The sequence below is a fragment of the Saccharothrix sp. BKS2 genome, assembly GCF_047689505.1.
In the GTDB taxonomy this organism is placed as follows: Bacteria; Actinomycetota; Actinomycetes; order Mycobacteriales; family Pseudonocardiaceae; genus Actinosynnema; species Actinosynnema lopnurensis.
Map to the genome: position 1 here is coordinate 346,029 of NZ_JAUQOL010000005.1, position 115,343 is coordinate 461,371.

The 115,343-nt window shown below is 73.4% G+C and carries 90 protein-coding genes and 1 pseudogene (2 of these 91 cut by a window edge); 40 read left to right on the forward strand and 51 right to left on the reverse strand.

Annotated elements, in window-relative coordinates:
- Both Q5530_RS12690 and Q5530_RS12695 read right to left on the reverse strand, forming a co-directional pair.
- On the reverse strand, window positions 1–1,197 hold the 5' portion of the coding sequence (locus Q5530_RS12690; RefSeq protein ID WP_415362381.1) for an AMP-binding protein. Its footprint begins 483 nt before the window's first position; the window shows 1,197 of its 1,680 coding nt (coding positions 1–1,197); it begins with the start codon at window positions 1,195–1,197; its stop codon lies beyond the left edge, outside the window.
- On the reverse strand, window positions 1,194–5,540 hold the full coding sequence (locus Q5530_RS12695) for an amino acid adenylation domain-containing protein (protein ID WP_415362382.1): 4,347 nt from the start codon (window positions 5,538–5,540) through the stop codon (window positions 1,194–1,196). The genes Q5530_RS12690 and Q5530_RS12695 overlap by 4 nt, the downstream gene beginning before the upstream one ends.
- A gap of 687 nt (window positions 5,541–6,227) precedes the next feature.
- Between Q5530_RS12695 and Q5530_RS12700 the strand changes: the two genes are divergently transcribed.
- From Q5530_RS12700 to Q5530_RS12720, 5 genes are read left to right on the forward strand one after another with little or no spacing between them, the layout of a single operon-like run.
- Window positions 6,228–7,928 (forward strand): fatty acyl-AMP ligase, encoded by a 1,701-nt coding sequence (locus Q5530_RS12700; RefSeq protein WP_415362383.1) that lies wholly within the window; start codon window positions 6,228–6,230, stop codon window positions 7,926–7,928.
- Window positions 7,925–8,602 (forward strand): hypothetical protein, encoded by a 678-nt coding sequence (locus Q5530_RS12705; protein WP_415362384.1) that lies wholly within the window; start codon window positions 7,925–7,927, stop codon window positions 8,600–8,602. The genes Q5530_RS12700 and Q5530_RS12705 overlap by 4 nt, the downstream gene beginning before the upstream one ends.
- A gap of 56 nt (window positions 8,603–8,658) precedes the next feature.
- The gene (locus tag Q5530_RS12710; protein WP_380639735.1) at window positions 8,659–8,916 is read left to right on the forward strand and encodes an acyl carrier protein; all 258 of its coding nucleotides are present in this window, start codon (window positions 8,659–8,661) and stop codon (window positions 8,914–8,916) included.
- On the forward strand, window positions 8,916–9,770 hold the full coding sequence (locus Q5530_RS12715) for a class I SAM-dependent methyltransferase (protein WP_415362385.1): 855 nt from the start codon (window positions 8,916–8,918) through the stop codon (window positions 9,768–9,770). The genes Q5530_RS12710 and Q5530_RS12715 overlap by 1 nt, the downstream gene beginning before the upstream one ends.
- Window positions 9,767–10,591: an acyl-ACP desaturase gene (locus Q5530_RS12720; RefSeq protein WP_415362386.1), complete on the forward strand. Its 825-nt coding sequence runs from the start codon at window positions 9,767–9,769 to the stop codon at window positions 10,589–10,591. Before Q5530_RS12715 ends, Q5530_RS12720 begins: the two co-directional genes overlap by 4 nt.
- Window positions 10,592–10,622: 31 nt before the next feature.
- Here the strand turns inward: Q5530_RS12720 and Q5530_RS12725 are convergent, their stop codons facing one another.
- Window positions 10,623–11,432 carry an SDR family NAD(P)-dependent oxidoreductase gene (locus tag Q5530_RS12725; protein ID WP_415362387.1) on the reverse strand — a complete coding sequence of 270 codons (810 nt, stop codon included), beginning with the start codon at window positions 11,430–11,432 and terminating at the stop codon, window positions 10,623–10,625.
- Window positions 11,433–11,612: 180 nt separating this feature from the next.
- Here Q5530_RS12725 and Q5530_RS12730 point away from each other — a divergent pair, with 180 nt between their 5' ends.
- Together Q5530_RS12730 and Q5530_RS12735 are read left to right on the forward strand one after the other, a co-directional pair.
- The gene (locus tag Q5530_RS12730) at window positions 11,613–12,941 is read left to right on the forward strand and encodes a cytochrome P450 (RefSeq protein WP_415362388.1); all 1,329 of its coding nucleotides are present in this window, start codon (window positions 11,613–11,615) and stop codon (window positions 12,939–12,941) included.
- 53 nt (window positions 12,942–12,994) lie between these two features.
- Window positions 12,995–13,327 carry a hypothetical protein gene (locus Q5530_RS12735; RefSeq protein WP_415362389.1) on the forward strand — a complete coding sequence of 111 codons (333 nt, stop codon included), beginning with the start codon at window positions 12,995–12,997 and terminating at the stop codon, window positions 13,325–13,327.
- Between the two features lie 219 nt (window positions 13,328–13,546).
- On the opposite strand, the gene Q5530_RS12740 is transcribed toward Q5530_RS12735, so the two are convergent.
- The gene (locus Q5530_RS12740; protein ID WP_415362390.1) at window positions 13,547–14,656 is read right to left on the reverse strand and encodes a ScyD/ScyE family protein; all 1,110 of its coding nucleotides are present in this window, start codon (window positions 14,654–14,656) and stop codon (window positions 13,547–13,549) included.
- Between the two features lie 228 nt (window positions 14,657–14,884).
- Here Q5530_RS12740 and Q5530_RS12745 point away from each other — a divergent pair, with 228 nt between their 5' ends.
- The gene (locus tag Q5530_RS12745) at window positions 14,885–15,649 is read left to right on the forward strand and encodes a thioesterase II family protein (RefSeq protein ID WP_415362391.1); all 765 of its coding nucleotides are present in this window, start codon (window positions 14,885–14,887) and stop codon (window positions 15,647–15,649) included.
- A 178-nt stretch (window positions 15,650–15,827) separates the two neighbouring features.
- On the opposite strand, the gene Q5530_RS12750 is transcribed toward Q5530_RS12745, so the two are convergent.
- The 8 genes from Q5530_RS12750 to Q5530_RS12785 form a co-directional block, all read right to left on the reverse strand.
- Entirely contained in the window at window positions 15,828–16,592 is a 765-nt protein-coding gene (locus Q5530_RS12750) for a class I SAM-dependent DNA methyltransferase (protein ID WP_415362392.1), read from the reverse strand.
- Between the two features lies 1 nt (window position 16,593).
- On the reverse strand, window positions 16,594–17,337 hold the full coding sequence (locus Q5530_RS12755; protein WP_415362393.1) for an SDR family NAD(P)-dependent oxidoreductase: 744 nt from the start codon (window positions 17,335–17,337) through the stop codon (window positions 16,594–16,596).
- A gap of 21 nt (window positions 17,338–17,358) precedes the next feature.
- Complete coding sequence (locus tag Q5530_RS12760) at window positions 17,359–17,826, reverse strand: SRPBCC family protein (RefSeq protein WP_380639713.1); 468 nt, start codon at window positions 17,824–17,826, stop codon at window positions 17,359–17,361.
- 20 nt (window positions 17,827–17,846) lie between these two features.
- Entirely contained in the window at window positions 17,847–18,356 is a 510-nt protein-coding gene (locus tag Q5530_RS12765) for an SRPBCC family protein (RefSeq protein WP_415362394.1), read from the reverse strand.
- 82 nt (window positions 18,357–18,438) lie between these two features.
- A complete protein-coding gene (locus tag Q5530_RS12770; RefSeq protein ID WP_415362395.1) occupies window positions 18,439–19,713 on the reverse strand; it encodes an MFS transporter in 1,275 nt (424 codons plus the stop codon).
- A gap of 24 nt (window positions 19,714–19,737) precedes the next feature.
- The gene (locus tag Q5530_RS12775) at window positions 19,738–20,163 is read right to left on the reverse strand and encodes a DUF1428 family protein (protein ID WP_415362396.1); all 426 of its coding nucleotides are present in this window, start codon (window positions 20,161–20,163) and stop codon (window positions 19,738–19,740) included.
- Between the two features lie 13 nt (window positions 20,164–20,176).
- Complete coding sequence (locus tag Q5530_RS12780; protein WP_415362397.1) at window positions 20,177–20,572, reverse strand: DUF1428 family protein; 396 nt, start codon at window positions 20,570–20,572, stop codon at window positions 20,177–20,179.
- Between the two features lie 251 nt (window positions 20,573–20,823).
- A complete protein-coding gene (locus Q5530_RS12785) occupies window positions 20,824–22,005 on the reverse strand; it encodes a hypothetical protein (protein ID WP_415362399.1) in 1,182 nt (393 codons plus the stop codon).
- 420 nt (window positions 22,006–22,425) lie between these two features.
- Between Q5530_RS12785 and Q5530_RS12790 the strand changes: the two genes are divergently transcribed.
- A complete protein-coding gene (locus Q5530_RS12790; protein ID WP_415362400.1) occupies window positions 22,426–23,076 on the forward strand; it encodes a winged helix-turn-helix transcriptional regulator in 651 nt (216 codons plus the stop codon).
- Window positions 23,077–23,173: 97 nt separating this feature from the next.
- On the opposite strand, the gene Q5530_RS12795 is transcribed toward Q5530_RS12790, so the two are convergent.
- The 6 genes from Q5530_RS12795 to Q5530_RS12820 form a co-directional block, all read right to left on the reverse strand.
- Window positions 23,174–23,587: an acyl-CoA thioesterase gene (locus Q5530_RS12795; protein ID WP_380639700.1), complete on the reverse strand. Its 414-nt coding sequence runs from the start codon at window positions 23,585–23,587 to the stop codon at window positions 23,174–23,176.
- Entirely contained in the window at window positions 23,584–29,241 is a 5,658-nt protein-coding gene (locus Q5530_RS12800; RefSeq protein WP_415362401.1) for an SDR family NAD(P)-dependent oxidoreductase, read from the reverse strand. The genes Q5530_RS12795 and Q5530_RS12800 overlap by 4 nt, the downstream gene beginning before the upstream one ends.
- On the reverse strand, window positions 29,238–30,233 hold the full coding sequence (locus Q5530_RS12805) for an enediyne biosynthesis protein UnbU (protein ID WP_415362402.1): 996 nt from the start codon (window positions 30,231–30,233) through the stop codon (window positions 29,238–29,240). Before Q5530_RS12805 ends, Q5530_RS12800 begins: the two co-directional genes overlap by 4 nt.
- On the reverse strand, window positions 30,230–32,125 hold the full coding sequence (locus Q5530_RS12810; RefSeq protein WP_415362403.1) for an FG-GAP repeat domain-containing protein: 1,896 nt from the start codon (window positions 32,123–32,125) through the stop codon (window positions 30,230–30,232). The genes Q5530_RS12805 and Q5530_RS12810 overlap by 4 nt, the downstream gene beginning before the upstream one ends.
- Before the next feature lie 36 nt (window positions 32,126–32,161).
- Entirely contained in the window at window positions 32,162–33,127 is a 966-nt protein-coding gene (locus Q5530_RS12815) for a DUF1702 family protein (RefSeq protein ID WP_415362404.1), read from the reverse strand.
- Between the two features lie 65 nt (window positions 33,128–33,192).
- Complete coding sequence (locus Q5530_RS12820) at window positions 33,193–33,981, reverse strand: AfsR/SARP family transcriptional regulator (protein WP_415362405.1); 789 nt, start codon at window positions 33,979–33,981, stop codon at window positions 33,193–33,195.
- Window positions 33,982–34,376: 395 nt separating this feature from the next.
- On the opposite strand from Q5530_RS12820, the gene Q5530_RS12825 reads away from it, so the two are divergent.
- The 4 genes from Q5530_RS12825 to Q5530_RS12840 all read left to right on the forward strand — a co-directional run bounded on the left by Q5530_RS12825 (window position 34,377) and on the right by Q5530_RS12840 (window position 40,722).
- Window positions 34,377–34,550, forward strand: coding sequence for a hypothetical protein (locus Q5530_RS12825; RefSeq protein WP_380643388.1), 174 nt, complete (start codon window positions 34,377–34,379; stop codon window positions 34,548–34,550).
- A gap of 5 nt (window positions 34,551–34,555) precedes the next feature.
- Window positions 34,556–36,829: a TOMM precursor leader peptide-binding protein gene (locus Q5530_RS12830; protein WP_415362406.1), complete on the forward strand. Its 2,274-nt coding sequence runs from the start codon at window positions 34,556–34,558 to the stop codon at window positions 36,827–36,829.
- Between the two features lie 33 nt (window positions 36,830–36,862).
- Window positions 36,863–38,371 carry a SagB family peptide dehydrogenase gene (locus tag Q5530_RS12835; RefSeq protein ID WP_415362407.1) on the forward strand — a complete coding sequence of 503 codons (1,509 nt, stop codon included), beginning with the start codon at window positions 36,863–36,865 and terminating at the stop codon, window positions 38,369–38,371.
- 140 nt (window positions 38,372–38,511) lie between these two features.
- Entirely contained in the window at window positions 38,512–40,722 is a 2,211-nt protein-coding gene (locus Q5530_RS12840; protein ID WP_415362408.1) for a sensor histidine kinase, read from the forward strand.
- A gap of 37 nt (window positions 40,723–40,759) precedes the next feature.
- On the opposite strand, the gene Q5530_RS12845 is transcribed toward Q5530_RS12840, so the two are convergent.
- The 5 genes from Q5530_RS12845 to Q5530_RS12865 form a co-directional block, all read right to left on the reverse strand.
- Window positions 40,760–41,365, reverse strand: coding sequence for a DNA-binding response regulator (locus tag Q5530_RS12845; protein WP_380643395.1), 606 nt, complete (start codon window positions 41,363–41,365; stop codon window positions 40,760–40,762).
- 93 nt (window positions 41,366–41,458) lie between these two features.
- Window positions 41,459–42,349 (reverse strand): sugar phosphate isomerase/epimerase family protein, encoded by an 891-nt coding sequence (locus Q5530_RS12850; RefSeq protein ID WP_415362409.1) that lies wholly within the window; start codon window positions 42,347–42,349, stop codon window positions 41,459–41,461.
- Between the two features lie 55 nt (window positions 42,350–42,404).
- On the reverse strand, window positions 42,405–43,538 hold the full coding sequence (locus tag Q5530_RS12855; RefSeq protein ID WP_415362410.1) for an inositol-3-phosphate synthase: 1,134 nt from the start codon (window positions 43,536–43,538) through the stop codon (window positions 42,405–42,407).
- Between the two features lie 363 nt (window positions 43,539–43,901).
- Complete coding sequence (gene blsG, locus Q5530_RS12860; RefSeq protein WP_415362411.1) at window positions 43,902–45,050, reverse strand: arginine 2,3-aminomutase; 1,149 nt, start codon at window positions 45,048–45,050, stop codon at window positions 43,902–43,904.
- A 17-nt stretch (window positions 45,051–45,067) separates the two neighbouring features.
- Window positions 45,068–49,996, reverse strand: a complete 4,929-nt coding sequence (locus tag Q5530_RS12865) for an amino acid adenylation domain-containing protein (protein WP_415362412.1) — start codon at window positions 49,994–49,996, stop codon at window positions 45,068–45,070.
- Window positions 49,997–50,581: 585 nt separating this feature from the next.
- On the opposite strand from Q5530_RS12865, the gene Q5530_RS12870 reads away from it, so the two are divergent.
- From Q5530_RS12870 to Q5530_RS12885, 4 genes are read left to right on the forward strand one after another with little or no spacing between them, the layout of a single operon-like run.
- Entirely contained in the window at window positions 50,582–51,763 is a 1,182-nt protein-coding gene (locus Q5530_RS12870; RefSeq protein WP_415362413.1) for an NAD(P)/FAD-dependent oxidoreductase, read from the forward strand.
- Between the two features lie 24 nt (window positions 51,764–51,787).
- Window positions 51,788–53,056, forward strand: coding sequence for a lysine N(6)-hydroxylase/L-ornithine N(5)-oxygenase family protein (locus Q5530_RS12875; protein WP_415362414.1), 1,269 nt, complete (start codon window positions 51,788–51,790; stop codon window positions 53,054–53,056).
- A gap of 10 nt (window positions 53,057–53,066) precedes the next feature.
- Window positions 53,067–53,726, forward strand: coding sequence for an FMN-binding negative transcriptional regulator (locus Q5530_RS12880; RefSeq protein ID WP_415362415.1), 660 nt, complete (start codon window positions 53,067–53,069; stop codon window positions 53,724–53,726).
- Window positions 53,723–55,261 (forward strand): AMP-binding protein, encoded by a 1,539-nt coding sequence (locus Q5530_RS12885; RefSeq protein ID WP_415362416.1) that lies wholly within the window; start codon window positions 53,723–53,725, stop codon window positions 55,259–55,261. Before Q5530_RS12880 ends, Q5530_RS12885 begins: the two co-directional genes overlap by 4 nt.
- 52 nt (window positions 55,262–55,313) lie before the next feature.
- Here Q5530_RS12885 and Q5530_RS12890 read toward each other — a convergent pair whose 3' ends face one another.
- The 12 genes from Q5530_RS12890 to Q5530_RS12945 form a co-directional block, all read right to left on the reverse strand.
- Entirely contained in the window at window positions 55,314–56,600 is a 1,287-nt protein-coding gene (locus Q5530_RS12890; RefSeq protein WP_415362417.1) for an MFS transporter, read from the reverse strand.
- A 277-nt stretch (window positions 56,601–56,877) separates the two neighbouring features.
- Window positions 56,878–57,633: a thioesterase II family protein gene (locus Q5530_RS12895; RefSeq protein ID WP_415362418.1), complete on the reverse strand. Its 756-nt coding sequence runs from the start codon at window positions 57,631–57,633 to the stop codon at window positions 56,878–56,880.
- A gap of 4 nt (window positions 57,634–57,637) precedes the next feature.
- Window positions 57,638–58,924: a cytochrome P450 gene (locus tag Q5530_RS12900; RefSeq protein WP_415362419.1), complete on the reverse strand. Its 1,287-nt coding sequence runs from the start codon at window positions 58,922–58,924 to the stop codon at window positions 57,638–57,640.
- The gene (locus tag Q5530_RS12905) at window positions 58,921–60,618 is read right to left on the reverse strand and encodes an amino acid adenylation domain-containing protein (RefSeq protein WP_415362420.1); all 1,698 of its coding nucleotides are present in this window, start codon (window positions 60,616–60,618) and stop codon (window positions 58,921–58,923) included. Before Q5530_RS12905 ends, Q5530_RS12900 begins: the two co-directional genes overlap by 4 nt.
- 1 nt (window position 60,619) lies before the next feature.
- On the reverse strand, window positions 60,620–61,303 hold the full coding sequence (locus Q5530_RS12910) for a hypothetical protein (RefSeq protein WP_415362421.1): 684 nt from the start codon (window positions 61,301–61,303) through the stop codon (window positions 60,620–60,622).
- 43 nt (window positions 61,304–61,346) lie between these two features.
- Entirely contained in the window at window positions 61,347–62,246 is a 900-nt protein-coding gene (locus Q5530_RS12915; RefSeq protein WP_415362422.1) for a kinase, read from the reverse strand.
- Window positions 62,243–67,663: an amino acid adenylation domain-containing protein gene (locus tag Q5530_RS12920; protein ID WP_415362423.1), complete on the reverse strand. Its 5,421-nt coding sequence runs from the start codon at window positions 67,661–67,663 to the stop codon at window positions 62,243–62,245. The genes Q5530_RS12915 and Q5530_RS12920 overlap by 4 nt, the downstream gene beginning before the upstream one ends.
- Entirely contained in the window at window positions 67,660–68,706 is a 1,047-nt protein-coding gene (ltaE, locus tag Q5530_RS12925) for a low-specificity L-threonine aldolase (RefSeq protein ID WP_415362424.1), read from the reverse strand. Before ltaE ends, Q5530_RS12920 begins: the two co-directional genes overlap by 4 nt.
- A complete protein-coding gene (locus tag Q5530_RS12930; RefSeq protein ID WP_415362425.1) occupies window positions 68,703–70,979 on the reverse strand; it encodes a pyridoxal-phosphate dependent enzyme in 2,277 nt (758 codons plus the stop codon). Before Q5530_RS12930 ends, ltaE begins: the two co-directional genes overlap by 4 nt.
- Before the next feature lie 27 nt (window positions 70,980–71,006).
- Window positions 71,007–72,467 (reverse strand): argininosuccinate lyase, encoded by a 1,461-nt coding sequence (locus tag Q5530_RS12935; protein ID WP_415362426.1) that lies wholly within the window; start codon window positions 72,465–72,467, stop codon window positions 71,007–71,009.
- The gene (locus tag Q5530_RS12940) at window positions 72,464–72,682 is read right to left on the reverse strand and encodes an MbtH family protein (protein ID WP_415362427.1); all 219 of its coding nucleotides are present in this window, start codon (window positions 72,680–72,682) and stop codon (window positions 72,464–72,466) included. The genes Q5530_RS12935 and Q5530_RS12940 overlap by 4 nt, the downstream gene beginning before the upstream one ends.
- Window positions 72,683–72,723: 41 nt before the next feature.
- Complete coding sequence (locus Q5530_RS12945) at window positions 72,724–74,577, reverse strand: non-ribosomal peptide synthetase (protein ID WP_415362429.1); 1,854 nt, start codon at window positions 74,575–74,577, stop codon at window positions 72,724–72,726.
- A 179-nt stretch (window positions 74,578–74,756) separates the two neighbouring features.
- On the opposite strand from Q5530_RS12945, the gene Q5530_RS12950 reads away from it, so the two are divergent.
- The 3 genes from Q5530_RS12950 to Q5530_RS12960 are packed head-to-tail and all read left to right on the forward strand — an operon-like array spanning window position 74,757 to window position 78,473.
- Window positions 74,757–75,407, forward strand: coding sequence for an FBP domain-containing protein (locus Q5530_RS12950; protein WP_415362430.1), 651 nt, complete (start codon window positions 74,757–74,759; stop codon window positions 75,405–75,407).
- Between the two features lie 34 nt (window positions 75,408–75,441).
- Window positions 75,442–76,725 (forward strand): condensation domain-containing protein, encoded by a 1,284-nt coding sequence (locus tag Q5530_RS12955; protein WP_415362431.1) that lies wholly within the window; start codon window positions 75,442–75,444, stop codon window positions 76,723–76,725.
- On the forward strand, window positions 76,722–78,473 hold the full coding sequence (locus Q5530_RS12960) for a non-ribosomal peptide synthetase (protein WP_415362432.1): 1,752 nt from the start codon (window positions 76,722–76,724) through the stop codon (window positions 78,471–78,473). The genes Q5530_RS12955 and Q5530_RS12960 overlap by 4 nt, the downstream gene beginning before the upstream one ends.
- A gap of 163 nt (window positions 78,474–78,636) precedes the next feature.
- Here the strand turns inward: Q5530_RS12960 and Q5530_RS12965 are convergent.
- Window positions 78,637–79,023 (reverse strand): annotated as a pseudogene (locus Q5530_RS12965) (nitroreductase family protein); the annotation flags it as partial.
- 330 nt (window positions 79,024–79,353) lie between these two features.
- Here Q5530_RS12965 and Q5530_RS12970 point away from each other — a divergent pair.
- From Q5530_RS12970 to Q5530_RS12990, 5 genes are all read left to right on the forward strand, one after another.
- Complete coding sequence (locus Q5530_RS12970) at window positions 79,354–79,749, forward strand: GntR family transcriptional regulator (RefSeq protein ID WP_380637956.1); 396 nt, start codon at window positions 79,354–79,356, stop codon at window positions 79,747–79,749.
- On the forward strand, window positions 79,746–80,645 hold the full coding sequence (locus Q5530_RS12975; protein WP_415362433.1) for an ABC transporter ATP-binding protein: 900 nt from the start codon (window positions 79,746–79,748) through the stop codon (window positions 80,643–80,645). The genes Q5530_RS12970 and Q5530_RS12975 overlap by 4 nt, the downstream gene beginning before the upstream one ends.
- Window positions 80,642–81,619 carry an ABC transporter permease subunit gene (locus tag Q5530_RS12980; RefSeq protein WP_415362434.1) on the forward strand — a complete coding sequence of 326 codons (978 nt, stop codon included), beginning with the start codon at window positions 80,642–80,644 and terminating at the stop codon, window positions 81,617–81,619. Before Q5530_RS12975 ends, Q5530_RS12980 begins: the two co-directional genes overlap by 4 nt.
- 102 nt (window positions 81,620–81,721) lie before the next feature.
- Window positions 81,722–83,056: a GAF domain-containing protein gene (locus tag Q5530_RS12985; RefSeq protein WP_415362435.1), complete on the forward strand. Its 1,335-nt coding sequence runs from the start codon at window positions 81,722–81,724 to the stop codon at window positions 83,054–83,056.
- A 94-nt stretch (window positions 83,057–83,150) separates the two neighbouring features.
- Entirely contained in the window at window positions 83,151–84,056 is a 906-nt protein-coding gene (locus Q5530_RS12990; protein WP_415362436.1) for a class I SAM-dependent methyltransferase, read from the forward strand.
- An 83-nt stretch (window positions 84,057–84,139) separates the two neighbouring features.
- On the opposite strand, the gene Q5530_RS12995 is transcribed toward Q5530_RS12990, so the two are convergent.
- The 3 genes from Q5530_RS12995 to Q5530_RS13005 all read right to left on the reverse strand — a co-directional run bounded on the left by Q5530_RS12995 (window position 84,140) and on the right by Q5530_RS13005 (window position 86,787).
- Window positions 84,140–85,006, reverse strand: a complete 867-nt coding sequence (locus Q5530_RS12995; RefSeq protein ID WP_415362437.1) for a peptidoglycan DD-metalloendopeptidase family protein — start codon at window positions 85,004–85,006, stop codon at window positions 84,140–84,142.
- A gap of 37 nt (window positions 85,007–85,043) precedes the next feature.
- Complete coding sequence (locus Q5530_RS13000) at window positions 85,044–85,868, reverse strand: peptidoglycan-binding protein (protein ID WP_415362438.1); 825 nt, start codon at window positions 85,866–85,868, stop codon at window positions 85,044–85,046.
- Between the two features lie 325 nt (window positions 85,869–86,193).
- Window positions 86,194–86,787: a hypothetical protein gene (locus Q5530_RS13005; RefSeq protein ID WP_415362439.1), complete on the reverse strand. Its 594-nt coding sequence runs from the start codon at window positions 86,785–86,787 to the stop codon at window positions 86,194–86,196.
- Window positions 86,788–87,392: 605 nt separating this feature from the next.
- Between Q5530_RS13005 and Q5530_RS13010 the strand changes: the two genes are divergently transcribed.
- Complete coding sequence (locus Q5530_RS13010; RefSeq protein WP_415362440.1) at window positions 87,393–87,878, forward strand: DUF5994 family protein; 486 nt, start codon at window positions 87,393–87,395, stop codon at window positions 87,876–87,878.
- A gap of 52 nt (window positions 87,879–87,930) precedes the next feature.
- Here the strand turns inward: Q5530_RS13010 and Q5530_RS13015 are convergent, their stop codons facing one another.
- The 4 genes from Q5530_RS13015 to Q5530_RS13030 all read right to left on the reverse strand — a co-directional run bounded on the left by Q5530_RS13015 (window position 87,931) and on the right by Q5530_RS13030 (window position 92,327).
- Window positions 87,931–88,521, reverse strand: a complete 591-nt coding sequence (locus Q5530_RS13015; RefSeq protein WP_415362441.1) for a DUF5994 family protein — start codon at window positions 88,519–88,521, stop codon at window positions 87,931–87,933.
- Between the two features lie 975 nt (window positions 88,522–89,496).
- Window positions 89,497–90,363 carry a DUF5994 family protein gene (locus tag Q5530_RS13020; protein WP_415362442.1) on the reverse strand — a complete coding sequence of 289 codons (867 nt, stop codon included), beginning with the start codon at window positions 90,361–90,363 and terminating at the stop codon, window positions 89,497–89,499.
- A gap of 143 nt (window positions 90,364–90,506) precedes the next feature.
- Window positions 90,507–91,073 carry a hypothetical protein gene (locus Q5530_RS13025; RefSeq protein WP_415362443.1) on the reverse strand — a complete coding sequence of 189 codons (567 nt, stop codon included), beginning with the start codon at window positions 91,071–91,073 and terminating at the stop codon, window positions 90,507–90,509.
- A gap of 267 nt (window positions 91,074–91,340) precedes the next feature.
- Entirely contained in the window at window positions 91,341–92,327 is a 987-nt protein-coding gene (locus tag Q5530_RS13030) for a fatty acid desaturase family protein (RefSeq protein ID WP_415362444.1), read from the reverse strand.
- Between the two features lie 519 nt (window positions 92,328–92,846).
- Between Q5530_RS13030 and Q5530_RS13035 the strand changes: the two genes are divergently transcribed.
- From Q5530_RS13035 to Q5530_RS13045, 3 genes are all read left to right on the forward strand, one after another.
- A complete protein-coding gene (locus tag Q5530_RS13035) occupies window positions 92,847–93,077 on the forward strand; it encodes an RGCVC family protein (protein WP_415362445.1) in 231 nt (76 codons plus the stop codon).
- Between the two features lie 106 nt (window positions 93,078–93,183).
- Window positions 93,184–93,909 (forward strand): GAF and ANTAR domain-containing protein, encoded by a 726-nt coding sequence (locus Q5530_RS13040; RefSeq protein WP_415362446.1) that lies wholly within the window; start codon window positions 93,184–93,186, stop codon window positions 93,907–93,909.
- A 51-nt stretch (window positions 93,910–93,960) separates the two neighbouring features.
- Entirely contained in the window at window positions 93,961–94,707 is a 747-nt protein-coding gene (locus Q5530_RS13045) for an ANTAR domain-containing protein (protein WP_415362447.1), read from the forward strand.
- A 185-nt stretch (window positions 94,708–94,892) separates the two neighbouring features.
- On the opposite strand, the gene Q5530_RS13050 is transcribed toward Q5530_RS13045, so the two are convergent.
- On the reverse strand, window positions 94,893–95,276 hold the full coding sequence (locus Q5530_RS13050; RefSeq protein ID WP_415362448.1) for an HPF/RaiA family ribosome-associated protein: 384 nt from the start codon (window positions 95,274–95,276) through the stop codon (window positions 94,893–94,895).
- Between the two features lie 132 nt (window positions 95,277–95,408).
- Window positions 95,409–96,545, reverse strand: coding sequence for a N(5)-(carboxyethyl)ornithine synthase (locus Q5530_RS13055; protein ID WP_415362449.1), 1,137 nt, complete (start codon window positions 96,543–96,545; stop codon window positions 95,409–95,411).
- Between the two features lie 760 nt (window positions 96,546–97,305).
- Between Q5530_RS13055 and Q5530_RS13060 the strand changes: the two genes are divergently transcribed.
- Window positions 97,306–97,461 carry a DUF6307 family protein gene (locus Q5530_RS13060; protein WP_415362450.1) on the forward strand — a complete coding sequence of 52 codons (156 nt, stop codon included), beginning with the start codon at window positions 97,306–97,308 and terminating at the stop codon, window positions 97,459–97,461.
- A 145-nt stretch (window positions 97,462–97,606) separates the two neighbouring features.
- Window positions 97,607–98,740 (forward strand): glycosyltransferase, encoded by a 1,134-nt coding sequence (locus Q5530_RS13065; protein ID WP_415362451.1) that lies wholly within the window; start codon window positions 97,607–97,609, stop codon window positions 98,738–98,740.
- 91 nt (window positions 98,741–98,831) lie between these two features.
- Here the strand turns inward: Q5530_RS13065 and Q5530_RS13070 are convergent, their stop codons facing one another.
- The 6 genes from Q5530_RS13070 to Q5530_RS13095 form a co-directional block, all read right to left on the reverse strand.
- Complete coding sequence (locus tag Q5530_RS13070) at window positions 98,832–99,488, reverse strand: alpha/beta fold hydrolase (protein WP_415362452.1); 657 nt, start codon at window positions 99,486–99,488, stop codon at window positions 98,832–98,834.
- Between the two features lie 158 nt (window positions 99,489–99,646).
- On the reverse strand, window positions 99,647–100,426 hold the full coding sequence (locus Q5530_RS13075; protein WP_415362453.1) for a M14 family zinc carboxypeptidase: 780 nt from the start codon (window positions 100,424–100,426) through the stop codon (window positions 99,647–99,649).
- Window positions 100,427–100,466: 40 nt separating this feature from the next.
- Window positions 100,467–100,754 (reverse strand): hypothetical protein, encoded by a 288-nt coding sequence (locus Q5530_RS13080; RefSeq protein ID WP_415362454.1) that lies wholly within the window; start codon window positions 100,752–100,754, stop codon window positions 100,467–100,469.
- Window positions 100,755–101,065: 311 nt separating this feature from the next.
- Window positions 101,066–102,274, reverse strand: coding sequence for a hypothetical protein (locus tag Q5530_RS13085; RefSeq protein WP_415362455.1), 1,209 nt, complete (start codon window positions 102,272–102,274; stop codon window positions 101,066–101,068).
- On the reverse strand, window positions 102,271–102,492 hold the full coding sequence (locus tag Q5530_RS13090; RefSeq protein WP_415362456.1) for a hypothetical protein: 222 nt from the start codon (window positions 102,490–102,492) through the stop codon (window positions 102,271–102,273). Before Q5530_RS13090 ends, Q5530_RS13085 begins: the two co-directional genes overlap by 4 nt.
- A 118-nt stretch (window positions 102,493–102,610) precedes the next feature.
- On the reverse strand, window positions 102,611–104,668 hold the full coding sequence (locus Q5530_RS13095) for a hypothetical protein (RefSeq protein ID WP_415362457.1): 2,058 nt from the start codon (window positions 104,666–104,668) through the stop codon (window positions 102,611–102,613).
- An 849-nt stretch (window positions 104,669–105,517) separates the two neighbouring features.
- Between Q5530_RS13095 and Q5530_RS13100 the strand changes: the two genes are divergently transcribed.
- The 9 genes from Q5530_RS13100 to Q5530_RS13140 all read left to right on the forward strand — a co-directional run.
- Window positions 105,518–109,519: a hypothetical protein gene (locus tag Q5530_RS13100; protein WP_415362458.1), complete on the forward strand. Its 4,002-nt coding sequence runs from the start codon at window positions 105,518–105,520 to the stop codon at window positions 109,517–109,519.
- Between the two features lie 7 nt (window positions 109,520–109,526).
- Entirely contained in the window at window positions 109,527–109,787 is a 261-nt protein-coding gene (locus tag Q5530_RS13105; RefSeq protein WP_415362459.1) for a hypothetical protein, read from the forward strand.
- 124 nt (window positions 109,788–109,911) lie between these two features.
- Entirely contained in the window at window positions 109,912–110,214 is a 303-nt protein-coding gene (locus Q5530_RS13110; RefSeq protein WP_415362460.1) for a transposase, read from the forward strand.
- Window positions 110,096–110,875 carry an IS3 family transposase gene (locus Q5530_RS13115; protein ID WP_415362461.1) on the forward strand — a complete coding sequence of 260 codons (780 nt, stop codon included), beginning with the start codon at window positions 110,096–110,098 and terminating at the stop codon, window positions 110,873–110,875. The genes Q5530_RS13110 and Q5530_RS13115 overlap by 119 nt, the downstream gene beginning before the upstream one ends.
- Entirely contained in the window at window positions 110,872–111,069 is a 198-nt protein-coding gene (locus Q5530_RS13120; protein WP_415362462.1) for an IS3 family transposase, read from the forward strand. The genes Q5530_RS13115 and Q5530_RS13120 overlap by 4 nt, the downstream gene beginning before the upstream one ends.
- 1,236 nt (window positions 111,070–112,305) lie before the next feature.
- Window positions 112,306–112,962: a 2OG-Fe(II) oxygenase gene (locus tag Q5530_RS13125; RefSeq protein WP_415362463.1), complete on the forward strand. Its 657-nt coding sequence runs from the start codon at window positions 112,306–112,308 to the stop codon at window positions 112,960–112,962.
- On the forward strand, window positions 112,959–113,966 hold the full coding sequence (locus tag Q5530_RS13130) for a Gfo/Idh/MocA family protein (protein WP_415362464.1): 1,008 nt from the start codon (window positions 112,959–112,961) through the stop codon (window positions 113,964–113,966). The genes Q5530_RS13125 and Q5530_RS13130 overlap by 4 nt, the downstream gene beginning before the upstream one ends.
- Window positions 113,963–115,171: an aminotransferase class III-fold pyridoxal phosphate-dependent enzyme gene (locus Q5530_RS13135; RefSeq protein ID WP_415362465.1), complete on the forward strand. Its 1,209-nt coding sequence runs from the start codon at window positions 113,963–113,965 to the stop codon at window positions 115,169–115,171. Before Q5530_RS13130 ends, Q5530_RS13135 begins: the two co-directional genes overlap by 4 nt.
- Window positions 115,172–115,203: 32 nt before the next feature.
- A protein-coding gene (locus tag Q5530_RS13140; RefSeq protein ID WP_415362466.1) for an inositol monophosphatase family protein crosses the window boundary here: on the forward strand, window positions 115,204–115,343 show its 5' end (the start). Its footprint extends 586 nt past the window's final position; 140 of the gene's 726 nt are visible here — the first part of the coding sequence; the start codon lies at window positions 115,204–115,206; the stop codon falls past the right edge of the window.

The following is a 115,343-nucleotide window of genomic DNA, read 5'->3' on the forward strand; positions in this document are numbered from 1 at the left end:
CTCGCCCACGGTGCGGTCCGGCAGCGGCTCGCCGCACGCGCCGACGACCCGCAGGTCCACGCCGGGCACCGGGTGGCCGACCACCGCGAGCGAACGCGCCCCAGGGGCGTGCGCGGGCACGACCTCGGCCACGCCGCGGGAGGAGAGCGCGCCGCGCCGCACGTGGTCCCACAGCAGCGGCTCCGACAGGCTGCCCATCGACACCGACAGGGTGGCCTCCGCGAGCCCGTACATGGGGGTGACGGCTTCCGGCCGCAACCCGTACCGCGCGCCCTGCTCGGTGAACGCCTCGACGGCCTCGCGCCTGGTGGGCTCGGAACCGTCGCCGCAGACCCTCAAGGCGGACAGGTCCAGGGCACGCGGACGGGCCCGCATCCCGTTCGCGGCCAGGCCGTAGGCGAAGTTGGGGCTCACCGTACTGGTGGCCCGGTAGCGCGACATGGCGTCCACCCAGGAGTCGGGCGAGGCCAGGAACGCTTCTGGTGACTGGAGCACCAGCCCGACCCCGGCCGCGGCGCAGGACACCACGGCGACCAGGCCCAGGTCGTGGTAGAGCGGCGCCCAGCTCGCGTGGACGCTGTCGGCACCGTCGAGCAGCAGCCGCTCGCAGCACACCACCGCGTTCGTGAGCAGCTGCCGGTGGGTGAGCACGACCGCCTTGGACGGACCGGTGGTGCCGGAGGTGAACTGGAGGTAGGCGGGCTCGTCCGGGTCGGTGGTGATCGGCGGCGCGAGGTCGGCGCGCCGGGCGGTCAGCTCGCCGCACGTCGTGACCTGCCGCCCCAGCCGCTTGGCGAGGAACTCCCCGAACGGGTCGGCCACGACCACGCACCGCGCGTCCACCTGATCGAGCCGGTGGCGCAGGTCGGCCACGAGACCGGGCAGGCCGGACAGCCGGTGGGGCGGCGCGAGCACGGTGGGCACGGCGCCCGCGCGCCACACGCCGAACAGGCTGAGCAGCAACCGCGCGTCGGTGCGGGAGATCAGGGCCACGCGGTCGCCGGGCCGCACGCCGAGCCCGGCCAGTGCCGTGGCGACCCGGCGGGCGGAGCGGGCCAGCAGCGAGTACGGCAGCGGCGTCTCGGCCAGGGACACGTCCAGCAGGGTGATGCCCCGCCCGCCGCGCGCGGCCCGCTCCACGGCCTCGGGCACGGTGGCCGCGCCGAAGTGCTCCTCCGGGGTGGTGTAGGCGCTCACCGCCGCTCCCCCGCCGCCGCGGCCAGCTCCGCGGTGAAGCGGTCGGCCAGCGCGCGGATGGTCGACCCGCGGTGCAGGTTCGTGCTGTAGCCCCAGATCAGCCACAACTCGCCGGCGACGACGAGCGCGGTCAGGTCCAGCACGCGCGGGCGGTGGTCCAGGTCGCCGCGGTGGTGGCCGAAGGAGTCGACGAGCGGGCGGGCGTCGGCGCTGAAGAACTCGCTCACGTCCCCCCAGGAGTTGAACCCGACCTGCGGTCGGGGCACGGCGGCGAGGCGGTCGCGGACCCCGGGGTCCGGGTGCAGGTGGCGCAGGACGCCGTACCCCGCGCCGTCGTCGGGGACCGCCGCGAGTTGGTCGCGGACCGGGGTGGGACCGTCCGCGCGCAGGAGCACGGGCGTCAGGGTGGACAGCCTGGCGACCGTCCGCGAGACGTCCACCTCGCCGAAGGCCCGGCCACGACCGTGCCCCTCCAGCTCCACCAGCAGCTCCGTCTGCCCGGTCCACGCGGTGACCGCGCGCACCAGCGCGGTGAGCAGCTCGTCACGGGCCGCGGGCTTCCCGCCGCGCACGAAGTGGCGCGCGGCGGAAGCCTGGGTGTTCTCGCCCAGGCGGTGGTCCACCGGCAGTGGCGGCGGGTCGAGGTCGGCCAGGGCGCTCCACCGCGGCAGTTCGGCCGCCAGGTCGTCGCTCGCCGCGTGCTCCTCCAACCGGGCCAAGCAGGTGGACAGGGACGCGGTCCTCGGTGGCAGTCGCGGCGGCTCCCCCGACACCATGGCGGAGTAGGCGGTCCTGAGGTCTTCGAAGAAGACCCTCGACGAGTAGTAGTCCATCACCAGCCAGTGCGCGGAGACCAGCAGGCGGGGGCGCCGCGCCGGTCCCAGGTCGAAGTACGTCAGCCGGACCAGCGGGCCGTCGGCCAGGTCGAGGCTCGCGTTGCGCTCCGCGACGTGCTCGCCGACGCGGCGCTCCAGCTCGTCGTCCGGTACGTCGGCCAGGGACACCTCGACAACCGGGTCCGGTGCGGCGGGGTCCGGTGCGGCGGGGTCCGCGATCTCGGCCGTCCAACGACCGTTCCGGGCGCGGAAGCGGGTGCGCAGGGCTTCGTGGCGCCCGACCACCAGGTGGAGGGCACGGGCCAGCGGGTCGGTGTCCAGGCGGTCCACCTCGAACACCGGCCACATGCCGTTCCAGTGGTCCGGGTCGTGCAGGCCCAACTCGAAGAACCAGCGCTGGCCGGGGGTCAGGCCGATCGCCCCGCTCGACGCCTCCGCGCCGGGGGTGTCGTCGACGGCCGTCCGGGTGCGGGCCACGGCGGCCTGCCTGGCCACCGTCGGGTTGCGGTGGAACTCGCCGGCCGTCAGGTGCAGGCCCTGCTCCGCGATCCTGGCCACCACCCTCATGCCCAGCAGGGAGTCACCGCCGAGGGCGAAGAAGTCGTCGTGCCTGCCGACCCGCTCGACCCCCAGCACCGCCGTCCACGCCCGTGCCAGCGCCCGCTCGACGGGGGTGGACGGCGGGTCGACCGGGTCGGGTTCCGGCGCGGGCAGGGCGGCGCGGTCGACCTTGCCGTTGGCGCTCAGCGGCAGGGACGGCAACAGCACGACCGCCGCCGGCACCGAGTACGCCGGGAGCCTCTCGCCCAGGAACGCGGTCAGCCCGGCCGCGTCGACGTCGGCGCCCGCCGCCGGCACCGCGTAGGCGACCAGCCGCTTGGCCCCGGTGGGCTCGCCGGTGGCGACCACGACCGCGGTGCGGATCCCCGCGTGGCCGCCGAGCACGGCCTCCACCTCTCCCGGCTCGACCCGGTGGCCGCCGATCTTGACCTGGTCGTCGCGTCGGCCCAGGAACTCGATGCTCCCGTCGGGCAGGTACCGGCCCAGGTCGCCCGTCCGGTAGAGCCGCTCACCGGTGACCGGGTGCCGGGGGAACGACTCGGCGGTCCGCGCCGGCTGCTCCCAGTAGCCCCGGGCCACCCCGGCGCCGCCGATGAACAGTTCACCGGGCACGAGGTCCGGCTTCGGTCGCATCACCTCGTCGAGCACGTGGAACGACTGGTTGCGCAGCGGTGTGCCGTAGGGGATGCTCCGCCACCCCGGCTCCACGCCGGTGATCGGGTGCCAGGTGGACCAGATCGCCGCCTCGGTGGCGCCGCCGAGGCCGTGCAGCGCCGGTCCGCTCACCCTGCCGGGCAGGGACAGCGGTATCCAGTCGCCGCTGAGGAGCACCAGGCGCAGGGCGCCGGGCAGCGGCTCACCCGACTGCTCGCCGTGCTCCACGAGCATCTCGAACAACGCGGGCACGGTGTTCCAGAGGGTGACCCCGTACCGCCGCGCGAGGCCCGCCAGGCGGCCGGGGTCGCGCACGTCCTCGACACCGGGGAGCACCACCGCCCCGCCCGCGCCGAGCACGCCGAACACGTCGTAGACGGAGAGGTCGAAGCTCAGCGAGGACACGCCCAGCACCCGGTCGTCCGGTCCGACCCCGAACCGCTCGTTGACGTCGGAGAGGGTGTTCACCGCGCTGCGGTGGCTGGTCATGACGCCCTTGGGCACACCGGTCGAGCCGGAGGTGAAGATCACGTAGGCCAGGTCGTCGGGATGGGCGACGGGCCCGTCGACGGGTTCGCCGGGCACGCCCTCCCACGGCCGCTCCCCCACCGCCAGCACTGCCACACCCGCGGGCAGGTCCGTCCCGACCTGCGTCAGCGCCGCGGAGACCCGGCCCGCCGACAGCAGCTGCGCGATCCTGGCGGCGGGCAGCCCGGCGTCGACCGGCAGGTAGGCGGCGCCCGCGCGGACGACGCCCAGCACCGCCACCACCTGCTCCCAGCCCTTGTGCATCACCACGCCGACGAGGTCTCCCCGGCCCGCGCCCAGCGCGCGCACGCGGTGGGCCACCTGGTTGGCGCGGGCGTCCAGTTCGCGGAAGGTCAACACCCGACCGTCGGTGATGACCGCCGGCGCGTCCCCGCGCAGCGCCACCTGTCGATCGACCGCGGCGTGGATCGGTTCCTCCGGTAGGGGACCCGCGGTGTCGTTGACCCGCGCCCGGACCGCTAGCGAGCGGGCGGGCGGCGACACCGGCGTCGGTGCGCCGACGACCGCCTCGTCCCGCGCCAGCCGGTCGAGCAGGTCGACGTAGGCGGTGAACATGTCGTCCAGCACACCCGCCGGGAACACCTCGTCCACCGCGTCCCAGGCCACCACCAGCCCGCCGCCGAGCAACAGCGCCTGGTTGTCGAGGTAGACCTGCGGCGTCTGCGACACCGCGTGCACCACGTCGAAGGCCACGCCCTCCAGCGCGCCGAGACCACCGGGTTCGCGCAGCAGGCTGGTGAACACCACCGGCATGTCCGCCCGTCCGCCGCGTCGGGCCAGCTCGCGTCGCACCCGGACGCCGCCGAAGCCGGTGTGCGCGAGGTCCGCGCGCAACCGCGCCTGGATCGTCGCGGCGCTCTCCGCGACGGACCCGCTCCGGTCCAGGTCGCACTCCAGCAGGAGGGTGCCGGTGAAGTCCCCGACCACGCGCTCGACGTCCGCGTGCAGGGCCGGGCGGTCGGCCAGAGTGAGGTTGAGCGTGAAGCGGGCCGACGCGCTCCACACGCGCAACACCTCGGCGTAGGCGGCGCACAGCAGCACCGAAGGGGTCACCCCGATCGTGCGGGACAGGCCGCGCAGCCCCTCCCAGGCGTGCGCGGGCAGGCGGACCTGGCGGCGGGTGAACGCCGGGCGAGTGGGCATCGGACCGGGCCGGACCGGCAGCCGCGGTGACGGGGGCAGCGCGGCCAACCGGTCCAGCCAGTACCGGCGTGCCCGCGCGTGCGCCTCGTCCTCGTGCGCGGCGGCCTGCACCACGTCGCGGAACACGACCGCGGGCGGCGGGTCCTCGCGGTCGGGGTCGAGGACGAGGCCGATCAGCTCGGTGAGCAGGAGCTGGACGCTGCTCGCGTCGAGCATGACCAGGTCGACGCTCAGGTGCAACCGCAGCGCACCGTCCGCCAGGGTGTGCCCGCGCACCTCGTAGAGCGGCCAGGAGCCGTGGTCGAACACCTGCCCGGACAGCTCCGCCCTGGTGGCCTCCAGCCGGCTTCGCGCCTCGGCCTCGGGCAACCCGGCCAGGTCGGCGTGCCGGACCCGGTAGCGCGGCACTTCGGCGAGGACCTGTTGGCGGCCGTCCGGGCGCACGACCGCACGCAGCATGTCATGCCGCGCGATCAGCCGGTTGAGTGCTTCCTCGACCTCCTCGGCACCGGCGGTGAGGAAATCCACTTCGAGGTAGAAGTGCGCGGACCTGCCGCCCAGTTCGAGGTCGTCCGAGCCGAGTCGGTACGCCTGCTGCACGTCGGTGAGCGGAAACGGTTCGAACCTCGCCGCGGCGTCGTGCTCTATTCTCCGTCGAGGGGCGCCGAGGACCGGTTCCTGCACTCGGATGAATTCCGCCAGCCCTTCGGCGGTACACCCCTCGAAGAGCAGCGAGAGCGGCACGTCGGTGCCGTGCGACGCGTCCAACGCCGATTTGATCCGAAGGGCTTCAAGAGATTCCGGGAAAACCGGCCGATCGACCGCCCTTGGCGCTCCCACGTCGCCGAGGACACCTGCCACCAGGGCAGCTACCTGCTCGACGAGGGGATCGACGCCCGCGCCGGGCACGGTGCTCCCGGTCATGGAAGTATTCCCCTTTCATTCGACTAACGGCTTTGACCGGGACGGCAAGAGTTTCGCAGCTGTTTCCGTACTCGCGGAATCCGGCAGGTGCACCCCCACGTCCGTGCAGCCCCCATCGCAGGGTACCGCGACCTCCTGGACACACAATGGTGCTTTCGTGTTCTTGTGAGGTGCACCCCTCCGTGCTAGCGTCCCGGTGGACCGGCAAGCGTCTTTCACATTTACCAGGACGCCACCACAAAGCCGCGATCAATGATTCGACCGGAGCCTCGACGTGGAATACCGGCGTTTTCGGGCACGGCCGCGCCGGTGGGAGCCGCGTGCCGTCGATCCGCGTCGCGGCAGACACCGGGGGGATGAGCTTTGCCCGACCACGCAGCGCCCGACCACTCGGCGCCCGACCACGCAGCGCCCGCCTCGGAGCCGGACACCACCTTCGCCGACGTCCTCGCCGGGCTCGACCAGGACGGCCGCGGGCTGTCCTTCACCGGCGGCGACCGGGAACACCGGATCGACTTCGCGGAGTTGGGCGCGCTCACCTGCGACCTCGCGGCGCGCTGGGCCGGCCTGGGCGTCCGGCGCGGCGACCGCGTCGTGCTGGTCGTCGCGGACGAACGCGAGTTCGCCCTGCTGTTCCTGTCCGCGTTGCGCGCCGGGGTGGTGGCGGTACCCGTCTACCCGCCCTACCGGATCGGCCAGCTGGAGTCCTACCCCGCCGACCTCCGCCGCTCCCGCGCCGCAGTGGCGGCGGTCTGCTGCGTGGTCGGCGCAGCGCTGCGCGAGTTCGTCGAGGGCGCGCTCGGCGGGGTCCCGGTGCACACCCCCCAGGACCTGGCGGGCGCCCCGCCCGGCCCGGTCCACGCGCCGCGCCCGGAAGACGCGGCGTTCCTCCAGTTCTCCAGCGGCAGCACCGGGACGCCGAAGGCCGTGACGATCAGCCACCGCGCGCTGCTGGCCAACGCGCGTGCCATCCGCGGCGTGCTGGCCACCGACGGTGACCACGACCGCGCGGTGAGCTGGCTGCCGATGTACCACGACATGGGCCTGGTGGGGTTCCTCCTGGTGCCGCTGCTGGACCAGGTGCCGACCTGGTACCTGCCTCCGCTGCGCTTCGCCCGCGACCCGTTGTCCTGGCCCCGGTTGATGAGCGAGGTCGGCGCGTCGATCGCGTTCGCGCCCAACTTCGCCTACGGCCTGGTCGCCAGGCGCGCCGCGAACGCCGACCTCGGCGCGCTCGACCTGTCGCGGTGGCGGGTCGCCGGGTGCGGCGCGGAACCGGTGCACGCGGACACGCTCGCGGCGTTCGCGGACCGGTTCGCCGGCGCCGGGTTCCGCCGCACGGCTTTCATGCCCTCCTACGGCCTGGCGGAGTCGACCCTGGCGGTGGCGCTCACCCCGCGCGACAGCGGTGTCACGACCCTCACCGCGGACGCCGGGGTCCTGGCGCGGCGCGGCAGGGCGGCACCGCCCACGAGCGCCGGCAGCAGGGTCGTCGACCTGGTGTCCTGCGGACCGCCGGTCGAGGGCGCGGAGGTGCGCGTCGTGGGCCCCGCGGGCGAACCGCGCCCGGACGGGGAGGAGGGCGAGATCGTGGTGCGCGGACCGAGCCTGGCCGACGGCTACCACGGCGACCCGGAGGGCACCGCCCGCGCCTGGCGCGACGGCTGGCTGCACACCGGGGACCACGGGCTCCTGCACGAGGGCCTGCTGTACGTGACGGGGCGGGTGAAGGACCTCATCGTGGTCAACGGCGTCAACTACCACCCCCACGACATCGAGCGGGCGGCGAGCGAGGTGCCCGGCGTACGGCTGGGCAACGTCGCCGCGCTCGCGGTCCGCGACGGCGACACCGAAGGCGTCCGGCTCGCCGTCGCCACCTCGCGCGAAGTGGATCGCGACACCCTGGCGACCGAGGTCAGGAACGCGGTCAGCCGCCGGATCGGGCTGCCGCTGCGCGACGTGGTCGTGGTGCGCGGTGACCTGCCGAAGACCAGCTCCGGCAAGCTGCGGCGGTCGCGCACGGCGGACCTGCTGGACGAGGGCGGGCTGGTGAGCGGGTCGTGACGACGGGGATCGCCGACGCCCTCGGCCGCATCGCCCCGCCGGGCGGCCTGGTCTGCGCGCTGTGGGCGGAGGGCGACGACCTGGACGGCGCCGCGGCGCGCACGGCCCGGCTGACCCGCGACGCCGCCGGGGTGGGGCCGGACAGCCGGGTGCTCGACCTGGGTGGTCCAGCGGTGGCGGAAGCGCTCCGGAGCGCGCCGGCCGACGCGGCGTTCGACGCGGTGGTCAGCGTTCACGGCCTGGAGCACCTGGCTACGCCGCGGCAACGGGACCGGGGCGAGCACCTGGCCCTGCTGCGGGCGTTCTTCCGCTCCGTGCACCGGCTCGCGGCTCCCGGCGCCGTCTTCGCGGTGCACACGACCACCGCCAACCGGCTGCCGCGGCGTCCCGGTCCGGCCCTCGCGCTGGCCCGCGTGAGCCGCGCGCTACCGCTGTGGAGCCTGTGCTGGCGCACGGAGGAGATCGTCAAGGCGTGCGGCGGCGCCTGGGAGGTCCGGACCGTCGACACGCACCGGCGCGACGCCGTGCGCACCGTCCACGCGTGGCTCCACCGGTTGCGCGCCACCGGGCCGGCGATCGACGGCGAGCACGAGGACCTGTTGCGGACCTGCGCGCAGGCATTCGAGGACAGCCACCTGACGTTGACCCGGTTGACGCTGCACCGCGTCGACTGACAACGACCCACCACCGACGACACCCGCAGCGACGACACCGGGAGGCGCACGACCCGATGGCAGCTACCGACGACGACATCCTGGAGGCGATCCGCGCCGAGGCCACCGCCATGGCGCCGCACCTCGACCCGGCGCGACTGCGGCCGGAAGCGCACATCACCGAGGTGGGCATCGACAGCGTGCAGATGCTGGAACTGGTGGCACGCCTGGAGGAGCGCTTCGACCTGACCATGTCCGACGACGAGCTGTCCGGCGTGGAGTCCGTCGCGGACCTCACCCGGCTGGTGGTCCGCGCGCAGGCCGAGGTGCCCTGATGTCCACCCAGGCCGACATCGAGGTCAGCTACGACGTCGGCAACGAGTTCTTCGCGCTGTGGTTGGACGAGGAGCGCAACTACTCGTGCGCGCTCTGGGAGGACGGGGACGACCTGGAGACCGCGCAGCGGCGGAAGTTGTCCTACCTCGGAGACCTGGCGGGCACCGGGCCCGACACCGCCGTGCTGGACGTCGGCTGCGGCTGGGGGGCGAACCTGGCCCACCAGGCCGCCGAGCGGGGCGTGCGGCGGCTGCACGGCATCACGCTGAGCCCGGCCCAGTTCGGCGCGGTCCGGGAACGGGCGATCCCCGGTGCGACGGTCGAGCTGTGCGACTACCGGGACTTCACACCCGCCGAGCCGTTCGACGCGGTGATCTCGATCGGCATGATGGAGCACATCGCCCGACCCGCCGACGTGTGGTCCGGCGCCAACCTGGCGATCTACCGGGACTTCTTCCGCCGGGCGCACCGCTGGACCAGGCCCGGCGCCAGGTTCGCGCTCCAGGTGATCCTGCGCGACCGCGTGCCCCGCGACCGCGCCGACCTCGCCGAGCTGCGCTGGGTGACCAACTCGATCTTCCCGGGCGGCATGAGCCCGCGGCTGGAGGACGTGCTGGCCACCGCCGAGCCGTACTGGGAGGTCGTCGGCGTGCGCACCCGGCGCGAGCACTACCGGCGGACCTGCGCGGAGTGGCTGCGGCGGCTGCGGGCGAACGAGCGGCTGGTGCGGCGGCGGTGGGGCGACCGGACGTTCCTGGACCACGAGCGCTACCTGTCGGTCTGCGTCCTCGCGTTCGCCAAGCGGTACCAGAGCCTCGGCCAGTTCTGCCTCGAACGAAGGAGCACCCCGTGAGCTACCTCAGCGAGAAGGAGCTCTACCGGAAGTACATGGAGTTCTTCGAGACCGCCGAGCGCAAGCGCCGCTGGCGCGTGTTCGACGACATCGACTGGGACCTGGCCGGGAAGGTCGAGCCCACCGCCGACGCGGTGCTGTGCGCGGAGACGTTCTGCGCGGTGGAGTCCTACATGCCCGACTACGTCGCGGAGGGGCTGAACCTGGTCCGCGAATCCTTCGGCCAGGCGTGGTGGCACGTCAACTGGGGCTACGAGGAGGCCAAGCACGCCTTGGCGCTGAGGGAGTACCTGGTGCGCACCGGTCGGCGCACGATGGACCAGATGATCGACTTCGAAGCCGACGTCCTGCGCAAGCGGTGGACGCTGCCGTTCGGCACCATCCGCCAGATGGTCTGCTACGGCGCCCTCCAGGAGAAGACGACCTGGATGATCTACCGCAAGCAGATGCTGGCCACCCGCAGTTCCGGCGACGAGCTGCTCACCTCCATCTACCGGTTCATCTCCCGTGACGAGGCGGCGCACGGCGGCTTCTACCTGGACGTCATCGGCAGCTGCCTGGCCGAGGACCGGGCGGGCACCATCTCGGACCTCCACCACGTGTTCTCCCGGTTCACCATGCCCGCTTACGACCTGGTCCCCGACTACGAGAGCAGGGTGCGGGTGATGCGGGCCGTGGGCATCGACCGCAAGGCGTTCCTGCGCGAGGTGTTCCTGCCGATCATGTCCCGGCTCCAGGTGGGCCGACGCGAGCTGGCTCGCGCGGCGGCGCAGGAAGCGGCGCGGCGGCAGGAGGGCGAGCTCCCGACCCCACCGGGCTGAGTCGAGAGCCCCGGACGCGCGGCAACCGGTGTCAACCCCGGTTCGCGACCTCGCGCAGGAAGTCGCGAACACCGGTTTTCCGCATGACCCAGGAGGTCAACCTCGGCGATATCGCGCTGACCACGTCGGCGACCCGTTCCACCACCGGCGCGACGGTGATCTCGACCCTGTTCTCCCGCGCGCAGCGCAGCACCGCACGAGCCACGTCATCGGGCCCGACCCCACCGAGCAGGGCCGGGCGGCGCACCGGCCAGCGCGCGGAGATGCCGACGTCGGAGACCGCGGTCGGGTGCACGACGGAAACCCCGACGCCCGTTCCGCGCAGCTCCTCGTGCAGCGACCAGGTGAAGCCGGTCAGGCCGTGCTTGGTCGAGGAGTTGACCACACCGTAGGGATAGGGCACGCGCCCGGCAACCGAGCCGATGTTCACCACCTGGCCGCGACCGGCGGCCAGCAGGTGCGGCAGGACCAGCCTGGTGAGCGCCTCCACGCCGAACAGGTTGACCATGAGAATCCGCCGGATCTCCTCGACCGGGATCTCCTGGAACCTGCCGACGCGCTCCAGGGCGGCATTGTTGACGAGCAGGGCGGGCGGACCGAGTTCGGCGCGCACCACGTCCACGACGCGACGCTGCGCGCCTTCGTCGGACACGTCGGCCGGCACCACGAGCGGCTCGGGACCGCGGCGCGCGATCACCGACGCCGTCTCTCGCAAGCCGTCCTCCGAGCGAGCCACCAGCGCCAGCCGGACACCGGCCCGTGACAGGTGGTCGGCGATCACCGGGCCGATGCCGCGTGATGCTCCGGTGAGAATTCCGACTGCGCCGTTCAATTCCAGCATGTATCCCCCGCCCGGAATAATTCTGGCGCCCTCAGGTTAACACCGAAAACGGCCCCCGCCGATCACGCGGAGCACCACTTCCCCCTTCCGGACCATTCCCGTGCTGCTACCGTGAAAACACATACGCACCCGTCATCCCGCTTCCGGCCGTCTTGCCGTTCGCGTACCGAGGGGGTTCCCATGCCGAACACCGCAGGGCGATCGCGTTCACCCGGAACCGGGATACCACCGGGTCCCCGGTTGCCCGCGTCGGTGCAGACGGTCCTGTACTCGCGCTACCGGCACCGGCTGTTCCCGCTGCTGCGGCGGCGGTACGGCGACGCGTTCGCCCTGCGGCTCACCGCACCGCCCCGGCACATGGTGGTGATCTGCGATCCGGACGACATCCGCCAGGTGTTCGCCGCCTCTCCCGAGGTCGCGCACGCCGGGAAGGGCAACGGGATCATGGGGCCGGCGCTGGGCATGCGGTCGATCCTGCTCGCCGACGGCGACGAGCACCGGCGCGCTCGTAGGCTGCTGGTGCCCGCGTTCAGCGGTGCGGCGCTGCGAGGGTACGAGGCGCTGGTGGCGGACCTGGCACGCGCGGAGGTCGTCCGGTGGCCGCGGACAACCGCCTTCCCCGTGCACCGGCGGATGCAGGCGGTCACCCTGGAGGTGATCCTCCAGGTGGTGTTCGGCGTGACCGACGCGGCGAAGCTGGCCGCCCTGCGCCCACTCGTGCGCACGATCGCGGACATCGGCCCGGTCACCTTGCTGGGCCTGCCGTTCCACGCGTTGCGCCGGGTGGACCCGTGGCGCCGGTACGCCCGCGCCCAGCGGGAGCTGCACGAGCTCCTCCAGGCCGAGATCGTCGAACGCCGCCGCGAGGGCGACCTCACCGAGCGCGTGGACGTGCTGTCGCACCTGCTGCGGGCCACCGCCGACGAGGAGGACGGGTTCACCGACGAGGAGCTGCGCGACCAGATGGTCACCCTGCTGCTGGCGGGGCACGAGACCACGGCGACCGCGCTGGCGTGGTCGCTGCACGACCTCGCGCGCGACCCGGCGGAACTGCGCACCGCGCAGCAGGCCGCCGACCTCGGTGACGACGCCCACCTCACGGCAGTGGTCAGGGAATCCTTGCGGCTCAAGCCCGTGGTGCACGAGATAGCCAGGCAGCTGACCGAGCCGCTGGACATCGGTGGCCGCCAGCTGCCCGCCGGGATCACCGTGCTGCCGGCCATCGGGCTGGTGCACGCCGACGCCGCCCACCACCCGACCCCCGACCGGTTCCACCCGGACCGCTTCCTCTCCGGACAGCCGGCAGCGAACACGTGGATACCGTTCGGCGGCGGGGTGAGGCGCTGCCTGGGCGCGGGGTTCGCCCTGATGGAGGCCACCATCGTGCTGCGCGAGGTGTTGCGCCACCACCACCTGGCGCCGGACCGGCCACGCCGCGAGCGGCAGCGCGCGCACAACGTCACCCTGGTACCCGCGCGAGGCAGCCGCCTGGTCGTGTCGGCGCGGTGACGCGCCGGCCGAGTCGACGCGGTGATGTCCTCCGTCGACCTTCGCGGAGAACGTTGTGGATGATCGGGTGCGGTATCGGCTGGGCAGGCGAGCACCACGACGTCGCACTCGTCGACGAGCACGGCGGTCCGGTCGCCCGACGGCGCACCGCCGAGTCCGTCGAGGGATTCACCGAACTGCTCGGCGTGGTCGCCGAGGCCGGGGACACAGGCCACCACCCGATCCCGTGGCCTGAGCTTCCCCCAATAGCCCGGTGGCTTTCCAGGACGGTGCGTAGCGCAACCGCGGACGACAACACCTGGCGGCGTGCGACGAGCACTGGCGACCGGCTGGAAGTTGATCCGTGGAAGTGCAAGCGCCGCTGCCTTCTGGCGAACGGCGCTTGACCGGAACACCACGTCCCGCTGACCGCCGGCGCGCGAAGAGCCTCAACCACGAACCCCGCTGGAACGCGGTGGTGCGCAGCGCCGGTACCGCGACCCTGCCGACCCGGGCTCGTGCGGAAGCGGGGCGCCGGTGCGGCGCCCCGCTTCGGGGTGTGCGGGTGGGCGCTGGTCGCGCAGCACGCTCGGTGTCGTGCTGGGGGAGGCAGACGCCCACCGCGGTCAGCGGGTGGCGCGCAGGCGCAGCAGCTGCCCCGAGTTGTCGCCCATGCCGGTGGTGCGGTTGGTGAGGTAGATGTCGCCGTTGGGCGCGACCGCCACGCCGCCCGGGTGCTCCAGGCCCTCGCGGGCCAGGACGGTTCGGGTGCCGTCGCGCTCGACGCGGATCAGGCGGCCCGTGCGGTCCGGCGAGTCGAAGCCCTTCTCGGCCAGTTCCAGGATGAGCATCCTTCCCCGGTTGTCGAAGGTCATGTCGATGATGCCGGTGAACCCCCGCGCCACGACGGTGGGCGTGCGCCCGGGAACGAGTCGCCAGACCCGGGCCGCGCCGATGCGGGTCGGTTCGCCGCTGTACTCGCTGATGTAGAACGCGCCGTCGGGGCCTCGGGTGATGGCGCTGGGCACGGACTCCACCACGGTGTCGCCGATGACCTGGTCGGGCAGCAGGGCGACCATGCGGACGGTCCCGTCGTCGCCCGCGAACAGGATGTTGTTGCCGCCCGCCTCCGCCACCAGCGCGCCACCGGGCACGGGGACGATCCCGTAGGCGTTGGTGTTGACGTCGGCCTTGTGCGGGTTGTGGGTCTGCTCGAACGCCAGCAGGTCGCCGCGCGGCACGAGGTCGCCGCCGGGCGTGACGACGCCGGTCTGCCCGAGGCCGCGGGCCTCGGCGCCCAGGCCGTCCCGGGTGGACATGCGCCCGCCCAGGCCGAACACCACCAGGACGCGGCCGCGGTCCACGGCCACGTCGTGCAGGCCCAGCACGGAGAACTCGTTGATGACCGACGGCAGGCCCTCGGCGATGCGGGTGGCGCGGCCGGAGCGCGGCGAGTACGCGGTGACGGCACCGGTGAGGCCGAAGCACGCCGGGTAGTCGCCCACCCCGGGTGCGCACGGCGCGGGGCCGCCGCGCCCCGCCTCGGTGACGAGCACCCGGTTGCCCCAGGCGTCCCAGGTGAGCCCTCGTGGTGTGTCCAAGCCGCTCGCGACCACTTCGACGGCCGTCCGGCCGGGCCCGTGCCGGTCACCCGCGGCGCTCGCGGGCACCGCGGCCACGACGACCGGCACGAGCAGCGCGGCGGCTGCGGTCAGCACGGTTGCGCGTTGGAACATGGCACCTCCTCATAGTCCACATAGGTCCAGATCGGTCCACTGCGGTGCCAATTTGCTATCAGTTGCATTAGCCATGGTCAATTCACGCCCGCCTCGCCACCTCGCGAAATCCCACTTGGAAAGGTTCGGTCGCAACGTTCTTGCTGGTCAGTCAGTTGACCGAAAGCTGAGCCATTCCTCCACCTAGGTGGTGAATAGTTGAGTCATCCCCGAGCCGGAGGAGGCTGCGTGTCCGGAGCGGTCACGTCGCGGTGGCTGGTGCCCGGCCCGGCCAGGCCGGGCGCGCCCCGGCTGTACTGCTTCCCGCACGGCGGCGGTTCGGCCGCCGAGTACGTGCGGTGGGGTGCCGCGCTGCCCGCGTTCGAGGTGCACGCCGTGCACCTGCCCGGCCGCGGTGCCCGGCCTGCCGAACCGCCGCTGACCGACCTGGACTCGCTGGTGGCCGCGCTGGTGCGGGCCGTGCCGTTCGGCGTCACCGGTCCGTACGCGTTCTTCGGCCACAGCCTGGGCGCGCTGGTGGCGCACGAGGTGAGCCGGGTGCTGTGGGAGGCGGGCGAGGCGCCACCGGGGCACGTCGTGGTGTCGGCGTTCCCCGCGCCCTCGCGGGTGCGGGTGACCGCCCCGGTGCACGACCTGCCCACCCAGGAGCTGGTGGCCGAGGTGGCGCGCCGCCACGGAGGCCTGCCGCCCGAGGTGTTGACCAGCCCCGCGCTGCGCGCGCTGACCGCCAACGCGCTGCGCGCCGACTACCGCGTGCTGGAGACCTACGCGTGGCGGCCCGGTCCGCCGGTGCCCGTGCCGCTGACCGTGTTCGCGGGCCGTGACGACGGGATCTCCGAGGCCGACCTGCGCGCGTGGGGGGCGCACACCACCGAGCCGGTGGACGTCCGGCTGTTCCCCGGCGGGCACTTCTACCTGCGCGAGGACACGCCGGCGGTGCAGCGGGCGCTGGCCGGCGCGCTCACCCGGCCGCGCCGGGCGGTAGGGGTGTAAGGCGGCGGGCGCGAGGCGATGGGTGCGCAAGGCGGCGGGCGTGCAAGGCGGCGGGCTGTGAAGCCGTAAGCGCGCGAGGCCATGAGCGCGCGAGGCCATGAGCGCGGCTCGATGCCCCGTCCGGTCCTGGCGGGCGGGGCATCGGAGCCGGTGACGGCGGAAGCACTGCCGCCACCGCTCAGGGAAGGCGAGCACTCCAGGTGTCGCGCCTCGTGCGCGGTCCCGCGGCCTGCTTGCCGTAGTTGTCGTGGACGGCGATCCCGGTGAAGCCCGCCGCGGTCAGCGCCGCCTCCACCTCGTCCCGGTCGAACCACCGCTGCGGGTGGCGCTCGCGCGCCACCTCACGACCCTCCGGGTCGGTCAGGGTCACCAGGTACTCGTAGTGCGCCGAACCGGGCTCGTGGCGGGTGTCCCAGGTGTAGCCGAAGTCGTCGAACCGCTCGCCGAACTCGCCCATCGCCGCGATGGCCTCGAAGCTCAGCCGGGTGCTCAGGTCGAACACCACGACCCCGCCGGGCTCCAGGGCCGTCGCGATGTGGCCCAGCGTCCTGGCCAGCGCGTCCTCACCGGTGAGGTAGTTCGCGCCGTCGAAGCACATCAGGGCCGCGTCGAACCGGCCCAGCCGGGCCAGCCGCTCGTCGGGGAGCACCAGCTCGACCAGCTCCGTACCGGGTGCGGCGCGTCGCCGGGCGATGTCGAGCATCTCCGGCGACGCGTCCACCCCGGTCACCCCGAACCCCTGCTCCTGCAACCGCCGCACGGTCACGCCGGTGCCGCAGCAGATGTCCACCACCGAGCGGACCTCGCGGCCCGCCTCGGCGAACCGCCGGGAGGTGAAGGCGAACCACTCCTCGTAGGGGATGCGGTCCGCCGCCATCCACCGGTCGTACACGCCCGCGATCCCGCCGTACGGCGGCTTCGCGGCAACCGGTCCGCGAGCCACGTCAGACCGCCTCGGCGACGGTCCAGCCCAACTGCTGCGCCAGGTAGCGGCAGCCGTTGACCTCGACCGCCTTCCGGTCCAGCAGCCAGGTCCAGAACGGCAGCGTCACGTCCGGGTACGGCACGCCGGACAGGTCGAAACCCGGCTCGGCCTGCTCGTAGCCGCGGGTGCGGATGCCGCCCGGGTCGACGAACACCACGCCCGCGCCGCTGTCGGCGATCTCCGCCGCCATGATGCGCGAAGCCTGGTCCAGCGCCGCCTTGCTGGCGCCGTAGACACCCGCGCACGGGAACACCTCCACCGCGGCCTCGCTGGACAGGTTCACCACCAGGCCGCCGGACTCGACCAGCAGCGGCATCGCCAGTTGGGCCAGCGCCACCGGCGCCGTGACGTTGGTGCGCAGCACCAGGTCGAACGAGTCCAGCGGGTGGTCCAGCAGCGGCCGGATCGGGCTGACCCCCATCACGGAGGCGTTGTTGACCAGCCAGTCCAGGCCACCCAGGCCGGCCGCGGCGGCGGCCAGGCGCTCCCGGTGCCCGTGGTCGCCGACATCACCGGGCAGCGCCACGACCTCGGCGCCGCGACCGCGCAGCCGCTCGGCGACGACGTCGAGGTCGGCCGCCGTCCGCGCGGTCAGCACCACGGCCCAGCCCTGTCCGGCCAGGAACTCGGCCAGCGTCTCCCCCAGCCCGGTGCTCGCGCCCGTGACCAGGGCGACCCGCCGCCGCCCGGTGTGTCCGTTCATCGCAAACCCCTCCGTGGTGTTCTAGGTGGACAGTCGGATGCCGTGCTCCGCGTAGCAGCGCACCAGGGTCAGGGCCTCGCCCCAGCCCGTGGCGCACTCGGCGAAGCGCCGCAGCCCCGCCTCGGTCTGCGGCAGGTCGGTCTCCACCACCTGGAGCCACGTGCCCTCGGCGTGCGGCGCGGTGGTGAAGGTGACCAGCGAGGGCGGGGAGCCCCAGGTGAACGCGAAGCGCTCACCCGGGTCGCACGCCACGACCTCGCCCTCGTCGGTCATCGCCGACCCGTCGTCGGTCCAGCCCTTCCAGACCAGGTGCACGGGACTGCCCACCCTGGGCTCGAAGCTCGACCCGTCGGTGAACCACCTGTCCCAGCCGGCGCCGCTGGACAGCAGCTCGAAGACCGCCGCCGGTGCGGCGCGGACCTTGGTGGAGTGCAGGATGTCCGGCACGACCACGGCCGGTTCCGCCGAGAAGGTGCCCGAGGTGCTCATGATCGCGTTCTCCCCGGTGCTCACTCGGCCGCTGCGGAGTAGGCGGGCAGCAGCTCCAGCCACCGGGCGTCGGAGTCGGCCACGGGCTCGCGGCCCTGGAGCCGCGCCTCCATCGCGTCGGTGTACATGTGCCAGCCGGCGCAGTAGTCGGCCGGGTCGACCTCCGACGGCAGGTCGCCGTGCCGCAACCGCAGCAGGGTGCCGTCGCCAGCGGGGCTGATCTCCACCCGCAGCACCGAGTCGGCGGACTCGCCGATGTAGCGCCACGTGTGCTCCAGCAGCTCCGGCTCCCGCCACTGGAGAACGCGGCAGGTGATCGTGTCGCCGTGGTCGCCCCGACCCTCCAGCACGTACTCCTGGTCGGGGCCCGGGACGCCGGCCAGCACCGGGCCGAACCAGGACGGCAGCAGCGCCGGGTCGGTCCAGGCGGCCCAGACGGCGTCGGGGGTGCCCGGCAGCACCCGCTCCAGGCGCGCCTCGCGCCTGGTCCGGGACGCCTGCCCGAGCAGGGTGGTCGTCGTTTCGCTCATGACGAGCTCTCTCCTTCCGGTGATCGCGCCGGGCGCGATCGGTTGGTGCGTCGTTTTCGGAGGGGACCGGAGGAGCGCACCGCTAGGCGGTGCCGGACGCCGGGGTGGGCGTCGCGGGTTCGGTGGTGGGTTCCCCGTCGGGCTCGGGCGCCCGGTCGGCCTCGCCGACCGCGCGGTCCAGCGCCAGCAGGCCGATGCCCAGGCCGCTCAGCAGCACCAGGACCATCGCGGTGTTGAGGCTGGTCAGGTCGGCCAGCCAGCCGTAGACGGTCGGGGTGGCGATGAACGCGCCGTACGCGGGCAGCATCATCGCGGCCGCGACCAGGCCGGTGTGGCTGGGCGCCACGCGGGCCGACGCGCTCAGGCAGGTGGGCTGGACGCCGGCGATCGCGATGCCCATGAGGACGAACGCGAACACCGACAGCGCCACCGACGGTGCCACGACCAGGACGACACCGGACACCGCGGTGCCCCCGCCCGAGATGAGGAACGACCTGCGCACGCCGAGCTTGCGCACCATCCACGCGTTGATCAGCCTGCCGATCATCATCATGAGGCTGAAGAGCGCGAACGCGGCGCCGCCCACGACGATGGGCGCGTCGAGGAGCTGGTCGACGTAGATGACCGACCAGACCTGCACGATGCTCTCCACCGCGATGGCCAGGACGGTCATGATGAACACGATCCGGAACAGCCGGTTGCGCATCAGCACCCTGGTGCCGACCTGCTCGCCCTGGTCCTCCTCCGCCGCCGCGCCGCGGTCGACGGGCGGGTAGGCGATCAGGAACGACGCCACGAGGACCGGCAGCAGCAGCACCGCGGAGCCGGTGACCACCCACCGGTAGTCGACGCCGGCGCTGATCAGCGCGCCCGCGCCGAGCGCGCTGATCACGGTGCCGCCGCTGTTGATGGCGTACATGACGTTCATGACGTCGCGCCCGCCGTGGTTCTCGATCTCCATGAACACGCTGTTGGTCGCCGTGTCGATCAGCGCCGAGGCGAGACCGGCCAGCACGAAGGCGACCACGAGGCCGAGCAGGCTGGTGCTGATCGCGAGGGTGAGGAGCATCCCGATCATGGCGGCCTGGCCGGCGATGCCCAGCGCGCGGTGGTCGAAGTGCCGGTACAGCCGCTTCGCCGACAGCAGCGTCACCAGACCCACGACGGGCAGCGTCAGGTGGGCGGTGCCGAACACCCCGTCGGTGAGGTTCAGGGCGGTCACGACCTTCGCCCAGACGACCGTCATGATGCCGATCGCGATGCCGAAGACGAAGAACTGCGTCCCCGACAGCCAGGACGCCGCGCGCAGGCTCCACGTCGGAGCGGTGCCACCCCCGCCCGAGGTCCTCTCGTCCATACCGGTTGACACCGTCATCTCCTCCTAGGCGGGCGCCGGGGCCCAGTGGGTGCGGGGCTCGGCGAGGTACCGCTCGTGCTCCGCTTCGTTGAACAGGTCGAACAGGGTGCTGAACTCGGCCCGCACGACCCGTCCGATGTCGACGGTCCGGACGAGCTCGTGGTAGAGCACCATCAACTCGGGGTCGGCGTCCACGCGGGGCATGACCTCGTCGTAGTGGGCCCGGTCGTGGAAGTAGGCCAGTTCGGCGTAGAGGACCTCGTCGTCGGCGACGTCGACCGAGGACTCGATGTCGGAGCACCCGTACTTGGCCGTCGGGTCGGCCATCTCGAACACGGTGCCGCCGATCGCCCCGTGCCGGCGGAACACCTCGATCGCCTGGTGCACCACCGTCCGGAACTCCTCCTCGCGCGCCCTGGGCACGCGGTGCAGGAACCAGATGACGTACATCGGTGCTCCGGGATCAGATCGAGGCGTGGGCGGCCATGGCGGCGTGGTCCACGCTGCGGACGGCGGAGGAGAACTCGGACCGGGCGACGTGCTGGATGTCCACGGTCTTGACCAGCACCTCGAACAGGTCCACGACCTCCGGGTCGGCGTCGGTGGACGCGGACACGCGCTCGTAGTGCGCCTTGTCGTGGAAGTAGGAGACCTCCACGTACAGCACCTCGTCGCCGTCGATGCCGAGGGCGTTGCCCATCGACCGGCAGCCGAACTTGTCCGTGTCGTCGGTGACGCGCACCAGCTCGCCCCCGAGGGCGCCGTGCCGGCGGAACACCTCGATGGCCTGGCCGACCACGCGCTCGAAGTCGTCGGTGCGGTTCTCCGGGACGCGGTAGACGAACAGCTCCTGGTACATGGGACTCTCCCGTCTGCGGTGTGGCGTGCTCGTGCCACCAAAGTTCGCAGAGCCCGGCACTCACGGACAGTGAGCAGACCACGAATGACGACCTGAGAATCCGAGTCGACGACCATGAAGAAAACACGGTTCCGCGGACACGCCGAACAGGCGGGCGGTGTGCACCGCCCGCCTGTGCTCCGCGCGGTCGGTGGTCGCCACCCTCTGCGACCACCGACCGCGCGGTCCGCGCCACCGGTCCTGCCCCGGGGTCAGCGCCCGCCGACGACGTCGGTCGTGCCGTCGGCCTTGCCGTGGCACTTGACGTGGTTGAGGGTCATGTGACCCTTGCCCAGGTAGTCGCCGCTCTTGCCGCGGAAGGTGCCGAACAGCTTGGCGTTGGTCATCGGGCCCGACACCGGGTCCGTCGGGTTCGACAGCTGCACGTGACCGGCCGTGACGCGACCGGCCTCGACGGCGGCCTGGAGGTTGACCGCGGCCCAGCCGAAGTACCGGCCGCGCACGCTCTGCACGAAGCCGAAGTCGGCCCCGCGGATGCGGTCGGCGCGCTCGCCCTGGCCCAGGATCTCCGCGGTGCCCTTCGGCGCGAGCTCGGTGAACGCGATGCGCTCCAGCGAGATCGGCACCTGCACGGCCTCGCCCTGCTCGACGATACCGCTGGGGTAGAAGTCGCGCAGGGTCTGGGACAGGTAGTTGTGCTCCCAGTACTTCTTGTCGTACTCGACGGAGAAGCCCCGGAACGGGTAGATCTCGTAGTGCGGGGTGCCGTCGTCGTGCAGGCCCTCCAGCATCTTCTCGATCGTCAGGTCGGTCTGGAAGTTGCGGACGTTGGTGGACGCCAGCACCCGGCCCATGATCGAGTCGAACCACTTCGGGGACAGCACGACGCGCACGGCGCCCAGCTCGGGGAACACGACCGTGGTGTAGCCGCTGATGATCAGCGGAACGGTCTGGTCGAAGTTCCCGGTCTCCTCGACCTCGGCCACGCCGTAGACCCGGTTCGGGGCGGTGGCGGTGGCGTCGGCGTACAGCACGCGGGCCCAGTCGGCGACCTCGGGGTCGTCGTCGTCCCGGTGCGACTCCAGCAGCCCGGCGGACTGGGCGCCCGCGGACTTCAGGCCCAGCCACAGCGCGCCGGAGCGGGCCAGGCCGTCGGGCTCCCGGTCCACGTAGTCCTGGATGGCGGGCAGGGCGCCGGCGCCCTGGCGGTCGGCCAGCTCCCACAGCGCCCGCTCGCGCTCCAGGGCCGTCTCCTCCTCGAACGCCGCGGTGCGCAGCTCGGCTTCCGAGCGGGAGTCGTAGGGCAGGTAGTTCTCCGCCATCGGACGCGCGAAGTCCAGGTGCTCGACCGGGTCGTGGAACCGCTCGGTGCTCGACACGTGCGCGGCGATGCCGATCGGTGTCGAGGTCGTCCTCGTCGTTTCGTTGATCATTTCATGATCCCTTCAAGGGTTCACTATGGAATCGCATAGCCAGTGTTGAACGGCTTTCCGGTGTCGACAAGAGCGGAGGAACGCTCGACCGGTGAATCCTGACCGGGAGTTGACCGAGAGTTGACCGGCACTGGCCCGAATACCGCAACGGACGGCTTTCCGTGCGTTCGGCGATCGGAAAACCGGCAGACATCTTGATGGGCGAGATTTGTGCGACGAAGCCTCATAAGTCCACAGTGGACTTCGTCGACACCGCCGCAGCGAGGCGGAAGCCGGCTGCCGCCCTTGTCCGACACCCGCGGGCAAGGGCGGCGGCAAGGCCGGTCGGTATCGGGCGGCCATCGCGATACCTCCATATAGGTAAGTGTTTCTTAACCGGTACTGCGCTATGCTTTGGCCGAAATCAACCGGGGAGGCGTCATGGCGATCAAGCGGGACTACGGCCAGTTCTGCGGCCTCGCCGGCGCGCTCAACGTGATCGGCGAGCGCTGGACGCTGCTCGTCATCCGCGAGCTGCTGATCGACGGCGTCCGGTTCACCGAGATCATGGACAACCTGCCGGGCATCGGCCCGAACCTGCTCGCCGAACGGCTGCGCGTCCTGACCGAGCACGGGGTGGTCGAGCAGCTCCCCGTGCGCGGCGACGCCAGGGGCAGGCAGTACCGGCTGACCGAGCTGGGGCGGCGGTTGTGCGGGCCCGTGCTGGAGCTGGCCCGGTGGGGCATGTCGTTCCTGTCCGACGAGGACGGTGCCGGCGTGGTGCGCGGCGAGTGGGGCTTCCTCGCGGTGCAGGCGATGGTCCGCCCGGACGCGGTGCCCGACGAGGACCAGACCTACGAGTTCCGCATCGGCGAGCCGGTGTTCGTCGTCCGCGTGCGAGGCGGCGAGGTGTCCTTCGCCCGCGGCGGCGACCCCGCCGCGAACCTGGTCGTCACCAGCGACCCCGACACGTTCGTGCGCATCGGCGCGCAGATGCTGACCCCGTTCCAGGCGATGGCCGCCGGCCGCATCAGGGTCGAGGGGGACCAGCGGGCGATCCACTGCTGCGTGCGGATGCTCGGGCTCTCCTGAGCCGGCGGTGGTGGAGCACCACCGCCGGCACCGGGCCGGCGAACACCGAGCTGGTGAACACCGCGCCGGCGAGCTTCGCCGGCGCGTAGCCGTGCGGTCAGTCGTCGAAGGCGCGCAGGGCCCGCGCCAGCTCGTCGGGCACGGCCGTGGGCACGACACCGGAACCGGCGCGGCGCATGCAGGCGACGGTCTGGGAGCCCTTGGCCACGAGCGCGCCCGCCCGGTGGAAGTCGAAGCCCATGGCGATCCGGTTGCCGCCGGTGCCGCGCAGGGACATGGCCACGTCCACCGTGTCCAGCGCGAAGCACTCGGCGTAGTAGTCCATCGAGCACGACACCGTCACCAGCGCGAGGTCGCCGCCCGCCAGCTCCTCGAGCACACCGGGCGCGTGGTCGGCCAGGAAGCGCTCGCGGCAGTGGCCCTGCCAGTGCAGGTAGTGCGCGAAGTAGACGTTGCCGACCAGGTTGGTCTCGTCCAGCGTGACCACGTGCCGGTGCGCGTAAGAACTCATCGCCCCTCCCCCAGCGCCACGGCGACGGCGGTGGGACCGCCCGCGCCGAGGACCCTCACCGACGCGGTGACCACCACCGCGTCACCCGCCCGCGCCACGGCCAGGCCGTCCTCGGTGGCGTGGTCGACCCGCAGCGGGGTGCGCGCCGCCGCGCCGAGCTTGAGCAGCGCCTCGCGGGCCGCCCACACGCGGGTGGCGGCGGTCGCGGCGTCCTCGCCGAGCTTGTCGGCCAGCAGCCCCGCCGCGCGCAGGTCGTCGTCGTGCAGCGGGAGCGGCCCGGCGGGCACCTCCTGCCAGTCCACGCCCACCGGCCGGTCGGCCAGCGCCAGCAGCAACCGACCCTCGTCGCCGGTGCGGCTCGCGCTCGCCTCGCGGCCCGCCACGCGCAGCGCGCCCGCCTGGTCGTGCCAGGTCCGCGCGCCGGTGACGGCCGCCGCCGCGACCGTGCTCGGACCGTCGGCGGTGACCAGCTCGACCCCGTCGGCGAGGTCGCACTCGATCAGCCGCCGCGACAGCCACGGGCCGACCAGCTCGCGCGGCATCCCGTCGGGCCAGGGCAGCGGACCCACGGCCCGCAGCCGCAGCCCCGACCAGCGCGCCACCGCCGCGCCGTCCGGCGCGGTGAGGTCCACGTCGAACACGTAGTCGTCGGCCGTGTGCGCGGTCTCGCGGGCGCGCACCCGCAGCGGGCCGTCGGGCCGCCGCCAGAACGACACCCGGTCCACGCCCACCGGCAGCGCCCGGCGGTGCGGCACGCACGCCAGCAGGGCGTGCAGGGTGGCGTCGTGCGCGCCGGGGTCGCCCAGCAGCAGCCGGGCGGAGTGGAACGCCGAGAACCACCCCGCCGCGTCGTCGGCGGTGATCCACGCCTCCAGCCGGAACGCCGACAGCACGTCGTGCCGCAGCAACCGGCGGAACCTGCCCCGGTGGAACAGCAGGTGGTCGTACCAGGGGTGGGGGTCCCCACCGGGCTCGGGCGGCGCCTGCGCCCGTCGGGGGTGCGGTGGCGGCGCGGCCGGCCCCGCGGTGGCCAGGAAGCGGTCGTGGCCGAACCGGTCGGTGTCCTGGCGCAGCACCACGCGGGTGCGGCCGGCCTCCACGAGGGCCGCCAGCCGCAGCACGGCGCCGCGGGCGTCGTCCACCACGACCGGCTCCCGGAAGCGCACGTCGGACATCTCCCACGGCCCGTCGGGCGCGCCGCCGGCCACCAGCGCGGCCTGCGCCATGGCCTCCAGGCCGACCACGGCGGGCAGCACGGGCGACCCGGCGACCCGGTGCTCGGCCAGGTAGGGGTCGGTGCCGGTGCCGACGGCCGCGTCCACCACGGCCTCCACCCCGGCGGTGCGGGTGAGGCGGTGCTCGTCGAAGCGCAGCCACGGCACGGCGGGCCCGGCCGGGTCCAGCGCCGGCCCCGCCGGGAAGCGTGAGGAGACCAGCACCGTCACCGGCGCGGTGGGCGCGGCGAGCACGTCGACCAGGGCCGCGGTGCCCGTGCGCGGGCCGATCGGCTCGACGCCGCGGCGGCGCAGGCCGTCCAGCACGTCCAGGCGGACGCCCATGCCGATGCCCGACCAGACCGACCACTCGACCACGTGGGCCCGGCGATCCGGGTTGGCCGCCGCCCACGCCTCGACGTCCACGCGCAGCCAGTCGTTGGCCACGCAGTACTCGGCCTGGCCCTCCAGCCCCTGCCTGCCGATGATCGAGCCGAAGCCGACCAGCAGCGCCAGGTCGTCGCCCGCCTCGTCGAGCAGCGCGCGCAGGCCGGTGACCTTGGGCGCCAGCGCGGCCCGCAGGGTCGTCGCACCCACCTCGGCCAGGCGGCGCGGTTCGTTGACCGCCGCGCCGTGCAGCAGGCCGCGGAGCGGGCCGTGCCCGCGGGCGGCGGCGACCGCGGCGCGGACCTGCGCGGGATCGCCCAGGTCGCAGCGCACGTAGTGCGCGGTCACCCGGGCCCGCAGGTCGGCCAGCGCGGCGAGCACCGCCGGGTCGTCTGGGTCGGAGCGGCCGGTGAGCACCAGCACCGCGCCGGTCCGCTCGGCCAGGTGCGCGGCGCAGTACGCGGTGATGCCGCGCACGCCGCCGGTCACCAGGCACACCTCGCCGGGGCGCAGGTGGAGGTCGGGCTCGGCCGCGCCCTCCCCACCGGGGCCGAGGGCGACCACCGCGGTACCCGCCCGCTCCACCCCGTCGCCGGTCACGCGCAGCTCCAGGTAGCGGCTGCCCACGGCGTCGGCGAGCACCGCCGGGTCGAGCCGGTGCGCCTCCTCCGGCACGTCCACCACCACCGCGGCGCAGCGCAGCTCGGCCACGGCGCTGCGCGCCACGGCGGCGGCAGCCGGGTGGCCCGCGTGCACCACCATCAGGTGCGCGGGCGCGGAGCCCGCCACCTCGCGGAGCACCGCCGCGACCTCGTCCGGGCCGTCCGCCGCGCTCAGCAGCACCGCCAGCCCCGGCGCGCCGCCGGCGGCGGGCAGGTCGTGCAGCCAGTGCCCGGCGGGCGCGCGGACCGACCAGCGCACCGCCGGGGCGGAGCCGCCCGCGAACGGCTCCCAGGTCGTGGCGAACGCCCGCACCCAGTCCGCCACGCCGGCCAGCGCGGGCGCATCGGGCGCGTCCTCGGCGACGGGCAGCGCGGCGAGCACCTCGGCCGCCTCGCCGACCGTCGCCCCGGCGAGCGAGAGCGGCGCCTCCGGCAGCGCGCGACCCAGCGCGGTCGCCACCGCGGCCACTGCCTGGGCCACCTGCAACGAGTTCAGGTGCAGGTCGCCCAGCATCGAGGAGGTCGGGGTGATAGACGCGAGCGGCAGTTCGAGCGACTCGGCCAGGTAGGCGGTCAGCGCGGTGAGCGGGTCGCCGTCCGCCACCGCGTCGGGCCCGGACCCGTCGACCCCGGCCGCGTCGGTGCCGACAACCCCGGCTGCGTCGACCCCGGCCGCGTCGGTCTCGGCAGCCCGGACGGCGTCCTCCCACCCGGACCGGTCCTCGCACGGGTTGCCCAGCACCGCGGGCTCCGCGTCGAGCGCGATCGGCCGGAACGGGCGGTCGGCGAACCACGGGCCCGGCCCGATGCCCGCCACCGCGGCCAGGGCGGCGGCGGCGAACGCGTGCGCGGCCTCGTCCCCGCCGACGTCCAGCGCCACCACCGGGGTGCCGCAGCCGGCCGCCAGGCCGGACAGGACGGTGCCGGGGCCGGCCTCGACCAGCAGGTCGCAGCGCTCGGCCAGGCGGGCGAGCGCCGAGGTGAACCGCACGGGCTCGGTGAGCTGGCGGACCAGCAGGTCGCGCAGGTCGGCGTCCGGGTCCAGGGCCTCGCCGGTCACCGTGGAGAACACCGGCAGGTCGGGGCGGTCCAGCCGCACCCCCGCCAGCACCGCCCGCAGCGGTTCCCGAGCGGGCAGCATCGCGGGGCTGTGGAAGCCGTGCGAGACGGGCAGCGCGGCACCGGCGACGCCACCCGCGCGGGCGCGCCGCAGCACCTCCGCCACCGCGGCCCGCTCCCCCGCGACCACGACCCGGTCGGGCCCGTTGTGCGCGGCGACCACCACGGGCGTGCCCGCCACCAGGGCCGCCACCGCGTCCGGGGCGCAGTCCAGCGACGCCATGCCGGTGTCCGGCACGGCGTGCCGGGCCATCACGCGACCCCGGGCGGCGGCGAGGTCCACCGCCGCGGCCGGGGGGAGCGCGCCCGCCCAGCACAGGGCGGCGATCTCGCCCAGGCTGTGGCCGACGGCCCCCACGGGGACGCAGCCCGCCTCCTCCAACCAGGCCAGCGCGGCCATCGACTGGCGGACCACGGCGGGCTGCGCCACGGCGGTGTCCACGTCGCCGTCCCGGCCGCCCGGCGCGGCCGGGAGCGCCGGCACGTCCAGCCGCTCGGCCCACCCGGGCAGCGCGAGCCGCACCGGGGCGGCCTGGCCGGGGAACAGCAGGCCCACCCGCCCACCGGCGGTGCCCAGCACGAACCCGGCGCGGCGGTCCAGCACGACCCCACCGTCCCGGTCGGACGCGGCCCGCACCGCCGCGGCGGCGGCGTCGGCGAGCCCGGCGGGGGTACTGGCGACCAGGGCCGCGCGGTGGCCGCCCGGCCGGAGGTCGCGCCAGGCCGTGCCCGCCGCGTCCCGCACCTCGGCCTCGCTGAACGAGCCCGCCACGGCCGCCAGCCGGACCAGCCGGGCCACCAGCTCCCGCCGGTCCGCCGCGGCGAGCACGACCACCTCGGGCCCCGGCACGCGCGCCGCCCACCGACGGGTGGCCGCCGACAACGCGGCGGCGGTGCGGCGGCGCACCGCCGCCTCCACCACGACGTGCGCGTTGATGCCGCCGAACCCCATCGACGACACCGCGGCGCGGGGCAGGGGGTCGGTCCACGGCTCCGCCTCCGGCAGCACGCGCAGGGGTGAGTCCCGCAGCAGCTCGTGGGGCCGCTCGCAGCCCGTGGTGGGCGGCAGCACCCGGGAGTGCACCGCCTGCACGGCCTTGATCAGCCCGGCCACGCCCGCCGCGGCCTTGGTGTGCCCGATGTTGCCCTTCACGCTGCCCAGCGCCGCCTCGGGCGCGGCCGGGCCCCGGAGCCGCGCCAGCGCCTCCAGCTCGACCCGGTCGCCGACCGGGGTGCCGGTGCCGTGCCCCTCGACCAGGCCCACGTCCGCCGGGTCGACGCGGGCCCGCCGGTACGCCCGCCGCATCGCCAGCTCCTGGCCCGCGGTCTCCGGACGGGTCAGGCCGCCCGCGCCGTCCGAGGAGGTGCCCCAGCCGACCAGGTGCGCGTACACCCGCAGGCCGAGCCGTTCGGCGTCCTCGGCGCGGGCCAGCGCGACCATGCCGCACCCCTCGCCGGGCAGGAACCCGGTGGGCTCGGCGTCGAACACCCTCATCCGGTCGCCCCGGGCCAGCGCGCCCAGCCGGGCGAACCCCACCAGCTCCAGCGGGTCCAGCGACAGGTCGACGCCGCCCGCGACGGCGAAGTCCAGGTCGCCCTCCACCAGCGCCCGGCACGCGGTGATCACCGCCAGCAGGCTCGACGAGCACGCGCCGTCCACCGTGTAGCCGGTGCCGTGGAAGTCGAAGTGGTTGCACACCCGGCCGGCGATGGTGTTGGCGAGCGCGCCCGCCAGCGTCTCGTCGCCCGGCACCGGGAACGGGTCCTTGACCAGCGCCCGCATCCGCCGCAGCACCTCGGCGGACGCCTCCTCCCCGACGCCCGCGCCGCGCAGCGCGGTCGCCGCCGCGTCCGCCACGAACGGCCAGCGCAGCCGCAGCAGGCCCGCGCGGGTGAACTCGCCGGTGAGGGAGTTGCCGATGACCACGCCCGCGGTGTCGCGGTCCAGGCCCTCGCCGCCGGGCACGCCCGCGTCGGCGAGCACGGCCGCGGCGGTCTCCAGGGCCAGCCAGTGCGCGTGGTCGGCCGCCCGGTGCAGCGGGCCGGGGATGCCGAACGCGGCGCGGTCGAAGGACCAGTCCCTCAGCACCGCGGCGTGCGTGGCGTAGGTCAGGTCGGGCTGGTCGCCGCGGTAGGCGTCGGCGAGGCGCGCGGGCGGCAGCCGCCGGAAGGCCCGGCGACCCGCCAGCACGTTCTCCCAGAGCCGGCCGGGCCCGTCGGCGTCCGGGTAGCGGCAGGCCAGGCCCACCACCGCCACGCGGGGCGGGGTCACGGCGCACCGCCGGTGGTGGACGCCTCCCGCGCGGCCGGGCGGGACGCGGCCCAGAGCACGACCCCGCGCAGCACGCAGGTGATCACCAGGGCGAAGAACAGGCCGAACACGACTCCCGCGCTGACCAGGACGCCGTACACGGCGGCCGTGGTGAGGCCGAAGACGACCTGGTTGCGCTTCCTGGTCGGCGTGGTGCCGGGGTCGGTGATCATGTAGTTCGTGTAGAGGATGAACGCCACGCCGGTCATCGGCACCAGGGCGGCCAGGAACGCGTGGTCCAGCAGCGCCCAGCGCACCGCGGCCTGGGCGACGAAGCCGCCGATCCACCCCGCGATGAGCGGGATCTTGCCGGTGAGGCCGGCGTTGAGCATGGTGCCGAGCATCAGGATGCCCACCGGGATGAACCAGTCGAGCGGGTCGCCGACGGCGTTGGTGAAGTGGTAGGGCGGCGCTATGCCGACCCAGCCGAACAGCAGCAGCGTCAGCACGATGCCGGAGTTCGACGGGTTGAGCACGTGCCGGACGCGGCCGCCGACCCTCAGGCGCACCACGTACTTCATCGAGTTGGAGCACACCACCGCGAACACGTACGGCCACAGCGACGTGTTGCCCCACAGCAGCATCCCGCAGGCCAGCGCGGTGATGTGGGCCGGCAGCAGGAAGGTGACCAGGTTGCCGGGCCCGCCCGCGTACTCCGGCGCGCGACCGCGCCCGCGGGCGTCGAGGAACTCCAGCAGCAGCGCGGAGGCGTAGCCGACCAGCACGCACGTGATCGGCGTGACCGGTGACTGCTCGAACCCGAGGAACAGGTGGCCGACGACGTTGAACACCGTGATGGACGTGGCGAACCTGCGCAGCGCCTTGACCCGCTTGTCCACCGGTGGTGCCGCGGGCGCCTCCCGCTCGGCCAACGCGCTGGTCAGCCCGTCGACCCTGGTGTTGTTGACGTCCCCCAGGTCCAGGGGCGTCGTGGACTGGTCGAGGGTGGTCATCGCAGCACCGCCGTTCCGTCGTCGCCGAGCAGCACGGTGTGGTGGCCGGGCCGCACTCGCACCTGCGCCGAGCTGGTCCCGCCGCCCGCGCGCCAGGTGATCACCACCTCGGCCTCGTCGTCGGGCAGCACGACGTGCGCCGTGCTCGCCGAGACGCCCGCGTGGCCGTTGGCGGGGTAGACCTGGGTGGTCTGGGGCAGGCGCGGGTCGCGCAGCTCGACCCGGGCGCCCACGGCGTCGCGCTCGCCGCCCGCCGCCCCGGGCACGACCAGGCGCAGGTCCGCGGCGCGCGGGGTGTCCCGCGCGGTGTTGCGCAGCAGCACCGAGTCGTTCCACTGGTTGGCCGCCACCACGTCGAGCAGGTTGTCGCCGTCCACGTCGCCGACGGCGAAACCGCGGGTCATGTACGGGGTCGCGATGCCGATCTCGTGCGCCAGGTCGTGGTAGCGGCCGTTCGCGGCGCGCACGAACAGCGGGTTGTGCTCGTCGCCGGACAGGTCGTCGCCCGGACCGAACCTGGGCCACGCGCCGGGCAGGCGCAGGAGCTGGTCGTTGCCCATGGCCAGTTCCTGGAGCATCGGCCAGCGGTCGCGGTCGCCCTTGAGGAAGCCCAGGGCCTGGATCAGCTCGTCGCCGCCGGAGTTGTCCAGGTCGGCGGCCTTGATGTCCCACGCCCACCCGCTGCGCGCCAACCCCAGTTCCTCGCTGCGCTCGTCGTAGGGCAGCTCGCCGCGCAGCAGGTCGGTGCCCGGCCCGGTGGGCACGAACGCGAAGTTGCTCTCGTGCAGGGCGTACTCGGAGGTGATGTTGCTGACCGCGATGGTCGGCGAGTCCGCGCCGTCCGGGTAGGTGAACGTGACGCCCATGCCCTTGAACGAGTCGTGGCCGAGGACCTGGGAGCGCGGCGTGGTCAGGTCCCGGTCGCCGTCCACCCGGGTCAGCCGCACCGAGCCGGGCGTGGAGTGGTTGACCAGCAGCTGGTCCGGGCCGAAGTCGTTGGCCACGTACATCTCGGGCAGCTGGTCGCCGGTGAGGTCCTGGAGGCCGAAGGCCAGCGTCCACGACCGGGCGGACTCGTCGGGGAACGCCGTGCTGACGTCCACCAGGTCCGGCACGGCGCCCGGTTCGCCGGTCGGCGTGGCCAGCAGCAGCCGGTTGGTGCCGCCGTTGACGCCCATGCCCATGGAGTCCTGCATGGCCATCCGGCCGTCGTCCCCGGCGTGCACGTCGAGCACGCGGGCGCCGTCCGGGAAGTAGTTGCCCACCATGACGTCCAGGTGGCCGTCGCCGTCCACGTCCGCCACGTTGAGCGCGGTGGAGTTCCACACCTGCGTCGGCGCCACCAGCTCCTCGGCGCGGAAGTCGGCCGCCGAGGGCGTGCCGGGCAGGCGGCGCTCGTTGACGAACAGCACGGGCGAGCGGCCCCAGTAGTAGACGAGCAGGTCCATCGCGCCGTCCTCGTTGAGGTCCGCCGGGACGCAGCCCATCGGCGCCATCGTGGCGTCCACCGGCAGCGGCGCGGGGTCCAGGGCGAAGCGGTCGTAGTCCGGCCCGCCCGCGCCGGGCGCGGGGAACACCGTCACCGAGTCGTCGCGCGGGTCGACCAGGCACACGTCGCCCTGGTGCCGCTGACCGCGCAGGTCGGTGAGCGCCACGGCCGCGCCGACCGCGGAGATCCAGCCCCGGATGTGCTCCAGCGCGGGCTGCACGGGCCGCTGGGAGCGGGGGTCGGCGGGCGCGGGCGCCAGCCGGGTGGTGGTGAACGAGAAGCGCGCGGCCAGCGCGGCGGTCTCGTCCGCGCCCAGACCGGGGCGGGCGGTGCACAGCCCCACGGCGACGCACAGGGCCACCGCGGTGGCGGGGGCGACCGCCCGCCGGAGGTGATCGGGCATGGCAGAACTCCCATCTGGTGGCCGTGGTGGAGGGCGTCAGCCCAGTCGGGCGACCCGCTCGCGCAGGCGCGCCTTCCACTCGGCGTAGGCGGACAGGTCGGCGGAGCCGGTGAGCCCTTCGGCGGCCTCGTCGGTCCAGCGGCGGGCGGTGGCCGGGTCGGTGCCGAACAGGTGGGCGGCGGCGGCGGAGGTGTGGTCGGGCACGATGCCGGAGCGGTCGCGGGCCGCCACCGCGAACAGCGCGCCCTGGCCCAGGTGCCACCGGTGGGGACCGGCCGCGGCGCGCAGCCGGTCCAGCGCGTCGGCGTCGGCGCAGCCCGCGTAGCACGACGCCAGGCCCACCCCGGCCCAGACGTGCGGCCGGGCGGGTTCGGGCAGCGAGCCGATCACCGCGGCGACGCCGTCCACGTCGGCCGACTCGGCGAACCAGAGCGCGCGCCCGCTGCCCGCCAGCACCGCCTCCCAGCGCGGGGACCGGGGACGGCGGGCGCGGCGGCGCAGCGCGGCCAGGCCGCCGAAGTAGGTCTCGGCGAAGCCCGCGCCGTCCAGCGCGAGGCACCGCAGCAGCGGCTGCGCCGAGGGCGGGCGCGGCGCGGGCAGCGGCAGCCGCAGCACGGTCGTGGCCGGGGCGACCGCCCAGCCGTAGCCGACGCTGACCAGGTGCACGTACCGGTCGCCGGGGCCCGACAGCAGGCGGTCGAGGGCGCCGGTGGGCCACGGGGTGAGCCGGTCGCGCAGCGCCGCGTGCATCCCGGCGCCCTCGTAGGCGAACCCGCGCTCGGCCGCGGGCACCTCGGCCAGCGCCGGGTGCGGGTCGCGCCAGTGGCGCACCGCGGTGTTGAAGCCGGTGAGGAACCAGCGGGCGTGCCGTTCCAGCACCTCCCGCTCGGGCGGCCGGTCCAGCCGGAACCCGCGCCCGGCGAAGTCCGCCATGCCGAGGGGCAGCACCCTCGCGGGACCCTGGCGGGGTGCCCGGCGCGGGCCGTGGTCCGTCACGGACATCGCTCGTTCCTCCTGTCGGTCTGTGGTCTGCCGGTCGGCGGTGCGGGGCTCGGGCGGTGCGGGGCTCAGGCGGTGGCGGCGCGCTCGTCGAACGCGTCGAGGGCGGGGTCGGAGTTGAGGATCGCCTGGTGCACCCGGCGCACCCGGCGTGACGGTTCCAGCCCCAGCTCGTCGACCAGCGCGCCGCGCAGGGCGCGGAACGCCTCCAGCGCCTGCCACTTGCGGCCGCTGCGGTACAGCGCCGTCATGTACTGCGCGCACACCGCCTCGTGCATCGGGTACCGGGCGTTCAGCTCGCTCAGCTCGCCGAGGACCCGGCGGTGCCTGCCCAGCCGCAGGTCGGCGTCGATGCGGGCCTCCAGCACGCCGAGCCTGCTCTCGTCGAGCCGGCGGGCCTTGCCGGCCAGCAGGCCGCCGACCGGCACGTCCACCAGCGCCGGACCGCGCCACACGTCCAGCGCGGAGGCCAGCAGCACCGAGGCGCGCTCGGGATCGCCCTGGTCGAGCGCCCACCGGCCGGCCCCCGCCAACCGCTCGTAGCGCCGGACGTCCAGCTCGTCCGGGCCCAGGTCCAGCTGGTAGCCCGTGTGGCGGGTGGTCAGCCGGGCCCGCGCCCAGGAGCCGCCGGCGGCGTCGACCGTGCGCCGCAGGTTCAGCACGTAGGTCTGCACGGACTGCACCGGGTTGCCCGGCGGCCGGGCGCCCCACAGCTCCTCGACGATGCCGCGCAGCGGCACCACCTCACCCGCGTGCAGCGCGAGCAGCGCGACGAGCTGGCGCGGTTTGCCCGCCGACGGCGTGATGTCGCGGTTGCCCTCCTCGACTTCCAGGGGACCCAGTACCGATACACGCATCGTGCACCCCCTAGTGGACGGGTTCGCCGTCGGAGACAGAACGACGGGCTCGACAAAAACGCTCGCAGAACGCCGGCGGCGGCCGACAGTGCGCGCACCACGAATGCGTTTCGGAGTCGGTCACGGGCCGGACCGTGACGAATGCACGACCGGGACGACGGCCCCGGCACTCGGCCGGACCTCAGCGAATCGCCGACCGGGAGCAGTGCGCCCGAAGGCCGGTCCCCGTTCGGGCGAACGGCCCAACGAGAGCGCAAAGAATGCCGTCGGAATTCCCCCTCGGTGATCGGAAGTGAAAAGAACACATTTCCGCCGTGACCGCGGCACTGGTTGCGCACCACTGCGGAAACAAGACTCGACCTCGCCCGCTCCTTCGCCCCGCCCCGGAGGTCACCGTGAACGCCACCCGCAGCGAACTGCTCCGCGAACTCACCCGGCTGGGTGTGCGCCCGGCCACCACCGGGGTGCGCGTCGACACCTTCGGCCACCTGGTCGACCGGCCCGACGCGACCCTGGCGCCGACGATGTGCGCGACCCGGCACGCCGTGCCGGCCCCCGCCGGCAGGTGATCCCGGTGGCCGCCCTTCCGCCCCGCATCGGGTTCAAGCGGCACCTGCGCGTGGAGACCGCCCGCAACGGCGACAGCTACGCGTTCTCCGAGCACGGCGTCACCGTCATGGGAGGACGGCAGGTGGCGCCGGCCGTCGCCCTGCTGGACGGCACGCGCGACCTGCACGGCGTGTTCGACGCGATGCCCCCGGGCGGCGGCGCGGCCACCGAGGAGGTCGCCGGCCTGGTGCTGCGGCTGTCCGACGAGGGGCTGCTCGCCCTCGGCGGGGAACTCGCGGACCGCTCCCCCGAAGCGGCGTACTGGGACGCCGCGGGAGTGGCCGGGAACGTCCCGGCCACCCGGCGGATCGCCGTGCGGGCGCTGGGCGGCATGGACCGCGACGGCGCGGTGGAGGCGCTGCGGCACAGCGGGTTCGAGGTGGTCGACGCCGGGGAGGTCGACGCCGGGGAGGTCGGCACCGGGGAGGTCGGCACCGGGGCGGCGGCGCTGACCCTGCTGCTGTGCGAGGACTACCTCGACCCCGCGCTCGCCGCGGTGGACGCCGCCCACCGGGCGCGCCGCACGCCGTGGCTGCCGGTCAAGACCGGCGGGACCTCGATCTGGATCGGCCCGGTGTTCCCCTCGGACGGGCCGGGCTGCTGGCACTGCCTGTCCGTGCGGCTGTGGCGGCACCGGCGCGCCGAGTCCTGCGCCCAGAGCGCCCTGGGCCGCACCGGGCCCGCGCCCCTCCCGCCGTGCGGGCTCCCGGCGCTCGCGGACGCCGCCGTGCGGCTCGCCGCGGTGACCGCGGCCCAGTGGCTGGCCGGGCACCGGCACGACGGGACCCGCGCGGTGTGGACGTTCGACAGCCTGACCTTCCGCAGCGAACACCACGAACTGCGCCCCTACCCGCAGTGCGGCACGTGCGGCGACCCGGACCTGGTGCGCGCGCGGACCCGGCGGCCGGTGCGGCTCGCGCCGACGCCGAAGGCCGGCGGCGGCCGGGCGATGACCGCGGGCGCGGTCCGGGAGCGGTTCGGGCACCTGGTCAGCCCGGTCACCGGCGTGGTCAAGCGCGTCGAGCGCGACCCGCGGGGGCCGGAGTTCTTCAACTGCTTCCGGTCGGGCGCCAACGCCGCCGCCGCGATCACCGACGTGGACCACCTCCGGTCCGTGCTGCGGGCCCAGAACGGCGGCAAGGGCGTGACGCCGCTGCACGCCGAGGTCGGCGCGCTGTGCGAGGCGGTCGAGCGGCACTCGGCCCTGTTCCACGGCGACGAGGAGCGGATGCGCGGCAGCCTGCGGTCCCTGGGCGACCGGGCGCTGCACCCCAACGAGGTCCTGCTCCACGACCCGCGCCAGTTCACCGACCGGCGGCGCTGGAACGCCGCCCACTCGCCGTTCCAGCACGTGACCGAGCCCTTCGACCCCGACCTGCGGTTGGACTGGACCCCGGTGTGGTCCCTCACCCGCGAGGAGCACCGGCTGCTGCCCACCGCGATGCTGTACTTCGACGCGCCCGGCCCGGCGTCGGTGCGCGCGGACTCCAACGGCAACGCCGCCGGCGCGAGCGTCGAGGACGCCGTGCTCCAGGGCCTGTGCGAACTCGTCGAACGAGACGCCGTGGCGCTGTGGTGGTACAACCGTCTTCGTGTTCCCGAAGTGGACCTGGACGCGTTCGCCGACCCCTGGGTGGACGAGCTGCGCCGGGTGCACGCCCGGCTCGGCAGGCGGGTCTGGGTGCTCGACGTGACCTCGGACCTCTCGGTGCCCGTCCTCGTGGCGCTGTCCTGCCTGGTCGACGGGCCGGGAGGGCACGTCGTGCTGGGCTTCGGCGCCCACCTGGACGCGCGCGCGGCGCTGCACCGGGCCCTGGCCGAGCTGAACCAGATGATGCCCGCCGCCCTGTCCGCCGAGGGCGGCGCCACCGTGGAGGGCGATCCGGACGCGTGCGCGTGGTGGCGGTCGGCGAACACCTCCAACCAGCCCTACCTGCTGCCCGACCCCGACGTGCCCGCGCGCGGCCCGGCCGCGTACCCGCCAGCGCCCGAGCAGGACCTGCTGGCCGATGTCACCCTGGTCCGGCGGCGCGTCGAGGCGGCGGGCGCCGAGGTGCTGGTGCTCGACCAGACCAGGCCGGACGTGGGGATGCCCGCGGTGAAGGTGCTGGCACCGGGCCTGCGCCACTTCTGGGCCCGGTTCGCCCCGGGCCGCCTGTTCGACGTGCCGGTCCGCCTGGGCCGGCTGCGGGAACCGACCCCCTACGACCGACTCAACCCGCTCCCGATGTTCTTGTGACGTCCGGGAGCGGCCCGACGCCAGGAGCGCGAAGTGCCGAAGAGGTGGGGCGACGGTGCGCTGTCCCTCGTGCGGCTGTGGTCGCTGCGCGAGGACGCCCTGCTGGAGATCGACCGGGACCTCGGCACGGCGGTCGTGGTGTCCGAACGGGGCGAGACGCACCTCGACGACGTCGGGGGCGTCGTGGGCGAGTCGCTGCACCGGATGGCGCTGGGCCCCATCGCGCCGGGCAACGTGCTGCCGCCCCGGCACCGGGACGGCGGCGGGGAGTGGGAGCGGTTCGGCGCCGCCCTGGACCGCCTCGGCGGGGTCGTCGTGCACTCGCTGGCCGGCAACGACAGCCGGCTGCTGCTGTCCGCGGTGCCCGTCGAGGCGGACGCGGCGTTCGAGCTGCCGCTGCTGCAACCCCGCGACGAGGTGCGGCTGTCCCGGTACGCGGCGCTGCGCGCGGGTGACGGCGAGATGCTGCTGGAGTCGCCGCTGGCCCCCTACCAGGTGCGGCTGCACCGCCACCTGGCGGTCAAGGTCGTCGCGGGACTGGGCAGCGCGGTCGCCGTGGTGGACCTGGCGGCGGCGCTGCGCGTGGCACGTCCCGTGGTGACCGACCTGGTGGCCTACCTGGTGGCGAGCGGCGCGGTGCTGCGCGGGCGCGCCGACCCGGGGGGCGTCACGCGCTTCGCCGAGGACACCGACCCGGTGCTGGCCCGCTGGACGCGGCACGACCTGCTGTTCCACGTCAGCACCCGCCGGGGCCGCGGCGACGGTCCGGCCGGCGCGGTGTACCCGCTGGCGGGCTGCACGCCACCACCGCCCGCACTGCGCCCCCGTCCCGGCCCGGCGGTGCCGCTGCACCGCCCGGACCGGCCGGACGAGGGCGGCCCGCCGCTGTTCGCCACCGTGGAGGCCGTCGGGCGCCCGGCGGGCGAGCGGCGCGGCCCGGTGGCCGCCGTGCCCACCGCGCGCCTGCTGGGCGAGCTGCTGTTCCGCACGGCCCGCGTGCGCTCGGTCGGCGAGACCTCGGGGTTCGGCAGCCCGCCGCACGAGGTGAGCGACCGGCCGCACGTGGACCGGCTGGGGTTGCACGAACTGGAGGTGTACGCCTGCGTGGACCGGTGCGAGGGCCTGGACCGGGGGGCCTACCACTACGACCCGGCCGCGCACGCCCTGGTGCGCGTCGCGGACCCGGACGAGTGGTTCGACGAGCTGCTCGACGAGGTCCGGGCCGCGGTGAGCGCGGCGGACCGGCCACCGGTGCTGCTGGTGATCACCGTGCGCACCGAGCGCGCCTCGTGGGTCTACCGCGACATCGGCTACGCCACGGCCCTGGCGCACACCGGCGCGCTCCAGCAGCTGCTGCACCTGGTGGCCGGCGCGCTGGGCCTGGCGCCGCTGGTGCCTCCCCTCGAACCCGGCGAGGTCGCCGATCGGGCGCTGGGCCTCGACTGGCTGGTCGAGACGGCCGTCGGCGGGTGCGCCCTCGGGTACGCCGAACGGCGCGGGGAAGAAGTTCCCGCCGGTCAGGTGCCGTTCGACGCTCCGTGAACGCGTTAGGATGCACGTTCCGCCGACATGTCCGGTATGACCGGTGGCCCCGGACGCGCCGGGACCCGGTGGATCGGCGCCCGGGAGGCGACACCGCCGGGGGACGGAGGACGATGCGCTCGATCCGGGTGGGTCAAGGGGTGCGCCTGGCACCGCGGCTGGCCGCCGTCGTGGTCACGGTCGTCTTCTGCGGGTACTGCGTCGTCGGCCTGCTCCAGGTGCTGCTGGAGGGCCCCAACCCCGCCGAGATCGTGCTGGCCGTCGTCGCGATGGCGGCGCTGCTGTCGTTGCAGCTGTTCTACTTCGGCCGCGCCGCGCGGTCGCTGCGGTCCCGGGCGACGACCGTCGCGCTCACCGCGCAGGCCCTGCTGGCCTACCTGCCGCTGCTGGACTTCGGCCAGTCGTGGGTCGGGATGCCGAGCTTCTTCCTGGGCAGCCTGCTCCTGGTGCGCTCCACCGCGGCCGGCCGCGTCGCGTTCGCGGTCGGGCTCGGGGTGGTCGCCGCGGCCCAGGCGGTGATCGGCGGCAGCACCCTGGACGTGGTCTACACCTCGGTGGGCACGCTGGTGTTCAGCCTGTCCGTCTACGGCCTCACCCGGCTGTCCCGGCTGGTCGGCGAGCTGCACTCGGCCCGCGCCCGGCTCGCCGAGGTGGCGGTGGGCGAGGAGCGCCTGCGGTTCGCCCGCGACCTGCACGACCTGCTGGGCCTGAGCCTGTCGGCGATCACGTTCAAGACCGAGCTGGCGCACCGGGTGCTGCACGCGCGGCCGGAGCGGGCCGCCGAGGAGCTGGGCGAGATCCTGGAGGTGGCGCGCCGGGCGCTGGGCGACGTCCGCTCGGTCGCCGGCGGTTACGCGGAGCTGTCCCTGAGCCAGGAGTGCGACCACGCCGAGGCGATTCTCCAGGCGGCCAACGTGCACGTCGAGGTGCGCCGCGACGACGCGCTGCCGGCGGGCGTCAGCTCGGTGCTGGCCACCGTGCTGCGCGAGGCGGTGACGAACCTGCTGCGGCACAGCAAGGCCGAGCACTGCTCGGTCACCGTGGGCGGGCGCGACGGCCGGGCGGTGCTGGAGGTGTGGAACGACGGCGTGCCGGAGGAGAGCCCCGCGAGCGGCGGCGGCAGCGGCATCGACAACCTGGCGCACCGGGTGGGCGCGCTGGGCGGCGAGCTGCGGGCGGGCCCGGACGGGGTCGGCGGGTTCCGATTGACCGCGACCGTGCCGGAGGCGGCGGCCGACGACGGCTCACCCGCCCCGACCGGCGACGCCGCGCCGGAGGCCGGGGTGCGGCCGGGCCTGACCGTGCTGGTGCTCGTCGGCATGTTCGTCGCGGCGGCGGTGCACCTGCTGTACCTCACCCACGACCCGTGGCTGCTCGCCCTGGGCGTGGGCAGCGCCGCCGGCGTGCTGGCCCTCCAGGTCCGGTGGTTCGTGCTGCGCGACCCGCGCGAGCACCCGCGGGCGTCGCGGCTCGCGCTGGCCGCGCAGGCGGTGCTGGTGTACCTGCCGCTGCCGGTGCTGGGCGCGGCGTGGGTGAGCACCCCGGGGTTCCCGGCCGGTTCCGCGCTGATGCTGTTCCACCCGGCCGTGGCGTGGACCGGGTTCGGCGCGGTGGTGCTCAGCGTGGGCGTCGCGCAGGGGCTGACCACGGGCAACGTGCTCGACGTCGTGTTCAACGTGGTGGCCACGACGATCAGCGGGCTGGTGGTGTACGCCCTGGGCGTGCTGTCGCGGCTGGTGGTGGGGGTGCAGCAGGCGCGCGGTGACCTGGTGGGCCGCGTGGTCACCGAGGAACGGGTGCGGTTCGCCCGCGACCTGCACGGCCTGCTCGGGCTCAACCTGTCCGCGATCATCCTGCGCAGCGAGCTGATCCGCAGGCTGATCACGACCGACCGGGAGCGCGCCGAGGGGGAGCTGGTCGAGGTGCTGGAGCTGTCGCGCCGCGCGCTGGCCGACGTCCGGTCGGTGGCCCGGGGCTACCGCGAGACACCGGCGGAGGAGGTGCACTCGGCGATGGCGTCGCTGCTCGCCACCGAGGCCGTGGTGGCCGTCGAGCGCGACGTGGGCGAGTTGCCGCTGCACGTGCGCGGCGTGCTCACCGCCGTGCTGCACGACCTGGCGGCGAGCGGGTCGACCCCGGGGCGGGGCTGGCAGATCAGCGTCCGGCCGGGGGGCGGGGTGACCGTGGTGGAGGTGGTGGACCGCGACGACGGTCGGGACAGCGCGGTGCTGGCGGCGCTGCGCGAGCGCGTCGCGGAGCTGGGGTCGGAGCTCACCGCGCACCCGCTGCCCACCGGTGGCCACCGCTTCACCGCAGAGGTGCCCGCGAAACCACCGCCGGACGGGGGCTGATCGGCGGCGGTTGACCGGCGTTGGCTGACCGGGCCGGCTACAGCCAGCCGGCTTCCTTCGCGATCCGGATCGCGTCGACCCGGTTGCGGGCCTGCAACTTGGTGACGATCGTGGTGAGGTAGTTGCGCACGGTCCCGGCCGACAGGAACAACCGCGCGGCGATCTCGGTCGGGTTGGCGCCCGCGGTCGCGAGCCGCAGCACCTCCAGCTCCCGGCCCGTCAGCGGGCAGTCGGTGGAGTCCCAGGCGGACAGCGCCAGCTCCGCGTCGACGACGCGGCGGCCCGCCGCCACCCCGCGCACCGCGTTGGCCAGCCGGTCCGAGGGCGCGTCCTTGAGGATGAACCCGCCCACCTTGGCGGCGAGCGCGCGGCGCAGCGTGCCCGGCCGGTTGAGGCTGGTCAGGATCAGCGTGCGGCAGGACGGCATCCGCTGGTGCAGCTCGGCGGCGGCGGTCAGGCCGTCCTTGCCGGGCAGGTCGATGTCGATGACGGCGACGTCCACGGCGTTGGCCTGCGCGGCGGGCACGATCTCGTCGCCGGACGCGACCTCGGCGACGACCTCGATGTCGTGCTCCAGGTTGAGCAGCGCCACGAGGGCACCGCGAACCATGTGCATGTCCTCGGCGAGCAGGATCCTGATCATGGGCGGGGCCTCTCCACGGCGCGGCGTAAGGCCGGTACCCCATGGTTGTACCACCCCGCGGGGTCGCCGGGCCTCCCCCACACCGCCACCGGCTCACCCCGGGCGACGACCGACCGGGTCATCGCCGGTCCAGGCCGCTCGTCCGTTGTCCCGATGACCTCCCCGCAACCGGAGGAACTCCCAGGACCGCCGCGCCACCTCCGGCGCGGCGTGCGAGTGGCACGGCAGCTCCACCGACACCAGCCCCCGGTAGCCGCCCTCCTCGAGCGCAGCCAGGACCGGCGGGAAGTCGAGGTCGCCCGCACCGAACTCCAGGTGCTCGTGCGCGCCGCACCGCACGTCCTCGATATGCACGTGGACCAGGCGCGGCAGGGCCCGCCGCACGCAGTCGGCCACCGGCCGCGGCCCCGGGCACCGGCAGTGACCGACGTCGAGGGTGAGCCCGAGGCCGAGGTCGAACCGCGTGACCAGCTCGTCGAAGCTGTCCAGGGTGTCGACGAACATGCCGGGTCCGGGCTCCAGGCCCACCGGGACGCCCGCCACGGCGGCGCTGCGCAGCACGGCCGCGCAGCCGCGCGCCAGCCGGTCCCGGTTCGTCGCCGGGTCGCTGCCGGGGTCCGCGGTGCCGCTGCGGAACGACACGGCCTCCGCCCCCAGGTCGGCACCGATGTGCACGGCGCGCCGCAGCAGGTCCAGCCGCCGCTGCGCGCCGTGCGCGGACATCAGCGTCGGCTGGTGCTCGCGCCACGGGTCGAGCAGGTAGCGGCCACCGGTCTCGACCACGACCGCCATGCCGGTGCGGTCGAGCAGCCGACGCAGGGTCGCGAGCCGGCGGGGCAGGTCGTCGGCGAACGGGTCGAGGTGGCGCGCGTCGAGGGTGACGGCGATGCCGTCGTAACCGAGGTCGGCCAGCACCGCGACGGCGTCGGCCAGGGTGTGGTCGCCGAAGCCGTTGGTGCCGTAGCCGAAGCGCAGGTAGCTCATGCCGATGACACCCCACGGCCCGGCACCCGCACCGGCCGGACCGGGTAGCGCGCCCTCATCGCCGGGTCCACCGGACGAGCGCGGCGTACTGCGCCTCCAAACCGTGCTCGACCGCCCCGAGCGGGTCCTTGAAGAAGAACCCCAGCTCCGGCACCGGACCGCCGCGGTCGGCCAGGCACAGCAGCCGCGCCAGGTCCAGCACGAGCGGCGCGGCCAGCGCCGAGTCGCACCCCTGCCAGGTGAACTGCATGGTCATCCGCACGCCGAGGAAGCCCTCGAACCCGATGTGGTCCCAGGCGGTCTTCCACTCGCCCAGGTCCTCCACGTGGTGGATGTGCACGCCACCCTCCACCGGGTGGCCGAGCAAACGCTCCAGCACCACCGCCTTGGACGCCGCCTTGGCCGCGGCGCGGTCGGCGTCGGCGAGGTTCGCACCGTCCCCGCCACCGAGCAGGTTCGTGCCCGACCAGGAGCGGACCCGCAACGCGCGCCGGGTGAACAGCGAGGCGAGCACGGACTTCACCAGGGTCTCGCCGGTCTTGCCGTCACTGCCCGAGTAGGGCACGCCGCGCTCGACGGCGAGCTGGTGCAGCGCGGGCAGCCGAGCACCGGTGGACGGCGTGAAGTCGACGAAGCCGCACCCGGCCAGGAACGCCGCGCACGCGTAGAGCGAGCTGGGCGGCAAAACCGCCCCCCGCCCCAGTTCGACCTCCAACGCCGACCAGTCGGCGTGCGCGGCGTGCGGCACGGCAGGCGGCTCGGTGGCCGCGACGTTGACCACGACCACGCGCCGCAACCCGTTGCGCCGCCGGAAGTCCAAGATATCGGCGGCCAACCGCTCCACCACGGCCCACTGCGGACCGGGCGCGTCGGCGTGCGCGCCGGGCCGGACCTCGGCATCGGCCGCGATCAAGTCGTCCACCACCAGTCCCGCCACCCCGGGCGGCAACACCCCGGCCCGGGTCAGCAGTTCCGCGCGCTTGGCGGGGTGGGACACCACCACGTCGTGGCCACCGAACACCAGGTCGTCGAGCGCGGGCAGGGCGGTCCCGACGAAGTCGGGCAGAGCGGTCACCAACCCGGTGGGCGGCAACAGCCCGGCCCGCAACGCAGCCGCACCCGCAACGGCCGTGGTCGCCACCGAACCACGCGCCCCGACCAACCACACTCCCGTTCGGTTCCCCGTCATGCCGGACCTCCCCGCACCCGTCGCGTCGGCAGGTCGATCCTGTGCCACGCGCCGGCGTGGTCGACAGTGCACGGCTCACCGGTGGTCGTGAAAAGTTCAGGAGTGCGGCCGGCAGTCCTCGGCAACGCGCCGCGCGGGGATCGGCCATCGGCGTTCCCGACCTGGTGACGGCAGCGGTCGGGGCCGACCACCGCGGTACCCACCGCCGAACTCCCCGTGACGGAACCGGAAGCCGGGTCCCACACCCGGCCGGCCAACCTGCTCGACCCGCCGTTCACCCCCGAGCAAGCCACGACGACCACCCGACCCGCTCCGACCAAACAGCCCGGCCACCCCGGAACGAGGTGGCCGGACCGCCGGACGTCAGGCCGGCGGTGGTTCGGTGACCCGGTAGTGCTCCCCCGTGACCGTCATCGTCTGGCCCCGGTAGTTGCGCAGCGCCAGGCCGTCCTCCACCACCTCGTGGTACGGCCGGCTGACCGGGATCTTCCCGATCCTGGTGGTCAGCACGTACTGCGGCACGCCGAAGCCCGTCATGTGCCCCTGCAACGCCTCCATGATCTCCCACCCCTTCTCGATCGAGGTCATGAAGTGGGAGACACCGGTGACGTTGTCGCAGTGGTAGAGGTAGTACGGGCGCACCCGGATGCGGAGCAGTTCCGTCATCAGCTTGCGCATCGTGTCCACGTCGTCGTTGATGCCCTTGAGCAGCACGGTCTGGTTGCCGACCGGCACGCCGTGGCGCAGCAGCCGGTCCACGGCCGCCGCCGACTCTGGGGTGATCTCGCGCGGGTGGTTGAAGTGGGTGTTCAGCCACACCGGGTGGTACCGGGACAGCATCTCGCAGAACTCGTCGGTGATGCGCTGCGGCAGCAGCACGGGGAACCTGCTGCCGATGCGGATGATCTCGACGCTGGGGATGGCGCGCAGGCCGGAGATGATCGTCTCCAGCTTCTCGTCCCGGTAGGACAGCGGGTCGCCGCCGGTGAGCAGGACGTCGCGGATCTCCGGGTGCTCCCGGAGGTAGCGGAAGTCCTCCTCGAAGTCGCCGCCCTCGTTGTCGCGGAAGTACGTGCCCTCCACGTCGGTGGTGTGGAACTTCCTGGTGCAGTGGCGGCAGTACACCGGGCACGACTCGGTGATCAGCATGATCACCCGGTCCGGGTACTTGTGCACGATGCGGTTGGTCTTGCGGTAGAACATGTCGCCGACCGGGTCCACGTCGGCGTCCGGGAACTCCAGCAGCTCGCCGTGCGCCGGCACGGCCTGCAACCGGATGGGGCAGTCCGGGTCCTCCGGGTTCATCAGGGACGCGTAGTACGGCGTGACGCTCCAGCGGTACTTGCCCGCCGTCCCGGCGATCGCCTCTTCCTCCTCCGGGCTGACCTTCACCCACTCGCGCAGCCCGTCGAGGTTCGTGACGCGGTTGCGCATGTGCCAGCGCCAGTCCGACCACTGCTCGGTGGAAGGTGCTCCCGGCGCCGCTGCGGGCGCGGCGAATGACTCCGACATCTGTGGCTCCGTTTTGCTCAGGAGATGACTGGAAGCTGCTGCAGGCGGCGTTCCCGCCGCACGACCGCGGGTTCGGCGGTGCCGGTGGTCGCGGCGGTCGAGAGGACCGCGGCCAGTTCCGCCACGGTCGGGGTCTCGAAGAGCTGGCGCACGGGCAGGTCGCGGTGCAGTTCGGCGCGCAGGCGCGCGACCGCCTGCATGGCGAGCAGCGAGTGCCCGCCCAGGGCGAAGAAGTTCGAGTGCAGGCCCACGCGGTCCACGCCCAGCAGGTCGCACCACACGGCGGCGACGGTCACCTCGACGTCCGTGCGGGGCTCGACGTGCTCCTCGCCGCCCTCGCGATCGGGTTCGGGCAGGGCGGCCCGGTCCACCTTGCCGCTGCGGTTGAGCGGCAGGGCGGGCAGCGGGTGCACCATCGCCGGCACCATGTAGTCCGGCAGCCGGCCGCGCAGGTGCGCCCGCAGCTCCTCGGTGTCCGCGTCGCCCACGACGTAGGCGACGAGGTGCAGGCCGATGCCGGGCAGGTCGCGGGCCACGACGACGGCGTCGGTGACGTCGGTGTGCGCCAGCAGCACCGCCTCGATCTCGCCCAGCTCCACCCGGAACCCGCGCAGCTGCACCTGGGTGTCGATGCGGCCGAGGTAGTCCAGCGACCCGTCGGGCAGCCAGCGGACGAGGTCGCCGGTGCGGTAGAGGCGCTCGCCGGAGCCGAACGGGTCCGGCACGAACCGGTCGGCGGTGAGGTCGGGCCTGCCGAGGTAGCCCAGGGCCACTCCCCCGCCGCCGACGTGCAGGTCACCGGGCACGCCGACGCCCACCGGGTTGAGGTGCCGGTCGAGCACGTGCACGCGGGCGCCGGGCACCGGGGTGCCGATGGACGGCACCCGCGGCCCGGTCGGCGGCACGTCGCAGCTCGTGGTGACGACCGTGGCCTCCGCCGGGCCGTACAGGTTGATCAGGGTGAACGGCGCGTCGGGGGCGGGGCGCTTGCGCAGCGCGTCACCGCCGGTGCTCAGCACCCGCAGCGGGCTGCCGGCGGGCCACGGCACGTCCAGCGCCAGCTCGCACAGCGGGGTGGGCAGGAACCCGACCGTGATGCCGTGCTCGGCGAGCCAGCGCACGGCGTGCTCGCCGGAGGCCGTGGTGTCCGGGTCCGCCAGGTGCAGCTCGGCGCCCGCGACCAGCGCGGACCAGATCTCCAGCACCGACACGTCGAACCCGGTGCCCGCGATCTGGGACACCCGGTCGTGCTCGGTCGTCGCGCAGTCGGCGTTGTACCAGTCGACGCGCAGCGCCAGGCCGCCGTGGTCGAGCAGCACGCCCTTGGGCTGCCCGGTCGAGCCGGAGGTGTGGATGGCGTAGGCCGCGTCGTCGGGGCCGATCGGCACGTCGGGCGCGGGCGCCGGGTCGCGCGGCTCGTCCACCGCCACGACGACGCCGGCGAAGCCGTCGACCAGGCCGCGGGTCTCCCCGGTCACCAGCACCGCCGCCGCGCCGGCCGTGGCCAGCACCTGCGCCACGCGGGCTGCGGGGAACGCGGCGTCCACGGGCGCGTACACCGCGCCGGCGCGCATCGCGGCCAGTGAGCCGATCACGTACTCGAACCCGCGCGGCGCGCACACCACCACCCGGTCGCCGCGACCGACGCCCCGCGACACCAGGTGGGCCGCGAGCCGGGCCGACGCCTCGTCCAGCTCCGCGTACGACAGGCGCCGGTCGCCCTGCGCGAGGGCGACAGCGCCGGGCCGGCGCGCGGCCTGCGCCGCGATCCGCGCGGGCACCGGCTCGCGGCCGCCGACGGCGGGCCGGGGCGCGCCGAACCGCCGCGTCACCAGGTCGCGCTCGTCGTCGGGCAGCACGTCGAGGGCGTGCAGGCGGGCGTCCGGGTCGCGCACGACGGCGCGCAGCAGGGTCTCCCACCGCTCCAGCAGCCGCCGCGCGGTGGCCTCGTCGAACAGGTCGGTGGCGTACTGGAGGTCGCAGTGCAGCCCGTCGTCGTCGACCACGGCGACGAACGTCAGGTCGAACATGGCCGCGTTGTCCGCGCCGCGCACCCGCTCGACGGCCAGCCCGTCCAGCTCCAGCGAGGACCAGCTGCCCTCCTGGTAGTCGAACAGCACCTGGAACAGCGGCGTCCGGCTGGACGACCGCTCCACCCGCAGCAGCTCCACCACCTGCTCGAACGGCAGGTCCTGGTGCGCGTAGGCGGCGGTGACGGTGTCGCGGGCACGGGCCGCCAGCTCGCCGAACGCCGGGTTGCCGGACACGTCCGTGCGCAGCGCGAGGGTGTTGACGAACAGGCCGACGACGCGTTCGGTCTCCTCGGTGACGCGGTTGGCCGTGGTGCCGCCGACCACGATGTCGGTCTGCCCGCTGTGCCGGGCCAGCAGCGCGGTGAACGCGGCGAACAGCACCAGGTACAGCGTCACGCCGTGCCGGTCGGCGACCGCGCGCAGGTCGTCCACCAGGTCGGCGGGCAGGTCGTGGAACCGGCTGCTGCCCGCGGTGCCGCGCACGGCTGGTCGGGGTCGGTCGGTGGGCAGCTCCAGCAGCGCGGGCGCGCCGTCCAGGGCTGCGGACCAGAAGTCCTGCAACCGCGCCAGTTCGGCGTCCCGCAGCGAGGCGCGCTGCCACCGCGTGTAATCGGCGTACTGGATCACCGGCGCCGGCGGCACCTCCGCGTCGCGGCCGGTCTCGCGGGCGTAGCAGGCGGTCAGCTCGCGGAAGAACAGGTCCTGCGACCAGCCGTCGAACACCAGGTGGTGCCAGGTGAACGCGAGCAGGAACCGGTCGGGACCGGTCGGGTGCAGGGTGGCGCGCAGCAGCGGCCCGGCGGTCAGGTCGAACGGCCGGTCCGCGTCCTGCCACGCCCGCGCCCGCGCCTGCTCCGGCGATCGTCCGTCCTCGACGGAGAGACGTATCGTCGACTCCGACGCGATCCGCTGCACGGGCACGCCGTCCACGACCGCCACCGTCGTCCGCAGCGCCTCGTGCCGTGCGACCACGGCGTTGAGCGCGCGTTCCAGGGCGTCGACGCGCAGCGGGCCGGTGATCTCCAGCAGCTCGGCGATGTTGTAGGCGGCGCTGTCCGGTTCGAGCTGGTCGATGAACCACAGGCGCTGCTGGGCGAACGACAGCGGCACGTCCTGCACCGTCGGCGCGGCGTCGATGACCGGCACGTCGTCCGGCGCGGTCTCGGGCACCGAGGGGGCGAGGTGCGCGGCGAGGTCCTTGAGCACCGGGAACTGGAGCATCTGGCGCACGGTGATGCGCACGCCCCACCTGCGCCGCACCCGCACCACGACCTTGGTCGCCAGCATCGAGTCGCCGCCCGCGCCGCGGAAGAAGTTCTCGTCCCGGCTCACCCGGTCCCGGCCGAGCACCTCGGCCCATATGGCGGCCAGCTCGCGCTCGACCGGCGTGGCCGGCTCGGCGAAGTCCGCCACGCCCGCGGTGTCGCCCGCGCCGGTCGACACCGCCTCGACCGCGCCGTTCCGGCGGACCCTCGCCACCCGGCCGTCCTCGCGACCGTCCGTCCACACGCGACCGGGTACACCGACGGGGACCGGTGCGCCGTAACGGTCGCGCAGCACGGCCTCGACCCCGTCGAGCACCACGGTCGCCTCCGCCTCGTCGGCCAGCGCGATGTCGCCCACCCGGGTGTCCGGCGCGGTCAGCAGGGCGTCGAGCACGACGCGGTAGTGCCCGGCCAGCGCCTGCACGGTCGGCCGGTCGAACAGGTCGGTGGCGTACTCGAAGCGGCACTCCACGCCGTGCTCGTCGTACTCCACGGCCAGCTCGACGTCGAACTTCGCGGTGTCGTTGTCCAGCGCCCGCAGCCGCACGTCCAACCCGGCCATCCGGGGCGGCGGCGTGGTGGCGTTGACCGAGCACATGACCTGGAACACCGGGTTCATGCCCGCGCCGCGCTGGGCGTCCAGCGCGTCCACCACCCGGTCGAACGGCACGTGCTGGTGGGTGAGGGCGTCCAGGACCTCCTCGGTCACCCGCTCGGCCACCCGCGCCAGCGTCGGGTTGTCGGACAGGTCCACCCGCAGCGCCACCGTGTTGGCGAAGAACCCGACGGCGGATTCCCAGTCCTCGCGGGTCCGGTTGACCACCGGCACGCCGACGATCACCCGGTCCTGGTCGCCGTACCGGTGCAGCAGCACCGCCAGCGCGGTCGTCACGCCGGTGAACAGGGACGTGCCGCCGAGGCGGGCGCGGAGGTCGTCGGGCACCGCCACCGGCACGTTGTCGCCGCGCGTGCTCGACCCGTCCGGTCGTGGCCGGTCGGCCGGGATGCCCGCCTCGCCGAGGTGGCCGGACAGGCGGTCGCGCCAGTGCGCGAGCTGCGCCTCGAACAGCGGACCGCCCGCCTGCTCCGCCTCCCACACCGCGTAGTCGGCGTACTGGGCGGCCGGCGGCAGTTCGGCGGGCACGCCGCGGACGCGCGCCGAGTACAGCTCGCCGAACTCGCGGAACAGGACGGTCTCGGACCAGCCGTCGGTGACGACGTGGTGCAGGTTCAGCACGACGTGGTGCAGGTGGTCGTCCACGCGCAGCAGCGACGCCCGCACCAGCGGCTCGCCGTCCAGCCGGAACGGGCGGGCGGCCGCGGACCGGACGGCCTCGTCGACCGCCGGGCCGCGTTCGGCGGCGGGCAGCGCGCGCAGGTCCAGCACCTCGCGCGGCAGCGGTCGCGCCTGCCCGATCACCTGGTGGACCTCGTCGTCCACGACCTCGAACGTCGTCCGCAGCACCTCGTGCCGCGCCACCAGGTCGTCCAGCGCCGACCACAGGGCGCCCTCGTCGAGCGCCCCGCGCAACCGCAGCACGAACGGCACGTTGTAGGCGGCGTTGGGGCCGTTGAGCTGGTCCAGGAACCACAGGCGGTTCTGCGCGGCCGACGTCGGGACCCGGTCGGGTCGTTCGGTAGTCCGCACCGGCTCGGCCGGCGCGCGACCCCCGGAAGACGGCATCCCGGAAGACGACACCCCCGAAGACTGCACCCCCGACGAGAGCATCCGGCGCAGGAGCTCCCGCCTGGCTTGCGCGACACTGTCGGCCATCGTCATCCCCTCCGTTCACGGGCGTGCGCGGACGCGCCCGCCCCGGTGGGACGAGGCGCGGCAGCATCGTGCGTTGAGGTACTCGAACGGCGCTCCGGAGGATTTCCGGTGTGCCACCACCCGCATTTACGTACGCGTCCGATCAGGTCGTGGGACACCCGGTCGGCCTAATCGACACGACTACCGCGACAAACCCCGCAGCATGTCCACCCCCAGTGCTTGCCGCTCTCCCAGGCCACTACAGCAGCCACCCCAGGGGTTGTCAAGACAACGAACTGCGGTCCTTTTCCGCTGGCTGCGGCAGCTATTCCGGCCCGTTGCGCTCCGTCCGGCGATGAGTTACGTTGCGTACGATAAGCGATATTCCGCGATCTAAGCGGACCTGTTTAACGATCGCTTTATCCGCCATTTGTCACCACCGCGCCGGACAGGCCGGGCGCGCAGCCGAGGAGGGCGGGCATGTACGACGCCGTGGTGGTGGGCGCCCGGTGCGCCGGCGCGGCCACCGCGCTGCTGCTCGCGCGCCGCGGGTACCGCGTGCTGCTGCTGGACCGGGCCCGGTTCCCCTCCGACACCATGTCCACGCTCTACATCCACCAGCCGGGCGTGGCGAGGCTCGCCCGCTGGGGCGTGCTGGACGCGATCACCGCCTCGGGCGCGCCGCGGTTGGACACCGTCACCTACGCGGTCGGCGACGTGCGGTTGAGCAGTCGCGCGCCCGCGTTCGAGGGCGTCGACTCCGCCTACGGCCCCCGGCGCCACGTCCTGGACCAGGCGCTGGTGGACGCGGCGGTGGCGGCGGGCGCGGAGTTCTCCGACTCCTCGTCGGTGCGGGGCCTGCTCACCGACGGCGACGCGGTCACGGGGGTGCGGTTCCGCGCGCCCTCGGGCGCCGAGGTCGCCGCACCGGCGCACCTCGTCGTCGGCGCGGACGGGATGCGCTCCGCGGTCGCCGACCTGGTCGGGGCGCCCACCGAGGTCGAGGACCCCCGCCTGAGCTGCGTGTACTACTCGCTGTGGACCGGGATCGACACCGGGTTCGGGTTCCACGAGCGCACCGGCCGCTGGATCGCCACCATCCCCACGCACGGGGGCGCGACGGTCCTGGCCACGTACTTCCCGCAGGACCGGTTCGACGAGGTCCGCCTCGACCCGCGCGCCGCGCACCTGGACGCGCTGGCCACCACGGCCGGCGAGGTGTTCGAGCAGCTCGCGGGCGGCGAGCAGGTCGGCAGGCTGGTCGGCACCGGGGACCAGCGCAACTTCTTCCGCCGGGCCGCGGGTCGCGGCTGGGCGTTGGTGGGCGACGCGGGCCACCACCGGGACACGATCACCGCGCAGGGCATCTCCAACGCGTTCCTCCAGGCCGAACTGCTGACCGAGGCGCTCGGCGACGGTCTGCGCGACCCCGGCGCGAGGGCCGCCGGCCTGCGCGCCTGGGCGGCCCGGCGGGACGAGGAACTGGTCGAGAGCTACCACGGCACGTTGCAGCTCGCGCGCCTGGAGGTCACCGGGGCGCGGCTGGAGATGCTGCGCGCCATCGCCGCGGACCCCGACCTGACCACGGGTTACTTCGCCGTCGTCGCCGGGCTCATGCCGATGGAGGACCTGCTGACCGAGGAGCTGCTCGACTTCATCTGACGCGCCACTGGGGAGGCGGAGCGATTGGCTGCGGTACCGCGCGGGATCACCACGGTTGCCGACGTCGTCGGCGTCGGGTTCGGACCGTCGAACCTGGCGCTCGCGGTGGCGGTGGCGGAGGTCGACGCGCTGAGGGCGGAGTTCTTCGAGCGCCAGCCGCGGTTCGGCTGGCACCGGGGGATGCTGCTGGACGGCGCGACGATGCAGGTGTCCTTCCTCAAGGACCTGGTCTCCATGCGCAACCCGGCGAGCGGGCACAGCTTCGTGGCCTACCTGCACGCCAAGGGCAGGCTGCCGGGCTTCATCAACAGCAAGACGCTGTACCCGCTGCGGGTGGAGTTCCACGACTACCTGGAGTGGGTGGCCGGGCACTTCGCCGACTCCGTCGCCTACGGCAGCGAGGTGGTCGGCATCGAGCCGGTCGCCCAGGACGGCGCGGTCGAGCACCTGGACGTGGTGGTGCGCCGCGACGGCCGCACCACCACCCACCGCACCCGCAACGTGGTGATCGCCACCGGCCTGACCCCGTGCCTGCCACGGGGCGTGACCACCTCGTCCCGCGTCTGGCACAGCAGCGAGCTGCTGCACCGGGTGGAGGAGCTGCGCTCGCGCTCGCCGCGCCGGGTGGCCGTGGTCGGCGCGGGCCAGAGCGCCGCCGAGGTCACCGACCACCTGCACCGCGAGCTGCCCGGCGCCGAGGTGCTGGCGGTGTTCTCCCGGTACGGCTACAGCGTCGCCGACGACAGCCCGTTCGCCAACGCGGTGTTCGACCCCGACGCGGTCGACCTGTTCTTCGACGCGCCCGCCAAGGCCCGGGAGCAGCTGCTCGCCTACCACGCGAACACCAACTACTCGGTGGTCGACGCCGACCTGTCCGCCCAGCTCTACCGCACCCACTACCAGGAGCAGGTGCTGGGCACGCCGCGACTGCGGATCGTGAACTCCTCGCGGCTGCACGACCTGGTCGAGACCGACGACGGGGTGGTGCTGCGGGTCGAGCACCTGCCGACCGGCGCGGTCTCGCACCTCGACGTGGACACCGTGGTGTGCGCGACGGGCTACCGGCCGGCCGACCCGACGCCGATGCTGCGCGGCCTGGCCAAGCTCGACGAGGCGGGCCGGCCGGTGCTGGACCGGGACTACCGGGTGGTGACCTCCGACTCCGTGCGCTGCGGCATCTACCTCCAGGGCGCGGTCGCCGAGCCGTCGCACGGGCTGTCCGCCGGCCTGCTGTCCACCACGGCCGTCCGGGCCGGGGAGATCGTCCGGTCGATCCTCGACCAGGACCGGTGAGGAGGTCCCCGTGTACGTGCCACCGATGTACCACGCCACCGACGACGGCCGGCCTCGCGAGATCGTGCGGGACCACCCGCTGGCCACCCTGGTCACCAACGGGCCCCGCGTGCCGTTCGCCACGCACCTGCCCGTGGTCCGGCCGCCCGGCGCGCCGGAGGACGGCGAGCTGGCCGGGACCACCCTGTGGGGTCACCTCAACCGGGCCAACGAGCACTGGGCGGCGCTGGCCGACCGGCCCCCGTCGGTGCTGATCTTCACCGGGCCCCACTCCTACATCACGCCGACCACCTACCGGACCACGCCGGCCGCGCCGACCTGGGACTTCGTCTCGGTGCACCTGCACGGCCGGGTGGAACCGATCGAGGGTCGGGAGGGCTCGCTGGAGGTGGTGAAGCGGACGGTCGAGGTGTTCGAGGCGGCGTTCGGCGACGGGTGGGCGGCCGAGTCGTCCCACGGGTACTTCGCCGAGATCGTCCCCGGCGTCGGCGCGTTCCGGTTCCACGTCGAATCGGTGGACTCGATGTTCAAGCTCAGCCAGGAGAAGCCCCCCGAGGTGCAGGCCCGGATCATGGCGAGCCTGCGCGAGACCGGTCGCGGCACGGGGCCGGAGCTGTGCCGGATCATGCGGCTGCACGGGCTGGGGCGCGACGGAGTGGAGGGCACATGACCGCTGCGACCACGACCCTGTGGGGCGGCCCGGCGCGACCGCCGTGCCTGCTCGACTCGCTGGTGACCACGGCCCGCGAGCACCCGGACCGGGTCGCCGTGGTCGACGGCGACCGCTCGTTCACCTACGCCGGGCTGCACGGGTGGGTCGGCGAGGTCGTCGCGCTGCTGCGCGGGCACGGCGTGCGGCCCGGCGACCGGGTCGCGGTGGCGGGCGCGCGCAGCGCCGAGGTGGTCACCGCGTTCCTCGCGGTGGCCGCGGTGGGCGCCACCTACGTGCCGCTGGACGCGGAGTACCCGCAGCGCAGGCTCGCCCACATGCTGACCGACAGCGGCGCGTCGGTGCTGCTGCACACCGGCGCGGGTCCCCGGTTCGACTCCCCCGCCGTGCCCGTGGCGATCCCGCGGCCCGGCGCGGGCGCGGCCTACGAGGTGGTGGCGTGCTCGCCCGACCTGCCGGTGTACGTCATCTACACATCCGGCTCGACGGGCTGGCCCAAGGGCGTGGCGATCCCGCACAGCTGCCTGGACGGCATGGCCGAGTGGCAGCGCGCCCACTCGCCGCGGCCGGACCTGCGCACCGCCCAGTTCGCGCCGCTGAACTTCGACGTGTCGTTCCAGGAGGTGCTGGGCACGCTGTGCGGCGGCGGCACGCTGGTGATCGTGCCCGAGGAGCTGCGCCAGGACCCGTTCGAGCTGCTGGACTGGCTGGCCGAGCACCGGGTGGAGCGGCTGTTCCTGCCCAACGTGGCGCTGACCATGCTGGCCGTGGCCGCGTCCGCCGAGGACTCGCTGGAGCACCTCTCGCTGGTGGAGGTCAACACGGCGGGTGAGCAGCTGGTGTGCACGCCGCCGATCCGCGAGCTGTTCGAGCGGCTGCCGGGGTGCCGGCTGACCAACCACTACGGGCAGAGCGAGTCGGCGATGGTCAGCTCGCACGTGCTCACCGGGCCGCCCTCGTCGTGGCCCGCGCTGCCGCCGATCGGCGTGCCGCTGCCGGGCTGCGAGCTGCTGCTCGACCCGGCCGACCCGGACGTGCCGGACGTGGGCGAACTGCTGGTGGCGGGCCTGCCGCTGTCGCTGGGCTACCTGAACCAGCCGGAGCTGAACGAGCGGCGGTACGTGGAGGTGCCGCGCACGCCGCACGGCCACACCCGCGCGTTCCGCACCGGCGACCTGGTGCGGTTCGCGGACGGGGTGGCGTGGTTCCTCAGCCGCACCGACCACGACGTGAAGATCCGCGGCTACCGGGTGAACCCGCTGGAGGTGGACGCCTGGCTGCTGGAGCAGCCGGGGGTCGCGGCGGCGGTGTGCGTGGTGGTGGAGGCGGGCGAGGGCGCGCGGAGCCTGCGCGCGGCCGTCACCCCGAAGGCGGGCGCCGAGCTGGACGTGCCGGGCCTGCTCAAGGCCCTCGAGGGCGTGCTGCCCGAGCACGCCGTGCCGCAGTCGATCGCCGTGCGGCCGGCGCTGCCGCGCACCCCGAGCGGGAAGGTCGACCGCAAGGCCGTCGCCGAGGATCTCGCCCGCACGCGGTGACCGGGCACGACGAGGAGGGCCGCCCGGTGCGGGCGGCCCTCCTCCCCGGCGCCTAGGACGCGGGCTGCTCGGTCGGGATCTCCTTGACCGAGCGGATGCGGGTGAACGCGATGTAGACGCCCGAGCTGAGGATGCCCACCGAGCCGATGATCAGCGCGGTGGTGGCGCTGAGCGCGTTGCCGACCACGCCGCCCAGCAGCGCGCCGAGCGGGCACACACCCATCACGATCATCCGGATCGAGGCGTTCATCCGGCCCTGGAGGGCGTCCGGCGTGACCGCGGACCGGTAGCTGCGCTGGTTGACGTTGTAGACGATGACCATGACCGCGTCCACGAAGTGCATCACGATGATCAGCACCACCGCGGCGGGCTTGGGCACCAGCGTGGCGACCGGGATCAGCAGGGACGCGGCGCCCGCGAGCACCTGCGTCACCACCAGCAGCGTGCCCAGCGGCAGCTTCCGCGACACCCGACCGGAGATCATCGCGCCGACCACGCCGCCCACGCCGGACGAGGACAGGATGAGGCCGATGTAGATCGGCTCCAGCGCGAGCGTCCGGGTGATGAAGATCAGGAACACCGGCTCGATGAAGAACGTGAACAGGTTGAACAGCAGCGCGGTGATGGCGAGCGTGCGCACGATCGGGTTGCCGAAGACGAACCGGAGCCCCTCGCCGACCTCGCGCCAGAAGTCGGGCTTGCGCGCGTCGGGCTGCTCCTCGTCGTCCTCGTCGACCTCGGGCTCCACGTCCGGGTCCACCCGGATGCGCTGCGTGAACACCGCGGACGCCGCGTAGGCCACCGTGTTGAACAGCAGCGCGAACGGCGCGGTGAGCACCTGCACCAGGACGCCGCCCACCGCCTCGCCCGCCATCCGGGAGGCGTTGTTGCTGATCTCCAGCTTGCCGTTGCCGTCGACCAGGTCCCGCCGGCCCACCACGCTCGGCAGGAACGAGGCGCTGCCGATGTCGGCGATCACCGTGCCCACCCCGATCAGCACCGCGATGACCAGCAGGAACGGCATGCTGAGCAGGTCGAGCACGGCGGCCAGCGGCACGAGCAGCAGCAGCACGCCGCGCGCCAGGTCGGCCGCCACGATCACCGGCCGCTTGGGCAGCCGGTCCAGCCACACACCCGCGAACAGGCTGATCACCAGGTAGGGCAGGAAGGAGACGGCGGACAGCACGCCCATCTCCAGCACGCTGGCGTTCAGGGTGAGCGCCGCGAGCAGGGGGATCACACCGGCGGTGATCTCCGCCGCGAACAACGACAGGGTCTGTCCGAACCACAGGTTGCGGAAATTCGCCTGCTGGAACAAACTGCCGGGCCGGCCATTCATCACGTGTGCCTTCCGGGGGAAAACCGGGTACCGGGACCCTGGTCGCGTCGGAACTCGTCGATCCGGAATTCGAACACCGGGTCGACCGGGCCAACATAGTCCGCCAAGCCCTTCACGTCTTCGGCGGCCTCCGGCTCCGGTCCGGCCCGCAATCGCGGTATCGGGTACATCGCGCTTTCGGTGCGACCGGCGTTTCCCGACCTGTTCCGGGCGGCGTCGCGACCCGGTTCCCGATCGGCGGACAACCGCTCGCGGCGGGTGCGCGTCGGGCGGCGGCTCAGGACGTGCCCGGCCATGCCCGCCCCCCGGTCACGCGAAGTGCCTCGGTCATGGTCCGGTCCACCTCGGCCACGAGGTGACCGGGCGCGCCGAGGAACTCGTGGTGGCCGCCCGCCAGCACGGGCGCGGAGAACCGGCCGGGCGGCGCGTACTCGCGCCAGCCGCCCATCTGCTCCGGCCTGATCTCGACGTCGTCGGCCCACCCGAGGGCGCACACCGCGCTCGGCAGGCCGATCGGGTCGTCGAGCCGGTAGCGCTGGTTCGCGGTGATGTCGGCCCGCAACACCCCCAGTCCCAGGTCGATCATGTCGGGGTCCGGTGCGCCGCCCATCGCGCGGGTCAGCGCGGCCAGTTCGACGGCCAGTTCGGCGTCGGTCATCGACAGGAAGCGCCCGTACGGGCCCTCGTGCGGCGCGACCTGCGACGACAGGAACAGCACGGCGGGCGGCGGTCCCCCGGTCCCCTCCAGCCGCACGGCCGTGGCGAACGCGGCGAGCGCGCCGCCGCAGTGCCCGAAGAACGCGAACGGCCGGTCCAGGTAGGGCAGCAACTGCGGCACGGCGGCCTCGGCCAGGTCGGCGTAGCCACCGTAGTGCGGTTCGCGGATGCGGTTCTCCCGGCCGGGCGGCTGCACGGCGCAGACCTCCATGTCGCCGACCCGCGCGGGCCACCGGGCGTACATCGACGCGCCCAGCCCCGAGTAGGGGAACACGAACAGGCGGGCGGCGGCCTCCGGGTCGGGGCGCCGCAGCAACCACCTACCTCGACGTGGCGGAGACGACATCGGCACCTTCCCCCGGCTCGACCGCGGCGCCCGGCCGCAGGACGGCGCGCACCGGCATGCTCCGGATGCCCGCCACGAAGTTGGACCTCAGGTGCGCCACGGGACCGGCGAGCTCGAACCGCTCGACCAACCGCACGACCTCCCCGAACAGCAGGCGCAGCGCGATGCGCGCGAGCGGCGCGCCGATGCAGTAGTGCGGGCCGAACCCGAACGCCACGTGCCGGTTCGGGGTGCGCGCGACGTCGAACCGGTAGGGGTCGGCGAAGACCCGCTCGTCGCGGTTGGCCGAGCCCAGCCACGCCACCACGGCCTCGCCCGCCCGGACGGGCCGCCCGCTCAGCTCGGTGTCGACCACGGCGTAGCGCATGAAGTGGTTGGCGGGCGAGGCCCAGCGCAACCCCTCCTCCACCGCGATCGACGTCTGGTGGTCGTCGCCGGTGAGGCGGGCGTACTCGTCGGGGTGCTCGGCGAACGCCAGCACCGTCCCGGCCAGCGCGTGCGGTGTGGTGACGTTCGCGCCGAGCAGCAGGCTGTAGCAGTTGTAGACCAGCTCGTCGGCGCGCATGCCGCGACCGCCGACGTCCATCGCCTTGAGGAACCCGATCAGGTCGTCGCGCTCGCCGCGGCCCTGGACCTGCTCGCCGAAGTACTCGAACAGCTCGTGGTGCGCGGCGACCAGCGAGCCGTGCCCGGCCTCCGCGCCGAACGACGGGTCCTCCGGCGCGATGGCCATCGTGGTCAGCCGGGCCAGCTCGGGCCAGTCCGACTCGGGCAGGCCCATCAGCGCCCCGGTGAACTCCATCGGGAACCCGGTGCCCGCTTCGGCCACGTCCCACGGCTCGGCCCCGGCGAGCGGTGCGAGCAGCCGCCGCACCACGGCGAGCACGGACGGGTGCCGGGCGCGCAGCGCGGTGAACGACAGCGCCTTGGCCATGGGCTCGCGCATCGCGGTGTGCACGGGCGGGTCGCTGGCGGCCATCATCTTGTTGGCCGCCGGGTCCGCGCTGCCGAGGATGGACAGCAGGGTGCCGCGCTTGGACGTGAACCGGGTGTGGTCGCGCAGCACGGCGCTCACGTCGTCGTGCCGCGTCACGGACACGAACCCGCGGCCGTCGGGCAGCACCTGGCGGTGCACGGGCGCGCGGTCGCGCATGGCGTGCCACACCACGTGCGGGTCGCCGTCGGAGTAGGTGGCCGCGTCGAACAGGTCCACCGCGTCGAGGTCGACCTCCTCGTCACCGGTCGGTGTGCTGAGCCTCATCGGGGTCCCTCCGCCACGGCGGCCAAGTGCTCGGCGAGTTCGGCGATGGTGGGGTTCTCGTAGAAGGTGCGGGCCCGGACGAACGCGCCCCGCTCGTTGCCGATCTCCGCGGTGATCATCGTGGCCAGCAGGGAGTGACCGCCCAGCTCGAAGAAGTCGTCGTCCACGCCGACCTCGTCGACCTGGAGGACGTCGGCCCACAGCCGGGCCAGCCACAGCTCCACCTCGCCGCTGGGCGCCCGGTAGTCGGTGTCGAGTTCGGGCCGCTCGCGCAGCGGCGTGGCGGCCAGCGCGGCGCGGTCCACCTTGCCGTTGGCGGTCAGCGGCAGCGCGGGCAGCCTGCTGAACGTGGCGGGCACCATGTACGGGGGCAGCACGGCGGCGAGCGCGCGCCGCAGGTCGGCGACCGACACCAGCCCGTCGGTGGTGTAGAACGCGACGAGCCGCCTGCCGCCCGCCCGGTCGGGCTGCGCCACCACCGCCACGTCCAGCACGTCGGGGTGCGCGGCGAGCGCGGCCTCCACCTCGCCGGGCTCGACCCGGAACCCGCGCAGCTTCACCTGCGCGTCCGCGCGGCCGACGAACTCGTACGCCCCGTCGGGCAGCCTGCGGGCGAGGTCGCCCGTGCGGTACATGCGCCCGCCGGGGGTGGCGGGGTCGGGCAGGAACCGCTCGGCGGTCAGCGCGGGCCGGTTCAGGTAGCCGTGCGCCAGGCCGTCGCCCGTCGCGTACAGCTCGCCGACCTCGCCGTCCGGGACGGGTCGCAGGTCGGGGTCGAGCAGGTGCACCCCGCCGCCGCGGATGGGCGTGCCGATCGGCACGGTCGCCGTGGTGAGCCGGCCGCGGACGGTGTGGCAGCAGGTGAACGTGGTGTTCTCGGTCGGGCCGTACCCGTTGACCAGCGTGGTGTCCGGCAGCAGCCCGACCGCTTTGTCCACGTGGGACGGTGACAGCACGTCGCCGCCCGCCACGAGTTGCCGCACGCCCTTGAGGTCGGCCGGCGCGGTGTCCACGACCTGGTGGAACAGGCCGGCGGTCAGCCAGGCCACGGTGACGCCCTCGGCGCGCACGAAGTCGGCGACCTCGGCGGGCGCCAGGTCGCCGGGCGGCGCGACGGCCAGGCGCGCCCCGTTGAGCAGGGCCCCCCAGACCTCCAGGGTGGAGGCGTCGAAGGCGAGCGGGGCGTGCTGCAACACCACGTCGGTCTCGGCGAGGGTGACGAAGTCGGGTCCGTGCACCAGTCGGGCCACGGCGCGGTGGGGCACGCAGACGCCCTTGGGCGTGCCGGTGGAGCCGGAGGTGTAGGCGATGTAGGCCAGGTCCTCGGGGCCGACCTCGACGTCCTCGCCGCGCGGTCCGTCCACCAAGACCTCGTCCTCGGTCAGCACGACCGACGCCCCGGCGTCGGCGAGCAGGGCGGCGCGGCGCTCCGGCGGGTCGTTCGGGTCCAGCGCCAGGTAGCACCCGCCGGCGCGCACGACACCCAGGAGGGCGACGGGCGCCAGCGGCGACCGCGCCGAGTCGACGGCCACCACGTGGCCGCGCCGGACACCGCGCACGCGCAGGGCCAGGGCGAGGCGGGCGGACGCGTCGTCCAGCTCCGCGTAGGACAGCCGCCGCCCGGTGCCGGTCACGGCGGTCCGCTGCGGCACGGCCGCGACTTGGCGCGCGAACAGCGCCGGGATCGTCCGCATGTCACACCCCTTCGGTGTCGATGGCCGTCCACCGGGCGGTCGAGGTGGCCACCAGGCCGCCGTCCGCCCCGTAGACGCTCGTCAGGTTCACGGCCGTGCGCCCGTGGCGTTCCTCCCGGCGGGCGACCACGACGTGCGGCACACCGGGGCGCGGGGCGCGGACCACCTCGGCGGTCATCCGGGTCAGCACCATCGGGTCGGCGCGCGGGTCGGCGGTCCAGCCGCCCGGACAGTCCAGGACACCCCACAGGACCTCGGTCGAGGTGTCCTCGGGCACCCACTCGCACGCCACCACGCCGTCGGCGCCCGGCACGGGGCCGGGTGCGAGCCGCAGCCCGTCCGCCCGCTCGTGCCCGCACACGAAGCACGTCGGGAACGGGTGGTCCCGGTGGCCCAGGTACCCCTCCGACGCGCGCCGCGCCACGTCCGCCGGCACCGCGGCCACGACCGGGACCGGCCGGGTGGCCGCGCCGACGGTGGCGACCACCTCGTCGCCCAGCCACAGGTGCGACCGGCGCGCGCCGGCCTCCAGGCGCATCGGGGTGTCCAGCGGCGGCGGGGCGATCAGGGTGACCACGGCGCGCCCCTCGGCGGGCGGGGCGAGGCCCGCGAGCAGGCCGCACACGTACCCGCCCTGCCCCGAGTCGGGCGGGCCGTTGAAGCGCGCCGGGACGGTGAGCTCCATCAGCCGCCCACCCCCGCCGGCCGCGCCCCCGGGACGGTCCCCATCAGGCACCCACCCTCTGCGGCGCGCACGTCGCCTCGACGCACAGCGAGGTGTGCACGGACACCGCGCCGGACAGCTCCCGGCACTCCTCCACCACGAACCGCACCTTGTCCTCCCGGGCCGGGTCGCTGTCGGCGATGAGCACCCCGATCACCGTCCCGCTGTGCGCGATCACCAGGCCGAGCGCGTCGACCTCGTCGCCGATGCGGCGCAGCTCCGCCAGCAACGGCCGGGGTCGCACCTTCGTGCTCAGCTCGGCGCTGCGGGTGGACACCGCGCCCACGGCGGCGAGGTCGTGCCCGCGCACCGCGTCGGTCAACGCCTCCAGCAGCTCGGCGTACTCCTGCCGGTCCCGCGCCGTGTACGGCTTGGGCACCCGGTTGTGCCGCACGGTGTCCACCTGGCCGCCCTCGTCGACGCCGACGATCGTCAGCACCGGCAGGCAGCCCAGCCGCTTCCGCAGCCGCACCTCGCGGTGGTAGAACGCCACGATGCCGTCGTGCATGACGCCGTCGGTCGGCTCGATGTGCCGCAGGAAGCCCTCGATCGCCACCGCGTCGAGCTGCTGGCCCAGCGCGGCCGCCACCGCGCGGGCGGTCGCCACCAGGTCCGCCGACGAGCTGGCCAGCCCCTTGCCCTCGGGCAGCCTGCTCGCCAGGTCGAGCACGCCGCCGCCCCGGTGGCCGCCCGCGCTGAGCATCCGCTCGACCAGCCGCCGCGACTTCTCCTTGTTCGGCGGGGACACCACCACCGGGTCGTGCTCGCCGGTCAGCTCGAACCGGGCGGTCGAGTACTCGGTGATGGGCAGGGTGACGAGGAAGTCGCGCTCGCCCTCGGGCAACGCGCCCTGGAGGAGTTCGCCGAACGTGCCGGAGGCGCGACCGTGGCCGATGTGGGTCACGTGCCGCCTCCCCGGTTGGGCCCGGGGTCGGAACCGGCGCCGAGGTCGATCAGGGCCGCGACCGCCGCCGCGTGCGGTGGCCGCACCAGCGCGAAGTGGTCGGCGGGCAGGTCGTGCGCGGTGAAGCGGCCGGCGACGTGCGCGGCCCACCGGCCCGCGCTGTCGTGCTCGCGGTTCTCCTCGCCCTGGACGAACACCGCGTCACCGCCGTAGACCCCGGGTCGGTGCCGGGCGTGCGCGCGCGCGTTGGCCTCGAACACGGCCAGCAGCGCGGCGGCGTCCCCGGCGGGCCCGTCACCGAGTTCGTGGCGCAGCTGCTCGGCGAAGTCCACGTCGTCGACGTCGTACTGGCCGGGGTAGGACGGGTCGACCATGGTCAGCGAGGCGGTGCGGTCCGGCGCGCGGACCGCCATCTCGTGCGCCACCACCGCGCCGAACGACCACCCGGCCAGGTGGTGCCGGGGGAACCCGCGCAGCAGGCCGAGGTAGGCGGCGGCGGTCTCGCCGACGTCGGCCGCGGGTCGCGCCGCCGCGGAGACGCCGTGCACCGGGTGGCGCGGGTCGATCGCCGCCACCAAGGCCCGGTAGACCGACAGGGCGCCGCCCGCCGGGTGCACGAGCACCACGGGCGTGCCGTCGCCGCCGGCGCGCAGTACCCGCAGCCGCGGCCGGTCCTCCACGGCCGCGTCGTTCCCGGTGAGCAGGGCCGCGACCGAGCGGACCGTGCCGCCGTCGAGCAGCCCGTTCACCGGCACCGCGCGGCCGAACCGCTTGCGCACCGCTGTGAGCAGCCGCAACGCCTTGAGCGAGTGGCCGCCCAGTTCGCCGAACGTGTCCAGCACACCCACGTCCTCGATGCCGAGCACGTCGCGCCACACGTCCAGCAGCACGCGTTCGGCCTCGGTCACGGGCTCGGCGGCGGACGTCCGGTCACGGCGCACCTCGACGGCCGCCAGCGCCCTGCGGTCCACCTTGCCGTTGGCGGAGAGCGGGATCGCGTCCACCGCCCGCCACAGCCGCGGCACCATGTGCTCGGGCAGCCGGTCCAGCAGGAACGCCCGCAGCCGCGCCGGGTCGGCGTCGCCGGCGAAGAACGCGGCCAGCGCGCCGTCCCGGACCACGACCGCGCACCCCCGCACGCCGTCGTGCCCGCCGAGGACCGCCTCGACCTCGGCCGGCTCCACCCGGAACCCGCGCACCTTGACCTGGTCGTCCACCCGGCCCAGGTACTCCAGCTCACCGCCGGGCAGGTGCCGGGCCAGGTCGCCGGTCCGGTACAGCCCGCCCGCGAACCGCTCCGCGGTCAGGTCGGGCCGCCCCACGTAGCCGTCGGCCAGGCCGACGCCGCCGATGTGCAGCTCCCCGGCCACGCCGATCGGCACGGGCCGGCGGCGGGCGTCCAGCACGTGCAGCCGGACGTTGGCGATGGGCCGGCCGATCGGCACGACGGCGCGACCGTCGTCGCGGCACCGCCAGTGGCTGACGTCCACCGCGGCCTCCGTCGGCCCGTACAGGTTGACCAACTCGGCCGGGTGGGTGGCGAAGAACCGCTGCTGGAGGTCGTGCGGCAGCGCCTCACCGCTGGCGAACACCCGCCGCAGGGACGTGCACGCGGGCACGTCGTCGTCGTCGAGGAACGCGCGCAGCATCGACGGCACGAAGTGCAGCACCGTCACCCCGGCCTCCCGGACCAGCCCGGTCAGGTAGGCGGGGTCGCGGTGACCGCCCGGTCGGGCGACGACCAGGCACGCCCCGGTCATCAGCGGCCAGAAGAACTCCCAGACCGACACGTCGAACGAGTACGGCGTCTTCTGGAGCACGCGGTCGTCCGGCCCGATCGGGTACTCGTCCTGCATCCACAGCAGCCGGTTGGCGATGGCGCGGTGCGGGACCACGACGCCCTTGGGGCGGCCGGTCGAGCCGGACGTGAAGATCAGGTAGGCGGGGTCGTCGGGCGTCACCGCCGTCACGGGCGCGGTGTCCGGGTGAGCGGTGGCGGTGTCGGGGTGGCCGGTGGCGGTGTCCGGGTAGGCGGTGGCGAGGTCGAGCCGGTGCGCGCCGGGCAGGTCCCGGTCGGCCAGCACCACCACCGGTCGCGCCTGGGCCACCATCTCCTCGGTGCGCGCCGGCGGGTTGTCCGGGTCCAGCGGCAGGTACGCCCCGCCCGCGCGCACGACCGCGTGCAGCGCGACGACCAGCTCCACCGACCGCTCCGCGCTGACCCCGACGAACGTGCCGGGGCGGACACCCAGCTCGATCAACCGGTGCGCGAGGCGGTTGGCGCGGGCGTCGAACTCCCGGTAGGTCAGCACGGTGTCCCCGAACCGCACGGCGGGCGCGTCCGGGTCGCCGTCGGTGAGGGCGTGCAGCAGGTGCGGCCCCGGGTAGTGCCGGTCGGTGTCGTTCCACCCGGCCAGCAGCGCCCGTTCGCGCTCGGGCCGCAGCTCCGCGTCGGTGTGCGTCGCGTCGGGGTCGGTGACCAGGGCGCGCAGCGCGGCCAGGTAGTAGTCGCGGGCCCGTTCGACCTGCCCGGTGTCCAGCCGGGTCCGGTCGTGCCGCAGGCCGATCGCGATCTCGCCGGTCCCGGCGTCGCGGAAGAACTCGGCGCCGAACGGGAAGTTGGTCGGCACCACGCTGTCCTCGTCGACCAGTTCCAGCACGTCGCCGGAGGGCTGGTCGCGCGAGACGTGGAAGTGCGTGTAGTTGAAGAAGGTCTCGAACAGCGGCTCGCCGCCGTGCGCGCGTTGCAGCTCGGCCAGCGGGAAGCGGCGGTGGGGCTGGATCGCCACGTCCGCGTCCGACACGTGCCGCACCAGGTCGGCCCACGTGCCGTCGGGCAGCTCCAGCCGGAACGGCACGGTGTTGAGGAACAGGCCCAGCACGCGGTCGCCGTCGGTCTCCTCGCCGCGGCCGTTGTAGACGACGCCGGTCACCACGTCGTCGCGGCCCGACAGCAGGGACACCACGCGCAGGTGGGCGGCCAGCAGCACCACGCGCACCGACACCCTGAGCCGGTTGGCCAGCGCGAGCAGGCCGGCGCCGACCTCCGCCGGCACGGTGAACTCCGTCATCGCCATGTCCGGCTCGGCCGTCGCCGGTCCGCCCAGCGGCAGCGCGCCCGCCGTGACGTCGTGCAGCAGGTCGGTCCAGAACGCCCGCTGCGCGTCGTCGGCGAGCGCGGCGCGCTCCAGGGCGACGAACGTGCGGAACCGGGCCTTCGGCGGGGGCGGGACCTCGCGGTCGTGGCCGAGCGCCCGCACGTAGAGGGTGAGCAGCTCGGCGAACAGGGACCGGCCGCTCCAGCCGTCCACGATCGCGTGGTGCTCGACGATCCACAGCTGGACCTCGTCGTCGGCGCGGCGCTGGACGTGGAAGCGGATCAGCGGCGGGCGGGTCCAGTCGAACGGGCGGGCCCGCTCGGCGCGGAACCGCCGGGCCACGGCCGCCTCCACGTCCGCCTCGTCGCGCAGGTCCTCGAACGTGAGCGGGGTGGGCACCCGGGCGTGCACGAGCTGCACGGGTTCGCCGAACCCGGCCACCGCGAACGACGTGCGCAGCACCTCGTGCCGGGCGACGGCCGTTGCCACGGCCTCCCGCCACGCGGTCTCCGAGTGCTCCACGCGCAGGTGGTAGGTGGCGACGTTGTGGTAGATCTGCTCGGAGTCGGAGGACTCGCTGTGGTAGAGCATCCCCGCCTGCAACGCCGACAGCGGGTAGGCGTCCACGACGTCGTCGCCGATCAGCTCCCGGTCGGCGGGCGCGAGCAGCTCCAGCCGGCCGACCTCGGCGGTCTGGCCCGGCTCGGCCGGCGTGGTGCGCGGCGCGAGCTCGCGGATCGTCTGGTGCAGCACGAGGTCCGTCACCTTGATGCCGAGACCGTGCTCCCGCGCCCGCGCCAGGAGCTGGACGCTGCGGATCGAGTCGCCGCCGATCTCGAAGTAGTTGTCGTCGATGCCCACCGGGTCGCGTCCCAGGACCTGGGACCAGATGCCCGCCAGCACGGCCTCCACCGCGTTGGTCGGCGCGGCGTAGGGCGCGGGCTCGTCCCAGTCGTCCTCCGCCGCGACCGGTCGCGCCCGGACGGCGTCCGGCGGCCGGTCCGGGTCCGGCGGCCGGTTCGCGTCCAGCGGCCGGTCCGGGTCGGCGGCCACGTCCTCCAGCAGCCGCGCGTAGCGCTCGGCGAACCGGCCCACCTGCTCGGCGCCGAACAGGTCCGACCGGTACTCGAAGTTCGCGCCCGCGCCCCGGTCCCGGTCGGTGATCTCCAGCGTGAGCGGGAACTTCGCCGTGCCGGAGTCGAGCAGGAACGGCGTGAAACCGACATCGGCGGCCGTGCGGGTGCCGTCGCCCGCCTCGAAGAACGTGAACAGCACCTGGAACACCGGGTGCCGGTCGCCCGCGCGCGGCGGCTTGACCTCCTCCACCACCAGCTCGAACGGCACGTCCTGGTTGGCGAAGGCGGCCAGCGCGTTGCCGCGCACCCGGTGCAGCACGTCGCGGAACGTCGGCGCGCCGTCCAGCCGGGTGCGCACGGCGAGGGTGTTGACCAGGAACCCGACCGTGCCCGCGAACTCCGGCCGGCCGCGGTTGGCCGACACCGTGCCGACGACCACGTCGTCCACACCGGACAGCTCGCGCAGCAGGACCTTGAACGCCGCCAGCAGCACCATGAACAGCGTCGCGCCGGACTCGGCCGCCAGCGCCCGCAACCGGGCCACCGCGTCGGCCGGCAGGTCGAACGACAGGTCGGCGCCCGCCGGCGGCCCGCCCGGTCCCCCGGTGGGCAGCTCCAGGGTGGTCAGGGGGTGCGCGAGCACCTCGCGCCAGTGCGCGAGCTGCGCCGCCGCCGCCGGACCGGCCAGCCACTCGTCCTGCCAGCCGGAGTAGTCGGCGTACTGGAAGGCGGGCGCGGGCAGGTCGGGGTCGCGGCCCGCGACGTGCGCGGCGTAGCCCTCGACGACCTCCCCGAACACCAGGTCGGCCGACCAGCCGTCGCACACGATGTGGTGCATGGTCAGGACCAGGACGGACTCGGCGCCGCCCAGGCGCAGCAGGGCCGCGCGGAACAGCGGGCCGCGTTCCAGGTCGAACGGTCGGGCGGCCTCGCGCGCCACCCACCCGTCGGCCGGGACGGCGTGCGCCACGGTGAGTTCCGGCTCCGCCGTCGGGTCCACCACCTGCAACAACTCGCCGTCGGCGAGCGCGAAGCGGGTGCGCAGCGCTTCGTGCCGGGCGACGACGTCCGCGACGGCCCGGCGCAACGCGCCCTCGTCCACCTCCCCGCTGAGCCGGTAGCACAGCGGCACGTGGTAGGTCGGCGCGTCGCCGACCACCTGCTGCACGAAGAACATCTGGTACTGGGCGCGCGACGCCGGGAAGACGTAGACGCCGGTCGCGGCACCCTGGTCGGCGGTCATCCGAGCGGCCCCCGCTTCACCACGTCGCGGACCACGACCACCGCCCGGTCCACGTCGGCCGTGCTCACGCCGGAGTGCGTGACGGCGCGGATGCGGCCGTGCCCCAGCTCGCCGACGGCCAGGCCCTCGGCCGCGGCGGCGGCCACGAACGACCGCCAGGTGAACCGGGGGTCGGTGACGCGGAACATCACGATGTTGGTCTGCACGGCGGCCGGGTCGACCTCGACGCCGTCCACGTCGGCCAGGCCCTCGGCGAGGCGGCGGGCGTTGGCGTGGTCCTCGGCGAGCCGGTCGGCCGCGGTGATGGCCAGGATGCCCGCCGCGGCGATCACGCCGGCCTGGCGCATCCCGCCGCCGAGCATCTTGCGCAGCCGCCGGACCCCGGTGATGAACTCGGCCGAACCGGCGACGATCGAGCCGATGGGCGCGCCCAGGCCCTTGGACAGGCAGAACTGCACCGAGTCGGCGTGCTCGGCGATCCGCGCGACCGGCACGCCCGAGGCCACGGCGGCGTTGAAGACCCGCGCGCCGTCCAGGTGCACGGCCACGCCGCGTTCGTCGGCGAACCGCCGCACCCGCGCGAGGTAGTCCGGCGGCAGCACCTTGCCGCCCGCCCGGTTGTGCGTGTTCTCCAGGCAGATCAGGGCGGGCAGCGCGAACTGCGGGTCGTCCGGGTCGTCGGGGAAGCCGCGGGCCAGGTCCTCCAGGGCCAGCGTGCCGTCGGCACCGGTGCGGACCGGCTCGTAGACCGCGCCGCCCAGCACCGACGCGCCGCCGGCCTCGTAGACGTAGATGTCGGACTCGTCCCCGACCAGCACCTTCGCCCCGCGCGGCGCGTGGGTCATGATCGCGGCGAGGTTCGCCATGGTGCCGCTGGGCGTGAGGCAGGCGGCCTCCTTGCCGAGCACCTCGGCGGCCAGCTCCTCCAGCCCGCGCACGGTCGGGTCCTCGCCGTAGACGTCGTCGCCCAGCGGCGCGTCGGCCATCGCCTTGAGCATGTTCGACGTGGGCAGGGTGAAGGTGTCGCTGCGCAGCTCGATCACTGGCCGGCCTCCGGCTCGATGCGGGTGTCGATCCGGTCGAGCGCGGCGGTGAGCACGGCGTCGACCTCCTCTGGCGTCGCACCGCGGGCGATGACGTGACCCAGGCGGTCGTAGGCGTTGACGGGCGGGCGCACGGTCGCGCCGATCCGGGCGGTGACGGTCACCGCGGTCACCCCCGGCAGGGCCTCCGCGTCGGCCACGCCGTCCACCGCGCGCAGCACGCCGGGTGCCGGCGCGAGCAGGAACGCGATGCCGGCGCAGCCGCTGTCCGACGGCGCGAGGTCCGGTGGCAGGCCGACCGCCGCGCGCAACTGCTGCTCCAGCAGCTCGACCCCGGTGGCCAGGCGGATCAGCTCGGGGATCATGCCGCCCGCGAGGCGCGGGTTGACCTCGACCACGGCGGGGCCGTCGTCGGTGAGCACGACCTCGGTGTGCGTGGCGCCCAGCGCCATCCCCGCCGCCTCCACCGCCCGCCGCGCGACGTCGGCGAGGGCGTCGGCGTCCGCGGGGTTCAGCGGCGCGGGGAACAGGTGCCGGTGCTCCACGAAGTGCGGCCCGCCGGTAACGGACTTGCGGGTGACGCCGACCAGCTCCGTCCGCCCTGCCAGGCCGAACAGCTCGACGCTGAACTCCGGGCCGCGCGCGTACTGCTCGACCAGCACGCTGCGGGCGGTCGGCATGCCCCGGACGTTCTCCCGCACGGCCAGCACGCGGTCGGCCTGCGCGGCGACCTGCCCGGTGTCGTGGCACAGCCGCACGAGGTTGGAGCCGGAGTCGTCCACCGGTTTCACCACGCACGGCAACCCGACCTCGGCGACCGCCGCGGCCACCGCCTCCGGCGTCACCGGCTCCTCCAGCACGGCGAACCGGGGCTGCGGCACGCCCGCGCCCGCCAGCCTGCGGCGCAGCAGCGACTTGTCGCGGCACGTGCGCACCGCGTCCACGGGGTTGCGCGGCAAGCCGAGCCACGCCGCCAGGTCGGCCACGGCGGGCGCGTAGAAGTCGCTGGTGCTCACCACCCCGGCCAGCTCCTCGCGGCGGAACCGGTCCTGCACGGCCGCGCGCAGCGCGCTCGGCGAGTTCGTGTCGCACACCAGCACCTCGGCGCCGGTCGCGGCCAGCCCCGCGTACCGCTCGGGCTGCCCGGTCAGCAGCACCGGCCGCAGGCCCAGCCCCGCGGCGAGGTCCAGCGCGATCATCCCGGTGCCGGTGGTGTTGGCCTCCACGAACACCAGGTGCCGGTCGAGGTCCAGCCCGGACTTGTTGACCGCCCGCGACCACCGGGTCACCTCGGTGCCGTAGTCGACCTGCTCGGGCACGTCGGCGACGGCCAGGTCGGTCAGGCCGGAGGAGGCCCAGAACCCGTCGCTGTAGACGGTGTCGGCGTAGCGGTCGCCGCGGTCGGGGAAGATGCCGACCACCTTCGTGCCCCGCCCGGCGCGCCGGGCCACGTCGGTGAGCACCCGGTAGACCGAGCCGGACGTGTTGCCCGCGAAGATCCGCTGCTCGACCGCCAGCGCCCTGGTCGCCGCGAACGCCTCGTGGTCGTTGAGCCAGTGCACCTCGTCCAGCAGGGTGCGGTCGAGGTTCTTCGGCAGCAGGCTGTTGCCCAGGCCGCTCTGGAGCCGGCGCGGCTCGTCCGGCTGGTCGAACAGGGCGCTGCCGACGCAGTCCACGCCGATCACGTGCAGGTCGGGCAGGCTCTCGCGCAGCGCCCGCGACGTGCCGCACAGCGAACCGCCGCTGCCGACCGACCCGACCAGCACGTCGAACGCGCCGAGGTCGTCGAGCACCTCGCGGGCGAGCCTGCGGTAGGCGCCGGGGTTGTCGGGGTTGCCGTACTGCTGCGGCCAGAACGCGCCGGGCAGGTCGGCCATCAGCTGTTCGAGGCGTTCGATGCGCGCGCTCTGCCAGCCGTGCGAGGTCATCGCCTCCACGACGTGCACCTCGCAGCCCAGGGCGCGCAGCTTGGCCAGCGTCATCCGGTCGACGCGCGGGTCCGTGACGATGTGCACGGGGTGGCCGAGCGAGGTGCCCACCAGCGCCACGCCGAGCGCCATCGTGCCCGACGAGCTCTCCACGATGTGCGCGCCGTCGGCGAGCGCGCCGACCCGCTTGGCCTCCAGGATGATGTTCGCGGCCACCCGGTCCTTCATCCCGAACAGGTTCTGGAGTTCGAGCTTCGCGTAGACCTCGACCCCCTCGGCCGCCGGCACGCGCAAGCGGACCAGCGGCGTGTGGCCGATCGCGTCGGTGATGTCGTCGAAGATCATGGTCGGCTCCTCCCCCGGTTCCCGCCGTTACCCGATGTCCCGCGCGCGGTCGAGCCGGGCGCGCCGGGCCGCCCACTCGTCGGCCAGCGCCGCCCGCTCCGCGTGCTGGACGTCCAGCTCCGCCGCGACCGCGTCCGGGTGCGCCGACCCGGCGGTCGGGGTGGCGCGCAGGCTGCGGTCGACGTCGAACGCCCGCGCCAGCAGCTCGCCCGGCTCCGCCACCACGTGCCCGGCCTCCGCGGCGACGCGCGCCAGCAGGTCCGCGTCCGGCGCGGTCGGCGGCAGGCCCGCGTCGAGCGCCGCGACGACGTACCGACCGGCCAGCACCTGCGCCTGCCGCCACGGCACGCCCGCGTGCAATGTCAGCGACGTGGCCAGCGCGAACCCGCCCAGGTACTCCCGCTCGCACGCCGCGCGCATCCGGTCGGCCCGGAACTCCAGCCGCCGCAGCACGGCGGTCAGCAGCCGCACCACCGACCGCGCGGTGTCCAGCGCGTCGTACAGCTGGGCACCGGCCTCCTTGGACACCTCGACCAGGTTCGTGTACGGCGTGCCGCGCTGGCCGAGCACCGCGTCCAGGTGGCACGAGGTGAGGTGCGCGGTGCGGCCCCGGATGCGTTCCAGCACCGGGAAGTTCTTCTTCTGCGGCATCGCCGAGGAGATCCCGCTCAGCTCGTCGGGCAGGTCGACGAAGCCGAACCCGGCGCCCGCCCAGGTGATCAGGTCGGTGGCGAACCGGCTGGTGGCCACGCCGAACAGGGACAGCTCGGCGGTGATCTCGGCGACCCACGCCCGCGAGGCCACGTCGGTGAGCGCGTTGCGCCCGGCGGCGGCGAAGCCGAGCAGCCGCGCCATCCGGTCGCGGTCCCACGGCAGGTTCTGCCCGGTCATCGCGCCCGCGCCGAGCGGGCAGGCGTCGATGCCGTCGTAGGTGGCCAGCAGCCGGCGGGCGGTGTGCAGCAGCCGGCCGGACTGCGCGGCCAGGTAGAAGCCGGGCGTCATCACCTGGGCGGCCTGGTAGTGCGTGTGGCCGGGCATCGGGGTGGTCAGGTGCGCGGCGGCCAGGTCGTGCGCCGCCGCCGCCAGCCCGAGCAGCCCGTCGGCGAGGTCGGCCAGGCGCTCGCGGCCGAACATCAGCTGCGCGCACGCCTGGAGGTCGTTGCGGCTGCGGTCCACGTGCCAGTGCGGCGCGGGGTTCGACAGCCGGGCCTCGACGTGCCGCTCCACCGCGAAGGCGACGTCGGACAGGTTCGCGGCGGGGTCGGCGGTCAGGGTGTCCGGCCCGATCCCGGCGAGCAGGGCGTCCACCTCGTCGGCCTGCCCGGTCGTGAGCACGCCCATCCGCCGGTACTCGGCCACCAGCACCCGTTCGACCGCGACGTAGTGCGGCAGCAGGTGGCGGACCTCCCGCTCGAACTGCGGGCGCAGCACCTCGTCGTGGAGCAGGTCGGCCGGGTTCGCGGCCAGCCGACCGGTCAGCGCCGTCACGCGGTGCCCTGGGACATCTTTCGCCGCAGGCTCAGCGGGCGCATGTCGGTCCAGATCTCGGCGATGTGCGCCAGGCAGGCCTCCTTCGTGCCGGTGACGCCCTCGGCCCGCCACCCGGCGGGCACCTCCCGGTCCGCGGGCCACACCGAGAACTGCTCCTCGTCGTTCACCACGACCGCGTAGGTGCGGGTGTCCTCGTCGTCGCGCTCGGCCATGCCGCCCACTCCCCTCTGCGTCGTCACCCGGTCCGGCCGCGTCACCCGGCACCGCCGAGCAGCGCCCGCACCTCGTCCTCGGACATGTCGTCGATCTTCGCCACCAGCAGCCGCTCGACCTCCTCGGCCAGCTCCGCCACGGTCGGCGTGCCGAACACCGTGCGCACCGGCAGGTCGACGTCGAAGCGCTGCCGGACCCTGGCCGAGAAGCGGGTCGCCATGAGCGAGTGGCCGCCGAGGTCGAAGAAGTCGTCCCGCGCGCCGACGCGGTCCAGGCCGAGCAGCTCGCGCCACATCCCGGCGATCGCCTCCTGCGCGGGACCCTCGCACGGCACGTACTCGGCGTCACCGCCGCGCGGCCGGGCAGGTGTCGGCAGCTTCGCCCGGTCGACCTTGCCGTTGGCGTTGAGCGGCAACGCGTCCAGCACGACGACCACCGACGGCACCATGTGCTTGGGCAGCCGGTCGGCGACCAGGTCGCGCAGCTGCTCGGGTTCGGGCGCGCGGTCCGGCTCGGCCGGGGTGGCGTAGGCCACCAGGTGGTCGTCCTCGCCGAGGCGGCGCAGCACCACGACCGCGTCGCGGACCAGGGGCGAGCGGCGCAGGGCCGACTCGACCTCGCCGAGTTCGACCCGCATGCCGCGGATCTTGACCTGGTGGTCGTCGCGGCCGACGAACTTGACCGTGCCGTCGGGCCGCCGGTAGCCGCGGTCGCCGGTGCGGTAGAGCCGCTCACCGGGCGAGAACGGGTTCGGCAGGAACGCCCGCGCGGTGGCCGCCGGGTCGCCGAGGTAGCCGCGGGCCAGCCCGACGCCCGCGATGTGGAGGTCGCCGACCTCGCCCACCTCGACCTCCCGGAAGTCGGCGTCGAGCACGTGCACGCGGTTGTTGTCGAACGGCACGCCGACCGACACCGCGCCGGTGTCCGCCGCGTCCGCCGGGCCGCAGGTGTGGTTGGTCGAGTCGATGGACACCTCGGTCGCGCCCCACGTGTTGTGCAGGCCGACCGACGGCAGCAGCGCCAGGAACCGGGCGGTGGTCCCCGGGGGCAGCGCCTCGCCGCTGGAGGTCACGTCGCGCAGCGCCGACAGGTCCCGGCCGCCGCGCTGCTCCAGCTCGTCCAGCAGCATCGTCAGCATGCTGGGCACCACCTGGAGGTACACGCTGCGGTGCGCTTCGAGGGCGTCGAGGATGGCCCGCGGGTCGCGGTGCGCGCCGGGTTCGAGGACGGCCACCTGGGCGCCGACCGTCAGCGGCCAGAACAGCTCCAGCGCCGCGTCGTCGAAGGTCAGGGTCGTCTTGTGCAGCACGGTCTCGCCCGGCCGCAGCCGGTGCCGGCGCTGGGACCAGGTCATCCGGTTCACCCAGCCCTCGTGGCTGCTGGCCGCGCCCTTCGGCACACCCGTGGAGCCGGAGGTGAAGTAGACCGAGACGAGGTTCGCGCCGCACGCGCGCCGGTCCGGCCGGTCGGTCCGGGGCGGCGCCGACGGCGGCACCGCCGCCACGTCGCCGGGCAGCAGGGCGCGGTAGCCGTCGGCCACCACGCAGACCCGGGCCCGCGCGACCGCCGTGACCTGCGCGATGCGGCTCGCGGGCAGCTCGGGGTCCAGCGGCAGGTAGGCACCGCCCGCCTTGAGGATCGCCAGCAGCGCGACCACCATCTCCACCGACCGGTCCACGCACAGGGCCACCACGTCGTCCAGCCCGACACCGGCCCCGACCAGCCGGTGCGCCAGCCCGTTGGCCCGCGCGTCCAGCTCGGCGTAGGTGATCCGCTCGTCGCCGAAGACGACGGCGGTGCGGTCGCCGGAGTCCGCGACGCGGTCCTCGACCAGCTCGTGCAGCCCCCGGTGGGCCGGAAAGGCCGAGTCCGTTCGATTCCATTCCCCAGGCACGCTCAACCCGCCCCTCACCGCGACAGACCGGGGCCGGGCAGCCCTCGGCCGCCACCGTTCCCCAAAAATGCGATCAGCCGGCGCGGAATGCGCGCCAACCGCCCAGCCCAGCTCCCCAGAACCTTCCCGCCGGTTTCCGGCAAGTGCGATCAAACACTTCCTAGCACAGGCCACCTCACGTGGCAACGACCCGTAGCGAACGCCAGGACCAGCCGTACAACCCTTGCGCGGGCACGATCCTGCGTGTAGTCGAAGCGCCGCGCAGACGCATGTTGACCCGCGCCGACGGTCAGGCATACTGGCGTCGGCGTCACGTCAGCGAAATGAAGGGCAAAAGGGTGCGACCGACCCCTGCGGAGGAAATTCGAAAGTCGTTCGTCAACTGTTCGAAAGGTGAAGCGAAGAAGCTCACCCTGCCGGCCGGGCTCGATTCGCAGGACTGGGCGGCAACGGACTTCCTCGGTTGGGTCGACCCCCGTGCGGTGAACAACGCCTACCTCGTGCTGCCCCGGGGCGAGGAGGTGGTGGGTGTCGTGCTGCGCGCGAACAACCCGCCGAGCAGCGCGCTGAGGTCGTCCACCTGCGCGTTCTGCCTGACCACCCACATGCAGTCCGACGTGGGGTTGTTCGCCGCGCCGAAGGCGGGCGCGGCCGGGCGCAGGGGCAACACCGTCGGCACCTACGTGTGCGCCGACCTGGCCTGTTCCGCCTACGTGCGGCGCAAGCGGCGGCCGTCGGCGCCGCAGCCCGCCGAGACGATCGGCGACGACGAGCGGATCGCGCGGATGCTCGTCAACATCAACCAGTTCGTCGCGAAGGTCCTCAGTTGAGGATCGCCCGGCGCACGTCCTCGCGGGGGAGAATGTGACCCAGGAAGAAATCCGGACGGCGGGCACGAGCGCACCGCTGTCCCCCGCGCAGCACGGGATCTGGTTCACCGAACAATTCGACGGGCCCACCAGCGTCTACCACGTGTCGTTCGCCCACCGGCTGCGCGGACCGCTCGACGCCGACCTGCTCGACGCCGCGTTGTCGGCGTTGGTCCAACGGCATGAACCATTGCGCACCCGGATCGACCTGGGCGACGGCGAACCGCGACAGGTTGTGCTGCCGGAGGTCCGCGCATCCGCCAAACGGGTCGATTTGTCCGGGCACCCGGACGGCGAGGCCGAGGCCGCCCGGAAAAACGAAGATCACGTCCTGCGGCCTTTCCGGCTGGACGCGGAGAACCCGTTCCGGGTGCTGCTGGTGCGGTTGGCGGACGACCACCACATCCTGTCGGTGGTGCTCCACCACATCTGCGCGGACGGCCTGTCGCTGCCGGTGTTCTGCGACGACCTGGCCGCGTTCTACCGCGGCGAGCCGCCACCGCCGCTGCGCGACAGCTACACCGCGCACCTGCGGCGCGCGGCCGCCGAACCGCCCGACGTCGAGGCCCTCGCCCGGTGGCGCGACCGGCTGCGCGGCGCCCCGCCGCTCGCGCTGCCCACCGACCGGCCGCGGCCCCGGATCCGGTCGCCGCACGGCGGGCGCGTCCCGATCACCGTCGACCCGGAGCTCGTGCGGCGCGTCCGGGACTACGCGCGGCAGCACGGCGCCACGCTGTTCATGGTGCTGCTGGCCAACTTCTTCGCCGTGCTGGCCCGGCGGTCCGGGGCCGAGGACCTGAGCGTCGGCGTGCCGCTGTCCGGTCGCGAGGGCCCGGACGAGGAAGCCCTGATCGGCCTGTTCACCAACACCGTCGTGATGCGCGTCGACGTGTCCGGCGCGCCCGGGTTCGCCGAGCTGCTGCGCCGGGTGCGGTCGACCGCGTTCGACGCCTACGACGACGGGCACGTGCCGTTCCAGCAGGTGGTGGAGGCGGTCTCGCCACCGCGCGACCTCTCCCGGACCCCGCTGTTCCAGGCGGTGTTCACCGTCCAGGACTTCGCCGAGGACGACCTGCGGCTGCCCGGCGTGACCGCCACCCCCGTGCCGCTGCCCAGCCGCACCAGCGAGTTCGAGGTGGAGCTGGAACTCGCCTGGGACGGCGCGGGCCTGGTCGGCTTCGCCGCCTACAGCACCGACCTGTTCGACCACGCCACGGCCGCCGAGCTGGCCGACGACTACCTGACCCTGCTCCGCGAGCACCTGGAGGACCCCCGGTGAGCATCACCGCCGAGCTGGCACGGGTCGCCGCCACCACCCCCGACGCGCCCGCCCTGCTGGACCGCGACCGCGAGCTGACGTTCCGGCAACTGCTGGCCGAGGTGCGCCGGATCGCGGGCGTGCTGGCCGCGCACGGCGTGCCCCGAGGCGCGCGGGTGGCGGTGCCGGCCGAACGGCACTGGAGCACCGTCGCCGGGGCGCTGGGCGTGCTGCACGCGGGGGCCGCGTACCTGCCGATCTCCCCCGGCGACCCCCCGGACCGCCTGCGGTCGACGCTGACCACGGCCGGCGCCGTCGCGGTGCTCGCCCGGGACGCCACCCTGGCCGCGCTGGCGCCCGCCCTCCGGGGCCTCGACGTGGCGCCGCTGCCGGTCGACGGGCACGCCGACGGGTCCACCCCGGTCGTCTCGCCCGACGACCTCGCCTACCTGATGTTCACCTCGGGGTCCACCGGCGTCCCGAAGGGCGTCCTGGTGCCGCACCGGGCCGTGCTGACCGCGGGCGCGGCGCTGCGCGAGAGGTACGGGATCACGCACCAGGACCGGGTGCTCAACCTGACCCCGCTGATCTGGGACACCAGCGGCGAGGAGATCTACCCGACGCTGTTCGGCGGCGCGGCCGTGGTGTGCGACGACCGCACGGCCGACGCGTCCATGGCCACCCTGCTCGCCGTGGTCGCCGACCGGGGCGTCACCGTGATCAACCTCGCCACCGCCCTGTGGAACGAGCTGGTGGACCACCTGGTCACCACGGGCGAGCCGCTGCCGGCGAGCCTGCGCCTGGTCGTCATGGGCGGCGAGGAGGCGAGGGCCCGCACCGTGCGGCTGTGGTCCGAGCACGTCCCGGAGCACGTGCGGCTGATCAACGCCTACGGCCAGACCGAAACCGTCATGGTCACGCACGCCGCCGACATCGGCGGCCGGGTCGGCCGGGCCCTGCGCGACACCGACGACGTGCCGATCGGCCACGCCCTGCCGCACGTCGAGGAGATCCTGGCACCGCGGGAGGGCGGCGCCGCCGAGCTGTCCGTCGCCGGACCCACCGTCGCCTGGGGCTACCACCACCGCCCGGACCTGACCGCCGAGCGGTTCGCCCCGGAGCGCACCGGACGCGCGTACCGCACCGGCGACCTGGTGCGCACCCGCCCGGACGGCGGCCTGTCGTTCATCGGCCGCGCGGACCGGCAGCTCAAGGTGCGCGGGGTCCGGGTCGAACCGGCCGAGGTGGAACGCGCCATGACCGCGTGCCCCGGCGTGACCACCGCGGCCGTGTTCGCCGTCGACGGCGAACACCCGACGCTCATCGGTGTCTACCTGCCGTCCGCGACCGATCCGGCCACACCCGCCGACGTCGTGCGCGCGCTGGAGGCGAGCCTGCCCCGCACCATGCTCCCCCACCACGTCCACGCCCGGTCGTCCCTCCCCCTGACCGCCACCGGCAAGGTCGACGTCGCCGCCCTGCGCGCGGCCTTCACCCCCCGGGCGCCCGCACCGGTCGAGGACGACGCGCACGACGTCCTGACCCACGTCGAGACCGCGTACCGGGAGGTGCTCGACGCCGAGGTCGACGCCGACTCGTCGTACTTCGAACTGGGCGGCGACTCCCTGATCGCCGTCCGCCTCCTGACCCGCCTGCACCAGCGCGTCGGCGTCCGGCTGGGCGTGCGGGACGTCTTCGAGCACCCCACACCGCGCCTGCTGGCGAAACTGGTCGAGGCGCGCAAGTCGGCCGACCACCGGGTTGCGTGACGTCCCTCAGGCGTCGGGCCTCGGGGTCGTTCGTCCGGAGGGTCGCCTGGCCGAGGGTCGGCGGTTGATGTAGGCGGCCAGGCCGCCGAGCTCCTCGTTGGCGATACCGGTCGAGGAAACCGGGGATTTCGGGGACTCCGATGGTGAAGAACAGGGCGTCGAGTCCTTCGTCGACCGCGGTGAGCAGCATCAGCAGTGAGGCCATGCCGGCGTCGATGTGCCAGTACGGCACGGAGAAACCCGTGAAGTCACCGGTCTTGTCCGGCTGGGAGTACCGGTCCGTGTAGGACTTCTCGTGCGAGAGCGGGACGATCACGATCGGTGCGGGGGTCAGTTCGGGCGCTTGTGCGACCGCGTTCGGGACCGTCTCCCAGAACGCCCGCCGGTCCTCCGCTCCGCTCAGCGCCAGGAAGGCCCACCCCTGGCTGAACCCGCCCGACGGGGCCCGCAGCGCACTGGCCAGGACCCGCTCCACGGCGTCGGCCGCGACCGACCGGTCGGAGAAGTGGCGGACCATCCGGCGCCGGCGGAGCACCTCGGAGTATTCCACGGGCGGGGTCTCGCAATCTCGTTCGAGGAGACGTGGGAAAGCGCGGCCGACTCTACGTCAGCCGCGGAACCGGGCGACCGCACCACGTCGGATCACCTGCGGTGCCGCGCATTGCCCCGCGTTCCCGGGAACTGGCCGCCGGTACCGGATGTCCCATGCGGTGATGGCCGACCCGGACGGAGAGGCCGGGGTGCGCGGTGTCGGGCTGGGGCGCGGCTGTCGTGGACGTGACCGGGCGGGAGGCGGCCCGCACCGCCGCGCCGACCCGGGCTCTCTTGACCGCCGATTTACTGCTTTACTATGGTACTAGGAAAGCAGTAAGGAGCTACCGTGTTCGTCTTCCGGCTCGACACCCACTCCGGCGTGCCGCCGTACCTGCAACTCGTCCAGCAGGTCCGCCAGGCGGTGCTGCTGGGCTTCCTCCAACCCGGTGACCGCCTCCCGCTCATCCGCGAGGTGGTCGAGGACCTGGCGATCAACCCGAACACCGTCGCCAAGGCGTACCGGCAGATGGAGCAGGAGAACCTGGTCACCGGCCGGCCCGGCCAGGGCACGTTCGTCGACGAGCAGCAGTCGGCCGTGATGTCGGCATCGACGTACACGTCGCTGCGCCGCGGCCTGGCGACCTGGTTGCGCCGCGCCTACGCGGCCGGCCTCGACGAGCAGGCGGTCGACGCGCTCCTCACGTCCGTCCACCAGCAGCTGAGGAACGAGGACGTGGCGTGACGGCGACCGGGTTCGCGCTGCGCACCGACGGTGTGGGCAAGCGGTACCGGAAGGGCTGGGCGCTGCGCGACTGCACCCTGGCCCTGCCGGCGGGCGGCGTGATCGCCCTGGTCGGGCCGAACGGCGCGGGCAAGACCACGCTGCTGCGCCTGGTCGTCGGGTTGCTGGCACCGAGCACCGGCACGGTGGAGGTCCTCGGCCACGACGTCACCGCCAGCACCCCGCACACCCTGTCCCGGATCGGGTTCCTGGCCCAGGACCACCCGCTGTACAAGCGCTTCACCGTCGCCGAGGTGCTCCGCTTCGGCCGGGCCTGCAACCTGCGGTTCGACCAGGGGCTGGCCGAGCGCCGGCTGGCGAAGCTGGGCATCCCGCTCGACCGCAGGGCCGGCACGCTCTCCGGCGGGCAGCAGGCCCAGGTCGCGCTGGCCCTGGCCCTGGCGAAGCGGCCGGACCTGCTCGTCCTCGACGAGCCGGTGGCCAGCCTCGACCCGCTGGCCCGGCACGAGTTCCTCCAGGTCCTCATGGGCGCGGTGGCCGAGGGCGGGGTGACCGTCCTGTTCTCCTCCCACGTCGTGCACGAGCTGGAGCGCGTCTGCGACCACCTGGTCGTGCTCAACCGCGGCCGGGTCACGCTCACCGGTGACATCGACACCCTCCTGGCCGAGCACCGGCTGCTCGTCGGCCCGCGCACGGCCACCGACGTCGACCGGGCCGGCGCCGTCGTGGAGGCCGTCCACAGCGACCGCCACACGACCCTGCTGGTGCGCGACGGCGCGATCCCGGCCGCGCCCGGGTGGCAGGCCCGGCCGGTCGCGCTGGAGGACCTGGTGCTGGCGTACCTGCGCCGGCCGTCCGAGCCGGGCGCCGCGGTCACGTCGGGAGGTGCGGCATGACGTGGTTGATCTGGCGCCAGCACCGGACCGAGGTCTGCGTCCTGGGGCTGTTCGTCGGCGTGTTCGGCATCGCCCTGCTCGTGCTCGGGTCGCAGGCCCACGACCTGTTCCCCGACGGTCTCGCCCGGTGTGCCGGAGAGGCCGGTGCCGACGACGCCTGCACGGCCTCCTTCCGCCGGCTCGACGAGGAGTTCGGGTACGTCGAGAACCTCCTGGCGGCCTTCTACCTGGTCCCCGTCGTCATCGGCGCGTTCCTCGGCGCGCCGCTGCTCGCGCGCGAACTGGAGGACGGCACCTGGCAGCTCGCCTGGACGCAGGCCGTGCCGCGGATGCGCTGGCTGGCGGCCAAGCTCGCGGCCCTGGCCGGCGTCACCGTCGCGCTCACCGGGATGTTCACCGCGGTGCTCACCTGGTTCCGCCGGCCGTTCGACGCGTGGGAAGGGCGGTTCCAGTACGACGCCTTCGACCTGGAGGGACTTGTGCCGGTGGCGTACGCGCTGTTCGCGTTCGGCGTCGCCACCGCCGCCGGGGCGATCCTGCGGCGCAGCCTGCCCGCGTTCGGCGTCGCGTTCGGGGCGTTCCTCGCCGCGAGGATGGCGGTGGCGCTGTTGGCCCGTCCCGCGTACGCCACGCCGCTCACCACCGTGGAGCCGGTCCCCGTCGGCGGCTCGGAGGACCGGGCGGGGCGCCGGTCCGTGCCCGACTTCGCCGACTGGACGATCGAACGCGGCTACGCGGACGCCACCGGGCGCAGGCTGAGCTGGACCGAGTTCTACGAGCTGGAGGCCGCCGCCAACCGGGCCGGCACCAACCTCAACCAGTTCCTGCACGCCCGGGGCACCCGGCAGTTCAGCGTCTACCACCCGGCCGACCGGTTCTGGCCGTTCCAGCTCGTCGAGGCGGCCCTGTTCGTCTCCGTCGCGGCGGTCCTGGTCGGTGTGGTGGTGTGGCGGGTGCGGCGCCGCATCGTCTAGTGCCCCGACCCGCGTCGGCGACGCACCCGGCGGCCGGACGGCTCGAACCGGAGATGCCACCGGTACTAAAGTGGCACCCCCAGACGATGAACGGATCACACCATGACGGCGGCATCAGGCCAGCGCCCCCTGTCCACCGGTTCCCCGGTCACCGAGCAGCCGGACGAGGAGGACGTGCGGGCGCTGTTCGGGCAGTCGATCGCCGTGTTCGCCTCCCTGGCGGGGCCGTCGCACCTGGTGGAGACGGCGAACCCGGCGTTCTTCGCCACGATCGGCGCGCACCGGGCGCGCACCGGTGTCCCGCTGGTGGAGCTGGTGCCCGAACTGGAGGGCCAGGGCTTCCTCGTCCTGCTCGACGAGGTCTACCGCACCGGTAGGTCCCACACCGGCCGCGACGTGCGCGTCCTGCTCGACGCCGGCACGCACATGCGGGAGGCGTTCTTCGACTTCACCTACGAGCCGCGTCGCGACACAGGGGGCGGCGTCGTCGGCATCCGGGTGATCGGGGTGGAGACCACCCAGGTCAAGCACGCCCAGCGGTTGACGGCCGAGCACCGCGCCCTGCTGGAGCAGATCGCCCGGCAGGCGCCGCTGACCGAGGTCCTCGACGGGATGGCCCGGTGCATCGAGAACCTCGCGCCGCAGGAGGTGCTCGTCTCGGTCCTGCTCGCCGACCCGGACGGGGCGCACCTGCGCCACGGGGCGGGGCCCGGCCTGCCCGACTTCTACAACCAGGCCATCGACGGGATCGCCACCGGCGAGGGCGTCGGCTCGTGCGGCACGGCCGCCCACCGGCGCGAACCGGTCGTCGTCTCCGACATCGCCACCGACCCGTTCTGGGACGACTTCCGCGACCTGGCCGACCGGGCCGGACTGGCCGCCTGCTGGTCCACGCCGATCCTGGCCCGCGACGGGAGCCTGCTGGGCACCTTCGCCATGTACCACCGGACCCCGTGCGCCCCGCAGGACTCCGACCTGGCCCTGGCCCGGGTCTTCGCGGGCACCGCGGCCCTGGCCATCGAGCGCCACCACAACGAGCAGGCGCGACGCGACGCCGAGACCCGCGCCGCGAAAGCCCACGCCGAGCTGGCCAAGGCGATGGACGCGGAACGGGAACTGCGCGCCGAGGCCGAGCAGCGCGCCACCGCCGCCGCGGAACTGGCCGCCCGGATGCGCGCCGCCGCCGCGGCGACGGCCGCCGTGCCCCACCCCGAGCACTGCCAGCTCGGCGGCACCGACGGGTGCACCGCGCCGGCCGAGCTCAAGGTCGCCGACGCCTGGGGCGACGCGGCCTGGGGCTGCCACGACCACGCCGAGGAAGCCCTGCTCAACGTGCGGTCGGCGTTCATCGCCAACGAGGAACTCGGCGGCCTGGCCGCCTACATCAACCGCAGCCCCGCCCGAGCACGACCCCAGGGGCAGCCCCGCACGGGATGAGCACTCCGGTCGATCCCACTGATCAGGGGCCGCGCTGCGGTCTCCTGCCCCCCACGTCATCGAGCCTCACCCGGGTGAGCGGGGTTGCACTTCCATGACCGACGAGCGGGACATCGCCGACTCCTACAGCGACGCCAACGTGCTGTTCCACGTGCTGCGGCACGTGGGCTGGGGTGACCTGGTCAACGTCGGCCACTTCACCGTGCCGACGTTGCCGCTGCTCGTGGGCGGGGTGGGGTGGTTCCAGCGCAGGTTGCTGCGGCGGTCGCTGGCGCTGCTGGACGCACGGCCGGGGCACCGGGTGCTCGACGCGGCCTGCGGGCGCGGCCTGTCCACCGCGCTGCTGGGCGAGCGCGGCTGCGACGCGGTGGGGCTGGACGCGCAACCCGAGCAGGTCGCCGAGGCCCGCCGACGGTTCGGGAGCAGGCCGAACACCCGGTTCGCGGTCGCCGACGCCACCGCACCGCCACCGAGCGCGGACGGCGTGGAGCTGGGTGACGGCGCGTTCGACCGGGTGCACTGCCTGGAGGCCGCCTTCCACTTCGGGCCGGACGGACGGCGGGCGTTCCTGGCCGGGTGCTTCCGGCTGCTGCGACCGGGCGGGCGGCTGGTGCTGGTCGACTTCACCTGGCGGGACCCGGACCCGACCACGATCGACGCCGTGGACCCGGACCGCGTGGTCCGGACCGCGTGGCACTTCGAGCAGGTCGAGCCCCTGGCCGATTACACCGGGAAGGCCGTTGACGCCGGTTTCACCGTCCGGGCCGTGCACGACTGGACGCGCCCGGTGCTCGGACTCCCGATGCGGCTCGCCCGCCCGGCGCTGCGCGTCACGTCCACCGAGGCCGGCCGCCGGGTGTTGCGACTGCGCTGGCCGGGACTGCGCGAACTGACCCGTGACGACTGGCGGCGCGTGGACGAGAGCGTGCGCGCGCACCTCGTCTGGGGCGCCGCCTGCCGCTACTCGGCGCTGGTGCTGGACAAGCCCCTCCCCCGGTGACCCGCCGCCCCGGTCCTCGGCGCAGCGGCAACCGTTGCCGGTGCCCTGGCCTCCGGTGAGCGGATCGGGGCACCGGGGTTCGGTCACGGGCAGTTGGTGGTGCGTGCCAGGTTGCGCTGGCCCCAGTAGACGGGGCTGCCGTCACGGAAGGTGACCCGCTGCACCGAGCCGTTCAGCTTCTGCTCGTAGTGCAGGTGTGGGCCGGTGGAGCCGCCGGTGTTGCCGACCCTGCCGATCGTGGTCTTCTCGGACACGGCCTGGCCGACGGACACGTTCTGCGCGCTGAGGTGCGCGTAGAGGGTCTGCCACCCGCCGCTGTGGTCGATCACGATGTAGCGGCCGTAGGAGGTGTCACCCAGGTTCGCGACCCTGGACACGGTGCCGGGCGCCGACGCGTACACCATCCAGCCGTCGTCCTGCGGGTAGTGGTTGAAGTCCACCGCGTTGGCCGGGCTGTGGGTGCTGCGGGTGCCGGCCTCCCAGGTCTCCCCGCACGGGAACGGCAGCCAGAACCGGCCGGTCGTACCGGGGTTGAACTGGTGGGAGGCGTTGTTGTTCTTCAGGGTGGCGTTCAGGTTGCCTCTGGCGCCCGACCCGAAGTCCTGGTGAGCCCCGCCGTAGCCGGAGTTGTAGTGGACCCGCACGGTTCCGCCGCTGCGGTTCCACACCGACGCCGCGTTGTTCTTGACGCACAGGCCCTTGCCGGCGCCGGCGCCCTTGAAGTCGTAGCAGGAGGGTTGGGTGGTGCCGTAGTCGGCGATCGACCCGGTGAAGTCGGAGATCGACCCGGCGTTGTCGCTGTTGTAGTAGTAGCAGAACTCGCCGCTGTCGCAGACACCGTCCCGTGCCGCGGCGCTCGCCGGGGTGGCCGCGAGGACGGTGGCACCGGCGACGAGAACGGCCACGGCGGCACCGACGGCCGCGCGTGTCCACGTGGTCAGGCTCGTCATGCGTTTCCTCACTGGTGCGGGGTCGTGTTCGGAACTCCTAGGCGGCGCGGGAGTACTGCTCCCACGTCACCTTGGTCACCTGCGGCCCGTCGTCCGGGCCGTTGTTCGCCAGACCGTTGCGGCCGAGGTGGTACTGGCCGACCTGCTTCTGCGCCGAGGTGGACAGGTCGGTGTCGTTCACCGCGACGCCGTGGACGTGCAGCGGCCAGTCGCCCTGGGTCGGCTTCCGCAGCCAGGCCGCGAACCCGACCCGACGCAGCGCGGTCACCACGGCGGTCCGCTGCGCCGGGGTCAGTGCCTCCGCGTCCAGGTCGACCGCGCCCCCACCGTCGTGGGTACCCGCGGACGTGGGGTCCTGGCCCGGCGAGTAGGACCCCTGCTCGACCACGAGCGACACCCCGGCGAGCCGCTGCGCCTCGGTGAGCATCGCGACGGTCCGGGTGTTGAACGGGAACCCCCGGAAGCTGGTGCGGCTGCCCGGTCCGATGAGGCGGGTGAGCGTGAACCGCCCCTGTGCGAGCGCGGTGAGCGAGGCCCTGCCGGGCAGGCCGTTGGCCGCCGACCCGGCGTAGCCGAGGGACTCCTGCCAGCGCGCGTAGGCGGTGCGGGTGGAGGTGCCGAAGTGCCCGTCGACGTACTGCGCGGCGAGCATCCCCTCGGCGACCAGCGCCTGCTCGACCAGCCGCACGCTCGGCCCGGCGCCCGGGGTGAGACCGGTGTCGGCCTTCACCGGGTCGCACTGGGCGGCCAGCACCACCAGCTCCATGTCGGCGGTCGCCGCGCTCGCGGTGGCGACGTGCGGTGCCAGCACGGCCGCGACCGCGGCCCCCGGGACCACGGCCAGGAACCCACGACGACCCATACGATCCTGTTGACCTGCCATGGTCCAGACCCTGCCACGTGCCGCACCGCGTGGGACGTGCACAAAATCCATACAGTTCGGGGTCCCCATCCCGAACGCGGTCGGGGCTCCCCCCGGAGGCAGCTCGTGGCCGACTCGCCCGGCGCAGCCGGAGCCGCAGCCGCGCCGCAGACCTCCGTCCTCGTGGTGGACGACGGCACCGAAATCGCTCACCACTGCACGGGAGCCGGACGCGGGGGTGGCCCCTCACCCCGTGCCGGTGGTGCTCCGGCACGGCTTCTCGGCCGACACCCTGGTCGAGTGGGCCGATGGCGGCACGGTGGCGTCAGCAGGTGCCGGTGTGGTGTTTGAGGACCACGAGCTTGTGGCGGTACATGCGGCACAGGGCGACCAGGAGGTGGACCTGCTCACCGGGACCCAGCGGGCGCAACCGCTCGACGAGGTCGTCGGGGTGCAGGTCGACCTCGGTGGCCAGGCGCTGGTTGAGGATGTCGCGGGCGAGGTCCTGCTCGCGGTCGCCGATGACCAGGCGGTCCGCCTCGCACAGGTCGTAGGTGTCGGGCAGCGGGAACCGGACCAGTTCCTCGGGGTAGCGGGTCGCCATGAGCTGCACGGCGGTGTTGACCAGGCGCGCCACCAGCGCCGCCGCCCGGTCGAGGTCGTCGAGCATGACCGACAGCTCGTTCACCGTCACCGTGTCGGGTTCGAACGCCGGCGGCGAGTCGATGTCGACGTCGAGCCGGTGCAGGGCCAGGGTGATGTTGTCCAGCACGCGTTCGGGATCGACGAACACCTGCCCGGGGTGGTCGGTCTCGACGCTGGCCCGGGGGTGCCACGGGTCGAGGAACTCCCGCACTTCCTCCGCCCCGTACACGCCGGGGTCGGGTAAAGGTCGTCGGGGACGCGGGAACTGCTCCACCGGCTTGTCTTCTCCTTCCGGATCGCCGCCGGCTCGCCGTGGTGACGTCGTCACCGGCCGTGCCTGCGGGGTCGGTCGTCAACGGCGAACGATGTCGGGTCGAGGGTACCCAAGCACGAGGTCGCCGTGCCGGACCGGACCGATCCAACCCCCGTCGAACCGACCGCGGTCCACCTCGACACCGGCGTTTCGGCGGCCGCTCACCGGTGTAGCCTGAGGTGACCGAGGGCATGTCGAGCGCTGGTGGTCGAGCCGCCGCCGCCTTGGGCGCACGACGAGGTCCGGCACCCACCCGGCCGGAGGCGGGAAGCGCCGGAATGGCCCGGACCCGTTCGGCACCGCGACCGACCGGGTTGGCCGCGCCGTGACCGATGACGAAGCACCGGCACCCGCGGTCGATCCCTGTTGACGGAACACCCGCGTCCCGGTGAACGGCCCGTCCACCGGGTCGCCCCGCCGTGGGCACAACAGGCCGCCGCGAGGTCGCGCCTCACCGGGCGCAGGCGCGGAAGCCGAACTCGCCCCCCTCTCCAGGACTTCGTCCACATCGGACTGTCCGGTCGACCCACCGCACGCCGGCGCGAGCCGGAGATCGGAGCACCGACATGACGTCGGAACCGCACCACCGGGACACGACCGCGTCCGTGACGCGGGGGGTCGACCTGTCACGCACCGCGCTGCGCCTGCGCCTCAAGCCGGTGGCGCCGCACCGGGGACACGTCGACGGCGCCTGGTGGCCGACCTCGCGCGAACTGCCGGCCGAACTGCCCGGCCTGATCGAGGCGGTGGCCGATCGGCTGGGTTCCGTCGACCGCGTCGTGTACGCCTCGACCTTCTGGGGTTCCGCCCCGAACCGGCTCGAACTGGGTGGTCGCGTCGTGGCGCTGGAGGGGCTCGCCGCACTGGACACCGACACCGTGCACATCACCGGTGGCGACCAGCGGCGGATCGACCTGCTGGTGATCCCCCCGGAAGCCTTCGGCGCCGCGGCCGACCGCGCGATGGCGGGCGCGTCGTCACCGGACAACGACCACCTGCCCGCGGCGATCCTCGCCACCGCGGGTGTCCGCGCCACGTCCCGGAACCGGTAGCCCCGACCACCGCCGGTGGCCGGCCCCTCGGAGGTGGTCCGGACCGGGTAGGTCACCGCGCGGGGTTGTTCCCCCTGAACCGGGTTGGTCCGAGCACCGGCCGTTGCAGGGCGGCGCGAACGCGGGCGTCCCACAGGTGCTGGTCGGCCGCGAGCGGCCGTTCCCGGGCGGCTGCCGCCGCGTGCACGGGGTTCGTGCCGGCCACCAGGCCGTTCCGGGCCAGGATGTCCTCCACGGTCTCGGTGGCGCCTGCGGTTGCCGTGGACCGGAGCACCGCGTGCGCGGCGTCGTCCGGCGTGCCCGGCGGCACCACCAGCAGCCGGACGCGGGTGTAGTCCGCCCTGATCAGGGTCACGGTGTCGGGCTGCGTGGCGTGGAAGCCCTCCATCCACACCACGAACTCCCCGACCTCCAGCCCGCGGCCGGTCCGCCCCCAGGAGTCGAGGTGGTAGCAGACGCGGCGGATGTCGCCGTCCACGGCCAGCTCCGCGATCAACGGCGGGAACTCGGCCACGGGGTCGACCGACCAGGGCCACCAGGCGCCGTCGACCGAACCGCCGAGCGCGGAAGCGGGTTTCACCGTCAGCCGCAGCGCTCCGCGCGGGGCTTCGACGGGATCTGCGGTGAGCGGATTCGAGGTCATCCCCATGGTTCCCGCCTCCGGCGGGTCGCCCCGCCGGATGTCGTCCTGCCCCGAGGCGGCACCGGCTTGACCACCGGCGCTCGACAGCCCCTCGGTCGTTCCACCCTACGCCGGATCACCCGTTCCCCGCCGCACCGCGGCCGGCGACTCCGCGGGGATCCCACGCCGACGCGGAAATCCGCCGGCGGCATCGGCCGGCGGACCGCGGCTACGAGTCGCGCATTTCCGCGAGGCCACCGGAAGACCCGGTCCGGTGTCGGCCGGAAAACCGGACTGCCCACACCCGGTGGGTGTGGGCAGTCCGGTGGACGGGGCGCGCGACCGGGACCACCGCGCTCCGCGACATCCCCCGGTCGAGCGCCTCTCCCCACTCGAGGTCGAGGCTGCTCTGCGGCCATCACGGCCGGGCGGGGTGGCGACGGGCGGTCCCGACATCACGCCTGCACTCCCGTCCTGGTCGCGTGATCCGGCCGGTTCGGGCACCTCGTCGAGAACGACCCGCGTCCGATCACCGGAACAGGACTTCCTCGACGTGATCCACGTTACACCGAAAAGCCGACCAATGACGGATTTCCGTCGAAATCCTGCCCGTGGAAATTCGGCAAGAAGTCATTGCCGACGACCGACGACCGATGAGGGGCGAGCGGGGCCCGGAACCGGCCCTCCGAGGTGCGGCGCAGGCCCGGCGGATCATGCGGGCCCGACGTCCGGAACAGGCACCTCGAACGTGTGCGCGCGACCGGAACAGGCACCTCGAACGCGTGCGCGCGACCCGTCGGGTTGTCCACCGGGGACCTCCGGGGTCGCGGGGTCAGCGACCGGTGGAACGCGGCCGCCGGCGTCGACCGGCGTTGACCCTGACGCGCCTGCGCCACAGCGGGCCGCGGGCCGCGGGCCGGCCGACCGGCACTTCGGGTGCTTCGGGTGCTTCGGGTGCGTGCTCAGGCGGAGGCACGTCCGGCAGGTCCGGGGACGTCACGACGCGACCCTGTCCCCGGTGGGGTGCGTTTCCCGCCGCAGCCCGTGCGGTACCTCCCGCAGGTCGAGCGGGTCGTCGTCGGCTTCCCGGTGCCCCGTCTCCCCCAGGTTGACCGCCCGCAGCCCCGGCGCAGCGGCGGTGCCGGGTCGCGCGGCGGGTACGCGAACGTCGTTCCAGTTCAGGATGTCCTCGACGGTGGCGGTCGAGTCGACGTCGGCGGCGGCGCGCAGCGCTGCCCTCGCGGCACCGCCCGGTGTGGTCGGCGGGACCACCAGCAGCAGGGTCCGGGTGCGGTCCGGCCCGACCAGGGTGACCGAGTGGGGCTGCCCGGTGTGGAACCCCTCCGTGCGCACCACCGCGTCTCGCACGACGAGCTTGCGCTCGCACGGGTCCCACGTGTCGAGGTTGTAGGAGATCCGCAGCACCGGCCTCCCCAGCTCGGCCATGGCGGTGATCAACAGGGGAAATTCCGTCATGGGGTCGGTGGACCACGGCCACCAGCCCCCGTCGACGGAGCCCTGTGCCCCGGCACGCGGTTTCGCGGTCCACCGGCACCCGGGCCCCGTGGTCGGGCTGGTGGCGGGACTGGGCTGGTTCAAGGTCATCTCGGCGTTCCCGCCTCCGGCCTGACGGGCCGGACCTCGTGGTGCGCCCAGGGCGACACCGGCTCGAACGCCGGCGCTCAATGCTCCCTCGGTATGCCTCACACTACACCCGAAAATCCTTTTCCCCGATTTTCGGTGAGCCCGGACCGGATTTGTCGAGAAAACCACCCGGTTCGGTTCCACGCCAATCCGACGCGACAGCGACGAATCGACGGCGACGAATCGACACCCACGTCCGCGCCGCCACCGGCAGCGCATTCGGGTGAGGATCCGCGGAAGTGCTCTCCGGTGGTGCCGACGACCGACCCGTTGGCGGATGTCCTCCTCGGTCGTCGTCGGCGGCGTGGCGGTGCTTCTCCCACCGCCTCATGACGTGCTCCCCGCGGTGGAACGCGGTCGGTTCACCTCCCGGCACGGAGCCACCGCACCTGCTTGCCGAACATCCCGCTCAACCGCCGGACGGGCCGCTGCCGCTCCGCGTCCAGGGCCGCGAGCACCGAGACCGCGCCGGTGAGGGTCGGGATGAGCCACCGGCAGGCGCCCAGTTGCCTTTGGATGCGCGCGACCTCCGACGAGGTGGGCGTCACCGCGGTGGTGCCGCCCTCGACCGCGGTGCCGTCGACGGCGTGCAACCTCCTGCCCAACGCCCCGCTGTAACCGGTGACCGCCAGCGCCGCCCCGGTCAGGACGAGCTTGGCGGCGGCCTGCAGGGCCACCCAGCGCTGACCGGCGACCAGGTCCCGGTTCGCCCGTAACAGCACCGCCCCGCCCACCAGGTGCGTCCCGATGGCGAGGGCGCTCACCGGCGTCCAGCGCGCCCAGGGGTCGTTGGCCGCCTCCAGCCGCATCGCGGGGTCGGGGATGTCGGCGGCCCCGTCGACGGCGACCGCCCCGGCGAGGGACCCGCCGAACCAGGCGGCGAGCCCGATGTCGTGCATTGCGTGGAGCAGGGTGTCGCGCTTGGACATGATCTTCCTCCGGTTCGGGCCCGCGTCCGTCGGCGCACGCGGGGGTTCATGGGACATCGGCGGCGCGCGGCGAGACGACGGTCGGGGGAGGAACGGTCCCGGTGGTCGGCGGGATCCGTGCTCGACGCCGCGGCGGGCGATGGGTCGCACCGGACCGCGTGACGCCGGCGGCCGGCGGATCCGGCCCTCCACCGCCACCTCCTCCACGGCGTTGGTCGAGCGGACCACCCGCTCCTCCGGACGGGATCGGTCGTCGGGTCGGCGGGCTCAGCCCGTCGGGGCGCGGTGCCCGGCACGCAGGGGCGCGCCGGCGTCGTGCAGGTGGCGCAGGACCTGGGCGTAGGAGGAACGCAGGCCGGCCTTGCTGTAGGGGATGCCGTTGCGGGCGCAGAAGTCCTCGACCACGGGCTGCGCGCGGCGGAGGTTGGGGCGGGGCATGTGCGGGTAGAGGTGGTGCTCGACCTGGTGGTTGAGGCCGCCAAGCAGCGCGTCGACCCACCGGCCGCCGGTGACGTTGCGGGAGGTGAGGACCTGCTTGCGCAGGTGGTCCAGCCGCTGCCCCTTGGCGATGACGGGCATCCCCTTGTGGTTGGGGGCGAAGGAGCAGCCCAGGTAGACACCCATGAGGCCCTGCTGGACCAGGATGAACACGATCGCCTTCAGCGGGGACAGCACCAGGAACACCGCGGTCAGGTACGCGGCCGCCGGGAGGAGTTGCAGCGCGGCCTCCCGCCGGGGGCGCTTGAGCTCTCCCTGCCACAGGGCCTGGAGACCGGAGATCCGCAGCACGACCGCCTCGGCCAGCAGCAGCGGGAAGAACAGGAACGCCTGGTACTTGGTGATCCACCGGTACAGGCCCCGCTTGGTGCCCGCCTGCTCGCGGCTGAAGGCGATGGCGTGGATCTCGATGTCGGGGTCGTGGTCCTCGTGGTTGGGGTTGGCGTGGTGGCGGTTGTGCTTGCCCACCCACCACTGGTAGCTGATGCCGGTCACCCCGCCGTGCAGGTGACCCACGAGGTCGTTGTAGCGGTGCGAGCGGAAGATCTGCCGGTGCCCGGCGTCGTGGCCGATGAACGCGAACTGGGTGAGGACGACCGCGAGGAGCACCGCGGTCAGCACCTGCCACCACGAGTCGCCCAGCAACACCATCGTCGCCCCGGCCGCCGCGAGCAGCAGGACGTTGATCGTCATCCGCGTCGCGTAGTACCCGCGCCGCCTGTCCAGCAGGCCGGCGTCCTTGAGCTCCCGCGTCAAGCGGGCGAAGTCGCTGCCCCGTCTCGCATCGGTGGGTTGTGCCGTGGCGGTGCGTGAGGAAATCATGGACGTCTGCTTTCCGGATGAACTGGTCCACCCAAGCTGTTTTCCCCGGTCACCACGATATCGGCAACCCGGAAGGGCGGAAGCGTGCCCGGAGAGGAAGGGGATTTGGCCGATGACCGGCCTGTTCCCGTTCTCGCCCACGTGTGCCGCGCAGCACGTGCCACCCATCCACCGCAGACCTCCTGATCACGCCTGGTGTGACCACAGGCCGCCGGGGTCCGGGGCGGCATCACCACCGCGAAGGCGCCGCCGAATCCGGGGAGACGCCACCGCGGTCACCTCCACGGTCGCACCCACCGGACGTGCCCGCAACCGGAGTACCCTGGGGTTGTCGCCCCGGTCCCCGGCGAAGCCGATCGGGCTCGATGCGCTTCCACCTGACGAGTCGGGATTTCCCGCACGCAACTCGACACCGCATCGGACACCGCACACAACCACGTGAAGGACGAACCGATGTCGACGACCGAATTTCTGATCGACCCCCTGGCACCCGACACCGAGAGGCGGGCTGAGCAGTCCTGCCCCGTGTGCCCCCATCCGGCGGACACCCACGACTCCCTCTCACGGCGGTTCTGCGCCGCGACCGGGGCGGGCGAACTGCGCCGGGGCTGCCTGTGCCCCGGCGGGTCGAGCAGTGCGACCTACGGCAGGTCGGACGCGGGGAACATCAGCCACCGGGCTTGACGCCGGCGCCGGTGCTCGGCCTCGGCCCCGGCGGGTTCCAGGTCTCGGACCCGTGCCGTGCGAGAGTTCGGGTGGTTGCCCGACCAGGTGGCCGGGAGGTCCCCGGATGGCCCGGTACACCACCGGTCGGTTGGCGCAGGTGAGCCGGTGGATCGCGGAGACGGCCACCGAACTGGACGTGCCCGTCTCGGTCGGCGCCCTCTGGCGAACGGCCGTGGTGCGGTTGGGCGTGAGCGGCGCCGTGCTCACCGTGGACACCTCCGGCTGGCCGGAGATCAGGTACGCCACGGACGCGCTGGGGGAACGCCTGATCGAGTTGCAGGTGACGGTGGGCGAGGGACCGGCCGTGGACGTCTGGCGCGGAGGCGGTCCGGTGCTCGTCACCGATCTCGACGCCCCGTCCAGCCAGGCCCGGTGGCCGATGTTCGCACCGCTGGCGGTCGAGACCGGAGCGGGCGCGCTGTTCGCGCTGCCGCTGTGCGTCGGCGCGATCCGGGCCGGGGTGCTGTCGCTGTACCGGCTCGACGTGGGCCACCTCGACGCCGCGGCGCTCACCGACTCGCCGGCGTTCGCGGAACTGGCCCTGCGGCTGCTGCTGGACGAGCAGGCCGACCTGGACGCGGTGGGCGTCGCCGAGGACGGCCTCCCCCTGCACAGCCCCCACGTGCACCAGGCCACCGGGATGGTCGCGGCGCAGCTGGGCGTGGACGTGGCCGACGCGTTCGCCCACCTGCGCGCACGGGCGTTCGCCGAACAGGTGCCGCTCAGCGGGCTGGCGGCCGACGTCGTGGCCCGCCGACGGCGATTCGACCGCGACGGGGGACGACCGTGAACACGCGCGGAACACGACCGCGCTCTGAGCACACCAGCGGAGGTGGCCGCGATGGACGGTGACCGTCTCGTGGAGGCGTTCGTCGAGTTGGCCGACACCCTGGTCGACGACTTCGACGTCATCGACTTCCTGCACGTGCTCGTGGACCGGTGCGTCGAACTCCTCGACGTCGACGCCGCGGGACTGCTGCTGGCCGACCAGCAGGGCAGGCTGCGGCTGATCGCGTCGTCCGACGAGCAGTCCCGGCTGCTGGAGCTCTTCCAGCTCCAGAACGACGACGGGCCCTCCCTGGACGCGTTCGCCACCGGCACCAGGGTCGGCCACCCCGACCTGGCGGACGCGGGTGAGCGGTGGCCGAGGTTCACCCCGGCGGCCACCGAGGTGGGGTTCGCCGCCGTGGACGCGGTGCCCATGCGCCTGCGCAGCGAGGTGATCGGCGCGCTCAACCTCTTCCGCAACCGGTCCGGTGAGCTGGACGTCACCGCGCTGCGCACCGCCACCGCGCTGGTCGACATCGCCACCATCGGCCTGCTGCAACAACGTTCGATCCACCACCACCAGGTGCTGACCGAGCAGCTCCAAGCCGCGCTGACCAGCCGGGTGGTCGTCGAACAAGCCAAAGGACTTGTCGCCGAACGCCTCGGAGTCGACATGGACACCGCGTTCGCCGCGCTGCGCGGCCACGCCCGCCGGCACAACCTCAAGCTGAGCAGCGTCGCCCAGGACGTCATCGCAGGCGACATCGACACCCCGGAACTCCTCAGCGCGCCCGCCAAGACCAAGCCGCCGCGTGGCTGAGGGCGGTCCGGCGACCGCCTCCTCCGGCGATGCGCACCTGTTCTCCCCGACCGGCACCGGACACCGGACCTGAACGGCACGACCCCCCGCCAGGCACACCCGGCGGGGGTCGTGCCGTGGCGGACCGCGTCATCGGGCGGCGCGCGAGGCGGTGGGTGACGGGCCGGGTCGTCCGGGTCCGCCGCCTATTCCCGCTCGGGCAGATCGGGCAGCACCCTCAGGGCGCGGTTGCTGCGCGGTTCGGTGCGGGTCTTGGCCTGGTCGACCTGGCGGACCAGGTCGTCGCGGACCTCGCCCAGCGCCGCTGTCAGATCGCGCCGCGAGGACGTGGCCACGAGGTGCAGGCGAGGGGTCCGGTTGATCCAGCACTCCAGGGTGACCCGCTGCCCGACGCCCTCGCGGTCCTTCAGGCTGACCTCCAGGTCGATCTGATCGGCCCGGAACGACCGCAACCGCGTACCGAGGGCGTCCAGGTGTCCTACGACCCAGTGGCGTTCCGACACGTGGAACCCGGTCGCGAGCTGGAGCCGCTGGGCGATGACCGTGTCGCCTTCGGGGGTGTCGCGCATGTGCTTTCCGTCCTTCGTGGGTTGCCGTCGGTGTCGGTGTCGGCGCGCGTCAACCGGTAGGAGCACGATGTGGCGAACACCCGGTGGCACCCCGCCGCGTCCGCGTCGCCCTCCCCGGCCGCGCGGCCGGGCTCACACGCGGGCGTGCGGGTACTCCGGTGAACGGTGCTGGAACGAGAGGATGCCGGGGTTCAGGATGGCGCCCCCGCGGATCTCGACCGCGCGCCGGACGACCTCGCTGGAGTCCCAGTCGCCGGTGAGGACGGGGCGCAGGTGCGGGAGCAGCGCTTCGCTGATCTCCCAGGTCGCCGAGTTCCACAGGTAGGACGGGCTGTGGTCCACGCCGTAGTAGCGCACGTGGTCGCCCACCTCGAAGTCCGGTTGCGCGAACGAGGTGGGGCGCGCCCACTCGAAGCCCATGCCCGCGTCGCAGGAGACGTCGACGATCAGGGTTCCCGGGGCCAGGGTGGGCAGGTCGTCGTCGACGAGGAACACCAGCGGCGCGTCGGGGTCCTGGAGCACGCAGTTGACGATGACGTCGTGCTCCGCGAGGAACCCCGCCAGCGGGACGTGGCCGGAGTCCGCGGAGACCCGGCTGCGCCGCGGATCGGCGTCGTCGTGCCCGAAGTGGACGATCCGCGCGGAGTGGATCGGCGAGCCGACCTCGGCGACCGCGCGGTTGGTGAGGACGTCGACGTCGTGCACGCCGTGCGCGTTGAGGGCGGTCACGGCACCCCGTGCGGTCGCGCCGAACCCGATCACGGCGGCGCGCAGCCGACGGCCGTAGTCGCCGGTCGAGCCGATCCGCTGCAAGGCGTGCAGCACCGAGCAGTAGCCGGCGAGCTCGTTGTTCTTGTGGAAGACGTGCAGGCCGAACGAGCCGTCGGACTTCCAGTGGTTCATCGCCTCGAAGGCGATGAGGGTCAACCGCCGGTCAACGGCGAGCTGGGTGAGCTCCTCGTCCTGGACGCAGTGCGGCCAGCCCCACAGCACCTGTCCTTCCCGCAGCTCCGCGACGTCCTCGGCGAGCGGCTTGGGCAGCAGGACGACGTCGCACCGGGCGATGAGCTGCTCGCGCGGGAGGAACCCCGCCACGGACGGCGCGAGTTGCTCGTCGGCGACGCCGAAGCGCTCCCCGTAGCCGTGTTCGAGGTAAACGCGATCACGCAGGTCCGCGTCGATCCGGTCCAGGTGCAGCGGGTGGAGGGGGAGCCGGAATTCGTCCTCCTTGCGGGATGTCGCGATGACCCCGAGGCTGAGCTGGTCCACGTGTGTCCTGTTCGTCGGTGGTGGCGACCGCGCTCACGGGGTGCGGGTCGGCGCTGCCGCCGAACGGGACGGCGGTGCGACGGGGAACGTCGGGCCGTTGTGGTGGATCGACGGTTTCGCGGAGAAACGTCACCTCGCACTTCAAGGCTACACGCACCGCGTGCGCCCGCAGGATCAAATCCCGGGTTTAAACCCGAAATCCGCTTCCTGGAGGTCAGCCGCGAATTTTGGCGCCCGGCACACCCAGCGTGACCTGCGGTTTACCGGCTCAACCGCGAACGGGGGCAGCGGAAGAACTGCTCGGCCACATTCCGGTCGATCATGACCTCATTGCTGTAGGATCGAGTTGTCGGGAACATCGCGCACCTGGGCGGTCAAGCCCACGTCGTACTCGGTGAAATGTGGAACCGGCCTCGTTCCACGGCCGGAGACGGGAGTTCCGACATGACGTCGGCGCCCCACTTCCCCGCGGTCCCACCGGCCGCGGTCGTCGAACGACCTCCCCGGCGACTGCGGTTGCGACCGGGGGCGGCCACCGCGGGACACGTCGACGGCGCCCGGTGACCACGTTCCCGGAACCTCGTCGCCGAACTCCCCAGCACACCGCGGACCTGGTCGCGGAGGCCAGGCACCGCCTCGCGCTGCCCGTCGTGCCGTCGACCGTGGCGACACGACGCACGACCGACCTGACCCACATCACCCTCGCCGGCTGGGCAGCAGACAGCGGCCGAGCCCCGGCGCAGACCAGCAGGAGCACCTCATGACGGCATCGCCCCACCTGTCCTCGTACGAGCGCAGGGTCGAACTGGTCCGGGAAACGCTGTCAGCGCATTCCGAGATCGGCGGGAAGGAGGCACGGGCTCTTGCCGTGCACGTCCTGGAAGCGCTGGACCACATCCCGGAGAAGATCCGCTGATCGTCGACCGGGTGTGCTCGGACTGCCCGAGCGCACCCGCTGTCGAAGGGTCGTGCACGAGCACCCGGCGATCCCGTCCCGCGCACGCGGTGCGGTCCTCACCGGCGCCGCCGACGCCGTGCCCCACCCCACCCGAAGGGTATTTGTGCTTCGCACGTACGGTTTCCTGAGCACGTGCCCGCCCGCGCGGTGCGGCCCGGCGACGTTCACCGCCGCCCTGCTGCACCACCTGACCGCGGTGACGCCCGGCAGCGCGGGCCGGGTGGTCCGCGTCCTCGCGGAGCCGGACCGCGAACCCGCCGTCGCGGACGGGGCGGCGGTGGCGCACCGGATGGCCCCCGGCGCGGTCGAGGCCGCGGCCGAGGTGCTCAACGACTGCGACGTGGTCGTGGTCCAGCACGAGCACGGGATCCACACCGGTCGCGACGACGAGGACGTGCTCGGCGTGCTCGCCCGGCTGAGGGTGCCGGTGATCGTCGTGCTGCACACGGTGCTCACGGCGCCCGCGCCCGGCCGGCGGCGGGTGCTCGACGAGGCCATGGGGTACGCCGACGCCGTGGTGACCACGTCCGAGGCCGCGCGCCGCCGGCTCGTGGACGGCTACACCGTCGAGCGGCCCGGTGAGGTCGTCGTGATCCCGCACGGCGCGCTCCCCGTCGAGCCGCCCGCCCGCGAACCGTCCACCGACAGGCCGCTGATCCTGACCTGGGGCCTGCTGAGGCGCGGCAAGGGCATCGAGTGGGCCATCTCCGCGCTGGGTGCGCTGCGCGACCTGAAGCCGCGTTACCTGGTGGCAGGCCAGACCCACCCCGAGGTGTTGGCGCACGAGGGCGAGGACTACCGCAGGAACCTGCGCAACCGCGCCATCGCGTGCGGCGTCGCGGACCTGATCGAGTTCGACCCGACCTACCTGGAGGTGGACGCGCTGGCGGAGCTGGTCCGCCGCGCCGATGTCGTCCTGCTCCCCCACGACTCGTCCGAGCAGGTCACCTCCGGCGTCCTCCTCGAAGCCCTGGCCGCTCGCAAGCCGGTGGTCGCGACCGCGTTCCCGCACGCCGTCGAACTGCTGGCGGACGGGGCCGGACTGCTGGTGCCCCACCGCGATCCGGCCGCCATCGCCGCGGCGCTGCGCCGGGTGCTGACCGAACCGGGACTCGCGGCCGGGATGAGCGACCGCTCGACGAGCCTCGTCCCCGCGCCGAGCTGGACCGCGGTCGCGAACCGGTACCGGGACCTGGCGGACGACCTGCTCGCCGCCCGCGTCGTCGTGACCACGTGACCGGCCCGAGGTCGACGAGTCCCCCGCGGCCGTGGTGCCGAGTGCGGCGGCGACCACGTGCGCCCGGAGCTGTTCACCCCCGATCGGCTCGTCAGCGCGGGCGCGCCACCCGGAGGTAACCCACCAACCGCTCGGCCAGCTCCACCGGGTGGCTGGTCGCGACGCAGTGCGCGCCGTCGATCTCGTCCGCTTCCACGCCCAGCCGTTCACGCGCCACCCGGCGCTGGAAGTCCGGCGGGAAGAACCGGTCGTCACGGCACAGCAGCACGCGGGTCGGCACGTCCGGCAGCGCGTCGAGCGGCCACGGTTCGTCGGACTCGGCGCTGACCTGTGGACGACCGCGGGACAGCGCCAGGGCCGCCGCGTCGGCCGGGACGCCGGTGTAGAACGTCTCGGCGTCGTCAAGGCCCTCGGGTCCCTCGAAGCCGGTGTTGGTCCACCAGTCGCCCGGTTTCTCCCCCGGCGCCGGGATCATCCCGGCGAGGAAGACCAGCAGCCGCGCCGGCAGCCGCGCGCACACGAGGGGCGCGGTGAAGCCTCCGTAGGAGTGACCGACGACGACCAGGTCCCGCCGGTCGCCCACGGCGTCGACCACGGTCCGGGTGAACTCGGGGAACCCCGCGGTCGGGTCGTCGATCGGCAGGTCGGGCGCGACCACGTCGTGGCCGCGCCGGCGCAGTTCCGGTTCCAGCAGTTCGAAGTCCCGGTAGCTGCCGCCACCGCCGTGGATCAGTACGAAGGTGCTCATGCGGCACAGCGTGCCGTACGGGTCCGACATGCACGTCCGCCGCTCCCCGCGGGAAGTTCCGCGACCCGATGACCGCGGTGTCCACCCCGTTCGACCACGCCGGAGGCGGGTCCGCGGACGTGATCGGGATGCGACCACGTCTGCGGACCCGCGTGGGATCAGCCGGCGCAAGGGGCCTTGGCCGCCTTCGCCGCGGTCAGGAACGCTCCCCTGTTGTTCGGCCAGAACAGGCTGTCCACGCACGAGTACTGCGGGAAGAAGCCGCCACAGCTGCCGCTGCCCGAGCCGATCTCGAACGTGTAGCTCGCGATGCCCAGGTTGCCGTGGGTGAAGTCGTCGGTCGTGCCCGTCGTGTCGCCCTCGGCCACCACGGTGTACCCGTTGGAGGCCGCCATCTTCCCGCCCAGCGCCGCCAGCTGCGACGCGTTCGGGTTCGCGTTCCAGGTCCAGCCCCACGGCGGCATGACCAGGTTGCCGTAGCTGTGGACCGTGATCATCACACCCCTGGTCGTCACCGGCGCCGGCTCGGTGTCGCCCGGACCCCGCTGGTCGGGGAACAGCTGCTTGAACCACGCCTCGACCGCCCTGGTCTCCGGCTCCGAACCGGCCGCCGTGCCCTGGTAGGTCTCGCCGCACCGGCTCGTGCCCGCGCCACCCCACTTGAACGTGGAGTTGCGGTTCAGGTCGACGCCGTAACCCGGCGCCGGGCACGACGCGCCGGTGTCGTTGGCGTTCTTGCGCTGCATCAACGGCCGGCTGCCACCGGAGGCGACGATGTCCACGCCGTCGGGGTTCACGACCGGCACCACCCACAGCTCCGTGGTGTCCGGGATCGACGTCACTTCGGCGTCCGTGCCGTAGCCCCGGGTGACGTGGTCGATCCACCGCCACGCCAGTTCGCCCGTCGCCAGTTCCCGCGCGTGGATCTGCGCGATCATCGCGAACCGCGGCTTGGCCGAGTTGGGGCTCAGCGCGCAGTCACCGGCCTGCTTCCTGGTGATGCAGATGGCCCGGCTTGTACACCGTGTCGACCCTGCCCGGCCGGTAGCCGAGGGCGGTCAACCTGTCGGCCACGCGCTGGTCGCCGACCACCTGCACGGCGCCGTCGACGCCGTGCTCGACGCCGAACCCCGCCGCTCGCAGCTCGCGTTCACCCGCTCCCGGGACCTGCCAGTAGTACGGCGTGGTGTCGGGCGGTTGAGCCGCCGGCGCGTTGCCCCCGAGGAGCAACAGCACCGCCGCGGCAAGAGCTGTCCGGACCTTCATCGACAGACCTCCAGACCAACCGGCGGCCGAGGCGGGGTAACGGTGGGCCGCCTCGCCTGACGCGAGTAGGGGGCACCTCGAACCCCGCCGAAAAGGGGTGCGCGGCAGCCGGGGCGGGCATCGGCGCGAGGCGCCGGGCCGACCGGTCCCCGCACGTCGGTTGACCGCGAGGCGTCGTACGGCCTCACCGCCGGCGCCGCCTGAGCACCGGTCCCCGAAGCGCTCGTCGGCCGGGCGGTCGTCGCGCCGGCACGGGAGCCGACCGCGGCAAGCCCGAGGTGTCGACGGCCGGCGAACCCGGTGTCCGCCGGTCACGGCCACCAGCGGAGCACGTCGTCCAAGGCGCGCAGGCACTCCTCGGCGGTTCGCCACCCGCCGTGCCGGACCAGGTGCGGCACGGCCGCCGTGAGCACGGTGACCAGGCCGGGTCGGTCGAAGCCGGACAGCAGGCTGCGCAGCGGCGGCAGGCCGGTGACCTCCTGCTGCCACGACACCCGCGAGGCCGCCCCGGCGGCCAGGGCCGCCGCCGTCACCCGTGCCCTACCGCCCTCCGGCGCGAACCGCGCCGCGGCCGGCAGCGCCCGCAGGAAGGTCGCGGTCGCGTGCGCCGCCGAGTCCGTGAAGTCCCGTCCCGGCAACGCGACCTGCGCGGGCAGCACCAGCACGGCCGCCGCGCACAGCCGCTCGCGTTGGGGCTCGTCCAGTTCGGGCAGCACCCGGGCCAGCACGTCGGGGAACCACCGCAGGTCCACCAGGGTCACCAGCAGGTCCACCAGCCGTTCCCGCTCCTCGGTAGTCATGGCACGGGCCAGCAGCGCGACCGGGTGCGGCCGGGCCAGGGCGGGGTCGACGACCAGGTCGGCGAACGCGACCCGGACCGCGTCCCGGCGGGCCTGACCGGTCAGCCGCCCGGCGACGGCGGCCAGCGGCAGGCCGCGGTACCGGGCGTCGAGGTCGGCGGCGGCCGCGTGCACACCGGTCACCCGGTCGGCGGCCACCCAGGGCGCGGTCATCGCCAGGTAGCGGGCGAACCGGTGGTCCGGGGCGTTGCGGATCCAGCGGTCCTGCGCCTTCCAGAACCGGTTGGAGACGCGGTCGTCGCCCAGTTCCGAGCCGAGCGCGTGCCAGGTGTCCAGCGCGTCGTCGTCGTTCGGCAGCAGCACGGCGTCGTGCAGTCGGGCGTGCAGCTGCGCCGTGGTGAACGCGCCGCGCAGGGCCGTCGTGCGGCGCGCGTGGCCGGAGTCGGCCGGGTCCCGCTCGACGGGGGCGAGTCCGGCCGCCTGCCGCAGCAGGCGGACCCGGTCCTCCTCGGGCACCGCGGTGGCCAGCGCGATCACCACGTCCGCCCGGTCGGCCGGCGGGAGGTCGGCGGCCGCCGCCTCCACCCGCGCGCACAGCGCCGGCCGCCGGGCGCGGGAGACGTGGCCGAGCAGCGCCGCCGGCAGCAGCACGTGCGGGCGGGCGTCGCCGATCACCTCCACCGCGTCGGCGGCCTCCTCCAGCGCCTCCTCGTCGGTCACGCTCGCGACCAGCGCCTCCAGCGCGTCGGCCCGTCCCTGTCCACGCCGGCCAGCAGCGCGAGCGCGGTCAGCCGGGAATCGTGGTCCAGGTGGGGTGCGACCGCCCGCAACGCCTCGGCCCTCCGCCACCCGTGTTCCGCCGCGACCTGGTCGAGCGCTTCCCGGCGCAGGTCGCGGGCCTCGCGTGGCGGCACCCGGCCGGCCAAGGCGGCGAGCACGGCCGCCCGGTGCCGGGGCTCCAGCCGGCGGGCCTCGTTCCGGACGGTGGCGGTGTGCTTCGCGTCGACGTGCGCGGCGAGCGCGGCGAGCGTCCCACCGCGCAGCAGGTCGAACCGCTCACCGGGCTTGGGCAGCGCGCAGCGCCTCGGCGACCACCGCCGACCGGCAGGCCTCCGGCACCGCGCGCAGCACCGCGGCCAGGGCCGAGGCCCGCGCCCAGTGCGGTTGGGCGCGCAACCCGACCGGCCGGTTTCGGCCGACCGCGCGGGCCAGGCCCAGTGCCCGCGTCACGGCCGGGCCGTGCAGGAACTCGGCCAGCGCGGACAGCACCGGCACGTCCGGCACGTCCGGCTCGTCCGACCGGTCCACGTGGTCCAGGGCGACGTCCAGCGCCGCGGCCACCGCCGGCCCGTCGACCAGGGGCACCAGGGCGCGGACGTGCTCCGGGCCGCCGAGGTCGGCCTGGACGCCCAACGAGGTGAGTTCGTGCGCCAGGTCGGCGGCCACCCACGCCGGTTCGAGCCTTTCGGCGGCCAGCCGCAGCACCAGCGCCCGCCGGGCGAGCTGCCGATACCCGAACGGTTCGGAGTAGCGCGCCACCACCGGGTGGAGCGCGGGCAGCACCCGCGCCGGGACGTGCGGGATCAGCCCGGCCAGCGCCCGCGCCTGGTCGGGCAGCTCCAGCGCCTCGGCGACGGCCCGCTCAGCCTCGTCCGGGGTCAGCGCCGGGGCGAGCGCGACGAGCACGTCCGCCCGGTCCCGCGACCCGTCCACCGGCAGCAGGTCGGCGACCAGGCGGGCCCGGTCGCCCTCGGACAGCAGCGGGGCGAGCAGCGCGGCCGTCCGGTGCGCTCGGCCCGACAGGAGCGGGCTGATCAGCGCCAACGCCCGCGCCGCGTGGTCCGGGTCGAGGCACGGCTCCTCGTCCCACCGCGCGCGGGCGAGCGCGGCGACCAGCTCCACCCGCGCGGCGTAGTTCTCCACCGCCCGCACCCGGGCCGGCGCGGCGCGGGGCCGCCACCGCCACACCCGGCCCTCCACCAGCGCGCGCAGCAGACCCGGCCGCACCCCGGTGACGACCGACTCGACGCTGCCGTCCATCAGGGCGTAGCGGATCTCCCTGCCGATCGGCCGCGCCCGGCCGCCCTCGGCCAGTTCGGCGTCGGTCGCCTCGGCCGCGAGCCGCCGGCCCAGCGCCGGCGACGCCCGGCAGTCGGTGAACGTGCCGTGCGCCTCGTGCGCCCTGAACCACGCGGTGGAACCGTCGCGCGGCGCGGTCAGCAGGCCGTGCAGCTCCTCCACGGCGTCGAGTTCGGCCAGGTGCCCCGCCAGGTTGCGCAGCCCGTACCCCTCCTCCAGCCCGCCCAACCCCGCCGGGTCGCGGTCCAGGGCGGCCAGGTAGCGGTCCGCGATCCGCCGCCGGGTGGTCGTCGCGGTCGTGGCCAACAGGTCCAGCCGGGTCTCGTCGCCGGTCATCCCACCGTCCGGGCGGACGCCGAGCAGGTAGTCCCGGGCGCTGTCGTGCAGCGGGGCGAACCGCCCGCCCCGGTCGTCCGCGAACGCCCGCAGCCGCCCGGACACCAGCGCCCGCGGGTCCGGCGCGCCGGACAGCGCGACCACCGCGTCCAGGGTCAGCGGTTCCGGCGCGCAGGCCGGCACGCTCAGCACCGGGACCACGTCGCCCTCGTCCATCAGCTCGTCCAGGGTCTCGCTGTAGTAGGCCCACAGCCCCTCGGGCAGCGCGGCGAGCGCGTCCGGCTCCCTCAGTCCCGCGCGCACCTCGGCCGGCACGTGCCGCAGGAAGATCCACACCCCGCCGCACCACCGCGTCAACTCGTCCTGGAACCGGTCCACCGGCAGCTTCGCCTCGACCCGCCCCCGCAGGACGTCGTCCGCGGCCAGCACCTCCGCGACGTGCCGCCGGACGTCGTCCAGGGTGGCCTCGTCGGTGGGATCGATCCGCACGTGGCCGTGCCGTTCCTGCCGGGCGTGCAGCGGGACGCCCTCGCGGACGGTCGCGATCACGTACGCGTTGTCGGGCAGGCTGGTCGGCAGCGCGAGCGGCAGGGCCGCGCCCTCGGCCGCCCGGTCCAGTCCGTCGACCGCGAGCACCAGCCGATGTCCTTCCCGCGCCGCCGCCCGCGCCGCCGCGTGCAGCACCTCCTGGAAGCCCACCGGGTCCGCGGTGGTCTCCGGCTGGTGGGGGCAGGCCGTACCGGCTGATCAGCCGGGTGCCCAGACCGCGCAGCGCACCCGCGACCGTGCGCCGCGACGGCAGGCTGGTGACGAAGTGGCTCGGCAGGTCCCGCTCCCGGGCCAGCGCCGCCAGGAACGTGGTCTTGCCGACCCCGGTCTTGCCCTCGATGAAGAAGTAGCCGCGCGGCCCGTCCTCCAGGAAGCGCTCGACCCGGGCGCGCAACCAGGGCCGGCCGGTCACGCGCACGCCGTGCAGGTCACCGAACACGTCCGGGAACCCGTCGACGATCCGCGCCCGTGCCGGCCGCCCGACACCGCGCACCCCGCCTCCCCGTCCGGGCCGGAGGTGCGGAACCGGGCGAGGCCGCACGACGCACCACCAGGCAGAAAGGACTTGTGCGGTGAGTGCGGGAACCCCCGTTCGGCCGTCTTGACGGTTCGCGTCGAGAACCACTAACGTTCGCGTCAAGTATTTCGCAAATTTTACACGAGCAGCTCCTGCGGAAACTTCCACGCGGGCCGGTGCGCACATCGGGCTCCTCTGTTCGAATACCTCGACACACGGCTCGTCACCTCCTGGGGGAATGGATGCGGCTTGTCAAAGCAATCGCGGTGACCGCTGCCTCGATACTGCTCGCGACCTCGCAGACCACGGCTTCCGCAGAGCCGGCGCCACCTCCGGAAGTCATCACCCCCACCAGCGAGAAGGCATCGGGCACAACCGCGTCCATCGCCCCCGAGCAGCGGGCGGCCATTCTCGGAAAATCGTGGGAGCAGTCGCGCGATCGCGTGGTCGTGGGCAGCGGCGACAGCAACGGATTTCACCTGATGACCGCCGACGCCACCACCGGTTATCGTTGGGTGACCACAGCCACGCTGATCGAGCCGGCCTTCGAGACCGACGCCTGGATCGGCAACGTGTGCGTTACCGGCTCCGGTACGCGCGCGGTCGTCGTCTACGCGCCCCGCACCTTCACCAACCGCGCCGACCTGGCCGACCGCGGTGGCTTCGTCGCCGTCGTCGACCTCCCCACCGGCGCGGTGCGGAAGCTGCCGTTGCAGGTCAGCCTCGCGTACTTCAACCCCGGGTGCGGCCAGGGCGAGACCGCCGTGCTGACCCAGGGCACCGGCGAGGACCTCGACAGCACCCGGATCTTCGAACTCGACACCGACACCGGCCGGCTCGCCACGCCGATCGTCGTGCCCGGCCAGCTCACCTCGCCGGTGCCGACCCCCCACGGCATCGTCGCGGCCGACTCGGGCGCGCTCGTCCGGGTGGAGCGGGACGGCAAGCGCCGCGTCCTCGCGCCCGCGGTCGGCGTGCCGTTCCGCGTGGCCGCCGACGCCGACGGCGGTGTGGTGTTCATGCAGCAGGAGAAGGGCGACAACGCCTCGGTCCGGCGTGCGGTGGTCGCCGCGCGTGGCGTGGCCGAGGTCGAGACGCTCGCCACCGGCGGCCTGATGGACATGAGCGTCACCAGCGGGCGGGGCGGCAAGGTGTTCGTGACCGGCCGCAAGACCACCGCGGTCGCCACCACCTCGCCCAACGTCGCGATCGTCGACGTCACGACCGGCGCCACCCCTTCCCTCGACGGAGAGGTCGCGGTGACCTCCGTCAAGCGCGTCCACGCCGTCGACCCGAGGGCGCCGCGGGTCGACCCGCTGATCCCGCAACAGGTGGAGATCACCGCGAAGTCCCTCGTGACCGGTGCGGAGTTCACCCTCGACACGCTCGCGAAGGGGTCGGGGAACGAGGGGTCGGCGCTGAGCCCCGCGCTGGTCGAGGCCGGCGGTGACGACCTGGCCACCCGCGCCCTCGACGACGATCCCGCGGACGGCGACACCCGGTACTGCTCGGTCGCCCGCAACGACCCCCGCAACCAGGCGATGCAGCCCAAGCCGAGGCAGGTGGAGTGGGCCGTCGACCAGGCGATCACCAACTCGCTCACCGTGTCGAGGCCGGCGAACTGGAAGAACCTGGGAATGCCGGCCTACACTCCTCAGGGGCTGTTCCCGCCGCGCGCGCTCACCGGCGGCGGCAGGGTTCCGGCACAGGTGATGCTCGGCATCACCGCACAGGAGTCGAACATGTGGCAGGCCGCCCGCTTCGCGGTGCCCGGCGTGACCGCGAACCCGCTGATCGGCAACTACTTCGGCATCGACTACTACAACGACAGCTCCGGTGACGACTGGACGATCAACTGGGCCGACGCCGACTGCGGCTACGGCATCACCCAGATGACCGACGGGATGCGGTTGGCCGGCAAGACCAAACCGGGCGAGGTCGCCCTGCCGTACGACTCCCAGCGAGCCGTGGCGCTGGACTTCGCCGCGAACGTGGCGGCGGGCCTGCGCGTCCTCCAGGACAAGTGGAACCAGACCCGGGGCGCCAACCTCGTGGTCAACAACGGCGACCCGGCGCGGATCGAGAACTGGTTCTTCGCGGTGTGGGCGTACAACTCCGGTTTCTACCCCCAGTCCACCGCCGGCCAGAACGACGGCGCCTGGGGCGTCGGTTGGCTGAACAACCCGGTCAACCCGCGCTACCCGGCCAACCGGACGCCGTTCCTCGACGCCTCCTACGAGGACGCGGCCCACCCGCAGGACTGGCCGTACCCGGAGAAGGTGATGGGCTGGGCCGGTCACCCCATCGAGCTCATCGAGACCCCGGGCACGCTCGTCGCCGGTTACCGGCCGGCGTGGTGGCTCACCGAAACCGACCGCTGGATGGTCAAGCCGCCGGTCAACCAGTTCTGCGACAGCAGCAACAACTGCGAGCCGGGCGCCCGGCACACCCCGAACGACCCCGAGGTGATCGGCGAGCCGGCCGGGCCGTGCGCGCACCGCAACGCCGCGGGCAGGTTCGACCTGAAGTGCTGGTACCACGCGTCCAACACCTGGAAGTCGAACTGCGCGACCACCTGCGGCAACGAGCTGCTGCGCTTCGAACCCGGCTACGCCTACCAGGACGACGCCACCAGCTACCCGCCGGTGTGCTCGAACAGCGGACTGCCCGGCAACGCGCTCGTCGTGGACAACGTCCCGCAGTCGGTGCCGGCGGTCCGGCCGGGGTGCACGAGGTCGGTGAGCAACGGCACCTTCCGGTTCTCCTTCAGCGCGGCGTCGAACGGCACCTACCCGGGCAAGATCGACGTGCACCAGCTCGGCGCGGCCTACGGGGCGCACTTCTGGATGAGCAACACCCACCGCGACACCGCCCGTCGGGCGGTCGGGACGTGGCGGCTGGACCGCACGCACAACGGCCCGATGCGACTCATGGCGCACGTCCCCGACCCGGGTGCCCGGACCCGCTCGGCCAACTACGAGGTCAACGCCGTGCGCGGCGGTGGCAGCCGGGTGGTCGACCAGGGCGTCGGCAGCGGCAACCGCTGGGTGAACATCGGCACGTTCATGTTCGACGGCGTCACCCCGACGGTCAGCCTCGGGAACGTCACCCCCGACGGTGACGGCAGCCAGCGGATCGCGTGGGACGCCATGGCGTTCATCCCGGTGCCCGGCACGTTCAAGGAGGAGAGCGTCGAGTCCGTGGCGGTGTTCGACGAGGACCAGAACATCGACACGGAGGCGCCCAGCTCCTGGCTCGCGGGTCCGCTCGCGAACCGGCAGTCGCTGCACGACTGGGGCAACTCGTCGAGTTCGAACATCCTCGGCCTCGGCAGCTGCGCCGGCTCGCCCACGTCGGGCTGCGTGCCGGCGAACCTGCGGACCGCGATGACCGGCTGGCGCAACCAGGTGACCACGGCGGGCACCGATCCCACCAACCACCCGGACGGCACCAGCCTGGGCACGTGGATCGGCTTCGCCCAGCCGTACACCGACCGACCCACGACGGACCAGCGGCCGGGGCACTTCGACAACGACGACCGCATCAAGATCCGGACCAAGGCCACGGTGACCTTCGTCGTCGGACCGGACGGCAAGATCGTCACCGGCAGCGAGTACGCCGTGTACGAGCACCGCACCGGCAACACGCACCTGCCGAAGTTCTTCATGGACTTCATGCGGGCGATCAACTCCGACTACGGCATCGCGCCGCCGGACCTGAGCTACACCATCCAGGACCTCAACGCCCACAACGGCGTGTCGACCAGGGCCACCCCGACGTCCACGGGCATCCTGCCGGGCCGGGCCTACGCCTACGCCGGCAAGAAGCCGGTCCCGGTGGACTCGACCGGCGCGCCGTCGACGGACAACGCGGTCTGCGTCGCGGCGATCACGGTGTCCGGCGGGTCCATCGGCTACCGCCCGATGCTCGGCAACTCCGGCCCGGTGGACAACATGGAGGCGTGGGTGAACCGGCTCGAGGGCGACTCCCGCGTGCCGGACAGCGTCGCCGACCTGGCGGAATCGGTCCGGGAGATGTTCTTCGACGACGGCATGCTCGTCGGCGCCGAGTCCAGCATCTTCACCCAGGCCCCGCCGATCTGGCAGGAGCTCAACTTCAAGGCGTGCGCCGACGGGTCCATCCAGAAGGTCGTGGACCGGCCGCTGCTCCGGGCGAGTTGGATGCCCGACCAGTACCTGTACCACAACGGCAGGGCGATGAACCTGAACGGCGGTTTCTCCAACAGCAACCAGCCGGTCTGGCGCGGTGACTTCAAGAAGTTCAGCGCGCTGCCCGACCCGAACCAGACGTTCCCGCTGTGGCCGAACCCGTACGGGCCGTGCGACGCCGCGACGGACAGGTCGGGCAACCCCTGGGACATCACGGCGGCACCGCCCCAGGACCCGGGCACCAACCCCGCCAGGGCGCACTTCTGCCTGGACCGGAACCTGGCCACCGACCCGTCGCACAGCTGGGGTCAGTGAGCCGCGCATGGTCGTCATCGCGTTGCTGGTCCTCATCGCCATCGCGTCCGTGGCGATCGCGGCACTGAGGACAAGGGGCCCACGAACGAGGGCGGCGTTCCTCCTGCTGCACGTGGTGGTGTCGGTGGTGTTGATCGCCGTCCTCGACGGACCGCGGAACCTGTGGATCATCACCCTGGGGCCGGGCCTGCTCGTGGCCGCGGTCCGCCTGGCCACCACGCTGGTTCACCTAGGACAGGATCGGGGGACATCCGGTGGGTCGCGGTAATGCGCAGCCAACAAACGCCCCCGACCCAAGTTGAGACCAGCATCTTGAATTGATCCTTCCCTGGTTGTTCGGAGTCGGGTTACTGGATGATCACTCATCTCAGTAGCCCGGAGGACAGCCCACGATGCCCAAGCGGTACCCACCCGAGTTCCGGCGCAAGGTGCTCGACCTGGTCGCGTCCGGCCGCCGTGTCGCCCAGGTCGCGGCGGACCTCGACATCAGCGACCAGACGATCTACGCCTGGCGCCGCCAGGAGCTCATCGACAGCGGCCAGATGCCCGGGACGACCAGCGCCGACAACGCCGAACTTGTCGCCGCGCGTCGACGGATCGCCGAACTCGGAGCCCAGGTCGCCGTCCACCGCCGCGCCGCCGAACTGCTCAAGGAAAGCAGCACCCCACAAGGCGATACGAGGCGGTCACGGTGATCGCCTCCGAGGGGCGGTCGATCCAACTCGCCTGCCGCGTGCTCGAGGTGTCCGCGTCCGGCTTCTACGACTGGAGAGGCCGCGCTCCTCGCCGCGGGCGATCCGCCAGGCCTGGCTCGTCGACCTGATCCGTGAGATCCACGTCGAGTCGTTCCAGGTCTACGGCTCCCCGCGGGTGCACGCCGAGCTCACTCTCGGCCGCGGGATCACCGTCGGGCACAACACCATCGCACTTCTCATGCGCCGCAACGGAATCAAGGGTCTGCCCAACCGACGCCACCCACGCCCGAGTCACGACACGCCCACCGCGGTGGACCTGGTCGACCGCGACTTCGCCCGCACCGCGCCGAACCGGCTGTGGGTAACCGACATCACCGAACATCCCACCCGTGTAGGAAAGGTGTACTGCGCGGTCGTGCTCGACGTCCATTCCCTCCGCGTCGTCGGCTGGTCGATCGACTCCAGCCAGACCGCCGCCCTGGCCACCAACGCCCTCGGCATGGCGATCTCGAACCGGTCCCCGCTGTCGGACACGATGATCCACTCCGGCCACGGAGTCCAGTTCACGTCGTGGACTTTCACCAGGCGCGCCAAGGAATCCGGGCTTCTGCCGTCGATGGGGTCGATCGGCGACTGCTACGACACTCAGTCAATGCCATGATCGAACCGTTCTGGGGACGTGTGCAGACCGAGCTGCTCGACCGCCGACGACGGCGCACCCACCTGGAGCTGGCCAACGCCCTGTTCGAGCACCTCGAGATGTTCCACAACCGCCGCCGACGCCACACCGCACTCGGCATGCTCACCCCGATCGAGTACGAACTCCGACACACCAGAATCGCTCCAGCAGCCTGAACTCCAGCAACCCGACTCCGCCAAACAGGGTGAGGATCAGGGTGTGTTTGGACAGCAGAACCGGGGTTTCGGTGGGGCCGGTGGCACCTGGTGGCGCGCCTGCCGACAGCCGGGGCGGCCTGTTCGTCGGCTGACTGGCGGGAGGCGATCCGATCGCCTGCGGGCATCGTCAGGTCTCGTCGGGCTTGAGCACGCGGATGAGTTCCACGACGTCCTCGGAAGGGTGCCACGCCGATCCGCGCGGAACCCAGTCACCCCACGACGGCCGGACCTCGGTGTGTTCCCCGGTGGAGAGCTCCGGGAACACGACGATAACGGCGTTGTTGACCAGCAGGTCGAGACGACCGGCGCGCTCCTCGACCAGTGCCGCGACGGCCGCCCAACGCCCAGGGATCGCCCAACCCCTGCTGTCCCGAGCGATCGCCCGACTCGAACAGCGTCTCGGGCCCCACTGCTGAAATGCACCAGCCGCAGAGTCTGGCTGACGAAAGCCGCATCGGTGCTGCTGGCCGAGGGTCGAAGGGTTCTCGGCTCACTGGCCGCGGCCGAGCGGCGCGCCCGGAGCGGCTCGACGAGTCGTCCCCAGCTCGTCCTGTCACCAAGACCGGTCCCTCCGGTGACCGCCTGGCGGAATTGCTCGACGTCTACGCCACCGAACCGGAGGCAGTTACCGTCGACCTACCGCTCTGCGAGTCCCAACCGCAAGACCACCGCACAACGGCCGAGCCGACGTGGCGCTGCTGCACCAGCTCGGCAGCGAAGAGTGCTCGTTCTCGGGAAGGCATGGTGTCGTCCACCGCGAACGCGGCCGGGTCGGTGAACCGCGCGACCCACACAGCCGACCGACGCTTGAGTTTCCCCACGCCGGTGGTCCTGTGGAGGAGCACGGACGGCTAGCGGAAGTCATGACGACTTGGCGCACTGGGACCAATTCTGGCTTTGTGCATGTTTGGTGCCACCGTACAGCGGTATCACGCGTCAGTCGCACCTCGCCGCCCGTCCGTCGTGCGCTCGTCGTGCCGAACACTCTGTGGTACAGTGGGTAACAACCCGTCACTTGACGTTACTGTAGATGTACAGGGCAGTTGGCGGTCGTGGTAGGGACCGAAGGTCCGATCTGCCCCCATCGGGTCGAACGGTATCGGCGTTGTGTCAGATCACCGCTGCCGGAGACCAAGGGTGCGGCCGGATCATTCCACCTGGCTTGTTCTGCGCTCAACCAGGAGGACTCCAGAGATGGCCGAGTTGTGCGGAAAGACAGTCGAGCCTGACCTCCTCCCGTTTCGACACTTTATTGTCGATGACTTATGGGAAGCCGAGCTGTTGACATCGGTGCTCGATGAGTTCCCGGACGATTCCGATGACCGGTGGATTCGATACGAGAGCGCCGACACCGAGGAAAAGCTCGAAGGCCCAGAGATGATGTTCGGGCCCACCACTCGCCGCCTGGTCCGCATGATCGCCGAAATCGGCCCCAGCCTGAGCTCCGTGTTCGACATGCCGCCCCTCCGGCTGTCCACGGAAGGCGGTGGATACCACCAGACGAACCCGGGCGGCGGGTTGGCTGTGCACGCTGACTTCAACCGGAGCGAGGACGGCCTCTACCGGCGAGCCAATGTGATCATCTACCTCAATCGCCCGGATAAACCGGTCGAGGGTGGCGAGCTCCAACTCTGGGACCTCGATGGACCTCGAAAGTACGTTGTTCCGCAGTTCAACCGAACACTGGTCTTCGAGACCAGCGACCACTCCTTTCATGGGCACCCGGAACCGCTCCGCGGTGTGCACCCGCGTCGGAGCTTCGCCGCATACTTCTTCTCCGTTGAGCAACCCGTCGGATACTCCGAGGAGCACAGCACCATCTGGCACCCGCGAGGGATGCGGACGCCATGAGTCTGAATGTCCTCCTGATCGGCTACGGGTTCATCGCGCAAGGGCACGAAGCCCATTATCGAACCAATGGCCAGGTGACGATCGCCGGAGTCGTCGACCACTCGCCGCAGCGCCGGCAAGCCGCCGAAGGTCACGGTCTCACGGTCTTCGCCGACGTGGCGACCGCTGTGCGGGAACTTGACATCGACTTCTTCGACATCTGCACACCGCCGACCTCGCACGTCAGGTACATCACCATGGCACTGGATCACGGTGTCAGCGCCCTGTGCGAGAAACCCATGTTCGTCGACGGGTCGGCCGTCGAGGCGGACATCTTCGATCGATCGATCGGCGGAGACGTCTTCGCCTTCCCTGTGCACAACTACCGCTTCGCGCCCGTGTTCCGAAGGTTGCAACAGGTCGCGGACAAACATGTCGACGGACCGGCATTCGGTGAAGTGCGGGTGGTCCGCAGCGGACATGCCCGCGGGGTCGTTGACTGGCTGCCGGACTGGCGACGGGACAACGCCATTGCCAACGGCGGGATCCTGACAGACCATGGCCCGCACGCGATCTACACCGCCGAGATGATGGCCGGCTCTCGGGTCGAGGCGGTGTCGGCGTGGTTGCACTCCGAGTCCACCGACAGCGACAATGAAACCACCGTCAACCTTCGGCTGCGCTTCGCCAACGGTGCGAGCACCACAGTGTTCCTCACGTGGGAGGCCGACACTCGCGAGTCGCACTACGCGATGATCTTCGAAGACGGTTTCGTCACTGTTGACGACGACCACATCCACAGCACCGTTCCCGGGTTCCGGTTCGCAGAGGACATCCGATCGGAATTCAACGACGCGTCGCACTCGTCATGGTTCGGCGGGGTTCTGCACGAATACTTGTCGGCATATCAGGACAAAAAACTGCGACACTCCCGACTGGTTGAGGCGCGACGGGTACAACGCTGCATCTCGGCAGCGTATTCGTCGGCGTCGAACAACGCTCGGTGGCAGGCGGTCGAGTCATGACCGACGTCGGACTCCACACCTCGGAGTTGCTGGACACGGCATTGCGGGTGGATGCTCGCGCGCGAGCCCGCGGTCCGATCACCGGACGGGAGTACGACGTCGCCGCTTACCCGGTGCACGCGCGCAGCGCTAAGGGCTCCCGAATTCGTGACGAGAGTGGCCGCGAGTACCTCGACTTTCTCCTCGGTTACGGCCCGATCATATTGGGCCACAATGACGATCGAATAAACAATGCGGTAATCAGGTGTCTCGTGGATGGCGGGGCGAACTGCATGGCACCGTTGTGGCCGCCGGAGCAGGTCGAACTATGCAACCTGCTATGTGAGGTCGTCCCCAACGCCGAATCAGCATTTCTACTCAAGACGGGTTCTGATGCCACCTCCGCTGCGGTGCGCCTAGCCAGGATACACACCGGGCGCGAAGTTGTCCTCCGGTCGGGTTACAACGGATGGCACGACTGGTCGGCACCGCATCCGGTGGGCATCCCGAAGTCGGTTCGGTCGCTCACCCAGGAGTTCAGCTTCGACGACCTGGAGAACCTCGAAAAGCTTCTCTTGGACAACGCGGGCCGCGTCGCTGCGGTGATGACGACCCCGTTTCAGGAGTCCCGGACCACCAGCGCACACCTCGCGGCGATTAGGGACGCGGCGCATCGCCACGGAGCCCTGTTCATCCTGGACGAAATGCGAAGCGGTTTCCGGCTCGCTCTCGGCGGCGCGCAGGAGTACTTCGGGATCGACGCAGACATGGCAACCTTCAGCAAAGCGATGGCCAACGGCTTCGCGATCTCCGCGCTCACCGGTCGTGCGGACGTGCTCGATGGCCTGGCGCGAACGAAGATCTCGTCAACGTTCTTCGCCAGCCGCCCGGAGATGGCGGCGGCGATCACCACCATGAGGCTGCTGCGTGACACCAGTGCGCTGGAGACGATCCGGACCCGAGGGGAACAGTTGATGGACGGCATGCGCCCGATCTTCTCGAGCCGTCGGGACGTAGTGAGCGTGCATGGGTATGGACCGATGCCGGCACTGGTGTTCGCGCCGGATCCTGCTGCTCGCGCTGCGGCTGACCGGTTCGTGGAGGCGTGTGTGGCACGGGGCGTGCTGGTCCACCCGAACCACCAGTGGTTCGTCTCCGAGTCGCACACATCGAAGGACATCGATCACGCGCTCGAAGTCTTCGACGCAGCCGCGGCAGCGTTGTGATAGCGGAATTCGAGCAAGTCACGGATCGCTTGTTGCAAGCTGTCCTCGACGTCGAGGACGTCCTCCGGACCGTGGATCGAGATGGCCGGGAGTCGACCGAGGGGTCGCCAAACCCCGCCGACACCGCCGCGCACCGGCACCTGGTGTCCAGTGCGGCGGCGGTGGGGGTGCG

Excerpts from the sequence above, each read along its gene's own strand:
- Q5530_RS12905 (WP_415362420.1), bottom strand. The coding sequence starts at position 60,618 with ATGCGGACGATCCCGGCGCTGTTCGCGCGCCAAGTCGCGGCCGTGCCG.
- Q5530_RS12850 (WP_415362409.1), bottom strand. The coding sequence starts at position 42,349 with ATGAGCTACCTGCGCTTCGGCTACGGCACCAACGGCTTCGGCGACCAC.
- Q5530_RS13040 (WP_415362446.1), top strand. The coding sequence starts at position 93,184 with ATGGCCCGGTACACCACCGGTCGGTTGGCGCAGGTGAGCCGGTGGATC.
- Q5530_RS12775 (WP_415362396.1), bottom strand. The coding sequence starts at position 20,163 with ATGTACGTCATCTGGTTCCTGCACCGCGTGCCCAGGGCGCGCGAGGAG.
- Q5530_RS13135 (WP_415362465.1), top strand. The coding sequence starts at position 113,963 with ATGACCGACGTCGGACTCCACACCTCGGAGTTGCTGGACACGGCATTG.
- Q5530_RS12780 (WP_415362397.1), bottom strand. The coding sequence starts at position 20,572 with ATGTACCAGGAGCTGTTCGTCTACCGCGTCCCGGAGAACCGCACCGAC.
- Q5530_RS12730 (WP_415362388.1), top strand. The coding sequence starts at position 11,613 with ATGCCGAACACCGCAGGGCGATCGCGTTCACCCGGAACCGGGATACCA.
- Q5530_RS12985 (WP_415362435.1), top strand. The coding sequence starts at position 81,722 with ATGACGGCGGCATCAGGCCAGCGCCCCCTGTCCACCGGTTCCCCGGTC.
- Q5530_RS12755 (WP_415362393.1), bottom strand. The coding sequence starts at position 17,337 with ATGAACGGACACACCGGGCGGCGGCGGGTCGCCCTGGTCACGGGCGCG.
- Q5530_RS12890 (WP_415362417.1), bottom strand. The coding sequence starts at position 56,600 with ATGAATGGCCGGCCCGGCAGTTTGTTCCAGCAGGCGAATTTCCGCAAC.
- Q5530_RS13070 (WP_415362452.1), bottom strand. The coding sequence starts at position 99,488 with ATGAGCACCTTCGTACTGATCCACGGCGGTGGCGGCAGCTACCGGGAC.
- Q5530_RS13100 (WP_415362458.1), top strand. The coding sequence starts at position 105,518 with ATGACCGCCGACGCCACCACCGGTTATCGTTGGGTGACCACAGCCACG.
- Q5530_RS13125 (WP_415362463.1), top strand. The coding sequence starts at position 112,306 with ATGGCCGAGTTGTGCGGAAAGACAGTCGAGCCTGACCTCCTCCCGTTT.
- Q5530_RS12815 (WP_415362404.1), bottom strand. The coding sequence starts at position 33,127 with ATGTCCGTGACGGACCACGGCCCGCGCCGGGCACCCCGCCAGGGTCCC.
- Q5530_RS12785 (WP_415362399.1), bottom strand. The coding sequence starts at position 22,005 with ATGATCAACGAAACGACGAGGACGACCTCGACACCGATCGGCATCGCC.
- Q5530_RS12900 (WP_415362419.1), bottom strand. The coding sequence starts at position 58,924 with ATGAGGCTCAGCACACCGACCGGTGACGAGGAGGTCGACCTCGACGCG.
- Q5530_RS12910 (WP_415362421.1), bottom strand. The coding sequence starts at position 61,303 with ATGGAGCTCACCGTCCCGGCGCGCTTCAACGGCCCGCCCGACTCGGGG.
- Q5530_RS13010 (WP_415362440.1), top strand. The coding sequence starts at position 87,393 with ATGACGTCGGAACCGCACCACCGGGACACGACCGCGTCCGTGACGCGG.
- Q5530_RS12760 (WP_380639713.1), bottom strand. The coding sequence starts at position 17,826 with ATGAGCACCTCGGGCACCTTCTCGGCGGAACCGGCCGTGGTCGTGCCG.
- Q5530_RS12995 (WP_415362437.1), bottom strand. The coding sequence starts at position 85,006 with ATGACGAGCCTGACCACGTGGACACGCGCGGCCGTCGGTGCCGCCGTG.
- Q5530_RS13105 (WP_415362459.1), top strand. The coding sequence starts at position 109,527 with ATGGTCGTCATCGCGTTGCTGGTCCTCATCGCCATCGCGTCCGTGGCG.
- Q5530_RS13045 (WP_415362447.1), top strand. The coding sequence starts at position 93,961 with ATGGACGGTGACCGTCTCGTGGAGGCGTTCGTCGAGTTGGCCGACACC.
- Q5530_RS13130 (WP_415362464.1), top strand. The coding sequence starts at position 112,959 with ATGAGTCTGAATGTCCTCCTGATCGGCTACGGGTTCATCGCGCAAGGG.
- Q5530_RS12810 (WP_415362403.1), bottom strand. The coding sequence starts at position 32,125 with ATGCCCGATCACCTCCGGCGGGCGGTCGCCCCCGCCACCGCGGTGGCC.
- Q5530_RS12805 (WP_415362402.1), bottom strand. The coding sequence starts at position 30,233 with ATGACCACCCTCGACCAGTCCACGACGCCCCTGGACCTGGGGGACGTC.
- Q5530_RS12820 (WP_415362405.1), bottom strand. The coding sequence starts at position 33,981 with ATGCGTGTATCGGTACTGGGTCCCCTGGAAGTCGAGGAGGGCAACCGC.
- Q5530_RS13035 (WP_415362445.1), top strand. The coding sequence starts at position 92,847 with ATGTCGACGACCGAATTTCTGATCGACCCCCTGGCACCCGACACCGAG.
- Q5530_RS12940 (WP_415362427.1), bottom strand. The coding sequence starts at position 72,682 with ATGGCCGAGCGCGACGACGAGGACACCCGCACCTACGCGGTCGTGGTG.
- Q5530_RS12855 (WP_415362410.1), bottom strand. The coding sequence starts at position 43,538 with ATGACGGGGAACCGAACGGGAGTGTGGTTGGTCGGGGCGCGTGGTTCG.
- Q5530_RS13025 (WP_415362443.1), bottom strand. The coding sequence starts at position 91,073 with ATGTCCAAGCGCGACACCCTGCTCCACGCAATGCACGACATCGGGCTC.
- Q5530_RS12920 (WP_415362423.1), bottom strand. The coding sequence starts at position 67,663 with ATGACCGCCGACCAGGGTGCCGCGACCGGCGTCTACGTCTTCCCGGCG.
- Q5530_RS12930 (WP_415362425.1), bottom strand. The coding sequence starts at position 70,979 with ATGATCTTCGACGACATCACCGACGCGATCGGCCACACGCCGCTGGTC.
- Q5530_RS12795 (WP_380639700.1), bottom strand. The coding sequence starts at position 23,587 with ATGAGTTCTTACGCGCACCGGCACGTGGTCACGCTGGACGAGACCAAC.
- Q5530_RS12725 (WP_415362387.1), bottom strand. The coding sequence starts at position 11,432 with ATGCTGGAATTGAACGGCGCAGTCGGAATTCTCACCGGAGCATCACGC.
- Q5530_RS12770 (WP_415362395.1), bottom strand. The coding sequence starts at position 19,713 with ATGGACGAGAGGACCTCGGGCGGGGGTGGCACCGCTCCGACGTGGAGC.
- Q5530_RS13080 (WP_415362454.1), bottom strand. The coding sequence starts at position 100,754 with ATGAAGGTCCGGACAGCTCTTGCCGCGGCGGTGCTGTTGCTCCTCGGG.
- Q5530_RS12845 (WP_380643395.1), bottom strand. The coding sequence starts at position 41,365 with ATGATCAGGATCCTGCTCGCCGAGGACATGCACATGGTTCGCGGTGCC.
- Q5530_RS12715 (WP_415362385.1), top strand. The coding sequence starts at position 8,916 with ATGTCCACCCAGGCCGACATCGAGGTCAGCTACGACGTCGGCAACGAG.
- Q5530_RS12790 (WP_415362400.1), top strand. The coding sequence starts at position 22,426 with ATGGCGATCAAGCGGGACTACGGCCAGTTCTGCGGCCTCGCCGGCGCG.
- Q5530_RS13075 (WP_415362453.1), bottom strand. The coding sequence starts at position 100,426 with ATGATCGCGCAGATCCACGCGCGGGAACTGGCGACGGGCGAACTGGCG.
- Q5530_RS12765 (WP_415362394.1), bottom strand. The coding sequence starts at position 18,356 with ATGAGCGAAACGACGACCACCCTGCTCGGGCAGGCGTCCCGGACCAGG.
- Q5530_RS12870 (WP_415362413.1), top strand. The coding sequence starts at position 50,582 with ATGTACGACGCCGTGGTGGTGGGCGCCCGGTGCGCCGGCGCGGCCACC.
- Q5530_RS13050 (WP_415362448.1), bottom strand. The coding sequence starts at position 95,276 with ATGCGCGACACCCCCGAAGGCGACACGGTCATCGCCCAGCGGCTCCAG.
- Q5530_RS13060 (WP_415362450.1), top strand. The coding sequence starts at position 97,306 with ATGACGGCATCGCCCCACCTGTCCTCGTACGAGCGCAGGGTCGAACTG.
- Q5530_RS13000 (WP_415362438.1), bottom strand. The coding sequence starts at position 85,868 with ATGGGTCGTCGTGGGTTCCTGGCCGTGGTCCCGGGGGCCGCGGTCGCG.
- blsG (WP_415362411.1), bottom strand. The coding sequence starts at position 45,050 with ATGTCGGAGTCATTCGCCGCGCCCGCAGCGGCGCCGGGAGCACCTTCC.
- Q5530_RS12990 (WP_415362436.1), top strand. The coding sequence starts at position 83,151 with ATGACCGACGAGCGGGACATCGCCGACTCCTACAGCGACGCCAACGTG.
- Q5530_RS13015 (WP_415362441.1), bottom strand. The coding sequence starts at position 88,521 with ATGACCTCGAATCCGCTCACCGCAGATCCCGTCGAAGCCCCGCGCGGA.
- Q5530_RS13110 (WP_415362460.1), top strand. The coding sequence starts at position 109,912 with ATGCCCAAGCGGTACCCACCCGAGTTCCGGCGCAAGGTGCTCGACCTG.
- Q5530_RS12740 (WP_415362390.1), bottom strand. The coding sequence starts at position 14,656 with ATGTTCCAACGCGCAACCGTGCTGACCGCAGCCGCCGCGCTGCTCGTG.
- Q5530_RS13120 (WP_415362462.1), top strand. The coding sequence starts at position 110,872 with ATGATCGAACCGTTCTGGGGACGTGTGCAGACCGAGCTGCTCGACCGC.
- Q5530_RS12980 (WP_415362434.1), top strand. The coding sequence starts at position 80,642 with ATGACGTGGTTGATCTGGCGCCAGCACCGGACCGAGGTCTGCGTCCTG.
- Q5530_RS12885 (WP_415362416.1), top strand. The coding sequence starts at position 53,723 with ATGACCGCTGCGACCACGACCCTGTGGGGCGGCCCGGCGCGACCGCCG.
- Q5530_RS13020 (WP_415362442.1), bottom strand. The coding sequence starts at position 90,363 with ATGCGCTGCCGGTGGCGGCGCGGACGTGGGTGTCGATTCGTCGCCGTC.
- Q5530_RS12710 (WP_380639735.1), top strand. The coding sequence starts at position 8,659 with ATGGCAGCTACCGACGACGACATCCTGGAGGCGATCCGCGCCGAGGCC.